General features: G+C 64.5%; 103 protein-coding genes and 1 pseudogene (2 of these 104 running past the window's edge). 51 read left to right on the top strand and 53 right to left on the bottom strand.

The annotated features are described in order from the left end of the window. The 4 genes from K408_RS0117710 to K408_RS0117695 all read left to right on the top strand — a co-directional run. On the top strand, positions 1-90 hold the 3' portion of the coding sequence (locus tag K408_RS0117710; protein WP_024339802.1) for a PAS domain-containing sensor histidine kinase. Its footprint begins 1,782 nt before the window's first position; the window shows 90 of its 1,872 coding nt (coding positions 1,783-1,872); its start codon lies off the left edge, out of view; the stop codon is at positions 88-90. Then, a complete protein-coding gene (locus K408_RS0117705; protein WP_024339803.1) occupies positions 83-784 on the top strand; it encodes a peptidoglycan-binding domain-containing protein in 702 nt (233 codons plus the stop codon). Before K408_RS0117710 ends, K408_RS0117705 begins: the two co-directional genes overlap by 8 nt. A gap of 147 nt (positions 785-931) precedes the next feature. Further along, a complete protein-coding gene (locus K408_RS0117700) occupies positions 932-1,144 on the top strand; it encodes a hypothetical protein (protein WP_024339804.1) in 213 nt (70 codons plus the stop codon). A 53-nt stretch (positions 1,145-1,197) separates the two neighbouring features. Beyond that, positions 1,198-1,542: a DUF1491 family protein gene (locus K408_RS0117695; protein WP_024339805.1), complete on the top strand. Its 345-nt coding sequence runs from the start codon at positions 1,198-1,200 to the stop codon at positions 1,540-1,542. 143 nt (positions 1,543-1,685) lie between these two features. On the opposite strand, the gene K408_RS0117690 is transcribed toward K408_RS0117695, so the two are convergent. Next, positions 1,686-2,663, bottom strand: a complete 978-nt coding sequence (locus tag K408_RS0117690; protein WP_024339806.1) for a DUF2336 domain-containing protein — start codon at positions 2,661-2,663, stop codon at positions 1,686-1,688. 255 nt (positions 2,664-2,918) lie between these two features. Here K408_RS0117690 and K408_RS0117685 point away from each other — a divergent pair, with 255 nt between their 5' ends. The 7 genes from K408_RS0117685 (at position 2,919) to K408_RS0117655 (ending at position 9,644) form a co-directional block, all read left to right on the top strand. Beyond that, positions 2,919-3,107, top strand: a complete 189-nt coding sequence (locus tag K408_RS0117685; RefSeq protein WP_024339807.1) for a hypothetical protein — start codon at positions 2,919-2,921, stop codon at positions 3,105-3,107. A gap of 16 nt (positions 3,108-3,123) precedes the next feature. Next, positions 3,124-3,885: a hypothetical protein gene (locus K408_RS0117680; RefSeq protein WP_024339808.1), complete on the top strand. Its 762-nt coding sequence runs from the start codon at positions 3,124-3,126 to the stop codon at positions 3,883-3,885. A gap of 198 nt (positions 3,886-4,083) precedes the next feature. After that, positions 4,084-7,482, top strand: coding sequence for a CHAT domain-containing tetratricopeptide repeat protein (locus K408_RS0117675; protein WP_024339809.1), 3,399 nt, complete (start codon positions 4,084-4,086; stop codon positions 7,480-7,482). Between the two features lie 232 nt (positions 7,483-7,714). After that, positions 7,715-7,954, top strand: coding sequence for a hypothetical protein (locus K408_RS43415; protein WP_230646486.1), 240 nt, complete (start codon positions 7,715-7,717; stop codon positions 7,952-7,954). Continuing rightward, a complete protein-coding gene (locus tag K408_RS42130; protein ID WP_024339811.1) occupies positions 7,951-8,148 on the top strand; it encodes a hypothetical protein in 198 nt (65 codons plus the stop codon). The genes K408_RS43415 and K408_RS42130 overlap by 4 nt, the downstream gene beginning before the upstream one ends. Positions 8,149-8,150: 2 nt before the next feature. After that, complete coding sequence (locus K408_RS0117660) at positions 8,151-8,915, top strand: hypothetical protein (protein WP_024339812.1); 765 nt, start codon at positions 8,151-8,153, stop codon at positions 8,913-8,915. Between the two features lie 330 nt (positions 8,916-9,245). Continuing rightward, positions 9,246-9,644, top strand: a complete 399-nt coding sequence (locus tag K408_RS0117655; protein ID WP_024339813.1) for a response regulator — start codon at positions 9,246-9,248, stop codon at positions 9,642-9,644. A 57-nt stretch (positions 9,645-9,701) separates the two neighbouring features. Here the strand turns inward: K408_RS0117655 and arsC are convergent, their stop codons facing one another. Genes arsC through K408_RS0117635 form a run of 4 tightly spaced genes read right to left on the bottom strand, consistent with a single transcriptional unit; the run spans position 9,702 to position 12,104 of the window. Then, a complete protein-coding gene (gene arsC, locus K408_RS0117650; protein ID WP_024339814.1) occupies positions 9,702-10,103 on the bottom strand; it encodes an arsenate reductase (glutaredoxin) in 402 nt (133 codons plus the stop codon). 60 nt (positions 10,104-10,163) lie between these two features. After that, positions 10,164-11,219 (bottom strand): ACR3 family arsenite efflux transporter, encoded by a 1,056-nt coding sequence (arsB, locus tag K408_RS0117645; protein ID WP_024339815.1) that lies wholly within the window; start codon positions 11,217-11,219, stop codon positions 10,164-10,166. 2 nt (positions 11,220-11,221) lie between these two features. Then, positions 11,222-11,749, bottom strand: coding sequence for an arsenate reductase ArsC (locus K408_RS0117640; protein WP_024339816.1), 528 nt, complete (start codon positions 11,747-11,749; stop codon positions 11,222-11,224). Then, the gene (locus tag K408_RS0117635; RefSeq protein WP_024339817.1) at positions 11,742-12,104 is read right to left on the bottom strand and encodes an ArsR/SmtB family transcription factor; all 363 of its coding nucleotides are present in this window, start codon (positions 12,102-12,104) and stop codon (positions 11,742-11,744) included. Before K408_RS0117635 ends, K408_RS0117640 begins: the two co-directional genes overlap by 8 nt. 124 nt (positions 12,105-12,228) lie before the next feature. Between K408_RS0117635 and K408_RS0117630 the strand changes: the two genes are divergently transcribed. The 10 genes from K408_RS0117630 (at position 12,229) to K408_RS38145 (ending at position 22,808) form a co-directional block, all read left to right on the top strand. Continuing rightward, the gene (locus tag K408_RS0117630; RefSeq protein WP_024339818.1) at positions 12,229-12,546 is read left to right on the top strand and encodes an ArsR/SmtB family transcription factor; all 318 of its coding nucleotides are present in this window, start codon (positions 12,229-12,231) and stop codon (positions 12,544-12,546) included. Between the two features lie 48 nt (positions 12,547-12,594). Further along, positions 12,595-13,959: an NAD(P)-binding domain-containing protein gene (locus K408_RS0117625; RefSeq protein WP_024339819.1), complete on the top strand. Its 1,365-nt coding sequence runs from the start codon at positions 12,595-12,597 to the stop codon at positions 13,957-13,959. Beyond that, positions 13,956-15,155 (top strand): MFS transporter, encoded by a 1,200-nt coding sequence (locus tag K408_RS0117620; RefSeq protein ID WP_028145913.1) that lies wholly within the window; start codon positions 13,956-13,958, stop codon positions 15,153-15,155. The genes K408_RS0117625 and K408_RS0117620 overlap by 4 nt, the downstream gene beginning before the upstream one ends. Before the next feature lie 40 nt (positions 15,156-15,195). Then, entirely contained in the window at positions 15,196-15,654 is a 459-nt protein-coding gene (locus tag K408_RS0117615) for a hypothetical protein (protein WP_349509764.1), read from the top strand. A gap of 101 nt (positions 15,655-15,755) precedes the next feature. Further along, positions 15,756-16,148: a FixH family protein gene (locus tag K408_RS0117610; RefSeq protein WP_024339822.1), complete on the top strand. Its 393-nt coding sequence runs from the start codon at positions 15,756-15,758 to the stop codon at positions 16,146-16,148. A gap of 79 nt (positions 16,149-16,227) precedes the next feature. Next, positions 16,228-17,646 (top strand): efflux RND transporter periplasmic adaptor subunit, encoded by a 1,419-nt coding sequence (locus tag K408_RS0117605; RefSeq protein WP_024339823.1) that lies wholly within the window; start codon positions 16,228-16,230, stop codon positions 17,644-17,646. Further along, entirely contained in the window at positions 17,643-20,834 is a 3,192-nt protein-coding gene (locus K408_RS0117600) for an efflux RND transporter permease subunit (protein WP_024339824.1), read from the top strand. The genes K408_RS0117605 and K408_RS0117600 overlap by 4 nt, the downstream gene beginning before the upstream one ends. A gap of 185 nt (positions 20,835-21,019) precedes the next feature. After that, positions 21,020-21,631, top strand: a complete 612-nt coding sequence (locus K408_RS0117590; RefSeq protein WP_024339825.1) for a class I SAM-dependent methyltransferase — start codon at positions 21,020-21,022, stop codon at positions 21,629-21,631. Between the two features lie 295 nt (positions 21,632-21,926). After that, positions 21,927-22,166, top strand: a complete 240-nt coding sequence (locus tag K408_RS44105) for a DUF411 domain-containing protein (RefSeq protein WP_349509763.1) — start codon at positions 21,927-21,929, stop codon at positions 22,164-22,166. Positions 22,167-22,238: 72 nt separating this feature from the next. Then, entirely contained in the window at positions 22,239-22,808 is a 570-nt protein-coding gene (locus K408_RS38145) for a hypothetical protein (protein ID WP_051160675.1), read from the top strand. A gap of 62 nt (positions 22,809-22,870) precedes the next feature. Here the strand turns inward: K408_RS38145 and K408_RS0117575 are convergent, their stop codons facing one another. The 8 genes from K408_RS0117575 to K408_RS0117540 form a co-directional block, all read right to left on the bottom strand. Continuing rightward, the gene (locus tag K408_RS0117575) at positions 22,871-23,278 is read right to left on the bottom strand and encodes a GFA family protein (protein WP_024339827.1); all 408 of its coding nucleotides are present in this window, start codon (positions 23,276-23,278) and stop codon (positions 22,871-22,873) included. 188 nt (positions 23,279-23,466) lie between these two features. Then, positions 23,467-24,255, bottom strand: a complete 789-nt coding sequence (locus K408_RS0117570; RefSeq protein WP_024339828.1) for a DUF4198 domain-containing protein — start codon at positions 24,253-24,255, stop codon at positions 23,467-23,469. After that, complete coding sequence (locus tag K408_RS38140) at positions 24,252-26,198, bottom strand: TonB-dependent receptor (protein WP_162250089.1); 1,947 nt, start codon at positions 26,196-26,198, stop codon at positions 24,252-24,254. Before K408_RS38140 ends, K408_RS0117570 begins: the two co-directional genes overlap by 4 nt. Before the next feature lie 746 nt (positions 26,199-26,944). Further along, a complete protein-coding gene (locus K408_RS0117560; protein ID WP_024339830.1) occupies positions 26,945-29,236 on the bottom strand; it encodes a TonB-dependent receptor in 2,292 nt (763 codons plus the stop codon). 194 nt (positions 29,237-29,430) lie between these two features. Continuing rightward, positions 29,431-29,817 carry a DUF2946 family protein gene (locus tag K408_RS38135; protein WP_024339831.1) on the bottom strand — a complete coding sequence of 129 codons (387 nt, stop codon included), beginning with the start codon at positions 29,815-29,817 and terminating at the stop codon, positions 29,431-29,433. Positions 29,818-30,261: 444 nt separating this feature from the next. After that, positions 30,262-30,846, bottom strand: a complete 585-nt coding sequence (locus K408_RS0117550; RefSeq protein WP_024339832.1) for a DUF1254 domain-containing protein — start codon at positions 30,844-30,846, stop codon at positions 30,262-30,264. Beyond that, positions 30,843-31,421: a DUF1214 domain-containing protein gene (locus K408_RS0117545; protein ID WP_024339833.1), complete on the bottom strand. Its 579-nt coding sequence runs from the start codon at positions 31,419-31,421 to the stop codon at positions 30,843-30,845. The genes K408_RS0117550 and K408_RS0117545 overlap by 4 nt, the downstream gene beginning before the upstream one ends. Before the next feature lie 9 nt (positions 31,422-31,430). After that, positions 31,431-33,719, bottom strand: coding sequence for a transglycosylase domain-containing protein (locus K408_RS0117540; protein WP_024339834.1), 2,289 nt, complete (start codon positions 33,717-33,719; stop codon positions 31,431-31,433). Positions 33,720-34,011: 292 nt separating this feature from the next. Here K408_RS0117540 and K408_RS0117535 point away from each other — a divergent pair, with 292 nt between their 5' ends. Both K408_RS0117535 and K408_RS0117530 read left to right on the top strand, forming a co-directional pair. Continuing rightward, positions 34,012-34,527: a YcgN family cysteine cluster protein gene (locus K408_RS0117535; RefSeq protein ID WP_024339835.1), complete on the top strand. Its 516-nt coding sequence runs from the start codon at positions 34,012-34,014 to the stop codon at positions 34,525-34,527. Between the two features lie 156 nt (positions 34,528-34,683). After that, entirely contained in the window at positions 34,684-36,261 is a 1,578-nt protein-coding gene (locus K408_RS0117530; protein ID WP_024339836.1) for an MDR family MFS transporter, read from the top strand. Positions 36,262-36,264: 3 nt separating this feature from the next. On the opposite strand, the gene K408_RS0117525 is transcribed toward K408_RS0117530, so the two are convergent. The 8 genes from K408_RS0117525 to ku form a co-directional block, all read right to left on the bottom strand. Then, complete coding sequence (locus tag K408_RS0117525) at positions 36,265-38,220, bottom strand: GAF domain-containing sensor histidine kinase (RefSeq protein WP_024339837.1); 1,956 nt, start codon at positions 38,218-38,220, stop codon at positions 36,265-36,267. 103 nt (positions 38,221-38,323) lie between these two features. Beyond that, complete coding sequence (locus K408_RS0117520) at positions 38,324-39,958, bottom strand: thiamine pyrophosphate-requiring protein (protein ID WP_024339838.1); 1,635 nt, start codon at positions 39,956-39,958, stop codon at positions 38,324-38,326. A 241-nt stretch (positions 39,959-40,199) separates the two neighbouring features. Next, positions 40,200-41,795, bottom strand: a complete 1,596-nt coding sequence (locus K408_RS0117515) for an MBL fold metallo-hydrolase (RefSeq protein WP_024339839.1) — start codon at positions 41,793-41,795, stop codon at positions 40,200-40,202. Beyond that, positions 41,792-42,712 (bottom strand): ribose-phosphate pyrophosphokinase, encoded by a 921-nt coding sequence (locus K408_RS0117510; RefSeq protein ID WP_024339840.1) that lies wholly within the window; start codon positions 42,710-42,712, stop codon positions 41,792-41,794. The genes K408_RS0117515 and K408_RS0117510 overlap by 4 nt, the downstream gene beginning before the upstream one ends. Then, positions 42,709-44,250, bottom strand: a complete 1,542-nt coding sequence (locus K408_RS0117505) for a thymidine phosphorylase family protein (protein WP_024339841.1) — start codon at positions 44,248-44,250, stop codon at positions 42,709-42,711. The genes K408_RS0117510 and K408_RS0117505 overlap by 4 nt, the downstream gene beginning before the upstream one ends. A 149-nt stretch (positions 44,251-44,399) precedes the next feature. Beyond that, on the bottom strand, positions 44,400-44,564 hold the full coding sequence (locus K408_RS0117500) for a Flp family type IVb pilin (protein WP_024339842.1): 165 nt from the start codon (positions 44,562-44,564) through the stop codon (positions 44,400-44,402). A gap of 273 nt (positions 44,565-44,837) precedes the next feature. After that, positions 44,838-45,074, bottom strand: coding sequence for a hypothetical protein (locus tag K408_RS0117495; protein WP_024339843.1), 237 nt, complete (start codon positions 45,072-45,074; stop codon positions 44,838-44,840). A 58-nt stretch (positions 45,075-45,132) separates the two neighbouring features. Next, a complete protein-coding gene (ku, locus tag K408_RS0117490) occupies positions 45,133-46,116 on the bottom strand; it encodes a non-homologous end joining protein Ku (protein WP_024339844.1) in 984 nt (327 codons plus the stop codon). Positions 46,117-46,346: 230 nt separating this feature from the next. Here ku and K408_RS42775 point away from each other — a divergent pair, with 230 nt between their 5' ends. The 15 genes from K408_RS42775 (at position 46,347) to K408_RS0117415 (ending at position 64,771) form a co-directional block, all read left to right on the top strand. Then, positions 46,347-46,502 carry a hypothetical protein gene (locus K408_RS42775; RefSeq protein ID WP_196232375.1) on the top strand — a complete coding sequence of 52 codons (156 nt, stop codon included), beginning with the start codon at positions 46,347-46,349 and terminating at the stop codon, positions 46,500-46,502. Positions 46,503-46,742: 240 nt separating this feature from the next. Continuing rightward, on the top strand, positions 46,743-47,417 hold the full coding sequence (locus tag K408_RS0117480; RefSeq protein ID WP_024339845.1) for a response regulator transcription factor: 675 nt from the start codon (positions 46,743-46,745) through the stop codon (positions 47,415-47,417). Positions 47,418-47,523: 106 nt separating this feature from the next. Continuing rightward, the gene (locus K408_RS0117475) at positions 47,524-48,900 is read left to right on the top strand and encodes a sensor histidine kinase (RefSeq protein WP_024339846.1); all 1,377 of its coding nucleotides are present in this window, start codon (positions 47,524-47,526) and stop codon (positions 48,898-48,900) included. Between the two features lie 160 nt (positions 48,901-49,060). Then, positions 49,061-50,461 (top strand): hypothetical protein, encoded by a 1,401-nt coding sequence (locus tag K408_RS0117470; RefSeq protein ID WP_024339847.1) that lies wholly within the window; start codon positions 49,061-49,063, stop codon positions 50,459-50,461. A 99-nt stretch (positions 50,462-50,560) separates the two neighbouring features. Further along, positions 50,561-50,830, top strand: a complete 270-nt coding sequence (locus tag K408_RS0117465) for a hypothetical protein (protein WP_024339848.1) — start codon at positions 50,561-50,563, stop codon at positions 50,828-50,830. A gap of 132 nt (positions 50,831-50,962) precedes the next feature. Next, positions 50,963-52,075 (top strand): c-type cytochrome biogenesis protein CcmI, encoded by a 1,113-nt coding sequence (gene ccmI / locus K408_RS0117460; RefSeq protein ID WP_024339849.1) that lies wholly within the window; start codon positions 50,963-50,965, stop codon positions 52,073-52,075. 37 nt (positions 52,076-52,112) lie between these two features. Beyond that, positions 52,113-52,637 carry a cytochrome c maturation protein CcmE gene (ccmE, locus tag K408_RS0117455; RefSeq protein WP_024339850.1) on the top strand — a complete coding sequence of 175 codons (525 nt, stop codon included), beginning with the start codon at positions 52,113-52,115 and terminating at the stop codon, positions 52,635-52,637. Then, positions 52,634-54,616 carry a heme lyase CcmF/NrfE family subunit gene (locus K408_RS0117450; RefSeq protein WP_024339851.1) on the top strand — a complete coding sequence of 661 codons (1,983 nt, stop codon included), beginning with the start codon at positions 52,634-52,636 and terminating at the stop codon, positions 54,614-54,616. The genes ccmE and K408_RS0117450 overlap by 4 nt, the downstream gene beginning before the upstream one ends. A 4-nt stretch (positions 54,617-54,620) precedes the next feature. Beyond that, on the top strand, positions 54,621-55,103 hold the full coding sequence (locus K408_RS0117445) for a cytochrome c-type biogenesis protein (RefSeq protein ID WP_024339852.1): 483 nt from the start codon (positions 54,621-54,623) through the stop codon (positions 55,101-55,103). A 116-nt stretch (positions 55,104-55,219) separates the two neighbouring features. Next, on the top strand, positions 55,220-56,563 hold the full coding sequence (locus K408_RS0117440; protein WP_024339853.1) for a methyl-accepting chemotaxis protein: 1,344 nt from the start codon (positions 55,220-55,222) through the stop codon (positions 56,561-56,563). Positions 56,564-56,782: 219 nt separating this feature from the next. Beyond that, positions 56,783-58,366 carry a Do family serine endopeptidase gene (locus tag K408_RS0117435; protein ID WP_024339854.1) on the top strand — a complete coding sequence of 528 codons (1,584 nt, stop codon included), beginning with the start codon at positions 56,783-56,785 and terminating at the stop codon, positions 58,364-58,366. Positions 58,367-58,638: 272 nt separating this feature from the next. Further along, complete coding sequence (locus K408_RS0117430) at positions 58,639-59,319, top strand: response regulator transcription factor (protein ID WP_029674102.1); 681 nt, start codon at positions 58,639-58,641, stop codon at positions 59,317-59,319. Beyond that, a complete protein-coding gene (locus K408_RS0117425) occupies positions 59,303-60,763 on the top strand; it encodes a sensor histidine kinase (RefSeq protein WP_024339856.1) in 1,461 nt (486 codons plus the stop codon). Before K408_RS0117430 ends, K408_RS0117425 begins: the two co-directional genes overlap by 17 nt. Further along, the gene (locus tag K408_RS0117420) at positions 60,760-63,729 is read left to right on the top strand and encodes a bifunctional [glutamine synthetase] adenylyltransferase/[glutamine synthetase]-adenylyl-L-tyrosine phosphorylase (protein ID WP_024339857.1); all 2,970 of its coding nucleotides are present in this window, start codon (positions 60,760-60,762) and stop codon (positions 63,727-63,729) included. Before K408_RS0117425 ends, K408_RS0117420 begins: the two co-directional genes overlap by 4 nt. A gap of 148 nt (positions 63,730-63,877) precedes the next feature. Continuing rightward, a complete protein-coding gene (locus tag K408_RS0117415) occupies positions 63,878-64,771 on the top strand; it encodes a LysR family transcriptional regulator (protein WP_024339858.1) in 894 nt (297 codons plus the stop codon). 161 nt (positions 64,772-64,932) lie between these two features. Here K408_RS0117415 and K408_RS0117410 read toward each other — a convergent pair whose 3' ends face one another. From K408_RS0117410 to oxlT, 9 genes are all read right to left on the bottom strand, one after another. Then, positions 64,933-67,263 (bottom strand): PAS domain-containing sensor histidine kinase, encoded by a 2,331-nt coding sequence (locus K408_RS0117410; RefSeq protein WP_024339859.1) that lies wholly within the window; start codon positions 67,261-67,263, stop codon positions 64,933-64,935. Between the two features lie 214 nt (positions 67,264-67,477). After that, entirely contained in the window at positions 67,478-68,851 is a 1,374-nt protein-coding gene (locus tag K408_RS0117405; protein ID WP_024339860.1) for a cation-efflux pump, read from the bottom strand. A gap of 196 nt (positions 68,852-69,047) precedes the next feature. Then, complete coding sequence (locus K408_RS0117400) at positions 69,048-70,016, bottom strand: zinc-binding dehydrogenase (RefSeq protein ID WP_024339861.1); 969 nt, start codon at positions 70,014-70,016, stop codon at positions 69,048-69,050. Between the two features lie 25 nt (positions 70,017-70,041). Further along, on the bottom strand, positions 70,042-71,037 hold the full coding sequence (locus K408_RS0117395) for an NAD(P)H-dependent flavin oxidoreductase (RefSeq protein ID WP_024339862.1): 996 nt from the start codon (positions 71,035-71,037) through the stop codon (positions 70,042-70,044). A 222-nt stretch (positions 71,038-71,259) separates the two neighbouring features. Continuing rightward, positions 71,260-71,910 (bottom strand): hypothetical protein, encoded by a 651-nt coding sequence (locus K408_RS0117390; protein WP_024339863.1) that lies wholly within the window; start codon positions 71,908-71,910, stop codon positions 71,260-71,262. Positions 71,911-71,963: 53 nt separating this feature from the next. Next, entirely contained in the window at positions 71,964-72,167 is a 204-nt protein-coding gene (locus K408_RS0117385) for a hypothetical protein (RefSeq protein ID WP_029674103.1), read from the bottom strand. A 186-nt stretch (positions 72,168-72,353) separates the two neighbouring features. Next, positions 72,354-72,605: a hypothetical protein gene (locus K408_RS0117380; protein ID WP_024339865.1), complete on the bottom strand. Its 252-nt coding sequence runs from the start codon at positions 72,603-72,605 to the stop codon at positions 72,354-72,356. A gap of 161 nt (positions 72,606-72,766) precedes the next feature. Next, positions 72,767-73,192, bottom strand: a complete 426-nt coding sequence (locus tag K408_RS0117375; RefSeq protein ID WP_024339866.1) for a CBS domain-containing protein — start codon at positions 73,190-73,192, stop codon at positions 72,767-72,769. A gap of 222 nt (positions 73,193-73,414) precedes the next feature. After that, a complete protein-coding gene (gene oxlT / locus K408_RS0117370; RefSeq protein ID WP_024339867.1) occupies positions 73,415-74,704 on the bottom strand; it encodes an oxalate/formate MFS antiporter in 1,290 nt (429 codons plus the stop codon). Between oxlT and K408_RS42125 the strand changes: the two genes are divergently transcribed. Then, positions 74,694-74,852 carry a hypothetical protein gene (locus K408_RS42125; protein WP_155248477.1) on the top strand — a complete coding sequence of 53 codons (159 nt, stop codon included), beginning with the start codon at positions 74,694-74,696 and terminating at the stop codon, positions 74,850-74,852. The genes oxlT and K408_RS42125 overlap by 11 nt on opposite strands. A 259-nt stretch (positions 74,853-75,111) precedes the next feature. On the opposite strand, the gene K408_RS0117360 is transcribed toward K408_RS42125, so the two are convergent. From K408_RS0117360 to K408_RS42770, 4 genes are all read right to left on the bottom strand, one after another. Beyond that, positions 75,112-76,611 (bottom strand): tripartite tricarboxylate transporter permease, encoded by a 1,500-nt coding sequence (locus tag K408_RS0117360; RefSeq protein ID WP_024339868.1) that lies wholly within the window; start codon positions 76,609-76,611, stop codon positions 75,112-75,114. A 43-nt stretch (positions 76,612-76,654) separates the two neighbouring features. Continuing rightward, positions 76,655-77,146 carry a tripartite tricarboxylate transporter TctB family protein gene (locus tag K408_RS0117355; protein ID WP_024339869.1) on the bottom strand — a complete coding sequence of 164 codons (492 nt, stop codon included), beginning with the start codon at positions 77,144-77,146 and terminating at the stop codon, positions 76,655-76,657. Positions 77,147-77,232: 86 nt separating this feature from the next. Continuing rightward, a complete protein-coding gene (locus K408_RS0117350) occupies positions 77,233-78,240 on the bottom strand; it encodes a Bug family tripartite tricarboxylate transporter substrate binding protein (RefSeq protein WP_024339870.1) in 1,008 nt (335 codons plus the stop codon). Between the two features lie 457 nt (positions 78,241-78,697). Continuing rightward, positions 78,698-78,835, bottom strand: coding sequence for a hypothetical protein (locus tag K408_RS42770; protein ID WP_196232374.1), 138 nt, complete (start codon positions 78,833-78,835; stop codon positions 78,698-78,700). Between the two features lie 345 nt (positions 78,836-79,180). Between K408_RS42770 and K408_RS0117340 the strand changes: the two genes are divergently transcribed. Continuing rightward, positions 79,181-80,485: an Hsp70 family protein gene (locus tag K408_RS0117340; RefSeq protein ID WP_028145911.1), complete on the top strand. Its 1,305-nt coding sequence runs from the start codon at positions 79,181-79,183 to the stop codon at positions 80,483-80,485. A gap of 45 nt (positions 80,486-80,530) precedes the next feature. On the opposite strand, the gene K408_RS0117335 is transcribed toward K408_RS0117340, so the two are convergent. The 4 genes from K408_RS0117335 to K408_RS0117320 all read right to left on the bottom strand — a co-directional run bounded on the left by K408_RS0117335 (position 80,531) and on the right by K408_RS0117320 (position 83,982). Next, entirely contained in the window at positions 80,531-80,980 is a 450-nt protein-coding gene (locus tag K408_RS0117335) for a c-type cytochrome (RefSeq protein WP_024339871.1), read from the bottom strand. Positions 80,981-81,105: 125 nt separating this feature from the next. Next, the gene (locus tag K408_RS0117330) at positions 81,106-82,365 is read right to left on the bottom strand and encodes a serine hydrolase domain-containing protein (RefSeq protein ID WP_230646502.1); all 1,260 of its coding nucleotides are present in this window, start codon (positions 82,363-82,365) and stop codon (positions 81,106-81,108) included. Between the two features lie 257 nt (positions 82,366-82,622). Continuing rightward, complete coding sequence (locus tag K408_RS0117325) at positions 82,623-83,066, bottom strand: SRPBCC family protein (RefSeq protein WP_024339873.1); 444 nt, start codon at positions 83,064-83,066, stop codon at positions 82,623-82,625. A gap of 226 nt (positions 83,067-83,292) precedes the next feature. Further along, entirely contained in the window at positions 83,293-83,982 is a 690-nt protein-coding gene (locus tag K408_RS0117320) for a hypothetical protein (protein ID WP_024339874.1), read from the bottom strand. A gap of 325 nt (positions 83,983-84,307) precedes the next feature. Here K408_RS0117320 and K408_RS41085 point away from each other — a divergent pair. The 3 genes and pseudogenes from K408_RS41085 to K408_RS0117310 all read left to right on the top strand — a co-directional run. Beyond that, a pseudogene (locus K408_RS41085) lies at positions 84,308-84,524 on the top strand (integrase core domain-containing protein); the annotation flags it as partial. A 285-nt stretch (positions 84,525-84,809) separates the two neighbouring features. Further along, a complete protein-coding gene (locus tag K408_RS0117315) occupies positions 84,810-85,970 on the top strand; it encodes a TAXI family TRAP transporter solute-binding subunit (RefSeq protein WP_024339875.1) in 1,161 nt (386 codons plus the stop codon). 121 nt (positions 85,971-86,091) lie between these two features. Further along, on the top strand, positions 86,092-88,041 hold the full coding sequence (locus K408_RS0117310) for a TRAP transporter permease (protein WP_024339876.1): 1,950 nt from the start codon (positions 86,092-86,094) through the stop codon (positions 88,039-88,041). Between the two features lie 777 nt (positions 88,042-88,818). Here the strand turns inward: K408_RS0117310 and frc are convergent. The 3 genes from frc to K408_RS0117295 all read right to left on the bottom strand — a co-directional run bounded on the left by frc (position 88,819) and on the right by K408_RS0117295 (position 92,661). Beyond that, positions 88,819-90,096: a formyl-CoA transferase gene (gene frc, locus K408_RS0117305; protein ID WP_024339877.1), complete on the bottom strand. Its 1,278-nt coding sequence runs from the start codon at positions 90,094-90,096 to the stop codon at positions 88,819-88,821. Between the two features lie 61 nt (positions 90,097-90,157). Further along, positions 90,158-91,891, bottom strand: a complete 1,734-nt coding sequence (oxc, locus tag K408_RS0117300; RefSeq protein WP_024339878.1) for an oxalyl-CoA decarboxylase — start codon at positions 91,889-91,891, stop codon at positions 90,158-90,160. 74 nt (positions 91,892-91,965) lie between these two features. Continuing rightward, entirely contained in the window at positions 91,966-92,661 is a 696-nt protein-coding gene (locus K408_RS0117295; protein WP_162250091.1) for a GntR family transcriptional regulator, read from the bottom strand. A gap of 348 nt (positions 92,662-93,009) precedes the next feature. Here K408_RS0117295 and K408_RS0117290 point away from each other — a divergent pair, with 348 nt between their 5' ends. From K408_RS0117290 to K408_RS0117270, 5 genes are all read left to right on the top strand, one after another. Continuing rightward, on the top strand, positions 93,010-95,139 hold the full coding sequence (locus tag K408_RS0117290) for an acetate--CoA ligase family protein (protein WP_024339880.1): 2,130 nt from the start codon (positions 93,010-93,012) through the stop codon (positions 95,137-95,139). Positions 95,140-95,444: 305 nt separating this feature from the next. Continuing rightward, the gene (locus K408_RS0117285) at positions 95,445-96,413 is read left to right on the top strand and encodes a Bug family tripartite tricarboxylate transporter substrate binding protein (RefSeq protein ID WP_024339881.1); all 969 of its coding nucleotides are present in this window, start codon (positions 95,445-95,447) and stop codon (positions 96,411-96,413) included. Next, positions 96,410-96,895 (top strand): tripartite tricarboxylate transporter TctB family protein, encoded by a 486-nt coding sequence (locus K408_RS0117280; protein ID WP_024339882.1) that lies wholly within the window; start codon positions 96,410-96,412, stop codon positions 96,893-96,895. The genes K408_RS0117285 and K408_RS0117280 overlap by 4 nt, the downstream gene beginning before the upstream one ends. A 29-nt stretch (positions 96,896-96,924) precedes the next feature. Beyond that, on the top strand, positions 96,925-98,394 hold the full coding sequence (locus tag K408_RS0117275; protein ID WP_196232378.1) for a tripartite tricarboxylate transporter permease: 1,470 nt from the start codon (positions 96,925-96,927) through the stop codon (positions 98,392-98,394). A 235-nt stretch (positions 98,395-98,629) separates the two neighbouring features. Next, positions 98,630-99,013: a DUF1236 domain-containing protein gene (locus K408_RS0117270; protein WP_024339884.1), complete on the top strand. Its 384-nt coding sequence runs from the start codon at positions 98,630-98,632 to the stop codon at positions 99,011-99,013. 43 nt (positions 99,014-99,056) lie between these two features. Here K408_RS0117270 and K408_RS0117265 read toward each other — a convergent pair whose 3' ends face one another. From K408_RS0117265 to K408_RS0117255, 3 genes are all read right to left on the bottom strand, one after another. After that, positions 99,057-99,434, bottom strand: coding sequence for a VanZ family protein (locus K408_RS0117265; protein WP_024339885.1), 378 nt, complete (start codon positions 99,432-99,434; stop codon positions 99,057-99,059). 77 nt (positions 99,435-99,511) lie between these two features. Next, positions 99,512-100,120: a thiamine pyrophosphate-dependent enzyme gene (locus tag K408_RS0117260; RefSeq protein WP_024339886.1), complete on the bottom strand. Its 609-nt coding sequence runs from the start codon at positions 100,118-100,120 to the stop codon at positions 99,512-99,514. A gap of 10 nt (positions 100,121-100,130) precedes the next feature. After that, complete coding sequence (locus tag K408_RS0117255) at positions 100,131-100,697, bottom strand: thiamine pyrophosphate-binding protein (protein ID WP_024339887.1); 567 nt, start codon at positions 100,695-100,697, stop codon at positions 100,131-100,133. A gap of 232 nt (positions 100,698-100,929) precedes the next feature. On the opposite strand from K408_RS0117255, the gene K408_RS0117250 reads away from it, so the two are divergent. Together K408_RS0117250 and K408_RS42765 are read left to right on the top strand one after the other, a co-directional pair. Continuing rightward, on the top strand, positions 100,930-101,979 hold the full coding sequence (locus K408_RS0117250; protein WP_024339888.1) for a hydroxyacid dehydrogenase: 1,050 nt from the start codon (positions 100,930-100,932) through the stop codon (positions 101,977-101,979). 110 nt (positions 101,980-102,089) lie between these two features. Further along, positions 102,090-102,302: a hypothetical protein gene (locus K408_RS42765; protein WP_024339889.1), complete on the top strand. Its 213-nt coding sequence runs from the start codon at positions 102,090-102,092 to the stop codon at positions 102,300-102,302. A 3-nt stretch (positions 102,303-102,305) separates the two neighbouring features. Here the strand turns inward: K408_RS42765 and K408_RS0117240 are convergent, their stop codons facing one another. From K408_RS0117240 to K408_RS0117215, 6 genes are all read right to left on the bottom strand, one after another. Beyond that, positions 102,306-102,881 carry a GNAT family N-acetyltransferase gene (locus tag K408_RS0117240; protein WP_024339890.1) on the bottom strand — a complete coding sequence of 192 codons (576 nt, stop codon included), beginning with the start codon at positions 102,879-102,881 and terminating at the stop codon, positions 102,306-102,308. A 6-nt stretch (positions 102,882-102,887) separates the two neighbouring features. Further along, a complete protein-coding gene (locus tag K408_RS0117235) occupies positions 102,888-105,245 on the bottom strand; it encodes an Orn/Lys/Arg family decarboxylase (protein WP_024339891.1) in 2,358 nt (785 codons plus the stop codon). Positions 105,246-105,341: 96 nt separating this feature from the next. Further along, positions 105,342-107,543, bottom strand: a complete 2,202-nt coding sequence (locus tag K408_RS0117230) for a xanthine dehydrogenase family protein molybdopterin-binding subunit (protein ID WP_024339892.1) — start codon at positions 107,541-107,543, stop codon at positions 105,342-105,344. Positions 107,544-107,550: 7 nt separating this feature from the next. Continuing rightward, on the bottom strand, positions 107,551-108,567 hold the full coding sequence (locus K408_RS0117225; protein ID WP_024339893.1) for an FAD binding domain-containing protein: 1,017 nt from the start codon (positions 108,565-108,567) through the stop codon (positions 107,551-107,553). Beyond that, entirely contained in the window at positions 108,564-109,055 is a 492-nt protein-coding gene (locus K408_RS0117220) for a (2Fe-2S)-binding protein (RefSeq protein ID WP_024339894.1), read from the bottom strand. The genes K408_RS0117225 and K408_RS0117220 overlap by 4 nt, the downstream gene beginning before the upstream one ends. Positions 109,056-109,193: 138 nt before the next feature. Further along, positions 109,194-109,673 (bottom strand): Lrp/AsnC family transcriptional regulator, encoded by a 480-nt coding sequence (locus tag K408_RS0117215; RefSeq protein WP_024339895.1) that lies wholly within the window; start codon positions 109,671-109,673, stop codon positions 109,194-109,196. A 143-nt stretch (positions 109,674-109,816) separates the two neighbouring features. Between K408_RS0117215 and ald the strand changes: the two genes are divergently transcribed. Continuing rightward, on the top strand, positions 109,817-110,932 hold the full coding sequence (gene ald / locus K408_RS0117210; protein ID WP_024339896.1) for an alanine dehydrogenase: 1,116 nt from the start codon (positions 109,817-109,819) through the stop codon (positions 110,930-110,932). Positions 110,933-111,049: 117 nt separating this feature from the next. Here ald and K408_RS0117205 read toward each other — a convergent pair whose 3' ends face one another. The 3 genes in view from K408_RS0117205 to K408_RS0117195 are tightly spaced (each overlapping or abutting the next) and all read right to left on the bottom strand, a layout consistent with a single transcriptional unit that may run on beyond the window. Beyond that, a complete protein-coding gene (locus tag K408_RS0117205; RefSeq protein ID WP_024339897.1) occupies positions 111,050-112,987 on the bottom strand; it encodes a flavin-containing monooxygenase in 1,938 nt (645 codons plus the stop codon). Beyond that, positions 112,984-113,631 (bottom strand): TetR/AcrR family transcriptional regulator, encoded by a 648-nt coding sequence (locus K408_RS0117200; protein ID WP_024339898.1) that lies wholly within the window; start codon positions 113,629-113,631, stop codon positions 112,984-112,986. Before K408_RS0117200 ends, K408_RS0117205 begins: the two co-directional genes overlap by 4 nt. Then, positions 113,628-114,852, bottom strand: partial view of an AMP-binding protein gene (locus tag K408_RS0117195; protein WP_024339899.1) — the 3' portion only. It continues 269 nt past the right edge of the window; 1,225 of the gene's 1,494 nt are visible here — the last part of the coding sequence; its start codon lies beyond the right edge, outside the window — the gene reads right to left on this strand; it ends in the stop codon at positions 113,628-113,630. The genes K408_RS0117200 and K408_RS0117195 overlap by 4 nt, the downstream gene beginning before the upstream one ends.

Genomic DNA, 114,852 nt, shown 5'->3' with positions numbered 1-114,852 from the left:
AGCAAAATCGCGACCCTGACGCCTGTGCTGCGTCAGGACCTTCAAGATCAAACTCAGGACGAACCCGCACCGGTGAAGAAAAGTGCCTAGGAAGCCTGCCAAGGACGAAACCGCTCCGCGCCGCCGTGGCGCCAAGGCCGCGGTCATCGACGTCGAGACCGAGCGCAACCTCGTGATGCGCGTGCTGCTGCACAGCCCCAAGGATACGCTGGCTGGCCTCGTCGCCGTCGGCGCGATCGGTGCGATCGTTGCCAATGCGCTGTTCCTCCAGACCGGGCGGCACCCCGCGCCGATGTTCGGCACGGTGATCAATCTTCCCCCGCCGTCGGCGGTGCCGCTGTCGAATCCGTTGCCGCGTCCGCGGCCCGTCGGCGCCGACACCTCACCGCTCGAGCCGCGCGCGACCGAGTTCCGCATCGAGCCCAAACACGCCGAACGTGCCGCCGAGAAGCCGCCGGAAAAAGCCGTCGAGACGACCGCGGCGACGCGCGCGAATGATCCGATGGCCAATCTGGTCAAGGCGACGACTTCGACGCCGCCCTCGGCTCTCCGTCCGCCTGCGCCGGTTCCGGTGCAAAGCCCGGCCGCGCGCCGTATCGCCGGCGTGCAGCGCGCGCTCTCGGAATACGGCTATGGCAATCTGAAGATCACGGGCACGATGAGTGGCGAGACGCAATCCGCGATTCAGAAATTCGAGCGCGAGCACAAGATGCCGGTCACCGGGCAGCTGTCCGATCGGCTGCTGCGCGAACTTGCCGCTGCGATAGGCCATCCCGTCGAATAGCCGAACGTCAATTGTCATTGACGCAAGTCAATTGCCGGCGTCGGCACGACAGGCGGGATCCGCTACAATCGCGATTTGAGTGGGATCAATGACGGCCGGCGGCCGCAGGACCATGATGGCTCATCTTATCAAGGAAGAGAGGTCATCATGTTCAAGGTCTCGATTCTCGTCTGGATCATGCTCGGCACGACGCTGGCGGGCATCAGCCTCATCGTGGTGCTGATGGTCCCGAGCTTCGCCGCCGATGCCATCAGGAACATTCCTTATGCCGTGGCGGTGGGATTTGCACTCGCAATGCCGCTGTCATATTTCATCGCGACGCAGATTCGCGGTGGTCAGGACGGCACGCGGAAGGCGTGAGACGTACGAGGTGAGGCTGGCGTGAGGCCTCGCGCTGGCCTATCGTCGGACTCATGCGTTTGAAATCCAACATTTGGGTGGCGGCTTACTTGCGCCGCTGCCAGACCGAGGGCGTGTTCGGCGCCGTGCGGCGTCGTGGCGCCGAGGAGGCGGGGGCGGTGTTCGTCAAGGTGTCGCTGCTCGACGGCAATGCGATGCTTTATGCACCGGCGCCGCAGACCGTCTACGACGACGGCCGGCCCGTCGATCGCTTCTTCGTGCCGGTCGCGCCGCAGCCACTGCCGGAGCAAACCGTCGAGGAACGGCTGACGAAGGAAATCCGCTTCGATCCGGACGCCTGGATCGTCGAGACCGAGGATCGCGCCGGGCGGCATTTCCTGGATTTGGCGAAGACGTAGCCGCTGCTTCACCGTCATTGCGAGCGCAGCGAAGCAATCCAGACTCCGTCCGCGGAGGGGTTCTGGATTGCTTCGTGGCAGGAGCTCCTCGCAATGACGAGCCGAGATGCCGCGCGCCTCACGCTTGGCAGCGGCCGTGCAAATCAGCGCTCCGAAGATCCATCGGTGCCGGTGCGGCGCGGCGGTATCGCACCGGGCTGCATGCTCTGCCGCGTCTGACTTGCTCCGGCACGGGCGCGCTGGCGTTCGCCGTCGTGCAGACCGGCCTGGTACTTCGCCCGCGTCACGGCAAGCGTCGAGCCGCGCCAGGCTGCCAGCATCACCAGGGCCGCGCGGTCGCTGAGGCGATCGTAGAGCCGCGACAGCCGGTATACGGCGTTCACGGACGTCCCGATCTCCGGCTTGAAGAACAGCAGGATGCGCTGGAAGACGGGGCTCGGCATGTCGAGCGCGCGCGCGGCGACCGCGAGTGCCTCGCCGCCGGCATCGTCGACGATCTGGGCTGCGACGCGCGAGGGCAGGATCAGGCTGTCGCCGAGCTCGAAAGCGAAGCTCTCGACGTCGCCCGCGATCGCGGCCATCTCCAGGATCTGGATCGCGCGCTTGGCGCGCACGGTCGGAATGCGGGGGGCGGCTTTCAGCGGTGTCTGCGCAAGATTGTGCAGGATCGGCGCGCGCTCGGAGGCGCCGGCGCGGAAGAACATGTCGTGGATCTCGGCCGCTTCCTTCGGCTGCATCGCCATGTTGGCGGCCATGCGCTGCTCGGCATCGGTCCGCTCGCGCGGCGGTAAGGGCGCGGCCGGCGGAGCGGGAATCTCCCTGGCCAACGGCACCCGGCGGCCTTCTTGCGTCGCGACCAGCCCGAGCTTCTGCAGAACGGGGACGGGCGTATGCGGATAGACCGCGAGCCGCGCCTTGACGGCCGCGCGCGTCGCATCGTCAACCTGGTCGATCAGCCGTGTCGCAAGCTCGACGAACTGCCGCTGCTCGTCGTCGCTGTGGGTGCTCGTCTGGACATACAGGTCGGTCAGCACGCGGAGCAGCGTCGGACGGACATCGACACCTTCGCGACGGGAGAGGGTCATCAGCCCGTCGAATCCGGGAAACAGCGACTTGGTCATGGAGACTTACGCAACTCGGAAAAGAGTACTTCCCAAGGAACTTAGCGCAGGTTCTTTTAAAGCCTCGTTAAGGAAAACGAGGCGTGAAGCCGGCCCCGTAATTTGAGCTGTTGTCGTGCCGCAACGGGACGGCATGCCCGTGCCGTGAGGCTACGGTCCGGCCACCGCGTTTACACCCCGTTAACCATGAGCTGATCTTAATGAATGCATGTTGCAGGGGCGCGTTCGGTCGCGCGGCAATCGAAGAGAGCTGACATGGGGACCATCATTGAATTTCCGGCCGGTCGCCGGGTGGGCTCGTCGGGGGATGTCGCTCCGCGCGCGGACAAGGGAACGGTCCTGATCCTTCCCGTGATCCGTATCGAGCGCGAGGCGGACGAAACCAGCGGCGACCGCGGGCCGGAGCAGGGCACGGCGCCCAGGCGCCGTCGTCGTCGCCGCTGACATCCGGCTCCATGCAATGCCGGACGCCATCCGCCAGATCCGGCCCCTCCTATCGGCCGCCCTGCTCGCGCTGGTAGGCGCGTTGCTCGCGGCCTGCAGCGGCGGCGATTTCGGCCGCACCCGCGAGAGCATGCGCAGCGACGACATGCATCGCTGGCTGGGCGCGGAGGTCACGTCCAGCGTCGGCTTGAGACCATCGCAATTCCAGCTCACCGACGAGGAGCGCCAGCTTCGCGATCTCGCTTATCCCATGATCGAGCCGCCGCTATCCCGCCCGGCGTGGAAGAGCGTGTTCGGCGACTACAAGGCGCTGCCCTCGCCCTGGCGGCAGAAGGTCGTATTCGACCGAACCATGTACGGACGCACGCTGATCGACGAGCCGCACCGCTCGCACTCCTCGCGCTATGCACAGCTGATCGAGGACGTGCGCAACGACATCACCCGCTTCGAGCCGTTCTTCGGCACTGCGATCCGTGTCATCGATCTCGACAGGAAGCGTGATGCCAGCATGGCGCGTGTCTCCGCGCTCTCGCCGCGGGAGAAGGCCGACGCGGTCGCGCGCATGCAGGAGAATTCGCTGATCATCCAGTGGGTGCAGCAGTGCCTGGAGCAGCGTATCTCATCCTATCGCTGGGCGCTGGAGCGCCTGGTGATCCAGGCGCCCGACGGCATGGCCGCCGACGCCGATCGCCTGATCGGGGAACTCGCCGCCCAGACCGCCAACCCGCCGGTCGCGGCGCAGCCGCCTTACGGCCGGGCGGTCGTCTCCAAGGGGTGACGCGCGGCTTTCGCCGCGGTCCATCTGCGCGACCGGCCTGGAGCCGCGTATCCGTGCGTGATCCTCGGATCGCATGCCGGCCAGAGCCGGGCCGGCCCCGTTGAGGCGGCCGGGAACCTCATTGATTGCCCTTGTCCTTCCCCGCGGTCGGGATAGGATCAGCTCGTTTCTTAAAGTCATTTTCCCAAAGGTCCTTCGATGAGCTTAGACGCCATTGGTCCGTTTAAGAGCCGTCCGGACGTCACCTCGCGCCAGCTGCTGGCACTTGCCATTCTGCTTCTATCGACCGGCTCCGCGGCCGCGCTGTCCAGGGAGGCGGCGATCGAGAATTGCCGGATGACGGTCGGCAAGCCGATCGTGCAGGCCTGCATGCGCTCCGGCGGCGCCAATCTCGAAGCTTGCCGCGCCAAGGCTTCGCCCCAGGTCAGGGCCTGCGCGATGGCGGCGCTGAACGCCGCCAATGGCCGCGCCAATGTTGCCGTCGAGCTTCCAAAGGAGACTGCCCCCAAGCTTGAAGCCGGCACTGCACTTCCGAAGGACTTCGTCGCGCCGCCGCGCAGCATTGCCGACATCACGGCGGTACTCGACGGCGACAAGCCCGACGAGAAGATGATCGCCGAATTGAAGTCGGACGCCGATGCCGTACCCACCGGCAAGGAATCCCGTCAGGACCTCGCTCAGCTCTACTTCGATCGCGCCAACGCGCGCGCGCAGCTCGGCCGGCTCGGCGAAGCGATGTCCGACGCTGACAAGGCCGTGGAAGTCGGGCGGGGCGCCGTCAATCCGAACTTGCTGGGCCGGATGCTGCAGCTTCAGTCCCTGCAGCACGCCGTTGCCGGCGATCCGAGGCGCTCGCTCGAGATCATGCAGAGGCTCTTGCGCGAATCGGCCAGCATGCCCGGTGCCAAGGGCATGCAGTTCGTGACGAACCGCGGGATTGCAGCTGTTCTCATCCAGATGGGCGATCTCTCACAGGCCGAAGCCTATCTCCGCCGCAGCCAGACCGCGATCCAGGAGGCCCGCACCAGCGGCCATCCCAATTGGCGGGCGGCCTATGCGAAGTTCGGCCAGAGCTGGGAAGGTGAACTGGAGCTCGCTCGTGCCTTGATCTTCGAGGCGCGCGGACAGTTTGCCGATGCCGAGGCCGCCTACCGCAATGCCGAGCTGCGCAAGCGCGCAAGCATGAAGGCAATCATGGACTCGGACGATCCGCCGGCGGAGACCATTCTGCTGCAGGCGATCGACGGGGCCGTGTTGAGCCAGGCGCGCATGAAAGCGAAGCAGGGGAGGCTCGCCGAGGCCGAGGTGGATGCGCGCCGCGCGCTGCTCTCGCGACTGAAGGACACGGGCAAGTACAACTCTGTCACGCCGCGTTTCGTGATGGGCCTGGCGGGCATTCTGGTCGACCAGGGCCGTTACGAAGAGGCCGAGAAGCTCGGCCGCGTCGCGCTCGAGATCAACAAGACCGTGGGCGTGCCGGAGGACTCGCAGGCAACGGTGCAATTGCTGTCGCAGCTCGCCGGCATTCTGACGCTCCGGCGCCAGAACGCCGAAGCGAGCGAGATGTTTGCGCGGATCGACAAGGCCGTCGCCGGATGGGATCCGCAGCGCCGTCAGGTGTTCGAGCTCAATCCGTCTCGTATCCTGTCGCTCTATGGTTCCGGGCAGTTGGACGCGGGCATTGCCGCCGCCGAGCAGCTCGTGAAGAAGCAGATCGCCCGGGTCGGGGACAATCATTTCGACACCGCCTCGGCGCGCGGCACGTTGGCGGTCGGATTGATGCGCGCCCGCCGCGATGCAGAAGCCATCCGCGAGTTCAAGGCCGCCATCCCGGTCATGATGGCGAGCGCCAACGAAAACGCCGATGACGAGAACACGACTGTGGTGGCCGCGCGCAGCCAGCGGCTGCAGACCATCGTCGAGAGTTATCTGCTGCTGCTCGGGAGGGAAGGAGCAGGCAAGGATATCGGCGAAGAAACGTTTAGCCTCGCCGATGCCGTCCGCGGCCGCTCGGTGCAGCAGGCGCTGGCAGCCTCGAGCGCGCGTGCGGCGGCAAAGGATCCCGCGCTCGCCGAACTCGTGCGCAAGGAGCAGGATCTCACCAAGCAGGTCAACGCCCAGCTCGGCACGCTCAACAATGTGCTCGCGCTTCCCGCAGCGGAGCGCGACGAAAAAGGCGTCCAGCAGATTCAGGCCTCGATCGGGACTCTGCGCGGCCAGCGCGACAAGGCGCGGCAGGAGATCAAGCAGAAATTCCCGACCTATGCCGATCTCGTGTCGCCCAAGCCGCCGAGCGTCGCCGAGATCCGCGCGACGCTGGCCGACGACGAGGCCATGCTGTCGTTCTATTTCGGTCAGAACGGCAGCTTTGTTTGGGCGGTGCCGAGGTCGGGACCGGTGGTGTTCGCGCCGGTCCAGGCCAAGAGCGGCGACATCGAGACCAAGATCCGCAAGCTGCGCGAAGCGCTGGAGCCGCAGGCCGCGATGATCTCGGACATTCCGCCGTTCGATCTCAAGCTCGGCCACGAGCTCTACGAGCTGCTGCTCAAGCCGGTCGAGAGCGGCTGGAAGCCGGCCAAGAACCTGATCGTCGTGACCAACGGGGCGCTGGGATTGCTGCCTTTGTCTCTGTTGCCGACCGCACCGGCGGAGGTGGCCTCGGAGGAGGACCCACTCTTCGTCGGTTATCGCAACGTGCCGTGGCTGGCGCGAACCCATGCGGTGTCGACGGTGCCGTCGGCGGCGGCGTTGCGCACCCTGCGGCAATTGCCGCCGGGCAAGCCCGGCCGCGGCGACCTCGTGGCCTTCGGCGATCCCTATTTCAACAGCGAACAGCACGCCGAGGCGGAAGGCGGCGGGGAGAAGATCCAGGTCGCCGATGCCGGCGGCAATATCACGCGCGGCGGTCCGCTGAAGCGGCGCAACAGTCCCAAGCTCGAAGGTGTCGACAGCGCCGAGCTCGGTCTGTTGCCTCGCCTGCCCGACACCGCCGACGAGCTAAAATCGATCGCATTGGCCCTGCAGGCGGACCCCTCGAAGGTGCTGTTTCTCGGCAAGAGCGCGACCGAGAGCGCGGTCAAGAGCATGAACCTGTCCGGCTTCAGGATATTGGCCTTTGCCACCCATGGACTGGTCCCGGGCGAGCTGAACGGGTTGACGCAGCCGGCGCTCGCCTTGTCGTCGCCGGCGGTGACGGGCGAGGGCGGCGACGGCCTCCTGACCATGGAGGAGATACTCGGTCTCAAGCTCGATGCGGACTGGGTTATCCTGTCGGCCTGCAACACCGGAGCCGGGGCCGGAGCAGGGGCCGAGGCAGCGTCCGGGCTCGGGCGTGCGTTCTTCTATGCCGGAACGCGCGCGCTGCTGGTGACGAACTGGTCGGTGCATTCACAGTCGGCGCGGCAGCTCGTGACCGACCTGTTCAAGCGGCAGGCCGAGGATCCCAAGCTGCCGCGCAGCGAAGCGCTGCGCCAGGCGGCGATGGCGCTCGTCGATGGTTCGGGCTATCTCAACAGCGAAGGCAAGACAGAGTTCGCCTATGCGCATCCGCTGTTCTGGGCGCCGTACACGATCATCGGCGATGGCGGCTTACGTTGACGATCAAATGAGGGAAGGGGGGCAGGGAATGAAGCGGAATGTCTTGGTCGGGTTCGTTGCCGCATGTCTCTTGGTTCCGGGGACGTCGCATGCGATTCAATTGATCACGGAGGAGGAAGCCAAGCTGCCGCCTCCGAAAGGCGCGGTCGCTGCGGACAGGCGCGGCATCTTGCGCGGTCCAAAAGTCGAATTCGTTTCCCCCGGCGCTTCCGTCAGCTCACCGATGCAGCTGATGTTGAAGTTCGAGTCGTTCGGCGGGACCAAGATCGATCCGGAGTCCGTCAAGATGATCTTCCTCCGGACGCCGAACGTCGACCTGACCCCTCGGATCAAGCCCTTCGTGAAACCCGATGGCATCAACATGCAGGATGCAGAGCTGCCGCCAGGTGAATACGCGGTGCGGGTCGACATCAAGGACAGTGATGGCCGGCCGGGCACGACCGTCTTCACGCTGAAGGTCGCACCCAGGTGACATGTCCTTACTGCCTTTCCGAGAATATGGAGGGCGCGCTGGTTTGCGCGTCCTGCGGGCGCGACATCGCCGCTCCCGCCACACTGGTTGCGGAGCGCGATGATCTCCTGCGCAAGCGCGAGGAACTGCGCGACGAGCTGAAGCGGGCCAGGAGCGAGGTCGAGGCTTTCATGAGGCGGAGAAAGTCGCTCTAGCGATGGAATGTCCGTTCTGCGCCGAGACGATCAAGGACGAAGCCATCGCGTGCAAGCATTGCTCGCGGGATTTACGCGTCGTGCGACCGATGCTGCTCGAAATCGAAGAAATCGTTGCCGATCTGGACAAGCTCAGGCGGGACCTTGATCGGGTCAATGTCCGGCTCGAGCGCTACAACAATCCGCTGCGCTATTACGCAACGCATGCGGTGCTCTATGTCGGTATTCCATCGCTGCTGCTGGTGATCGCGCATGTGCTGGTGACCATCACGTTCAACGTGTCGCCGGTCCCGCTTCGGATTGCATCGATCGTCATACCGCTCCTGTTCGGTTTTCTCGCCTATCCGCTGCACCGGGTGTCCGCGCTGACGGCCCTCGTGCTGGCGTTCCTGGCCGCAAGTGTCAGTATCCTCGCGATGCTCACGGTGACAGGAGTGCACGATGGTGTTCCCATTCTCCCGACGGTCTGGATCGAGTGGCGGGAGGTGTTCGAATATGGTGCCAGCATCCTGCTTGCCTTCGTCTCAGGTAACATACTCAGCGTCGTGATCTTCCAGATCGCACCGCGTGTGCTGACCCAAGGCGGCAAGCCGAACGCGTTCGCCTTCCGCGTGGCGCGCCTGCTGGGGCAGCATGTCGGCGAAGAGCAACTGCGTCGCCGAGCCCGCCTGATTCAGGATCTCATGCAGACTCTGGGGCCGCTGGCCGGCGTTGCCGCGACCGGCGTCGGCTCGATCTATGCGGGGTTGAAGGGATTGCTCGGATAGGTCCGCATCCACGCGGCTCGCTCGCGGCGTTTGCCGCTATGGGCACCGCAAGTAAGGCTCGTAAAAAGAGGCCCCAGCTCGCGGGGGATATCGGGGGGCATTGAGCTGGGGCCATTCGGGGTGCCCTTGGGGAAGGGCATCGGGAAAACTTGGCAATCGCAGGATTGTTCCCGTCTCAAGCTCAAGTCGAGAGGTGTCCAGGCGGCGCAAGGTTATGGATGAGGGCCGGACGCCGCCGGTTCCTCTCCCGTTGCTGCAGATTCCGTTCTGCCGCCGGAACAAACCACGTTGTGTGCACTTTTAGACAGAGTAGCGGTAACGGGGAACGACATGGCGACGGAACTGCCATTAATTTTGGTGATAGAAGACGAGGATGCGATCCTGGCTGTTGTTGAAGACGCCCTTGCAGAGGGAGGCTTTCAGATCGCAACTGCGAAGACGGGCAAGGAAGCTATCGCGCTGCTGAAGGGTGGTCTCGTGCCCTACCGCGCTCTCGTAACCGACGTCAATTTGCTCGGTGATCGCGACGGCTGGGAAGTCGCGAGAGCCGCCCGTGAGATCGATCCTCACTTTCCCGTGGTTTACATGACCGGCGGCGCCGCCGACAAGTGGCCTGTACTCGGTGTGCCAAACAGCATTTTGCTTCAAAAGCCGTTCGCGCCGGCCCAGGTCGTCGCGGCTGTTTCCCAGCTCCTCAACGCGGGCTCGCAGCAGGCGGGTCCCGCCTGATTCCACGCTCCGTGTTCTGCGCGCCGATCGAGCGGCGCGAGGAGACGCGCTGGAAGCCTATCGCGCTTCGACCACTTCGCCGTCTTCCTTCACGAAGCGGCCGACGGGATCGTCCAGGAGATCAATCACGGCCTCCGACGGTCGGCACAAGCGCGTCCCCTTTGGCGTCACCACGATCGGACGGTTGATGAGAATGGGATGGGCGACCATCTGATCGATCAGCTCGTCATCGGTCCATTTGGGATCGTCGAGGCCAAGCTCGCGAAAGGGCGTGCCTTTCTCTCGCAGCAGCGCGCGAGGGGAGATCCCCATCGCCTGGATGAGCTCGACCAGCCTGTCGCGGGACGGCGGGGTCTTCAGATACTCGACGACGACAGGCTCGACACCGCTCTGCCGGATCATGGCCAAGGTGTTGCGTGAAGTGCCGCAAGCCGGGTTGTGATAGATCGTGACGCTCATCGACGTATCTCTCGGTAACTGGCAGACCGGCATGCCGCTCTGCCGCCGGCGAATGATGATTTATTGGTGGGCCTCGGCAGCCGCCGGGACTTTACCCGCTCCCGCTTCGTACCACCCCCGCGTAGCCTTGACGATGCGGACGACGGACAGCATCACCGGCACCTCGACAAGGACGCCAACCACGGTTGCCAGCGCCGCGCCGGACTCCAAACCGAACAGGCTGATCGCGGCGGCGACTGCCAGCTCGAAGAAGTTGCTGGCGCCGATGAGCGCCGCTGGGGCCGCCACGCACCAGGCCACGCCGAACCGCCGGCTCAGCCAATAGGCCAGGCCCGCATTGAGATAGACTTGCACGAGAATAGGGACGGCAAGGATCGCGATGACGCCGGGCTGCCTGACGATCTGCTCTCCCTGGAAGCCGAAGAGCAGGACCAGGGTCGCAAGGAGTGCGACAAGCGATAGTGGCTGCAGCATTCGCATGACGCGGTTGAAGCCATCGGGGCCTTCTCGCAGCAGCATCTTGCGCCACAGCTGAGCGACGACCACGGGAACCACGATGTAAAGCACGACGGACAGTAGCAGTGTGTCCCAGGGGACGCTGATCGAGGCGACTCCGAGCAGCAACCCCACCAGCGGCGCAAACAGGAAGACCATGATCACGTCGTTGAGTGCGACCTGGCTCAGCGTGTAGTGGGGCTCTCCCTCGCAAAGATTGGACCACACGAACACCATCGCGGTGCACGGTGCAGCCGCAAGCAGGATCAGGCCGGCGATGTAGGATGGGATCTGAGCGGACGGCAGCCACGGTGCGAAGAGGTGACCGATGAAGAAGGAGCCGAGCAGCGCCATCGAGAACGGCTTTACGGCCCAGTTGATGAAGAGGGTCACGCCGACGCCCCGCCAGTGCTCCCGGACCTGGCCCAGCGAGCCGAAGTCGATCTTCAGCAACATCGGCACGATCATGAGCCAGATCAGCATCGCGACCGGCAGGTTGACCTTGGCGACCTCGGCAGCCGCAACGGCGCCGAAGAAGCCGGGCATCACGTGGCCCAGCGCCACGCCGACCACGATGCAAAGCGCGACCCACAGCGTGAGGTATCGTTCGAAGATGCTCATCGCTAAGCCACGTCGCTCTTGCCGGAGGTCGCTCCCTCGGATCGGCCGATTTCCCGAAGCTTGGTCCCGAGGGAAAGCCGGTCAATGCCGCTGAGGGGCAGGTTCACGAAGGCGCCAATACGGTTCTTCAAGTAACGGAACGCGCGCGAGAAGGCCGCAAGTCTTTCGATCTCGGTGCCTTCGACGGCCGCAGGATCTTCGATGCCCCAATGCGCAGTCATCGGTTGGCCGGGCCAGACGGGACATGCTTCGCCGGCGGCGTTGTCGCAGACGGTAAAGACGAAATCCATCACCGGTGCGTCGGCGGCTGCGAATTCCAGCCAGCTCTTGGAGCGCATCCCGTCGATCGGGTAGTCCATGCTCTGCAGCGTGCGCAGCGCCAGCGGATGCACGGCGCCCTTCGGCGTGCTCCCTGCGGAGAAGGAGCGAAAGCGCCCGGCACCGTCCTTGCGAAGGATCGATTCTGCGAGCACGGAACGGGCTGAATTGCCCGTGCAAAGGAACAGCACGTTGTATACGCGATCAGGCACGGGCCTTCTCCTTTCGATTGGGAGCGCAGCACGATTGCAGGCTCTCGACGACGGGTTCGCAAACTTCCGGCCGTCCGCCGCAGCAATCGCGCAGCATGAAGAGCGCGATGTCACGAAATTCGCCGAGGTTGGCGCGATAGATGATCGAGCGGCTGTGCCGCTCGGAAGACACGAGGCGCGCGCGGCTCATAATCGACAGATGCGCCGAGAGCGTGTTTTGGGGGACTTCCAGCAGGCGCGCGAGGTCGCCGGCCGCAAGACCGTCAGGCTCGTGTCTGACCAGCGTCCGGAACGCCTCCAGACGTGTCGGTTGAGACAGCGCGGCGAGCGCCAGGACAGCTTGCTCCGTTTCCATATATCCAGATTTATGGATTTATGCGGGCGGCGTCAACCCGGAATCCGCATCTCGCGGCGCAATGTTTCGAATATTCTAGAAATATCGTTTGACAATCGGTCCGCACCGGCGCATCGTGTGGCTCATGAAGATCGACGACGCAGCAGCACGCCTGGAAGCCCTGGGAAATCGGACCCGCCTGCAGATCTATCGGGCGCTGGTTCGGGCCGGGCACGCGGGCATGCCGGTCGGCCGCTTGCAGGACAAGCTGAAGATCCCCGCATCGACGCTGTCGCACCACATCAAGGCGCTCGTCTTGGTCGGACTGGTCAGTCAGAGCAGGGAATCGACGACCCTGATCTGCCGCGCCAATTTCGACGCCGTGCGCGGGCTGGTCGACTTCCTGGTTGCGGAGTGCTGTGCCGAAGAAACCGGATGCAGGGATGCCCAGACGGCAGCCTGATTCATTTGGCTTCTTGTTCCATAATTCTAGAAGGATGGAGAGTTCGACATGGATAAGAAGACGGTAGCTATCATCGGAGCGGGCCCGGTCGGTCTCGCAGCCGCCGCGCATGTGCTCGAGCGCGGCATTTCCCCCATCGTGCTCGAAGCCGGGCCCGAGGCCGGGCATGCGGTGCGTCAATGGCAGCACGTCCAGCTCTTCTCGCCGTGGGAATACAACGTCGACAAGGCTTCGACGCGGCTGCTTGCGCCGACCGGATGGAACTCGCCGAACCCGAGCTCCTATCCGACCGGCGGCGAGCTGATCGAGCGCTATCTCGCGCCGCTCGCAACGCGAACGCCGCTGCGCGACACCATCCGGACCTCGAGCCGTGTCACGGCCATCAGCCGCGTCGGCTTCGACAAGGCGAAGACGAAGGGGCGGGAGCAAGCGCCTTTCGAAATCCGCTATCAGAACGGCAAGGGCCCTGAGGTGCTGCGCGCCGATGCCGTCATCGACGTCTCAGGTACGTGGTTCTCGCCCAATCCCGCCGGCAGCAACGGCTTGCCTGCGATCGGCGAATCCGAGTGCGGCGACCGCATCGCGTACGGCATGCCGGACGTGCGGGGCGCTGCGCGCGGCAGATATGCCGGCAAGACCGTTGCCGTGCTCGGCGCCGGCCATTCCGCGCTGGGCACGCTGATCGATCTCGCGCAGCTCGCCGAGGAGGTGCCCGGCACCAAGCCCGTTTGGCTGTTGCGCGGCGGCGATCCTGCCAAGGCCTTCGGCGGCGGCAGCAACGACAAGCTCGCCGCCCGCGGCGAACTTGGCTCCACCTTCGCCGCGCTCGTAGCTGCTGGAAAAATCAAGGTCGAGACCGGCTTCGGTGTCACCCACCTCTCGGACTTCGAGGGGCGTCTCAGGATTTCAGCAGGTGCCTGCTGCGGTGCGCGGAGTGTGGTTGCGGATGAGCTGGTGGTGTCGACCGGCTTCCGTCCCGATCTCTCGTTTCTATCCGAGCTGCGGCTGCGGCTCGATCCGGCAATCGAGGCGCCCGTCGCGCTCGCGCCGCTCATCGATCCCAATGAGCATAGCTGCGGAACGGTGCGGCCTCATGGTGCGCGGGAACTGACGCATGATGAGCCCGGCTTCTATCTCGCCGGCATGAAATCCTACGGCCGGGCGCCGACCTTCCTGATGATGACCGGATACGAGCAGGTCCGCTCGATCGTCGCCGACATCGCCGGCGACAAGGAGGCTGCGGCACGGGTCGAACTCGTGCTGCCGGAGACCGGCGTCTGCACGCGTGGCGACGTCGAGTCCGTCGGCGCAGCGGGATGCTGCGGCGGTCCTGCCAAAACCGAGCCTTCGGCCTGCTGCGCCGCCGACGAGTCGGCCAAGAAGGCAGGCGGCGCGGGATGCGGTTGCTCATGAGACGAGGCGCTGCGGGATCGCTCGCCGTCGTCATCGCGCTCGGTACCGCGCAGACCATCGCGTGGGCGTCGAGTTACTATCTCCCTGCGATCCTGGCCGCGCCGATTGCAAGCGATCTCGGCCTTGCGCCGACCTACGTGTTCGGCGCGCTGTCGGGAGCGCTCGTCATCTCCGGTCTGCTCGGCCCACGCGTCGGGCATTCCATCGATACGTTCGGAGGGCGCAGCCTGCTTGCGGTCTCGAACCTTGTCTTCGTCGCGGGTCTGCTCCTGTTGTCCGCGGCTTATGATGTGGCGGTGCTGATAGCAGCCTGGATCCTGCTGGGGATCGGCATGGGCATGGGCCTCTATGAAGCGGCGTTCGCGACGCTTGCGCGCATCTACGGCGCCAATGCGCGAGGAACGATCACCGGCATCACCCTGATCGCCGGTTTTGCCAGCACTCTCGGCTGGCCGCTCACGACATGGCTCGCTTCGGAGTACGGCTGGCGCGCGGCCTGCCAGGTATGGGCGGCGATCCATATTTGCGTTGCCTTGCCGCTCAATTGTTCGTTGCCCCGTGCCGTTCCATTGGCCGAGGACTCCCGATCGACCACGAGCGCGAGCCGACAGTCCAGCGGCCAGAGCGAGACCTTCGCAATGCTGCTGCTGGCATACATGTTTGCGGCCGCGAGCTTCGTGAGCTCGGGAGTCTCGGCCATTCTGCCGACCATGCTGGTTGCGTTCGGCGCGACGCCGGCACAGGCGTTGTTCGCAGGCGCCTTGGTCGGACCTGCGCAAGTCGGCGCCCGCCTGCTCGAAGCAGGATGGCTCAGCCGGTTTCATCCGCTGCTGTCGGCAAGGCTCGCGATGCTCATGAATCCGATCGGCGTGCTTGCGCTGGTCGCGGGCGGCCCTTGGCTCGCGCCGGCCTTCACGGTGCTGTATGGCGCGGGCAACGGCATCATCACCATTGCCCGTGGTACGCTGCCATTGGCGCTGTTCGGGCCGGTGGGATTCGGCCGGCGTGTCGGCGTGATCTCGCTGCCCTCCAGGGCAACAGGCGCTTTCGCGCCGCTTGCGCTGGGACTGCTGGTGGAGCATGTCGGCAGCAGCGCGCTCTGGATCAGCGCACTGGCCTCGGTCACCGCCTTGTTCGCGCTTCTGCTGCTTCGTGCGGATCAGAACGCCCAAGCGACGGCAGGCGAGCATTCGTAGCTTGCGCGATGGCATTCGTCGGAGCCTCGCTCACGAATGCTTGACCCGGATCAAAGAATGCTTTCGGCGGCGGATTATGCTAGAAGAACCTGCTGCGGTTCCAAGAAGTATCGAAAAGGTTAAGCACATCCTGATGCGGATCGTCCGTACCATCCTGGCATTCGCCATCGCCGTATCCTTGGCGATGCTGCCGGCTGGCGTGTCCGCTTCAAGCCTCGCCATATCGTCGGATCAGATGCATGCGACCATGCAGATGGGCGGCGGCGGCGATATGTCGGTGGACGATTGCTGTCCCGACATGAAAGGAACGGGTTCCGACACCGGCGGCTACATGTGCGGCATGGGCTTCTGCTGCGTCGGCAGCACCATCGCACTCGCAGACATCCACCCCCTGGCGCTTGCGTTACTTGCCATAGCGGCGGGGAAAACCGCCATTCCCGCCGACCAGGTCGTCTCCTTCCGCGGCGGCAGCCCTCCCTTCCGGCCTCCTCGAATCTGACCTCCCAAGCCAGCGACGCGTGCGGCACGCCTGCGCGCGACGATGACTGACGTGCGCGCTTCCAGCGTCACGGCGGAAGATCAATTCATGAGGACAGGACAATGCTCTCCAGATTCAGCACCGCGGCTCTTGCCGCCACCCTTTCGCTCGCCGCATCAGGTGCCATGGCCGGCGCGGGTGACTACGCTTTCGAGCCGGTCAATCCCGAGATGAAGAAGGGCGACGACGTCACGCTGGCCCTTCGCTTGACCAACAAGCGGACCGGCAAGCCGGTGCCGGACGCCGTCATTTTCCGAACGCGCGTGGACATGGCGCCCGACGGCATGGCCGAGATGGAGTCGGACGTCACGCCGCTGCCGTCAAACGAGCCGGGCATCTACGTCTTCAAGACGGATTTGTCGATGGCAGGCCGCTACCAGGTCACGCTTTCCGCGAAGGTGCAGGGCGAGCCCGACACCGTCAACGGCAAGGTCATCATCAAGGCCACCAAGTGAGCCTTCGGGCGTCGGACGACGCCCGAGCTTCTCTTCCTCATTCACATGGACGCGCGCCCGCGGCGCGCGGTATCTGGCGATGAACACGCAACGTCTTCTCACAGCACTCGCGCTCACCGGCAGCCTGGCCCTGGGCGCCTCCTTGTTCTTGATCGATGGACCTTGGTCCGTCCACGCCGAGGTCGCCTCGGCGACCGCAGACGGCGCTACTCCGCTCTATTACCGCGATCCGAGCGGTGCGCCGCTTTGGTCGGCCGGGCCCAGGAAGGACGAGGACGGGCGGGACTATCTGCCGGTCTACGACGACGATCAGGCTGCCCCGGCGGAGCCGAAGCCGCAACAGCCGGCAGGATCGCGCAAGATCCTTTACTACCGCAATCCCATGGGGTTGCCCGACACCTCGCCGGTGCCGAAGAAGGATCCGATGGGGATGAATTATGTCCCCGTTTACGAAGGCGACGATGTCGACGATGGGACGGTGAAGCTTTCGCCCGGCAAGATCCAGCGCAGCGGCGTGAAGTCCGAGGCCGTCGAGCGGCGGTCGATCCGGGTCCTGGTGAAGGCGCCCGGCACGATCCAGCTCGACGAACGCCGCGTCTCGGTGATCGCGATGCGCGCAGAAAGCTTCGTGCAGAAGGTCGCGGACGTCACCACCGGCACCCGCGTGAAGGCGGGCCAGCCCTTGATGGAAATCTACAGTTCTGCGGTCGCCTCTGCCGCCGCCGAATATCTCTCGACGATCAATTCCAAAACAACCGGCGGGGTCGAGGCCTACGGCCGCGGCTCGCGGCAACGGCTGGTCAATCTCGACGTTCCCGATCAGGTCATTGCCGGAATGGAGAGAACGCGCGTCGCGCCCGTCACCATCCAGTGGTCGGCGCCGCGCGACGGGGTCGTGCTTGAGCGCAACGCGATCGAAGGCATGCGCGCCAATCCCGGCGACGTGCTGTTCCGCATCGCCGATACCTCGCTGGTGTGGGCTCTGGTCGACGTTGCCGAGCGCGATCTCGGCAATATCGCGGTGGGGCAGTCCGTTGCGGTGCGCGCGCGGAGCTTTCCCGGCCGGGCATTCACCGGCAGGATCGCGGTGATCTATCCGCAGGTGAACCGCGAAACGCGGACGGTTCGCGTCCGGATCGAGCTCGCCAATCCCGACGCGGCGCTGCTGCCGGACATGTATGTCGATGCCGAGATCGACACGGCCGATACGACGCCGGTCCTGGCGATCGAGGACAGCTCGGTGCTCGACACCGGCACGCGCCAGGCCGTGCTCGTCGACAAGGGGAGCGGGCGTTTCGAGCCGCGCGAGGTGAAGCTCGGCCGGCGCGGCGGCGGCTACATCGAGGTGCGGGACGGACTTGCCGACGGCGAGGCCGTCGTCACCTCCGCCAACTTCCTGATCGATGCGGAAAGCAATCTGAAGGCCGCGCTCAAGGGCTTTGCCGAGGCTGCTCCTCAAGCTTCCGACGCGGGCCATGCGACCGGAGAGCACAAATGATCGCCCGTATCATCGCCTGGTCGGCGCGCAACCTGCTGCTGGTGCTGTTCGGCACCGGCTTTGCGGCCGCGGCCGGCCTCTATGCGCTGGTTCACTTGCCGCTGGATGCGATCCCGGATCTCTCGGACACGCAGGTGATCGTCTACACCGAATATCCCGGCCAGGCGCCGCAGGTGATCGAGGACCAGGTCACCTATCCCTTGACGACGGCGATGCTGACCGTGCCGAAATCGAAGGTGGTGCGCGGCTTCTCCTTCTTCGGCGTGTCGTTCGTCTATGTGATCTTCGAAGACGGCACGGACATCTACTGGGCGCGCTCGCGCGTCATGGAATTCCTGAACGGCGCGGCGTCGCGGCTTCCGGCCGGCGTCACTCCGACCATCGGACCGGATGCGACCGGCGTCGGCTGGGTCTATCAATACGCCGTCCTGTCGAAGGAACTGAATCTGGCGGACACGCGCACGATCCAGGACTGGAATCTGAAGTTCGCGCTGGCAAAGGCCGAAGGCGTCGCCGAGGTCGCCAGCATCGGCGGCTTCGTCAAGCAATACAACGTGGTGCTCGATCCGCAGCGGATGCGCGATCGCGGCATCAGCATGCAGAAGATCCGGGAGGCGATCCGCGCCAGCAATTCCGATGTCGGCGGGCGCACGGTCGAGCTGTCGGAGTTCGAATACGTCATTCGCGGCAAGGGCTACGTCAGGAGCATCAACGATCTCGGCAACATCGTCCTGAAGACGAGCAATGGCACGCCGGTGCTGCTGCGGGACGTCGCCAATGTCGAGCTTGGTCCCGACGAGCGGCGCGGCATCGCCGAACTGAACGGCGAGGGCGAGGTCGCAAGCGGCATCGTGCTGCAGCGCTTCGGCGTCAACGCCCTCGACGTCATCGAAAACGTCAAGAAGCGCTTCAAGGAGATCGCGAGCAGCCTGCCGAAGTCGGTCGAGATCGTCCCGGTCTACGATCGCTCCAACCTGATCTACGCGGCCATCGATACCCTCAAGCACACGCTGGTCGAGGAAAGCATCGTTGTCGCGCTGGTCTGCATCGTGTTCCTGCTCCATGTCCGCAGTGCGCTGGTCGCGATCCTGATGCTGCCGGTCGGCGTGCTGATGGCGTTCGGCGCCATGAAGCTGCTGGGCCTGGGATCGAACATCATGAGCCTCGGGGGCATCGCGATTGCGATCGGTGCCATGGTCGATGCCGCGATCGTCATGATCGAGAACGCGCACAAGCACCTCGAACGCGCCGGGCCAGGTCAGTCGCGCGTTCAGACTTTGATCGATGCGGCGTCCGAGGTCGGCCCGGCTCTGTTCTTCAGCCTGCTGATCATCACCGTCTCCTTCATGCCGATCTTCACGCTGGAATCGCAGGAAGGGCGGCTGTTCAGCCCGCTGGCCTTCACGAAAACCTTCGCGATGGCCGCGGCGGCGCTGCTGTCCGTCACTCTGGTGCCGGCGCTGATGGTGATCTTCGTCCGCGGCAGGATCGTGCCGGAGCACAGGAATCCCATCAATCGATTCCTGATCTGGATCTACCGTCCGGTCATCAAGGGCGTGCTGCGCGCCAAGACGCCGGTGATCCTGGCATCGCTCGTCGTGCTCGCCGTCACGATATGGCCGGCGCGGCAGCTCGGCACCGAGTTCATGCCGACGCTGGACGAGGGCACGCTGCTCTACATGCCGACGACGCTGCCCGGCATCTCGGTCACCAAGGCCGCCGAGCTGATGCAGACGCAGGACCGCATCATCAAGTCGTTTCCGGAGGTCGCGTCCGTCTACGGCAAGGCGGGTCGGGCGGCGACCGCGACCGATCCGGCGCCGACCGAGATGTTCGAGACCGTCGTGAACCTGAAGCCGAAGGAGCAGTGGCGCCCCGGCGTCACTGTCGACAGCCTCATCGCGGAGATGGACAAGGCGCTGCAGTTTCCGGGCGTCTCCAACGCCTGGACCATGCCGATCAAGGCGCGCATCGACATGCTGTCCACCGGCATCCGCACGCCTGTCGGCGTCAAGGTCATGGGAACCGATCTCGTCGAAATCGACCGGCTGGCGCGGCAGGTCGAACAGGTGATCAAGACCGTCCCCGGAACGTCCTCGGCCTATGCCGAGCGCGGCATCGGCGGGTACTATCTCGAGATCGTCCCGGACCGCGAGGCGCTCGCCCGCTATGGCATCCTGATCCAGGACGTTCAGGACACCATCGCGGCCGCGCTCGGCGGTCAGACGGTGACGACGACAGTGGAGGGCCGGCAGCGCTTCACGGTGAACATGCGCTATCCGCGCGATCTGCGCGACAATCCGAAGGCCATCGCCAGCGACATCCTGGTGCCGATGCCGGCCGGTGGCGCGGTGCCGCTCGGCGAGGTCGCGAAGGTCGAGCCGGCGCGGGGGCCGACGTCGATCCGGACCGAGAACGGCCAGCTCGCGACCTATGTCTACGTCGACATCCGCGATCGCGACATCGGCAGCTACGTTAAAGACGCGCAGGCTGCCGTGAGCGACAGCATCCAGTTTCCTGCCGGCACCTATGTCGTCTGGAGCGGTCAGTACGAGTATCTGCAGCGCGCGGCAGCGCGCCTGAAGATCGTGGTCCCGGTCACGCTGACGATCATCTTCCTGCTGCTGTACCTGAACTTCAGGGCCATGACCGAGACGCTCATCGTCATGCTGTCGCTGCCCTTCGCGCTGGTCGGCGGCATCTGGATGATGTGGTGGCTCGGATTCAACCTGTCGGTCGCCGTCGCCGTCGGATTCATTGCGCTCGCCGGTGTCGCCGCCGAAACTGGCGTCGTGATGCTGATGTACCTCGAGCACGCGCTGACCGAGCTGAAGGCCAGGCGCAGCGCCGAGGGGAGCGTCTTCACCCGGCGGGATCTCAACGAGGCCATCATGGTGGGCGCCGTCGAGCGTGTCCGTCCCAAGATGATGACCGTGGTTGCCATCATGGCGGGCCTGCTGCCGATCATGTGGAGCACCGGAACCGGGTCGGAGATCATGCAGCGGATCGCAGTGCCGATGATTGGTGGCATGATCTCTTCGACGCTGCTCACGCTGATCGTGATCCCGGCGATCTTCGGGCTGGTGAAAGGCTTCGGCTTGCCTCCCAGGGCCGAGGACAGCGGACAACCGACCGAAATGTCAAAGTCGATTGGTCCGGGATTGCGGCTGCTGGAGCCTGCCGAATGAGGCGAGCCATGGCGCACGACATCATGTCGGCGATGTTCGGGATCATGGAATTGATCGCCACATCGGTCGTTTTCGTTCCAATATTGGGGCGGCGCCGGCAAGATGGGCGATCGTGCGGAGGGGATCTTTGCCGCACCTGAACAGATCAGCAAGACCATTGAGCGGCGATGCCAGGAGATGCGCGCATGGGCTTCTACAACGACTTCATTCTTCCACGGCTTTGCGACCTTGCGATGCGCAACGAAGAGCTTGCGCCCTATCGGCAACGCGCGACCCGTGCGGCTCACGGCCGGGTACTCGAGATCGGCATCGGGTCCGGCCGCAACCTGCCGTTCTACGGAGCTACTGTGACGCAGCTCGTGGGGCTTGAACCCGCTGCAAAGCTTCTCGAGATGGCGCGAGCCGCTCCACAGCCGGAAACTCCAGTCGATCTCGTTGAAGCTTCGGCCGAGGCAATTCCGATCGACGACCGCAGCATCGATACGGTTCTGACGACCTGGACCATGTGCAGCATTCCGAACGTCGATCGCGCGATGACAGAGGCGCGGCGCGTGCTGAAACCGGGAGGGAAGCTGGTCTTCGTCGAGCATGGCCGCGCGCCCGAACCGCGCGTGCGCTGGTGGCAGGATCGACTGACCCCCGCATGGATGCGCATCTCCGGCGGTTGTCATCTCAATCGGGACATTGCCGACGTCTTGACCCGGAACGGCTTTCGCATCGACGAGATGCGCACCGGGTACATGAATGGGCTGAAGCCAATGACGTTTATGTACGAGGGCCAGGCGGGCCCTCGTTGATGCCCGCGACCCTCCGACCTTGCGGTCCAACGATGAGAGAAAGGAAGTCTAAGATGAAGGAACGCGCACATGTGATGACCCGCCGGTCGTTCGCAGGGCTGATGGCGGCGGCATTCCTTGCCGGGCCTGCCGACGCGGCGCAGGCCGACGAAACTGTCGTCAGGGTCCATAAGGATCCGAACTGCGGCTGCTGCGATGGCTGGGTGCGGCATCTCCGCGATAGAGGATTCACCGTCCAGGTGGAGGAGACCGCCGACCTCGACGCGATTGGAGCCGTCTCGGTATCCCCCCGGACTTGGCCGCGTGTCACACAGCGGAGGTCGCCGGTTATGTCGTCGAGGGGCATGTGCCGGCGACGGCCGTACGGCGCCTCCTGTTGGAGCGTCCCAATGCGCGGGGCATCGCCGTGCCGGGCATGCCGATCGGATCGCCCGGGATGGAAGGCGGCAGGCCGCAGCGTTACGAGGTCGTGCTGTTTGGTGCCGAGGGGCAAAGGCCATACATGCGCTTTGTCGGCTCGCAGGCGATCGATTGAGCCTTGATGGCGGAGCACGGCGCGACGAGATTGGGATGAATTGCCATCGCGATCTGGGTTATTGTTCGAAGCATGATCGTGGTTGATGTCCCGCAACATGGGTGGAAAGTCATGAAGCTTCTCGTTTTGATCATCGCTTTGCTCGTGCCGGCCGCCGTTTCGGCACAGACATCGTATGCCGGCATGCAGTCCCGGCACATCAAGGCGCTCTCGGAGCAGCAGATTGATGATCTGCAGGCGGGACGCGGCATGGGGCTGGCGCTGGCGGCCGAGCTCAACGGATATCCCGGGCCCTCCCACGTGCTTGAGCTCGCAGACAAGCTCGGGTTGAATCAGGAGCAGCGGAGCAAGGTCCAGGAGATGTTCTCCGAGATGAAGGCCGAGACCACGCCCATCGGTAGTAAATTGATCGAGAAGGAAGCGGACCTGGATCGGCAATTCGCCAGCCGCACGATCACCGCCGAGACTCTGGCTCTTGCCATCGCGGCCATCGCGACGACGCAGGGCGAGCTGCGGCAAGCCCATCTCAAATACCACCTGCGCACTGCGGTGCTTCTCGACCAGGCGCAACTGGCAAGATACGCCGAGCTGCGCGGGTACACGTCCAGCGACGCTGCGCGACGGCACCACCACCATCGCTGAGCTGACGCACGACTTGAGGGTTGCCGGTCTCTGGATGAAAGAGCCGGATGTTCCTTCCGCCGCTAAGGCTGTGGAGGATAGCGGTCGAACGCCGGCAATTCGTGCGCATGCTCCATCCAGCGAAGACGCTCGGCGACCTGGATCTGCATCGTCGCCGGCACGGCTTCGGGATCGTCGTAGGTCGCGCTCTGGACGTCGATGATCCCCGGCAGCATGCTGGCATTGAAGTAGAACAGGCCGGTGCCGCAGTCGCCGCAGAACTGCCGTCGGCCGTGTTCCGAGGAGTGGTAGACCTTCGGTTCGCCCTTGATCACCTTGACGGCATTGTCCGGGTACATCGTCCAGCCGACGACCGGGGCGCCGGCGTGGAGCCGGCAATCGCGGCAGTGGCACAGCGCATGCACAATCGCGTCGCCCTCGACTTCGTAGCGGATTGCGCCGCAGTGACAGCCGCCGGTGATGGTGCTCATGCGTTCCTCCGATTCAGACGATTTCTTGAACCGATAGCCATCGAGACGCGTGGCTTCAACAGCGCAGGCGATCTGAGGTTGCGTCCTACTGTCGCGTGACAGCTGCTGCCACGCGCGCTGATCCGAGCTCGGCTCCGGAGGAGGTCAGCGGCCGGTTCAGCGGCAGAGCGACAAAGTCACGACTGCGATCAGCGCTGCTTGGCGGCCGTGCTGAACCACAATGTCGCATTGTAGAGGTCGGCCCTTGCCTGATCGGGCGTGACTGACGGCGCCGCACGGTGATCGATCACCAGCAGATGGGGACCCGGCTTGACGATGGTGACAGCCGCCACGCCTTCCGCGTCCGTCTTGAATTTTGGAATGTCCTTCTCCGCAGCCGCGGTCTTGCCGTCGCCACGTTCGACCTCCGCTCCGGCGAGAGGCTTGCCGCGAAACAGCACCTTGACCTTGAGCGCCTCACCAGGCCTCGCCTTGGCTGGATCGGTGAGTGGCACGAGCTCGAGGTCGTGTCCAAGCACCTCCTGCCAGGGTGCGTCAGCCCCCGTGATCGCTTTTGCAAACTTGCCGGACCAGAAGCTCTCGGCGGCGTCAGGCACGAGCCGCCGGGTTGCGTTGCGATAGAGGCCGTCTGTCGTCCTGACCCAGAAACCGTTGTCGTAACGCGCCGCGAGCAGCGTATGCCCGGCATCGTCGAACGGTTTCGTTCGTGCGATCTGGATGCCCTTGTCGGATGCGATCGCAAGCCCGTCGAGCAGCGAGCTGCGGCCTTTCGGCGTGATCATGAAGAGGTCCACGACCTTGTCCGCGAAAGCGGGCGGGCGGTCGTCCGGATGACCGTAATTGACGATGGCGCAACGTGCGCTGGCTGGCCCCGAGAACGTGAGCCAGACATCATGTGCCGAGGCGGATGCTGTCGATCCGAGAACAAGCCCGGTTGCGAGCAGCGTGTGCGCGAGACGAGGGAAGGTACGGCTCATTTGGTCACCAGCCTTGGAGTTGCCCCCGCTATTACGGTCGGGAAACGATACGAAACGCCCGCAAGCACGGCGATTGTCGGCTGCGCGCTGACGAAGATGTCGGATGTCCTTGCGTCGACTGGATCGCCAAAATTGATGGCGATTTCGCTGAGGCGATCGCCGGGATACCAGGTCGCCTGCGTGAACGCGGTCCACCCCTCGGGCCAGGAATAGGCGAGCTTGCCGGTCACGCGGGAGTAGGGTGAGGTGGTGATGAGACCGTCCTGCGTGAGGTTCTTCTTGCCGACGAAGGTCACATAGACCGAGCCGGACAGGACTTGCGCATTGACCGTCGCGACGTTGAAATCAACGCCGACATTGGCGACGTAGCTCGGCACGTTCGGGACGAAGTAGGAGGGCGCAGCGTCGACGAGGCGAGCCGAGACGCCGCCATAGTTGGCGAACAACGAGACGTTGTTGACGGGATCCTTGATCACGAACCAGCGGGCATCGACGTCGTATCCGTTGCGCCGGGCTTTGCCCAGGAACGTCACGGGCAGACCGGGCGCCGCCTGGAACGCTTCGTTGGCCGAGTCCGTCGTCCAATAGCTCGCCAGCAGCCTGAAGCGATCGAACGTGAACTGGACGCCGCCCTCGCGGCTGACGATCCTGAATGGCTGAATGCCGGGATTGCCGATCAGCTCTGCGGGTACGTCGATGCTGCGGAAACCCTCGCCGTAATTGGCGAACAGCTCCAGCCATTTGAACGGCGCGATGGCGACGCCGGCCTTTGGGCTTGCAATGCCGTTCGAATGATTCGGCGTGCCGCCAGGCGTGGTGCGGTCGTTGATGTCGTAGTAGTACTGGTCGTAACGCCCACCGGCCGTGAACTTGAGCCAGGGCAACGGCTTGACCTGGACCTGACCGAAGCCGGCGATGTTCGTCTCGGTCAACCCGACATTGACCGCGGCCGGGCCGGACACGGCGCGGGCGAGGGTCGGCGCCTGGAACGCCTCGATGAAGTCGGTGCGCCAATTGCTGCCGAGCAGGACCTGCACGGGGATGTCGTCGCCGATGGCTCCGCTCCAGGTCTTGCTGACGCGGCCGCCAACCATCGTGCGATCCTCGTGCTGCACGCGCTGGCCGCCGCCGAAATCCGCGAACCGGTTCGAGAATTGGTGGCTGACGAACAGGGTGCCTTTCAGCTCCTGGTCCTGTGCACCGGAGCTGTAATTGGTGACGAGGTTTTCGAGCTGCTTGTTGCCGCCGTCGGTCGGATTGGTCGCCGAGCGTTCGGAGATCGTTCCTGCGGCAATGGCGTCGCGACTGGCATAGCCCGGCGAGCCGTATTCGGTGCCGTAGGCCTGCGCACGGAACGACACGGTGGCGCCGTCCGGAAGCGTCGTCGTGACCTTGTTGAACGAGTTGTAGCGATTGATGAAGCTGTTATCGCGGTAGCCGTCGGTGTGATAGCCCTCGAACGCGAGATAGGGCAGCCACGCGCCCTGCGTCGTGCTGTAGGTCGCGACGCCCCGGGCCGTGCCTTGCGTGCCTCCGGAGATGCCGAGGCTCGCAAAGAGTTCGGCCTGCTTGGTCGTGATGTTGACCGAGCCGCCCATATTGGAGTCGCCGTACTCGACCGAAAACGGCCCGCGCACGATCTCGATGCTCTTGACCGTCTCCGGAAACAGCACGTTGAGGTCGGCATAGTTCGGCGTATGCAGCGAGGAAACCTCGTTGAGCGGGACGCCGTCGATGTAATAGGCGATGTCGCGGCCGTGTTCGGATTCGGTATAGCCGCGCAGCGAAAGCCCGTAGCCGATTCCGCCCTGGCCATAGTTGGACACATTGAAGCCTGGCAGCGAGCGGAACAGGTCGCCATAGGTTGCAACCGCCAGCCGGCTGATCGCCGGTGCGTCCATCACCGTTACGGCCGCCGGCAGCGCGGTCACCGCGCTCGACACGTCGCCCCGTCCCGGCGTCGCACCAGCGGAGAAGCCCGTGCCCGCTTGCTGCGGCGATGCGCGCTGCGTGACGGGCGATCGCTGCGCCTGACGCGCGGCGTTTGTCCTTGCCGAGAGCTCTGGGCGCCGCACGCGTCTGAGCGCCGTCTCGGGCGCCGCGACAGTGACCGGCGGCAACGCCCCCGCCGCAGATCCGCCAGGTCCCGTCTGCGCGTGAACTGGATTTGCGGCAGAAGCGCCTGATAACGCCATGCCGGCCAGAACCACGCGCCAGGAAATTCTACGCAACTTGCCCCCCGCTACCGCACCGACGGCCGATCGACGGCCTCACGCGGTATGATGTTTGGTGTAAGTCGTCATACATGAGTATGACGACTTGAGTCGATCATCATACTCGCATGAGCAAGTTGCGGGCCAATCGCAGCGGCGCGGATGACTGCGGCGGGGAAAGTTGACCGGATTCAGAGTGTTGCGCGTTTGGAGGTCGCTCCTGCGCAGCGCATCGCGCCCCACCGTAGCCGTGTCCGTGAAAAGCCGCTGTCCACCCCTGGAAACCGCCGGTGACCCCGTGTCTGCAGAAGTCCGCGCTGCTCCAGATTCCCGATCAGTCGGCGCAGTCGGCAGCGGAAGTGACGGCGCATTGGCTGTTTCCGCGACTGGACGGTGGCTTCACGCAACGGACGTTCGACGGCCCCGGCCCGCCACGCGGCGACTTCGAGTCTATCGCCGCGTGGCATCTGGTCCGGTCAGAAGTTGACGCTGAGCCGCGCGTTGAACGAGCGGCCTGGTCCCTTCACGTTGTAGCCGTAGGCGGCCGAGGACCCCATCATCGAGTCGACCTTGTAGTCGACCAGGTCGGCGCCACCCAATGGCAGGTGGTAATTCTGGTTGAACAGATTATCGATGCCGAGGTCGAGTCGGACGTGCTGCCACTGGTAACCCGTACGCAAATTGAGCAGCGCATACGCCGGTGTCGTGAGCTCATTGTGAACCTGGCTGACCTGATCCTTCGAGCCGACGAGTTGCAGTTCGATGCTATTGGTCCAGCCGCCAAGGAGATGGTCGAGCGCGAATTTTGCGTTGATCGGCATCATGTGATAGAGGTCAACGCCATCGGTTCGTTGACCTCGAACATAGCCGATCAGGCCGCGCACCTGCCCCTGACCATAGATTGGATTGTCCCATACGGTCAGCCGCCCCTCGACATTGATGCCATAGAGCGTCGCGTCGTGATTGGCGAACTGCAGGTATACAAAGCCGGTGTTCGCCGTCAGGTTCGCGGGATTGCTCGCGAGGCAGCTCGCAGTCGAGCAGCGATCGACATCGATGTAATCGTGCACATAGCTGGCATAGGGCGTGAGCTTCACGCCCCAGACCCGTTGCGCAGGATCGTGCCAGCCCGCAGTGAAGCTGACGGTGTGAGCTTTCTCAGGCTTGAGGTCCAGATTCCCGACATAGCCGTTGCCGTCGCCGAACCAGCCGATCATCTTCATCGCCATCGCATTGGTGGACCAGGCGTAGCGTTCGTAGAGATTGGGCGAGCGCGTCTTGCGGGCGAAGCCGAATTCGTATTGGCTGATGTCGTTCGGCTCGTAGCGGAGGAGGGCGGAGCCGTCGACATGAACGTCGGCGCGGGCACGGTCGAGCGCGTTGAAGGCAGCCGCATCCGCGCCGTAGCTCATCGCATTGTAGCCCTGCACGTTGCCGGTGTTCATCCACACGACGTCGTTGCGCAAACCGAGGATCGATGTCCACTGCCGATCCCAGTGGCGTTCCCACTCGACGAACGTGCCGAGGCGATCGCGCGTGCCGCCGTTGATGTTGATGAACGCGTTCGGGCTCATCATCATCGATCCGGCCACGGGGCTCCACCAATCGTCGAGCCGGTTGACGGCCAGCTCGTTGCCGATGCGAAGCAGGTCATGACCGGAGAGGGCCACTGTCGCCTTCATCGAATAGCCGGCGTCGAGAGCCTTCGTGTCCATCGGCATCTCGCCGATCTTGTCGGGCGCAATGAATCCCATGGTGTGCCGGATCTGGTGCACGAAGGCGCTGGCTTCGAACTTGCCCCAGTCGAACACGCCCTCGTAACGGCCGTTTGCATAGAGGCCGCGGTTATAGACCATGTCCATGTACTGGTTGACATAGCCCTGGTACGGAATGAACTGACCGCCAATCTGGAAAGCAAAGAGATTGCCGAGCGCCTGCTTCGAGATGCTGATGGCATGGTTCTGCGTCTCGTAGAGCGTTGACTTGACCGTCGTTCCGTCGCCGGCCTTGTAGTTGCCCGAGCGGACCCAGCCACCCGTGTAGGTGACGCTCGTGTCGTGGTTGGCCAGGGTTGCAGTTGCATCGACGCCATAGGCGTTGCCGTTGCTGCGGAAGAAGCTCGAAAGCCGGGTGCTGGCAACCCAGCCGGCCTGTGCCGGCGTGAAAGCCGGCGGCGCAGTGGTGACGTCGATACGGCTGCCGATATAGTCGCCTCCGACCGATACAGGTCCGACGCCGAGATAGGCCCGCATCTTCGCAATCATCGCCGGATTGACGAACGACAGGGGCGGATTCATTTCGTTCGGACAGGCGGGGCTGATCAGCATCGAGTTGATCGCGACCTGCAGCCGGTCGGCCCCAAATCCGTTGATGGCGGGCAGGCTCGAGACGCCGCCGGCACCCCATGCCGCACCGCCGGGCAGGGCAGTGACGAGAGAGGCGGAGTCGCTCGACGAAAGGCCGCGATCGAAACCCGCCCTCGGCGGCAGGCTGGCGGATGCGGGCACTGAACTCGGACTCTGATCTGGCGCAGAGATGTCGCCGCTTTGTGCTGCCGCGGGTGGGGCGGCCGCGACGACGCCGCGCGGCTTTCGTTTGCGTTGTTGCGGAGAATTGACCGTCACGGGTGGCAGCCGCTCCGCCGATTGCGCGGAGGCCGTTGTGACGAAAGGCGGAAGCAGCGAAGTCGCACAAGGCAGGGCAGGTGAGATGAGCGCCGTCGTCGCGGCCAGGATGGACCGGCGCAGGCTGGTTGATGTGTTGGACATGAGCGTTTCTATGTGAGGCCAGCGATCACGCCGGCGCATGACGGAAGCGGGGCGCGCGCTGGCGGCCCTGCCGATGATGTCGGAAATGAGCGATGGCCAAGCCCGCTCGAGCTCTGCGCGCACGTCCCGCCGCTGGGGCAGGCATGCGGATCAGAGCCGGGAGCGCGAATATTCGCGCCCGCCTGAGGGCAACATCAGGTCAGTGCGGGTGGTCCACGCGACAAATGGTCGAAAGATCGCGCATAGGCGACGATCCGCTGCCGAAACCAATAGGCAGCACTTGCCGTGAGCGGAATGCGATCGGTCAACGTGGGTTGAGGCGGCGGCAGAGCGCCGGATACGTGGTGTCCCACGCAGAGCGGGCAGTGTACGTTCGTCTTCTTGCCGTGCTTGTCCGCATCATCGGTCCGAGCGGCATCTCCGTTGTCGCCGCTGATGCAGAGCTCTTGAGCCGCCGCGCCGGCCAGAGGGGAGATGCTTGCGACCAGCATGCCGGACAGGATGACATTCAAGACCAACGCATAGGCTGCAACAATAGCAGTGCCCCGGCCGATCCGTCGCTTGTAAGCGAACCCCGTCATTCACCTGCCCCCCGCGCACAGGTATCACAGCGGAAGACCGAGTCAAACGCGCAGAGGCCGGATCGGGCCCAGCATCTCGTTATGTTGCTCGGCTACCATGTCGAGTGGTGGTGATATCTTGCCGCTGTGTGGTCTCAGGAAAGCGACAGATGCGGGTCAGCTTTCGCACGCTTGCTGGATCGACGTACGAGATCGCAGTTTCAGCCGCTGGGGTCCGCCGGCACTCGAGCATGAAGAAACCCGCGGCGGATTGCTCCGCGCGGGTGTGACGAACTTTCGATGCTGCCAGTATGCCGGTGTTTTGCCCGACGAGTCAAAGGAGCGCGCGCGTCGCCCGGCAGCTTCGTCGTCGCTGACCGAAGAGCACATTGATCTCAATGCTCCGGCTACTGTGCATGGGGTTGTTTTCGCAGTTTTCGTTTTGCGTTGCCGCCATGGCCGCGCTCACCGCCGGCGGCGCGGCGCCTCGGCCTTGGCCGGCGGCTCGGTCTGCGGGGTGCAGGTTGCAGCCTGAAGCGAGCTTTGCGCCTGCGCCATCAGGCCGGGCTCGGGGGCGAGCGCCTTCATCAGGATCAGGCCGGTCGTGGTCGGGGAATCGATGATCAGGCGGTCGGCCGCGGTGACTTCTTCGTCCTCGGGCAGCTCGCTGTGTTGCGCTTCCGTCATCAGGTCGAGCTCGATGACCTTGCGGCCCGCCGAGCGGTCATTGATGGCGTAATAGGCGATCTCGTTGCGGGTGTAGAACGACAGCGAGGTATAGGCCTGACTCACCGGCACCGTGAGCTTGATCGGTCCGCTCGACAGATCGTAGCGGCAGATCGCCAGCGCAAAGGCAGGATCCATGAACGGCATCGGTGACGTGCTGGGGTCGGCGAGGGGAAGCTGGGTGACCGCGTTCACCTTCGTCATCGGCGTCAGCCGCGAATAGGCATCCTGCGTCGCGATCCGCGGCAGCGCCAGCACGCTGACGAGATGGACCACGAGGCCCAGCACCACGCCCGCGACGATCGTGAATGCGAGTCGTATCATGAGCAGCCCACCGTCGTGATGCTGGGCATCGGCGCATCGCGCTGGGTGCGCGTCGCAACCCCGACCGGCGTGTCGTAGAGCCGGAGCATCAAGGCGTAGCGCTCGATGCCGCCGGTCGGCAGCCAATTGCCGGCGCGCGATCGCGAGGCAATGCGGATCTCGAACGAGCCGTCGGACTGGCGCACGATCTCCTGGCTGGTGAAGCCGTAGCGCTGCAGCGAATTGGCGACGAGATGGCCCTTGCGGTCATACAGCGTCAGCGTCCAGAACCGCGCCGGCGGCGTCACGCCGGAGACGATCACGTCGCAGCGGCCGTCGAGCGCCTTCCTCTTGTCGTCGGTCGTGGCGGTGAAGGCGACACCGTCGCCGGTGCCGATCGGCAACTCGCCATTGCGCACAATGGTGGCGCGCGAATAGGGATCGACGTCGGCGGTGCCGGTGCGCGGGCGGGCGGTCCAGGGGCCGATGGTCAGCGCGCCGATCTCGGTGCCGCGCGTCGTCGTCATCCAGGTCGCACCCAGGCCGACCACCGTCGCGAGAAGAAGCGCCGTCAATGTGATCAGGATCAGCCGCACGGGTTTCGATCAGTTCTTGCGCGGGGCGGAAGTGTTGGCGTTCTCTTCCGCATAGTTCTGCGGGAAGGCGAGCGCGCTCGTCGACGAGGACGGCTTGGCCGGATTGCTGTCGGCATCCGTCGATTTGTTCGCAGTCCTGGCCGCATTGTCGAGCAGCCTCTCGACGCGCACCAGAATGTCGGCGCCACGCTTGGTCAGCACCGGCGGAGGACCCGGCTTGGTCTCCAGCACCTTCGGCGCCGCATTGGCGTGCGCGTTGCTCACATGATGCGGCGGCAGCTTCTGGCCCATGCCGACGCCGGGGATCTCCCTGACCTCGACGCCCTGATGCGCCGCAAGCATGATGTCGTGCCAGGTCTGCGCCGGCAGCGAGCCGCCGGTCATGCGGTTGGTCGGCGAATAGTCGTCGTTGCCATACCACACCGCGCAGGTGAAATTGCCGGTGTAGCCGACGAACCAGGCGTCGCGATACGCATTGGTGGTGCCGGTCTTGCCCGCGGTCGGAATGCCGTCCAGCGCAGCACGGCGCGCCGTGCCCTCGCTGACGACGTGGCTCATCATGCCCGCCATGTCGGCGGCGACGGAGGCGGGAATCGCCTGCCGCGGCTTCGGGCCGTCGCGGTCCCAGCGCCAGACGAGATCGCCTGCGCCGGTGCGCACCTCCAGCACCGCATGCGGCGTCACCGCCTTGCCGCGGTTCGGGAAGGTGGCGTAGGCGACCGCATGCTCGAGCACGGTGACTTCGTCCGAGCCGATCGGCAGCGACGGCGTGTCGGGCAGCGGCGCCTTGAGACCGAACCGGCGGGCGACCTCGACGATCTTGGCGCGGCCGACCTTGGCCGGGTTCGGCGCCTTCGGCTGTTCCCGCCGGCCAATCTCGATCGACAGCTTCACCGGCACGACGTTGATCGAGCGCGTGATCGCCTGCGTCAGCGTCACCGAGCCGGAATAGGAATGGCCATAATTCTGCGGGCACCAATTGCCGATGCAGACGGGACCGTCGACAACGACCGAGTTCGGCGTGTAGCCGTTCAGCAGCGCGGTGGTGTAGACGTAAGGCTTGAACGAGGAGCCGGGCTGGCGATAGGCGTCGGTGGCGCGATTGAACTGGCTGGCGCCGTAGTCGCGGCCGCCGACCATGGCGCGGATGCCGCCGTCGAGATCGGCAACGACCGTCGCGGCCTGCGTCGCGTGATAGTCGCGGCCGAACTGGCGCAGCTGGTTCTCGACTGCGTCCTCGGCCGCTTTCTGCACGTTGGAATCCATCGCGGTGCGCACCACGAAGACGCGCTCGGTGTAGGACTTCGGGAAGGTGTCGACCAGCTTGCGCATCTCGTCGAAGGCGTAGTCGAGATAATAGTTCGGCGAGGCCTCGTCGCGGCGGTCGACGGCGAACGCCGGATTGCGGCGGGCGCCGAACACCTGGCCCTCGGTCATGAAGCCGGCATCGACGAGATTGTCGAGAACGACGTTGGCGCGGGCGCGGGCGGCGGGCAGGTTGATGTGGGGGGCGTATTTGGTCGGCGCCTTGAACAGGCCGGCGAGCATCGCGGCTTCCGCCAGCGTCACGTCGCGCGCGGACTTGTTGAAGTAGAAGTGCGCCGCGCCGTCGACTCCGAAGGTGCCGCCGCCCATATAGGCGCGGTCGAGATACAGCTTGAGGATCTCGTTCTTGGTCAGGCGCCATTCCAGCCAGATCGCGAGGAATGCTTCGTTGACCTTGCGCTCGATGGTGCGCTCGTTGCTCAGGAACAGGTTCTTGGCGAGCTGCTGGGTGATGGAGGAGCCGCCCTGGCGGACGCCGCCGGCCTGGGCGTTGGTGACGAGCGCGCGGGCGGTGCCGGCGATGTCGATGCCGAAATGCTCGTAGAACCGGCGGTCCTCGGTGGCCAGCGTCGCCTTGATCAGCACGTCGGGAAAATCTTCCAGCGGGATCGAGTCGTTGTGCTTGATGCCGCGGCTGCCGATCGGATTGCCGTAGCGGTCGAGGAAGCTCACGGCGAGGTCGGACTTCTTCAGCCAGTCCTCGTCCGCGGTTTCGCGGAACGCGGGGATGGCGAGGGCGAGCATCACGACGAGGCCGCCGAGCCCGAGCGTCGCAGCTTCGGAGAGCGGCTCGATGAACACCCAGCGCTTCCATCGTCCGACATAGAACCGGTCCATGAAGGTCGAGTAACGCTCGTAGAGCTCGCGGATGCCCTTGGCCGAGGAGAACAGCGAGGAGTCGATGCGCGCATCGAGGTCGAGGAAGAAATTCCGGACCCTCTGCTTCCAATGCGGTGGTATGATCTGGCGCACCTAGAACCCTTGAGGCTTGCTTCGAAAGCGTTCAAGCACCCGGCCGGGGCGGCATCGAGACGTCTTGAGGGAATGTTGCGGCAAACCCAAGGCGCCCGGCCAGCATCCGAGGGACTTGCTGTTTCTTCTAGCCGAGCGGGGCCCATAAACCAATGGTCACGCTCGCGATTTTGAACAACAGGCATAAATGCCCCCGGGCAATTACGGGCTTCGACAAGGCCTTGCTTGCACCTTTGCGGCCGCGCGCCCTAGATGGCGTCGCCGTAGCTCTTTTCGAATTTTATCGAGGCGCATGACCGCAGCTCCCAAACGACCTTCCGGACAGGAAGGATTCTTCTGGAAAACCAAGACGTTGGAAGAGATGTCGGGGCCCGAATGGGAAAGCCTGTGCGACGGCTGCGGGCGCTGCTGCCTGAACAAGCTGGAAGACGAGGACACCGGTCAGATTTATTTCACCCATGTCGGCTGCAAGCTGCTCGATGGAGCCAGCTGCGCCTGCAAGGACTACCCGAATCGTTCCGACAAGGTTCCGGATTGCGTTCGCCTGACCCCGGCCAATGTCCGCACCCTGAACTGGCTGCCGCCGAGCTGCGGCTACAAGCTCGTCGCCGAAGGGCGCGACCTCTATTGGTGGCATCCGCTGGTCTCAGGCGATCCCAACACGGTGCATGAGGCCGGCGTCTCCGTGCGCGGCCGGGTCGAAGGCAGCGAGGAGCAGATCCCGGACGAGGAGCTGGAGGATCATATCGTGCAATGGCCGGCGACCTTGCCGAAGCGGGCTCGCCTGAAGCGACGTCCGAAGGACTGAACCGCCGCGTGATGCGGGTCACGCGTTCGGGATGACCCGGTGGCGGGATGCACCCATGCGCCGCGGTGCCTGCCTGGGGAAAGCTTTGCTGTCTACATTGGACTGCATAGAACGAATCCTTCGCGGCGTTGCGCCGCCTCACGACGCCCGATCGAGATGAACAAGTTCGAACGGCAGAGCGCTGCCGACGTCCAGACGTTGCCTGACGATATCGCCGAAGAGCTGTCCCGGCTTCCCAGCGAGGTCATCAGCGTCGATGACGCCCCGTCCATCGCGCCGCCGGTACCGCTGTCGCAGGACGAGGTCCGCACCATCGTCATCAGCCTGATGCTGACGATGTTCCTGGCCGCACTCGACCAGACCATCGTGGCGACTGCGCTGCCGACCATCGGGCGCCAGTTCCAGGACGTCTCGAACCTGTCTTGGGTGATCACCGCCTATCTGCTCGCCTCGACCGCGGTCGCGCCGGTGTTCGGTACGCTCAGCGACATCTACGGCCGCAAGGCCATGATAATCACCTCGCTCAGCCTGTTCGTCGCGGGCTCGGTGCTGTGCGCGGTCGCGCCGAACATGCCCATGCTGATTCTGGCGCGCGGCCTCCAGGGCCTCGGCGGCGGCGGCATCATGCCGGTGGTGCAGACCGTGATTTCCGACGTGGTGAGCCCAAGGGAGCGCGGGCAATACCAGGCCTATTTCTCTAGCGTCTGGATGGTCGGCGGCATTCTCGGCCCGGTCATCGGCGGCGTCTTCGCCGAGCATCTGCACTGGTCGATGATCTTCTGGATCAATCTGCCGCTTTCGGCCGCTGCGATCGCGCTCTTGCTGCCGAAGATGAAGAAGATCCCGGTGTTCCACCGCAAGCGCAAGGTCGACTGGCTCGGCGGCGTGTTGCTGATGGCCTCCGCGGTCGTCTTCATGTTGGTGCTGACCTGGGGCGGCACGCGTTTTCCGTGGCTGTCGCCGACCGTGCTCGCGATGGTGGGCGGCGCGGTCGCGCTCGCCGTCACCTTCGTCTGGCACGCCCGGCGCGCGGACGAGCCCTTCCTGCCGCTGCCGCTGCTGGGTGGAAGCGTCGTGCCGTTCGGGCTGATGGCGGGGGGCTGTGCGCTCGGCGCCATCACGGGCCTCACGGTCCAGCTCCCGCTCTATTACGAATCGGTCTACCGCCTCAGCGCCAGCGAGGCGGGCCTAGCGCTGATCCCGCTTGCGGCTGTCTCGACCTGCGGTGCGGCGATCGCCGGACGTACGATGGCGCGGGCCAAGCACTACAAGCGTGTCGCCATCATCGGGACGTCCTGGGCCGCGCTGTGCGGCCTTGGTCTCACGCTCACGACGCTGCCGCTGTGGGGCCTGTTGACGCTGATGGCCGCGTTTGCGCTCGGCCTCGGCACAACCTTTCCGGTCTGCGTGGTCTCGGTGCAGAATTCTGTCGCACGTCCGCAGGTTGGCACAATCACCGGCGCGTTGAACTTCTTCCGCTCGCTGATGTCGTCGTTCACGGTTGCGGCGTTCGCGGCCATCCTGCTGATCGCGCTCGGTGCAGACATTCCGCTCGGCGAGCATCACGCCGCAGGTAGCGTCGCTATTCCCGCCGAGGACATGCGGCACGCGTTCCGCTACGTGTTCGGCGCGGCCACTGCGCTGATGACCGCTGCTGCTCTCTGCCTGATCGCGATGGAGGAGCGGCCGCTGGCCGGTCCTTCGGCGAAGCAATCCGCCGAGATGGTGGAGTAGCGGCTAGCCCCGTCCGCCCGCAAAGCTGCTCTTCCGCGGCAGCAGAATCGTGAACTCGGTGAATTCGCCCGGCACGGTCGCGACGTCGATCGTTCCGCCATGCTGTTTCACCACGATGTCGTGGCTCATCGACAACCCGAGGCCGGTGCCTTCGCCGGCCGGCTTGGTGGTAAAGAACGGATCGAACATCTTCTCTTTGACCTCGTCCGCAATCCCGGTGCCGTTGTCGCGAATGCGGATCTCGATGCTGTCGCCGCGGTCGCGCGTTGCGGCGGTCACCTCCGGCTCGTAACCGGCCACGCCGTCGGCCTTGCGTCTGGTGACCGCGTGGAATCCGTTCGAGATCAGGTTCAGCAGCATCCGGGTGATCTCCTGCGGAAACACTTCGGCTTGCCCGGCCGCCGGATCGAGCTCGCGCTTCAGCCTCACATCGAACCCCGGCTTCTCGGCGCGGGCACCGTGATAGGCGAGGTTGAGGCTCTCCTCGACCAGTGCGTTGATGTCGCTCAGCCCGTGCTCGCCGCCGCCCTCGCGTGAATGCAGCAGCATGTTCTTGACGATGGAATCGGCGCGCCGTCCGTGCTGCACGACCTTTTGCAGATTGTCCTTCAGGAGTCCCGTCAGCTCATCGACTTCGCTGCGGACGTCGTCTGCGAGCGTGACCGGCGCGAGCAACTCGTTCAGCTCGTCCGTCAGCTCTGCGGAGAGCGATGCGAAGTTATTGACGAAGTTGAGCGGGTTCTTGATCTCATGGGCGATGCCGGCGGTGAGCTGGCCGAGCGAAGCCAGCTTCTCGGTCTGGATCAGCCGGTCTTGCGCCGCGCGCAGATCGTCCAGCGATTTGGCCAGCTCGCTGGTGCGGGTCGCGACCTCGTTGAACAGGCTGACGTTCTTGATCGCGATCACGGCTTGATCGGCAAAGGTCTGGAGTAGCCGCACATGATGATCGGCGAAGCTGCCCGTTGCGCGCCGCGTTGCGATGATGATGCCGATCGCTTCGCCCTCGCTCATTAGCGGCGTGAACAGCATGCTGCGATAGCCGCGGGCGCGCGCGATGTCGCGCGCGGCGGGCTCGAGTTCGGTGTCGGGCAATTGCGCCGCGTGACCATGGGCCACGAGCTGGTGGGGCGGGAATCGTGCGAACTGTACTGGGAACGAGGCCTGGAGCACGCGATCGCCGGCGGGATCGGTCGAGGTGAATGCCGCAAGATGCACGGCGCCGTCGATATAGCGCAACACCGCGGTGGAGAAGCCATCGATCAGCCGGTTGGCATTGGCAGCGATGGCGTCGAAGACCGGCTGCATATCGGACGGCGAGGCGGCCATCACCTTCAAGATGTCAGCTGTCGCGGTCTGCCGCTCCAGGGCCTCGCGTGTCTCATTGAACAGCCGCGCATTCTCGATCGCGATCACCGCTTGGTCGGCAAAGGTCTGGAGCAGCTGGACGACATCAGGCGCGAACGCACCGGGTTCGGCGCGCGTGACGCTGATCATGCCGACCGGCGTGCCCCGGTTCATCAGCGGCATGAACAGGACGCTGCGGAAGCCGCGAAGCCGTGCCAGCTCCCGGTTCAGCTCGGGAACCTCGGCCGCCTCGCTGTCGGGAAACTGGATCGTCTTTCCGTCGCGCACGAGGGCAAAGGTCGGGAAGTCGGAGATCTTGCGCGGGAACGACGCTTCGAGCCCCTTGTCCGCCTCCGGGCTGGTCGGCGTGAATGCCACGAGGTGCAGCTCGTCGCCGATGAACTGGAGCACGGTCGCCGAGAAGCCGCCGAGCAGGCGCTTGGAGCTGGAGGCGATCGCCGCGAAGACCGGCCGCGCATCGGAAGGAGAGGCCGCGATGGTGCGGAGGATCTCGGCGCTGGCGCTCTGTCGATCCCGCGCAATCGCAAGCTCGCTGCGCAGCCGCGCGCTCTCGGCGGCGAGCTCATCGGCGCTGTTCGTCGGAGGGTTAATCATTCGCAATCCGGCCCTATGCCGCACCTCCCACCTCACCGGGCCGGATTATCACATCCTCCGCTGCTGGAACCAGTGTCGGAAGACTTGCTGAAATCCGCCTCGCTCATGTGCCCGGCCGCGACACCTCGGTCTCCTTGCTGGTAATGAACTCCAGCAGCACCGGAACGCCTTCCTGCGTCTTCTGAATGCCGCGCTTGATCGCGGGTATGATGTCCTCCGGGCTCGTCACCCGCTCGCCATAGCCGCCGAAGGCGCGCGCCATCGCGGCATAATCGCCGGAAATGTCGGTCGAGCGATATTTCTCGGTCGAGATCGGCATCACCTTCAACTCGATCGCCATCGAGAAATTGTTGAGCAGGATCGACATGATCGGGATGCGCTCCCGCACCGCGGTCTCGAAATCCATGCCCGTGAAGCCGATGGCTGCGTCGCCCCAGATATTGATGCAGAGTTTGTCGGGCTTTGCCAGCTTGGCGCCCATCGCGAGCCCAAGGCCATAGCCGAGCTGGGTCGTCTTGCCCCAGCCGAGATAGGTGAGGGGCTCGACGGATTTCCAGAACGGCGAGAGCTGGTCACGGGGGCTGCCGGCATCGTGCGTGATGATCGTGTTGCGGATGTCGACGGTGTGCTGCAAGTCCCAGAGCACGCGATAAGGGCTGAGGGGCGCGTCGTTGCTGGTAAGCTTCGGCATCCATTTCGCCAGCCACTCCTTGTGCGAGGCCGCGATCTCGGCGGCGACCGCGGAGGCGTCACGATCGGATGTGACGGTCCTGCCGATCTCCTCCAGCAGCGCGTCCAGCACGAGGCCGGCGTCGCCGACCAGGCCGATCTTGGCTTCCACGTCCTTGTTGAGATGATTGGGATCGAGCGTGGAATGGATGATGGTCTTGCCCTTCGGCATCGCAATGCCGAAGTTGGTTTCGGTGAAGGAGCAGCCGATGCCGAAGATGACATCGGCTTCAGTCAGAAATTTCGGCACCGCGCGCGGCACGGCGAGCCCGCCGGAGCCGAGCGAGAGCGGATGCGTTTCTGGAAAGGAGGATTTCCCGCCCAAGCTGGTGGTGACTGGGATCGCCAGCCGCTCCGCAAGCCGTTTCAGCTGTGGCCACGCCTGCGCGTAATGCACGCCCTGGCCGGCATAGATCACCGGCCGCTTTGCATTCACGAGCAGGCTGGCTGCTTCCTTGACGTGAACAGGGTCGGCGCCATAGCGGGTGCGCAGCACCGGCGTATAGTCGAGCGGCTCCGGCACCTCCTCATTCCACATGTCCGCGGGAATTTCCACGATGACGGGCCCGCCGCGGCCGTTCTTCAGCCTGGTGAAGGCGCGGCGGAAGATGTTGGCGACTTCAGTGGCGAGAATGATCGGCTCCGACGATTTCGAAAACGGCTTCATCGCCTCGCTGGAATTGAAGTTCGGCTCGATATGCGCAAGCCGGCGCTGATAGCCCATCGGCAGCACCAGGACGGGCACGGATTCGCCGAAACACTGCGCGACGCCGCCCATCGCGTTCTCCGCGCCCGGCCCATGCTGCATGCAGAACGCGCCGATGCTGCGCCCCGACGTCACCCGCGAGATCGCATCCGCCATGTGGATCCCGACGCGCTCCTGCCGCACCATCACGGGGCGGATCTCGGCTTTGGCCGCATGCTCGATCAGATGGTTGACGGGATAGCCGCAGAGGATCTCGATTCCCTCGCGCCTCATGATTTCCGCAATGGCGGTGCCGAGCTTCATGGCGTCTCTCTCCTTGGGCTAGGCCGGTTGGTCCGGCTGATTAAAGGTGAGAGGATCAGGAATTCGTTGAGGCGTAAAGCGGGAGCGGCCAACAGCCCGGTAGGTCAGCTATGCAACGAGCTGCAGCGAAGCATCCAAAGCCCCTCGGCGGAAAGATTCTGGATCGCTTCGCAGCAAGGGCTCCTTGCTATGACGAATGTTGGGAGTAACGCTGAGAGCTATCTCGGCCATCAGCGTTGCTCTACGCGTTTTCCTCCAACGCGCGGCGCAGCCTTCGGATGATGACCCCGCGGACGCGGTCGTCGGCGGCGGCGGCAATACGATCGTTGATATCGAGCATGAGCTCGGACATCTCGTTGTGCCAGTCGAGACGGGTCACGGCCTCCGGCGAGAGCCGCCGGCGATGATCTGGGTCGAGCACGCGCGGTTCCGGTGCGGAGAGCTCATAAATGTCGTCCAGCATCGGCTGGTAGACCTTGGCTGCCGGTATGATGCGTCCGGCCACGCGCTCGGCCAGCCCGGCAATCGCCTCTTCCTCGCCGTGCACCAAAAACAGCCCGCGGGAGATGGGCCGGCGCGCCGCGATCCAGCTGGCCATGCCGGCACCGTCGGCATGGCCCGAATATTCGTCGATCATGCGGATGCGGGCGGCGACCTTGATCTCCTCGCCCTGGATCCGCACGGCCTTGGAGCCGTTCTGGAGGAAGCGGCCGAGCGTGCCGTTGGCCTGGAAGCCGGCGAGCAGCACGGTCGCACGCTCGTTCCACAGCCAGCGCTTCAGGTGGTGGCGTATGCGGCCGGCATCGCACATGCCGCTCGCGGCGATGATGATGTGGAACCCGGACAGGCGCATGATGGCCTTGCTCTCGTCCGCCGTCTCGGTGAATTTGAGATGCGGCGAGTTGAGCAGGCGGGTGACGTCGACGGACGGGTCGAGGCTCTCGGCATGTCGCCGGAATACCTCGGTCGCGCGGATCGCGAGCGGAGAATCGAGGAAGATCGGTGCCGTCGGTATCTCGCCGTGCTCCATCAGGTCGACGAGGTCGACGATCAGCTCCTGGGTGCGCTCGACCGCGAAGGCGGGCAGCAGCAGCGCGCCGCCCGCCGCCGCAGCATCGCGCACCTCGGCGGCGAGGTGCTTGCGGCGGAGCGCAGGTGTCGTGGCCTCACGTACCCGGTCGCCATAGGTCGCTTCCGAGATGACGTAATCGAAGTCGGTCGGCGCTTCGGGATCGGGCTGGAGCAGCTTGGCCTCGGGTCCGACGTCGCCGGAGAGCAGCACGCGCAGCGGACGCGTCGAGGCTCGCTCGGCGATCTCGAGCTCGATCGAGGCGGAGCCGAGCAGATGGCCGGCGTTCCAGTAGCGCGCGCGGACGCCCGGGATCACGTCGGTCCAGCGTTCGTAATCGACCGGACGAAACGACTGGAGCGATGCGATCGCATCGGCCTGTGTGTAGATGGGCGCTACCTGCTTGCGCCCGCGCGAGGCGTTGCGCCGGTTGAGCTGCGTGACTTCCGATTCCTGGATGCTGCCGGCGTCGGGGAGCATGTAGGAGCAAAGGTCGATCGTGCCACGCGTCGCCAGGATCGGCCCCTCGAATCCCGCGCGCACGAGTTTTGGCAAGAGACCGCTATGATCGATGTGGGCGTGCGTGAGCAGAACGGCATCGATATCGGCGGGGCGGAACGGAAAGGCGCCGTAGTTGAGCTCCTTCAGCGTCTTCTGGCCCTGGAACAGGCCGCAATCGACCAGGAAACGGCCGGCCGCCGTCTGGAACAGGTAGCTCGAGCCGGTTACGGTGCGGGCGGCACCGCAGAATCGAACGGTGATGCTCATGTCGTCCTTCCCGGAAGATGTGTCGTCGTCAGTTCGGACCGCAAAGCGGCGGCGAGAATTTCGTCGAGCGCAATCGCATTGGTCGGATGCGGTACGCTGTCGGTCGAGCGAACAGACCGTATGCCGGCCTCAGCGAACGCAGCCACCATCGCGGCTGGAAACAGGGCATGCGTCACGACTGCATCGACGGAGATGGCGCCCATTGCTGTCAGCGCCTTTGCCGCGGCGATCAGGGTCGTGCCGGAGGAGACGATGTCGTCGACCAAGAGCGTCGGTCGTCCCAAGAGCAGAGCGGGATCGGCAAAGCTGAGCGCCACGGAACGGTCACCGTGCCGGGTCTTTCGCGCCACTGTGTGCTGCAATCGCAATCGCCTCGCGACATCGCTCACCCATGGCTCGGACTCCACGTCGGGGCCGATTACGACGGTCGACGGACCGACGCTGTCCTTTGCCAGTGCATTCGCGACGGCCGGCATGGCTGACAGATTCTCCGCTTCGATGCCGGGAAAAACAGACCTGATGTCGGGAGTGCGATGCAGGTGCGCATCCACGGTGACGACGCGATCCATTGTCGTTGCAAGCAAACGGCCCATGGCGCGCTGGCTGATGGCCTCGCCGGCATGAAATGCTGCGTCCTGCCGCATGTAGCAGAGATAGGGCGCGACCAGGACCAGCCGCCTCGTGCCGTTACGTCGCAGGGCTTCGGCCGCGAACAGCAGGGTGATCAGCTTGTCGTTGGGTTGATCGAGCGGGGCGTAGAGAATCGTCGTGTCGGTCGCCGGCGCGACGGCGACGCGCAGTTCTCCGTCGGGAAAACGATGCACCGCGATCTCGCCGCAGGCGAGCCCAAGCCGCGCTGCGAGCCGCTTCGCCGCATCGGCGCCGCACGACAATGTCTGGAGCGCGATCGTGCTCACGGCGTCGTCTTGCCCGGGGGCGTCTCATGACCGTTGATCAGGTAGCCGGTCTCCTCTGCGGTGGCCGCTGCGGCCAGATCATGCTCGGGGCTATCGAAGGTGTAGACGCGATAGAGCGGCTCGCCCTGCTCGACGCGGTCGCCGATCTTCTTGAACAAGCGGATGCCCGCGCCCTTGTCGAGCGGCGCGCCGGCGGTGCGGGCAAGGCGATTCATGCGCAGGCAGTCGATTGCGGATACGACGCCATCATGCGTTGCCTTGACGTCGAAGCTGAGCGGTCCCAGCTCGGTGCTGCAGGTGGAGGGACCCTGGGCCTCGATGATCTTCTGCATCTGCTTCAGCGCCGCGCCGCTGTCGAGCAGCTCCCGCGCGCGCGCATAGCCGGCCCCGCCGCGCAGCTTCGGATCGTACTCCAACAGATGGGCGGCGAGCCGCAGCGACTTCTCGCGCAGGTCGCGCGGCGCGTCCTTCTCGTTGCCGAGAACAGCCACGACGTCGTTGGCCTCGAGCACCGGGCCGATGCCGTTGCCGATGGGCTGGCTGCCGTCGGTCGTGATCACCTCGACGGCGCGGCCGAAGCGGTCGCCGACGAATTCGAACAGCTTGCGCAGACGCATGGCCTCGACGCCGCCGGTGACCTTGGCGGTCGGCCCGACCGGAATGTCGATCAACAGATGGGTCGAGCCTGCCGCGATCTTCTTGGACATGATGGAGGCGACCATCTGCTCGCGGGTGTCGAGACTCAGCGGGCGTTCGACAGAGATCAGGACGTCGTCGGCCGGCGACAGGTTCACGTGCCCGCCCCAGATCAGGCAGCCGTTGCAGTCCGAAACGATCGCCTTCATCTCCTCGACGCCGATGTTCACCCGGGCCAGCACCTCCATCGTGTCGGCGGTGCCGGCAGGCGAAGTGATGGCGCGCGAGGAGGTCTTCGGGATCGGCAGGCCATGGGCGGCGACGATCGGCACCACGACCATCGAGGTGCGATTGCCGGGAATGCCCCCGATGCAATGCTTGTCGACGACGACAGGGGTCGGCCAGACCAGTTGCGTCCCTGCCTGCGCCATTGCCCCGGTGAGGGCGAGAAGCTCGTCGCTGGTGATGAAGCTCGCCGAACCGATCAGGAACGCGGCGATCTCCATGTCGGAGTAGCGATAATGCGCGAGGTCGCTGATGATCGCGCCGATCTCGGCCTGGCTCAAGGTTCGTCCCCGGATCTTTGCGCGCACGGCTTCCAGGCTCTCCGGAGGCGAGGCGGGCCTGACCGTGACAAGTGTGCCGATGGGCTCCGCAAAGCGCCGGAACGCAGGCTCGGAGAGACCGATCTCGTCCGGACCGGCCAGCATCTCGTCGTCCGTGATCAGCAACGTTGCCAGCAGAACCTTGCCGCCCTGACGAAGCTCGACACGGCTGAAGCCGCGGAAGATCTCCGCGCGCAGCGCCTTCGAATGCCTGGAGACGACGACGACGTTCTCGCGGCCGGTATCGAGGCGGACACGGCGGATTTTCAGTCGGGAGTGCGGAAGGTCTGGATGCATGGGCGGGCCGGCAGCAGGGAGTTGGATCTCCATGCTTAGACGTCGCCGTCCTGATGCTGTTGACTCAGATCATGGCCTGCGACAGTGGCAGACTCGCGTACTGTCGCGACATCCTCGAGCTCAGGAGGCGCCATAGGTCGGGGGGCCGCCTACTTCGTCGCTGCGCTGATCGAGTTGAACTTGTTGTTCAGGAGGGCGCCGCCCGTGCTGTTCACGACGGTGACGATAGCGAGCGCAATGCCGGCGGCGATCAAGCCATATTCGATTGCGGTTGCGCCATTCTCATCGGCAAGGAAACACCTGATCAGACGCATTGCCACCTCCTGTTCATCCGATCCAACGTATGGCCGCGTCTCATCGGAAGCATCAATCAATCGAACAAGTCTTATCCGCCAATAGAATTAAGTCAGGGCGAGCCCGCCACCGCTCATACGACGGCATCCATTAAATTTGGGTTCCATCGATTCGTTCAAATGGACTCAAATCGGGTGCCCTCGGGGCTCTGAGGGCGGGATGCGCTGCAGGGCCGTGGTTCGCGCGGCTTCTTAACCGTTTGTTGAGCTTGCCGGCAGGGACGTCTCTGCCGCTCATCCGCGCCGGCCCGTTGCATTCAGCGCCCGCAATGTCGCGATGCGGGCGAACATCACCCAGCCGCCGCCCGTCTCGGCCGCATTGATCAAGGTTTCGATCGCGGTCTGCCAGTGCGCCTCGTGCTGAACGTCGTCGGGCAGCTGCATGATGTAGTCAGCCGCATCTTGAAGCGTGAGCAGCTTGATTTTGTTGCTCACGCGAACGGGATCGTCGAACGCGGTCGACCACGGCATGTCAGGCCGGCCGATCGGCGAAGAGAGACATCACGGCGCGACCGCGAGCCGGTTGCTGTCAGCCGGCTTTCTTCGCGCGCGCCGGTGCCCGTACCGGCTTGTCGGCCTTCCTCGCCGGCGTTTTCGCCGCAGCATCCTTGCCGCCCTTGCCGGCGATCGGCAGCAGCATCTCGCGCTGACCCTCGACGCGCTTCTTCGGTTTCTTGGTCTTGGCAGTTTCCTTGCCAGTTTCCTTGGCGGCTTTCGCGGTTGGCGCAGCGTCCTTCTCGTTCGCGATGCTCTTCTTCAGCGCGTCCATCAGGTTGATGACGTTGCCGCCGGTCTTCGGCGCAGCCTTCGCGCTGATCGGCATGCCGCTGCGCTTCTTGTTGATGAGATCGATCAGGGCAGTCTCGTAATGATCCTCGAACAGCTCAGGCTCGAAGGTGCCGGATTTCTTCTCGACGATATGCCTGGCGAGATCGAGCATGTCCTTGGTCAGCTTCACGTCCTGGATGTCGTCGAAATACTCCTTCTCGCTGCGGACCTCGTAAGGATAGCGCAGCAGCGTGCCCATCAGCCCGCTGTCGAGCGGCTCCAGCGCGATGATGTGCTCGCGGTTGGTCAGCACCACGCGGCCGATCGCGACCTTGTCCATGCTGCGGATGGTCTCGCGGATCACCGCATAGGCGTCGTGGCCGACCTTGCCGTCGGGCACGAGATAATAGGGACGGATCAGATAGCGGCTGTCGATGTCGGCCTTCGGAACGAACTCGTCGATCTCGATCGTGTGGGTGGAGTCGAGCGCAATGTCGTCGAGTTCGTCCTTTGTGATCTCGATGTAGGTGTCGGTGTCCACCTTGTAGCCCTTGACGATGTCCTCGGAGGTCACCTCGTCGCCGGTCTCGGCGTCGACCTTGAGATACTTGATGCGGTGGCCGGTCTTGCGATTGATCTGGTTGAACGAGACCTTCTCCGTATCCGAAGTGGCCGGATAGAGCGCGACCGGGCAGGTCACGAGCGACAGACGCAGAAAACCCTTCCAATTGGCGCGGGGGGCCATGGGCTACTCCAGACGCAACAGAGGACAAGTGTTGAGGATAACATTGCCGAGGTGCGAATCATAGCAACCGCCGGCGCGGAATCTTGCAACGGCGTTAATCGCCGCCTGCGCCGAGTTGCCCGGCGGCTCCATGGTTCGGAACATCGCCCGCGATCACGCGTTGCCCCGCCAATAAGACGCCGCGAGGAAGTCGCGGCCACCTGACGCGACAGCCACAGATTGAGGACACCATGGCAACCACACGAGAGCAGAAGCGCATCGTGGAAACTCCGACCGAGGCGCGCCAGGGCGAGCCCGGGCCGTCCGTGGCAGCGTTGCTCGCCATCTCGACCGGCCTTGCAATCCTGATTCTCGCCGTCGTCTGGTTCGTCTTCTTCCGGACCTGACGGCCGGATCCGGACAGCCGGGATCTTTCCGGCTCGCGGTTCGAAGTATCACTTGCGCCCGCCATGCCGCCGGCTCGTCCCGCGGCATGGCGGGCGCAATAGCATTTGCTGGTTGCAGGTCGTATATGACCAAAAAGTAACGCAGGCGGTTCCCTTCGTTCATATCCAGTTCACGCCGGAATTGCTCATCTCGGGTGGTGTTCATGCAGCCAGTTCTTGCGGCTATCTTTGGAGAGACGTGTGCGCCTGCTCGTTGTTGAGGACGACCCCGATCTCAATCGCCAGCTCACCAAGGCGCTGACCGACGCCGGCTATGTCGTCGATCGAGCCTTCGACGGGGAGGAGGGGCATTATCTCGGCGACAACGAGCCCTATGATGCCGTTGTGCTCGACATCGGCCTGCCGAAGAAGGATGGCATCTCGGTGCTGGAGGCCTGGCGCCGCAATGGCCGTACCATGCCGGTCCTGATCCTCACCGCGCGCGACCGCTGGAGCGACAAGGTGCAGGGCTTCGATGCCGGGGCCGATGACTATGTCGCAAAGCCGTTCCACCTAGAGGAGGTGCTCGCGCGCATCCGCGCCCTGCTGCGCCGCTCGACCGGACACGCCCAGAGCGAGCTCAGCTGCGGTCCTGTCACGCTCGACACCAGGACCGGCCGCGTCAGCGTTTCAGGCAATCCCATCAAGATGACCTCGCACGAATATCGGCTTCTGGCCTACCTGATGCACCATTCCGGGCGGGTGGTCTCGCGCACCGAGCTGGTCGAGCATCTCTACGACCAGGATTTTGACCGCGACTCCAACACCATCGAGGTCTTCGTCGGCCGCATCCGCAAGAAGCTCGACGTCGACATCATCCAGACCGTCCGCGGCCTCGGCTATCTCCTGACGCCGCCGCCTGCGCCCGGCGCGTAAGGGCGGGACGTCGAGCGGTCCGGGCTTGACGGCCGCGCTGACACGGGCCTTGTTCGGCCCATGACGTCCGACAACCTGACTTCCAGCCCCTGCCGGGACCGTTCCGATGGCCGCTAGCTCGCTTGCGAACCGACTGTTCTTGTCGGCGACAGCCTGGCTCGTGGTGATCCTCGCCATCACGGGCGTCGTGCTGTCGTCGGTCTACAAGGATGCCACGGAGCGCGCCTTCGACCGCCGGCTCAATCTCTATCTTCGGACGCTGATCGCCGAGGTCGCGACCCCGGACGAGCCGCCGGACCGCCAGTTCCAGTCCCTCGGCGAGCCCTTGTTCGAGCTGCCGCTGTCCGGCTGGTATTGGCAGATCACGCGCATCGACACCGAGAAGCCGGAGGTGCGCTCCTCGCGTTCGCTCTGGGACAAGAAGCTGCCGAAGCTGGAGGACCAGGGAGCCGAGCTCACCGCCGCCGGCATCCGGCTCGCTTACGTCGATGGGCCGGAAGGGCAGAACCTGCGCATGGTGGAGCGGCCGGTCGATCTCGGCGCCGACGGCAAGTTTCTCGTCAGCGTCGCCGGCGACGACACCGAGATCTTCGACGAGACGCGGAGCTTCGATTATTATCTCGGCGGCACGTTCACCGCGCTCGGCATCGTATTGCTGCTGACGACCGTGTTCCAGGTCCGCTTCGGCCTTGCACCGCTCAAGCGCATCTCGGAAGCGATCGCCGACATCCGCTCCGGGCGGGCGGAACGGCTCGAGGGTGAATTCCCGGTCGAGATCGCGCCGTTGGCGCGCGAGACCAACGCGCTGATCGACGCCAATCGCGAGATTGTCGAGCGCGCGCGCACCCATGTCGGCAATCTCGCGCACGCGATCAAGACGCCGCTCTCCGTCATCGTCAACGAGGCTGGCGCTCACGCCGCCGATCCGTTCGCGGCCAAGGTGCTGGAGCAGGCGGACGTGATGCGGGACCAGGTCACCCACCATCTGGAGCGCGCGCGCATTGCGGCGCGGGTCTCGGTGGTCGCGACGGTGACGGAGGTCGCGCCAGCCATCGAGGCGCTGCGGCGGACCATGGAGAAGATCCATCGCGACCGCGGCATCACGGTGGAGGCCAAGGCCGATCCATCCGCGAAGTTCCGGGGCGAGCGGCAGGATCTCGAGGAGATGGTCGGCAATCTCGTCGACAATGCCTGCAAATGGGCGGCATCGCGCGTCTTCATCGAAGTCGTGGTCCAGACCCCGCACCAGGCCGGCGCCAGCCCGCATTTGCGGATCATCGTCGACGACGACGGCCGCGGCCTGTCGGAAGCCGAGCGCGCGCAGGTCTCCCGGCGCGGCCAGCGGCTCGACGAGTCCAAGCCGGGATCGGGACTGGGGCTGTCCATCGTGGTCGAACTCGCCGCGCTCTATGGCGGCAGCCTTTCGCTCGGCGCTGCTCCGACCGGCGGCCTGCGGGCCGAATTGGTCCTGCCGGGACTGTAGCCCCTTGTTTGGACGCGGCTTTTTGTCCTCGCTGCTCACCGTCTGGAGGGGGCCTTGGCCATTCGACCGCACTTCCTAAACGGCTTCTTAAGTGGGGTCTCCTATGATCGCGCCCGGACGCATCCCATGTCCGCCATTTTACCGTGCATTACCCGGGCGCATGAGCCAGACATCGATCGAGCGGCTGAGGGAATATCTCGCGCAGCTCCCGCCGCAGTCGCAGGCGCTGCTGATGCGGGAGTTCGAGCGTGCGCTGGAACGCGGCCAGGATACGGCGGTTGCGACCCTCGTCCTTGAGCAATTGCGCAAGATCGTCCGCAAGAGCGAAGCCGATGAAGCGCCCGCGCCGCGCACGGACGATCTGTCGCGGCTGCTGTTCCAGGTCCTGGAACCGTTCCTGGTCGAGGCAGGCACCCCGATCCGGGCCGGCCAGATCCGCCGCTCCTCGCTGCAGCCGATCTGGCAATGGCTCGGCCGTGACGGAGCGCCGGCCAAGGTGAACGAATTCGAGGCGGCGCTGGCGCGCATGCCTGCCGATGCTGCAGGCCAGGTCGAGGCCTTGGCGCAGAAGCTCCAGGCGGTAGCCGCGGACGCGATTTTCGAGCTGACCGGACCTGGCGGCGGCGACAAGACGCGCGCGCTGGCCCGGGTCGGCCCGCCCAATGTCATCGAGGATCTCTATTCGATCGGTGCGGTGCTTCAGGTCCGGGAGGCCATCGCCAGCCTGAACGAGAGGCTCCCGCGCTTCCTGCGCGCATTCGGCGATTCCCAGATCGCCTCGGTGACGTCGGCGCTCAACATTCCGGTGCTGCAAACGCCGCAGATGCTGCCCTTCGCGCTCTCGATGGTCGTGCAGCGGATGACCGCGCCCTGGCAGATCATCCGCCTCGCGATCAAGATTGCCGCGTCCGACGACGAGATCCGCGTCGCGGCGACGCCTTATGGCGTTGCGGTCACGATCGCGCTGCATGATCTGTCCTGCGTTGCCGCGATCCTTCGCATGGACATCAAGCGCGGCCATTTCGACAACGTCGCCGGCAATCTCAAGACGCTGCACGATGGCGTGCGCGGCCTGCGCACCGAGCTCGATCTGCGCAACGATTCTGCCTGGGGCAAGCAGTTGACCTCGATCCGGGCCGACATCTCCAATGCCCTGCAATCCGAGATCGACAGCGTTCCCGGCCGCGTCCGCCGCATCCTTCGCCAGCGCCCGGAGAAGGACATTCCGCCGGGCGCGCGGATCGACAGTACCGAGGTCGAGGAAGCGGTCGCGCTGATCGACTTCGTCGCGACGTGCCGCAATTATGCAAGCGAGCTTGCCATCAACGAGGTGACGCTGCGCACCTATTCCGATCTCCAGCAATATGTGGAACGGTCGACCGAGCAGCTGGTGCAGTCTCTGCGCGCCGCCGATCACAAGGTCCGCACCTATCGGCAGCAGCAGGTGCAGGCCGCTATCCGCTTCTGCCAGGTTCTGTTCGGCGACGATTATGCCTCCCTGATGAGTCGCGCGGCAGAGAATGCGCTCACGGGCGAGCGCAAATCGTCACGCGCAAGCTGATTGAGCGCATGTTTTCGTGATCACAATTTCTGGTTGACGGTGCCGGTGGCGGGCCGTACGGTCCCCGTGAAAATCCGGGGAATTTCCGTTTGTGGGCGCATGAAACCCGTCATCAGCTCTATCGAAATCGAGAACCGAGTCATCGTAGCCAAGTACCGCAGGCTGATGGTTGGCGCCAAAGTGGTGCTGGTCGAGAAGGCAAGCGATCGGCAACTGCCTGAGACGATCACGCGGGTTGCATCTCGGGTTCCGGTCGGCGCGGTGCGCATCAGATTGCCGGATGCGATCAAGCCGGGAACATACTTCCTGAGGGCCTTCAACGGGCACGGCGAGGACGCGGCGCAAAGCGCGGATTTCGAGATCGGCTAAGCCGTTGGAGTATCACATTTTCGAGCCTGAAATGGGGTCGCGTGGAATTGACAATTGTCAATTGCCGCATTGTCCGGCCGTGGTGTAAAGGCACCTATAGGCGCGGTTCGCGCGCCGCCGGAAGCTTGCCAGATGACGCTATGGTTCGTGTTCGCGCTGATGACGGTCGCGGCGATTTTCGCCGTGCTCTGGCCGCTTGGCCGCGGTAGCCGCGCGCCGGACCAGGGCAGCGAGGTCGCGGTCTACAAAGACCAGTTGGCCGAGATCGAGCGTGATCTCGCCGCGGGGTTGATCCCAGCCCCGGAAGCCGAGGCCGCGCGCGTCGAGATCAGCCGCAGGCTGCTTGCGGCGGCGGCCAGCGAGCCTGCAATGGCGCCGAAGTCGAACCTCAAATGGCGCCGTGCGGCGGCTGTGCTGGCGCTCGGCGGCCTGCCGCTCGTCGCCATCGGCGTCTACATGCCGCTCGGTTCACCCAGGCTTCAGGATTTTCCATTGGCGCAGCGGGAGCGTGGGACGGGGTCCGGCATGGCCCAGTCGCTCGAGACCCTCGTCGCCCAGGTCGAGCAACATCTGGAGAAAAATCCGACCGACGGGCGCGGCTGGAATGTGCTCGCGCCGGTCCTGGAGCGGCTCGGTCGCTTCGATGACGCGGTGCGCGCCTATCGCAACTCGCTCACCTATAATGGCGAAAGCGCGGAGCGCCGGTCCGATCTCGGCGAAGCGATCTCGGCTGCAGCGGGCGGCGTGGTGACGGCCGAGGCCAAGACTGAATTCGAGCGTGCGCACGCCCTGAATGCGGATGACCCCAAGGCGAACTACTTCCTCGGTCTCGCCGCCGAGCAGGATGGCCGCAAGGACGAAGCAGCCAGGATTTGGCGCGCCTTGCTTGCAAAGGCGCCCGCGGATGCGCCGTGGCGCGCTTTGGTGCAGTCCTCGCTGGCGCGGGTCGGTGGAGGCGATACGATGCCTGCGCTGTCCGACGAGACGATTGCCGCTTCCAAGGATTTGGCCGAAGGCGATCGCAACGCGATGGTGCGCGGCATGGTCGATCGTCTGGCCACGCGGCTGAAGCAGAACGGCGATGACGTCGACGGCTGGCTGCGCCTGGTGCGCGCCTATCTCGTGATGGGCGAGCGGGACAAGGCGAAGGGGGCCTCCGCCGACGCCCGGCAGGCGGTCGCCAGCGACGCCGAACGGCTGCGCCAGCTCGACGAAGGACTTAAGACTCTCGGGCTCGGCGGATGACGATGTCGGGACGAGACGAGCGGAGAACGGATACGCCATGACGCGCAAGCAGCGACGTATGACCATCATCGGCGGCTCGCTCGCCGTGCTCGCGCTCGCAGCCGCGCTGGTGCTCAACGCACTTCGCGACTCCATCGTGTTCTTCTCGACGCCAACCATGGTCGCCGAGAAGCACGTCGAGCCGGGCAAGCGGTTTCGCCTCGGCGGGCTGGTACAGCCGGGCTCGCTGCAGCGCGGCGACAATCTCGCGGTGACCTTCGAGGTCGCCGACGGCAATGCCAAGCTGCCGGTTGCCTACAAGGGCATCCTGCCCGACCTGTTCCGCGAAGGGCAGGGGGTCGTTGCCGAAGGCGCACTCGACGGCAACGGCGTGTTCAAGGCCGATACCGTCCTTGCCAAGCACGACGAGACCTACATGCCCAAGGAGGTTGCCGACGCCCTGAAGAAGCAGGGGCACTGGAAGGACGATTACGATGCCAAGGCCTCGGACACCAAGGCCTCGGGCGAGAGCAAACCTGCGGCCACGACCGCACAAGGCAATCCGCAGGGAGCGATGCGGTGATCGCAGAATCCGGACATTACGCGCTGGTGCTGGCGCTGGCGCTCGCACTCATCCAGTCCATCGTGCCGCTGGTCGGCGCGCGGCTGCAAGATGCCGCCTTGATGAACGTGGCGCGCTCGACGGCGCTGGCGCAGCTGCTGTTCGTGGGCGCCTCTTTCACCGCGCTCGTGATGCTGCACGTGAACTCGGATTTCTCCGTCGCCAACGTCTACGAGAACTCCCACTCGATGAAGCCGCTGCTCTACAAGATCACGGGAGTCTGGGGAAACCATGAAGGCTCGATGCTGCTGTGGGTGGCGATCCTTGCGTTGTTCGGCGGACTGGTTGCAGCCTTCGGCAACAATCTGCCGTTGTCGCTGCGTGCGCACGTGCTCGCGGTGCAGGCCTGGGTCGCCAGCGCCTTCTACCTCTTCATCCTCGTGACATCGAACCCATTCCTGCGCATCGCCACTCCGCCGATCGAGGGACGCGATCTCAATCCGGTGCTCCAGGACATCGGGCTCGCCGTGCATCCGCCGATGCTCTATCTCGGCTATGTCGGTTTCTCGATCTCGTTCTCCTTCGCAATCGCGGCGCTGTTGGAAGGGCGGATCGATGCGGCCTGGGCCCGCTGGGTGCGGCCGTGGACGCTGGTGGCCTGGATATTCCTCACGCTCGGCATCGCCATGGGCTCGTACTGGGCCTATTACGAGCTCGGCTGGGGCGGCTGGTGGTTCTGGGACCCGGTCGAGAACGCCTCGCTGATGCCGTGGCTCGCCGGCACCGCGCTGCTGCATTCGGCCCTGGTGATGGAGAAGCGCAATGCGCTGAAGGTCTGGACCATCCTCCTGTCGATTCTGACCTTCTCGCTGTCGCTGCTCGGCACTTTCCTGGTGCGCTCCGGTGTCATCACCTCGGTGCATGCCTTCGCCACCGATCCCACCCGCGGCGTGTTCATTCTGCTGATCCTCTGCCTGTTCATCGGCGGAAGCCTGTTGTTGTTCGCAGGGCGCGCCACCTCGCTGAAGCAGGGCGGCCTGTTCGCGCCGATCTCGCGCGAGGGTGCGCTGGTTCTCAACAATCTGCTGCTTACGGTCGCATGCGCGGTCGTGCTGTTCGGCACCCTCTATCCGCTTGCGATGGAGATGCTCGCCGACTTCAAGATGTCGGTCGGCGCCCCCTTCTACAATCTCACCTTCTCTCCGCTGTTTGCCCTGTTGCTGCTTGCGGTGCCGTTCGGACCGATGCTGGCGTGGAAGCGCGGCGATCTGCTTGGCGTGGCGCAGCGCCTGCTCGCGGCGGGCGTGGCCGGGCTCGTGGTGGTTGCCATCGTCTGGGGCTGGGCGCGCGGCGGCAGCGCGCTGGCGCCGCTCGCGATCGGGCTGGGCGTCTTCGTCATCGCCGGCGCCGTGACCGACATCGTCGAGCGGACCGGCCTGGTCCGCTTGCCGTTCGCAAGTGTGCTGCACCGTGCGCGCGGCCTGCCCCGGTCGGCCTGGGGCACCGCCTTTGCTCATGCGGGCCTCGGCGTCGCTCTGATCGGGATCGTCTGCGAGACCACCTGGAACAGCGAATACATCGCGACCATGAAGCAGAACGACGTCGCCCATGTCGCCGGCTACGATCTGAAGCTGGACGGGCTGTTTCAACGCCAGGGCCCGAACTATCGCGAGATGATCGCGGAGTTCAAGGTCAGCCGCGATGGCGAGCCACTCACGGTGATGGCGCCCTCGAAGCGCAGCTTCACGACGCGCGGCTCCTCGACGACCGAGGCCGCGCTGCTGACCAGCGGCGCGAGCCAGCTCTACGTCTCGCTCGGCGACGCCACCGCCGAAGGCGCCATTGCCGTGCGCATCTATCACAAGCCGCTGGTGCTCCTGATCTGGTGGGGGCCGGTGCTGATGGCGTTCGGCGGTGTGCTGTCGCTCTCCGACCGCCGCCTGCGGGTCGGTGCGCCGAAGCCCGCGCGGGCCAGGCAGCGCCTCCAGCCGGCGGAGTGATCCGATGCGCAGGATGATGGCCGCCTTCGTCGCGTTGCTGCTGCTGGCCCTACCTGCGGCCCACGCCGTCCAGCCCGACGAGATCATGGCGGACCCCGCCAAGGAATCGCGCGCGCGAGAGCTGTCGCGCGAGCTGCGCTGCATGGTCTGCCAGAACCAGTCCATCGACGATTCCGATGCGCCGCTGGCGCGTGACCTGCGGCTTCTGGTGCGCGAGCGCATTGCGGCCGGCGACAGCAACTCGCAAGTGCTCGACTTCCTGGTCGCGCGCTACGGCGAGTTCGTGCTGCTGAAGCCGCGCTTCGAGCGGCAGACCATCCTGCTGTGGCTCCTTGGACCTCTGCTGCTGATTGGGGGTGGTCTGGCACTCTGGCTGCAAATCCGACGGCGCTCGCGGAATGGTGTTGATGTACCGGCGGCGCCCCTCACGCCCGAGGAAGAGGCGCGGCTCGCGGCCTTGATGTCGGACGACGCCAAGTCCTCCTGAAGCCGAGCCACGTAGTGCTACGTGGGCCACCGGCCCGCGGCGCGTGCTTCATGCTATGTTGACCTTTGTCTGGAAACTTGTCCGGGATTTCAATCCAGACCCTGAGTGCCTCCCCAATGTTCGCGAACAGCAATCTGACGATCCGATTCCTGGTCGGCGCGGTCGTCGCTGCACTATTGTTCCTGTTGGGCATCGGCGGCGGCACCGGCTTCATCGCGGTGCTCTATCTCAACAACGAGATCACCAGCCTGTCCTCGCAGTTCGCGGCCCTGAGCGGTCCCGCGCGCGACCATGCGATGCAGATCTATCAGCAGGCGCAGACCGCGTTCTCCTATTTCCTGATGGCCTGCGGCGTGATCGCCGTCCTCGCCGTCGCGATCTGCATCACCACCTGGTTTGCCGTGCGTAACGGCATCCTCAATCCCCTGGCGGCGATCGTGCATGCCATGCGCGAGGTCGCCGACCAGAAATTCGAGACGTCCGTTCCCGGGCTCGGCCGCACCAACGAGATCGGCCTGCTTGCCGGTGCGCTGGAGGTGTTCAAGACGAACGGCCTCGAGCGACGCCGCCTCTCCGAGCAGCAGCTGCACGAGGCTCAGCATCAGGCCGAGCGGTCGAGATTCCTGGACGATCGGATCAAGCGCTTCAACGATCTCGTCGCCAGCGTCGTCGACAGCGTGGCGTCCTCGGCCGTGCATCTGAAGACCAATGCCGAGACGCTGTCGCGGACAGCCAACGACACCAGCTCCAAGGCCAATGCGGTCGCGAGCGCAGCGAGCCAGGCCAGCGCCAGCGTCCAGACGGTCGCAGGCTCGGCCGAGGAGATGACGAATTCGATCGTGACGATCAGCCGCCGCGTCACGGATGCGACCCAGCGCGCCGAAGGCGCAGCGTCCCAGGCGGAAAAGAGCCGTGACACCATCCACACGCTGTCCGATGCCGCCGACAAGATCGGCGAGGTCGTCCAGCTGGTGCAGGCAATCGCATCCCAGACCAATCTGCTGGCGCTCAATGCCACCATCGAGGCGGCACGGGCAGGGGAGGCCGGCAAGGGATTTGCGGTGGTCGCCTCCGAGGTGAAGAATCTGGCCCATCAGACCAGCAAGGCGACGGAGGAAATCACCTCCCATGTCGCCAGCATTCAGGGGATCACCGCGGAGACGCGCGGCGCGATCGACGGAATTTCAAAGACGCTTTCAGAGATTTCGTCGATCATGTCTGGCATTGAGGTCGATACTGACCTGCAACGCAATGCCACGCAGGAGATCACGCGCAGCGCCCAGGACGCCGCGCACGGCACTCTCGATGTCTCCAACCATATCGTCCAGATCACCTCGACCTCGGCCGAGACGGGCCGCATGGCGGCCGAGGCGCGAGATTCCGCGGTCGACCTGTCGCAGCAGGCCGAGACCTTGAAGCGCGAAGTCGACGAGTTCATCGCCAGTGTCAGGGCGAGCTGAGAGCTCAATATCTCGATTTTCCCCGCTCGGCGGAAGCTCGCGTAAGTTCCTGTAATATCGGAACTTTCGGTCTGCGATAAACCGCCGCATCCGCGCGGCCCTTCATTACGAAAGTTTAACCCCGCCGCCAGCGCGCGGTAAGGCGGGAGTCCCCATCTTCAGGTCCGCAAGGTGCTGGCATCCGGCACCAAAAGGAATTCAAGGCCTGGAGATTTCTGCATGACCGACCGTATCGACCTCTCGAACCTTCCGTCGTACCGGCAGCCGCGCCGGTCGGTGTTCTCCGCGCGCAGGCTCGCGCTGATGGCTTCGGTCGTCGCGGGGCTCGGCGCGGCCGTCTATGGCTTCAGTCCGTCGACGTCACCGGCCGACCTGTTCTCCAGTCCGGCGCATGCGCAGGTCAACAACGAGGTTCGCAAGGTCGAACGCCCGATCGGCTTCGCCGATATCGTCGAGCGCGTGAAGCCGTCGGTGATCTCGGTGAAGGTCAACATGAAGGAGAAGACCGCGAGCAATGATGACGGCGACGATTCATCCTCGCCGTTCCAGCCGGGCTCGCCGATGGAGCGCTTCTTCCGCCGCTTCGGCGGACCGGATGGCTTCCCGGGACCGGGCATGAGGGGCGGTCGGGGCCGCGTCGTGCAGGGCCAGGGCTCCGGCTTCTTCATCTCGGCTGACGGCTATGCCGTGACCAACAACCACGTGGTCGACGGTGCCGACAAGGTCGAGATCACCACCGATGACGGCAAGACCTATACCGCCAAGGTGATCGGCACCGACCAGCGCACCGACCTCGCCCTGATCAAGGTCGAGGGCGGCTCGAACTTCCCGTTTGCCAAGCTCGCCGACGGCAAGCCGCGGATCGGCGACTGGGTCCTTGCGGTCGGCAATCCCTTCGGCCTCGGCGGCACCGTGACCGCGGGTATCGTTTCGGCCAGCGGCCGCGATATCGGCAACGGTCCGTACGACGACTTCATCCAGATCGACGCGCCCGTGAACAAGGGCAATTCCGGCGGTCCGGCCTTCGACACCAACGGCGAGGTGATGGGCGTCAACACGGCGATCTACTCGCCCTCGGGCGGCAGTGTCGGCATCGCGTTCTCGATCCCGGCCAACACCGTGAAGAGCGTGGTCGCGCAACTGAAGGACAAGGGTTCGGTCAGCCGCGGCTGGATCGGCGTGCAGATTCAGCCTGTGACGTCGGACATCGCTGACAGCCTCGGCATGAAGAAGGCCGAGGGCGCTCTGGTGGCGGAGCCGCAGGCCAACGGTCCGGCAGCGAAGGCCGGCATCGAATCCGGTGACGTGATCACCTCCGTCAACGGCGAACCCGTCAAGGATGCCCGCGAGCTTGCCCGCACCATCGGCGGCATGGCGCCCGGTGCGACCGTGAAGCTCAACGTGCTGCACAAGGGCCAGGACAAGGTCGTGAACCTCACCCTCGGCCAGTTGCCGAATACGGTCGAGGCCAAGGCCGACACCGACAAGGATAGCGGCAAGGGTGCCAGCCGCGGCACCGACGTGCCCAAGCTGGGCATGACGGTTGCGCCCGCCAATTCCGTGGCCGGCGCCGGCAAGGAAGGCGTCGTGGTCACCGAAGTCGACCCGAAGAGTGCCGCGGCTGAACGCGGCTTCAAGGAAGGCGACGTGATTCTCGAAGTCGGCGGCAAGAGCGTGAGCACGGCCAGTGAAGTCCGCGAGGCCATCAGCACGGCGCGGACCGAGAACAAGAACAGCGTCCTGATGCGCGTGAAGAGCGGCGGCCAGTCGCGCTTCGTCGCGGTGCCCCTCGCCAAGGGCTGAGCGCTTCAGGAGGCCACGAGATGAAGGGTGTCGCAGGCATCAGTCGCCCCCGCCGCGGCGCCCTTCGGGGAAGCAGCGCAACGTTTGCTTCCCCTATCTACCTTCCGGTGGAATACGCCCCCCTCCGTCGGAAGGCCTAGGGCGGTGAAGTCCCCCCAGCTTCACCGCCCGCCTTTTTCTCAATGCCGGCGTCTCTCGCTCGGCTTGCATGCGATTGCCGCCCGCGCCATGTTTAGAGAAGGTTGACCTCCTTGACCGCCGCCGAACGCACGATGCGCCTCCTCATCATCGAAGACGACCGCGAATCCGCCGACTATCTCGCCAAGGCGTTTCGCGAAGTCGGACACATTGCCGACCACGCCGCCGACGGCGAGGAAGGGCTCGCCATGGCCGAGAACGGCGATTACGACGTGCTCGTGGTCGACCGCATGCTGCCCAAGCGCGACGGCCTGTCGCTGATCGGCGCACTGCGCGACAAGGGCAACACGACGCCGGTGCTGATTCTCTCGGCACTGGGGCAGGTCGATGACCGCATCAAGGGCCTGCGTGCCGGCGGCGACGACTATCTGCCGAAGCCTTATTCGTTCGCCGAGCTCCTCGCCCGGGTCGAGGTGCTCTCCCGCCGCCGCGGCGGTCCTGCCGAGGATACGCTGTATCGTGTCGGCGATCTCGAGCTCGATCGGCTGTCACATCGCGTTGCCCGCGGCAAGGACGAGCTGACGCTTCAGCCTCGTGAATTCCGCCTGCTCGAGTACCTGATGAAGCACGCCGGCCAGGTGGTGACGCGCACCATGCTGCTCGAGAACGTCTGGGACTATCATTTCGATCCGCAGACGAACGTCATCGACGTGCACATCTCGCGGCTGCGCTCCAAGATCGACAAGGGCTTCGATCGACCGCTGCTGCACACGATCCGCGGCGCCGGATACATGATCCGTGACGGCATTCGGTAAACTCGTCCGCACCACGGCGTTCCGGCTGACGCTGGTCTACCTGCTGCTGTTCGCGATGTTCGCGGCTTCGCTGCTCGGCTATTTCGCCTGGAATACGCGGCGGCTCATCACCGAAGAGATCACGCAGACGGTCAACGCCGAGACCTCGGAGATCAACGAGATCTACGGTCGCCGCGGCTTGCGCGGACTCGTGCTCGCGATCGAGTATCGGGCGCTGCGGCCGGGCGCCAACCTCTATCTGGTGACGACGCCGACGGGGCAGGCGATCGCCGGCAATGTCGGTTCGCTCGCGCCCGGCGTGATGGCGACGCGCGGCTGGTCCGAGACCGCCTACCGGCGGCTCGAGGACGCCGATGACCGCGATCATCGTGCGCTGGTGCGCGTCACCGAACTCGAGAACGGCTTCCGGCTTCTGATCGGCCGCGACCTCGCCGAGCGGCGTCGTTTGTTCGGCATCGTCGCCAAGGCAGCGCAATGGTCGGTCCTGATCGTCGTCGTGCTCGGCCTCGGCGGCGGCATCTTCGTGGCGCGGCGTGTCTTGCGCCGCATCGACGCCATGACCGGCACCACGCAGCGGATCATGAGCGGCGACCTCAGCGAGCGCTTGCCAGTGGGGCGCAGCGGCGACGAGCTCGATCGGCTCGCCGAGAACCTCAACGCCATGCTGGAGCGGATCGAAGCGCTGATGGCGGGGCTGAAGGAAGTCTCCGACAACATCGCGCACGACCTCAAGACGCCGCTGACGCGCTTGCGCAACCGTGCCGAGGAGGCTCTGGCCAAGTCCGGCTGCGAGGCGGACTACCGCGCCGCGCTGGAGCGGACCATCGAGGAATCCGACGGGCTGATCCGCACCTTCAATGCGCTGCTGATGATCGCGCGTGCCGAGTCGGGCCAGGCGCGCGGCAACATGGATGATTTCGACGCTGCCGAAGTCGCGGGTGGCATCCACGAGCTCTACGAGCCGCTGGCCGAAGAGGACGGCATGACCCTGAAGGTCAAAGCCGAGCCGACGCCGGTTCACGCCAATCGCGAGCTGGTCAGCCAGGCGCTCGCCAATCTCGTCGAGAACGCGATCAAATATGGCAAGCCGGCGGCACAGGCAGCGGGAACCGTGGTCAGCATGGACGCCAGGCAGATCACGATTGAGGCGAGGCGGGAAGGCGAGCAGGTGCTGCTCAGCGTCACCGACCGCGGCCCGGGGATTCCCGAAGCCGATCGCAAGCACGTCGTCGAGCGATTCGTTCGGCTGGAGGCCAGCCGCACGCTGCCGGGCTCCGGCCTCGGCCTGAGCCTCGCCTCGGCGGTTGCGACCCTGCACGGTGGCGAACTACGCTTGGGCGCCGCCCACCCTGGTCTCGTCGCCACGCTCGTCCTGCCGGCGCGTACGGGCGCGGGCGACAGGGTTGCTCCGCCGCTGCAGGATGTGCCACAGAAGGTGGCATGAACCACTCCGCGCCGGGAAACGCGGACAAGCATGGTGAGAGACTGGCCGCGCGCTTTGCGGAAGCTCCCCATATTGCCGCTTCCGCAACCGACGAAAGACGCCTTGAGAATTGGCTGGCCGAACTCGAGCCGGCTCAATCGGCTCGTCTCGAATCCCTGCTGGCTCATCCTTTCGCGCGGGATATCTTGACCGGCATCGCGGAATTCTCGCCCTACCTGTTCGATCTCGTGCGGGCCGATCCCCTGCGCCTGATCCGTCTGCTCGACTGCGATCCGGATGTGCATCTGGCGGGGCTGATGGCGGAGGCGAGGGACGCCGTGCTCGCAGCCCCCGACGAAGCCGAGGTAATGCGCCTGCTTCGTCGCATGAAGGCGGAAGCAGCGCTGCTGATCGCGCTATGCGACATCGGCGGCGTCTGGCCGGTGATGCGGGTGACGGCGGCGCTGACAGACGTTGCAGTGTTCTCGGTGCAGGCGGCGCTTCGGTACCTGCTGCGGCAGGAAGCCGCACGCGGCAAGCTCTCTCCGTCCGATCCCGAGGCTCCCGAAGAGGGCTGCGGGCTGATCGTGCTCGCGATGGGCAAGATGGGCGCGGGCGAGCTGAACTATTCCAGCGACATCGATCTCATCGTGTTCTTCGACCCCGAGGCGACCACGCTCGCGCCCGATATCGAACCGCAGCCGTTCTTCGTTCGTGTGACCCAGGGGATGGCGCGCATCCTCCAGCAGCGCACCTATGACGGCTACGTCTTTCGCGTCGACCTGCGGCTTCGGCCCGATCCGTCCTCGACACAGGTGGCGATCTCGCGGGACGCCGCGCTGAACTATTACGAGCGGGAGGGGCGCACCTGGGAGCGCGCCGCCATGATCAAGGCGCGTGCCTGTGCCGGCGATGCCAGGGCGGGCGAGGCGCTTCTGTCAGAGATCGCGCCCTTCGTCTGGCGCAAGCATCTCGACTTTGCCGCACTCGCCGACGTGCACGACATGAAGCGGCAGATGCAGACCTATCGCGGCCAGAGCGAGGTCGCAGTCGAAGGCCACAACGTCAAGGTCGGGCGCGGCGGCATCCGCGAGATCGAGTTTTTTGCGCAGACCCAGCAATTGATAGCGGGCGGCCGCCATCCGGAATTGCGGGTGCGGCCGACGCTGAAGGCGCTGGATGTGCTCGCCTCCAGCAACTGGATCACCCACGCGGCGCGCGACGAGCTGACCACGGCCTACGAGTTCCTGCGCCGCGTCGAGCATCGCCTCCAAATGATCGCTGACGAGCAGACCCACACGTTGCCTGAGGACAGGCAAGCAGTCGAGCGCTTCGCGTGGTTCTTCGGCTATCCGGATCGCGAGGCCTTTGCGCGCGACCTCTTGCACCAGCTGCAGATCGTGCAGGGGCACTATGAAAAGCTGTTCGAGGGCGATGATCCGACCGGGACGGCCAAGCTGCCGGCGCTCGACTATAGTGCCGGCCCCGAGGACCCGCGCCTGCTTCAGCACCTGGCGACGCTCGGCTTCAAGAAGCCGGCCGCCGTCGCGCAGACGGTGCGCGACTGGATCACCGGCGACTATCGGGTGTTCCGGGTTGAGGCGACCCGGAATGCTTTCGTCGAGTTCGTGCCGGCTCTTATCGACGGACTTGCCCATGCCGAGGAACCGGACCGCGCGGTCGTGGCATTCGATGATTTCCTCGCGGCGCTCCAGCGCGGCGGCCGGCTGATCACGTTGCTCGGCCAGAACCGCGATCTCGTCGCGCTGGTGGCGCTGGTGCTGGGCGCGGCGCCCCGGCTGGGCGAAATGCTGGCGCGGCAGCCGCAGTTGATGGACGGTCTGATCGATCCGCGCTTCTTCGGCGCCATGCCCGACCGGGAGGAATTGTCGGGCCGGTTGGCTGCGACCGTGCAGGACGCCGGCTCATACGAAGAGTTCCTCGATCGGCTGCGCCTGTTCGGGCAGGAGAGCCTGTTCCTGATCGGCACGCGCATCCTGTCCGGCACCGTCTCTGCGCAACAGGCCAGCACGGCATTTGCCGACGTCGCCGAAGGCATCGTCCACACCGTGCATGGCCTCGTCGCCGATCGCTTCGCCGCCCAGCACGGCCGCATCAAGGGGCAGGAGACCGCGATCATCGCGATGGGCCGGCTCGGCAGCCGCGAGATGACGGCCTCGTCCGATCTCGACCTGATCCTGTTGTACGATTTCGACGGCGAGCATCCGGACTCGGACGGACCCAAATCGCTGCACGGCGCGCATTATTTCGCGCGCTTCACGCAGCGCCTGATCAGCGCGTTCACGACGCGCACCAATTACGGCGTGCTCTACGAGATCGACATGCGGCTGCGTCCGTCGGGGCGCGCCGGCCCGGTGGCCTCGAGTCTCGTTTCATTCGCGGACTACCAGGCCAACGAGGCCTGGACCTGGGAGCATATGGCGTTGACGCGCGCCCGCGTGGTGTCGGCGTCGGACGCCTTCCGGGAGCGGATCGAGCGCGTCATCCGGGACGTCCTGACCCGCCGCCGCGATCCCGCCATCACCGCCAACGACGTCGCCGACATGCGGCGCGCGATCGCCCAGGAAAAGGGCGAGGCCGATTGCTGGGATCTCAAGCATGCTGCCGGCGGCATGGTCGACATCGACTTCATCGCGCAATATCTCCAGCTCGTGCACGCTCACGACAAGCCGGACATCCTCGATGTCAGCACCGTGCAGGTGCTGGAGAACGCATGCAGGATCGGCGTGCTCCCGCAATCGGAGACCGAGATCTTGCGTGCAGCAGCCCGGCTCTATCACGACCTGACGCAGATCCTGCGGCTCTGCGTCAGCGACCGGTTCAAGCCGGAAACGGCGGGCACTGATCTCCAGCGCGTGATGGCGCGCGCCGGCGATGCGCCGGATTTCTCGTCGCTGGAGGCGCGCGTGAAGGAAACCCAGAGCGAAGTGCGGCGCGTGTTCAGGGCGCTGCTGGAAGGGACGTAGTCTGCTTCAGCGATGGAATGGCCTCGCGGACTTCAGGTGCGAGGCCCGCGCCGCCTGCATCCACCGCTCAGGCGGCTGGTTTTTCCGTGTTGGAAGGGAGCAGGCGTGCTAGCCTGCGCGTCACCGCATTGATCCGAGGGACGACCGGTTGATCGACAAGCTCGAACTATTGCTGGCGCTGGCGAAGGAGCGGCATTTCGGACGCGCTGCAGAGGCCTGCGGCGTGACGCAGCCGACGATGTCGACGGGGCTCAAGCAGCTCGAGGAGATTCTCGGCGTGATGCTGGTCCAGCGCGGGTCGCGGTTTCAGGGCTTTACCCCTGAAGGCGAGCGGGCGCTCGACTGGGCGCGGCGCATCGTGGGCGATGCCCGCGCGATGCGCGACGAGATCAACGGTCTGAAGCATCAGCTCTCCGGCGAGATCCGCATCGCGGCGATCCCGACCGTGCTCGGCATGGTCGCCGCGCTGACGACGCCGTTCCGCGCCAGGCATCCCGAGGTGCGGTTCCGCATCCAGTCCACCACCTCGTCCGAGGTGCTCGGGCTGCTCGAAAACCTCGAGGTCGATGCGGGGCTGACCTACATCGAGAACGAGCCGATCGGCAAGGTGCGCACCATTCCGCTCTATAATGAGAGCTACCGCCTGCTGACCGCGCCGGACGCGATGTTCGGTGATCGCGAGACGGTGACCTGGAAGGAAGTCGGGCAGGTGCCGCTCTGCCTGCTGACGCCCGACATGCAGAACCGCCGCATCATCGACCGCGCGCTGCGCTCGGTCGGCGCGGAGGCAACCCCGACGCTGACCTCGAACTCGCTGCTGGTGCTGTTCACGCATGTGAAGACAGGACGCTGGGCGAGCGTGATGCCCGCCAAGCTCGCCGAGACGCTCGGCCTGTCCGACACGGTACGCTCAATCCCGATCGTCGAACCCGACGTCAACTACAGTATCGGCATGGTGATCCCGCAACGCGATCCGATGACGCCGCTGATCGCGGCGCTGGTCAACGTCGCGCGAGAGGTCGCGCCTTCGCTGCAATTGTAGATTCGAGCAGGCGCCTCGTCCTTCGAGGCGCGCGAGGGGCGCGCTCCTCAGGATGAGGCTCCGTCCCATCGCGCTCTGCTGCCGCGCACTCATCCTCGTCCTGAGGGCCCGCCGCAGGCGGGCGTCTCGAAGGATGGCGCAAGCACGTAACTGGCGCCACCTCAAGCCGCGGCCGAGATCCCGGCCGCTGCCTTGATCGCGTCGCGCGGCAGGGTCACGCGCACGACGGTGCCGACCTCGAGCTTGGAGCGCAGCCGCATCGAGCCGCCGTGGAGCTGCGCCAGCGAGCGTGCGATCGCGAGGCCAAGGCCCGAGCCGTGATAGGTCTTGGTGAGCTGGCTCTCCACCTGCTCGAACGGGCGGCCCAGCCGCGCCAGCGAATGCGGCGCGATGCCGATGCCGGTGTCGGCGATCATCAGCACGATCCTGTCGTCGAGCTGCCGGCTGCGCACCACGACACGCCCGCCGTCGGGCGTGAACTTCACGGCGTTGGAGAGCAGGTTGACGATGATCTGCTTGGTGGCGCGGCGGTCGGCGACGACCGAGATCGATTTTGCGATGTCGGCGTCGAGCGTCAGGTGCTTGTCCTGGGCACGGCCGGTGACGACCCGCAAGGATTCCGCAAGTGTCTTGGAGAGGTCCAGCTCCTCCATGTCGAGTTTCATCCGGCCAGCCTCGATCTTGGACATGTCGAGTATGTCGTTGATGACCTCGAGCAGATAATGGCCGCTGGTCAGGATGTCCTGACAGTATTCCTGATATTTCTCCGAGCCGAGCTCCCCGAACATGCCCGAGCCCATGATCTCGGAGAAGCCGATGATGGCATTGAGCGGCGTGCGCAGCTCGTGGCTCATATTGGCGAGGAACTTCGACTTGGTCTGGTTGGCTTCCTCGGCGCGGGTCTTCTCGCGCTGGTACTTCTCGGCGAGGTCGGCGAGCTCGACCGCCTGGCGCTCGAGCGCGGCTTGCGAGCGCTTGAGGTCGATGACCGTGGCGCGCAGGCGCAGATCGTTGTCGACCAGCTTCTGCTCGTGCTCCTTGATACGGGTGATGTCGGTACCGACCGAGACGTAGCCGCCGTCCTTGGTGCGGCGCTCGCTGATGTGCAGCCAGCTGCCGTCGTCGAGTTGCGCCTCGAAGGTGCGTGCGCCCGGGCCCTGGACTCCGGTCTCGTTGTGGCGGGTGCGCACCTCGGGCATGCGGCCGACTTCGAGCACCGTCTCGTAGGAGGTGCCGGGAATGACGGCCGTGTCGGGCAGCTTGTGCAGGCGCTGGAAATGCGAGTTGCAGAGCACCAGGCGGTCGCTCGCGTCCCAGAGCACGAAGGCTTCCGGAATGGTCTCGATCGCGTCGCGCAGGCGTAGATCGGCTTCCACCGTCTTTTCCGCAAGGCTCTTCTGCTCGGTGATGTCGACGGCGATCCCGATCAGGTGAACGCTTGAATCGGTCGCCCCGCGCGTCTTCTCGCAGCGAACGCGCAGCCAGATCCAGTGCCCGTCGACATGCTGCATCCGGAAGGTCTGGTCGATATGGTCGATCTTCTCGGAGATGAGCTGGTCGGCGATCTCGAACAGGTCGATGTCGTCGGACTTCACCAGCGCGTTGACTTCGCCGAAAGTGAGGAGCTCGTGGCGGCCGTCGAGGCCGAGCATCGAGAACATCGATTGCGACCAGAAGATCCGGCCGCGCGACAAGTCCCAGTCCCACAGCCCGCAGCGGCCGCGATTGAGCGCGGTGTCGATGCGCCCGCGCACGGCATCGTTGATGAGGTCGCCCTCGCGGGCGCGGGTCGACTGCCAGTGGAAGGCGAAGCCGAGGATCAGCACGACGAAGCCGGTGGTTGCCGACAGCGTCACCGAGAGCGCGGCGTCCGAGCCCCAGATCGGCTCGTTGCGCTCCTGGATCACGGTGACGAAGCCCGGCAGCGACTTGATCTGCCGCGAGGTCGCCATCGCCGCATTGCCGTTCGGCAATGTCATGTCGGAGATGTTGCCGTCGCGCGTCGGCGCCGCGAGCAATTGGGCGGTCGTGATCGCATCGAGCAGCCGGTCGTTGCCGGAGGGATCGCTGTCGATCGGGATGCGGGCGAGGACGCGGCGGTCGATGCCAGCCGAGGTGACGATGACGTGGCGGCCCGAGGCCATGCCCCAGGACGGAATGAGATCCGGCAACATCGCCGGCAGGCTGTCGATGGTCTTTGGTCGGTCGTGGCGCACCGAGGTGAGGCGGTCGATGCGCTCGGCGAGCAGGTCGGCGAGCGCGCTGATATCCTGGCGGATCACCAGCCGCTTCTGGCGCGTTTGATCGACCACCTGCACAAAGGCACCGAGGCAGATCGTGATCAGGAAGGCGATGATGAGCGTCGGAACGGCGCGGCGCAGCGCCGGCTCTGCGACCAGCAGCCGATGATAGGCAGGTTTCGCGATCGATTGCGCCAATCCCTTGATCGAATCGGATTGGACGCACGCGTTCGCGGCGTCTGCGCGCGCCATGCCTTCGGCCCCCTGAAAACGAGCTTCGAAAGCAGCCCCACGTCGCTTTCGAATCACACTGATTTGAATCCAGTTTTCGCGGGCTGTCGAGAGTCAACGAATCGTTAACGCGAAATTATTCTTATCCAACACGCAGTTTGTGCATCGGGCGTCCGCAAACCCACGGACGCGAGGAGTCCGAAACGGGAACGTGTGTCTCACCATGCGTCCTTCATCACGCGCGCGGCGGTTCCGCGTGACTGATGACGCGCTTCACGCTCGGGAATGCACGCCGCAACGCGCGCTCGATCGCGTCGACATGCTCGTGCACCTTGATCACGCTCATCGACGGCGCTGCGCGGCAATGGAAGTTGACGATCTCGCCGGCGTCCGTGTTGCGGACCCGCACGTTATGGATGTCGTGGATCTCGCTGCCGGCGGCGTATTCCGTCAGAGCAGCCGCGATGGTCTGCACCCTGTCAGGTGCGGCATCGACCCCGAACGGCAGTTCCGGTTCCATGGGCTCGATGTGGACGTCGACCTCGACGTCCTCGCCGAACTCTTCCTTGATCTTGCGCTCCAGCGTGTTGGCGATGTCGTGGGCGGCCTCGAGCTGCATTGCGGCGTCGACCTCGAGATCGATGCTGACGATCAGCTTGGCGCCGAGGTCGTGCACGGTGACGTGGTGGACCGCGAGGCCGGAATTATGCGCGATCACCATGATGCGGTCGTGGACGGTCTCGTTGTCGCGAGCGACAGGCACCGCAGCGAACGTGAGGTCGGCGTCTCCGAATGCCTTGGTCACTGCGGCCTGTGCGTTGCGCTTGATCTCCTCGACGCGGTCGATCGGATAGGTTCGCGGGACCTTTGCGATGGTGTCGATGAACGTGGTCGCTCCGACCATGCGCACGCGCAGCCGGTCGACGTCGATCACGCCCGGCACGCCGCGGATCGCGGCGGTGGCCTTCTCCTGCGCGCCTTCCGGCGCGCGGTCGACCAGTGTCTGCACGGTTGAGCCGGCCAGGCGCAGGCCGAGAGCTGCGATCATGACCGCGACCGCGGCCGCGGCCGCCGCGTCGCCCCACCAGAAGCCGAGCGCGGCGAGGATCAGGCCCGCGATTACCGCGAATGAGCCCATGACGTCGGAGGCGAAATGCAGCGCATCCGCCGCCAGCGCCTGGCTCCTGGTCTCTCGCGCGGCGCGCTGCAGGGCGCGGGCGCGCCAGAGATTGACGACGATGTCGATCACCAGCACGACGAAGGGCACGGCCGAGATGGTCGGCGGCGGGGTTCCCTCGCTCAGCCGGCTATAGGCCTCGACCAGAATGCCGCCGGCAAGCACGTAGAGCAGGGCGGTGACGCCAAGGGCAGAGATGCTCTCCAGCTTGCCGTGGCCGTAATGATGCTCCTCGTCCGCCGGCTTGTCGGACACCCGCACCACCGCCCAGGTGATGATGGTGGCGACCAGGTCGATCGAGGAATGCAGGGCTTCGGAGATCAGCGCCAGCGAGCCGATTGCGATCCCGACCGCGAACTTCGCCGCCGCCATGCCGCCGCTGGCGAAGATCGAAATCGCCGCGACCGAGGTTTTGCTGTGCTGGGAGGTCATGGCGGGGATTTAGCAGCCCAGCGTGGGACATCAAGCAATGATCCACAGAAGTAGTCGCGAGTGACTTGCAGGAGCGAAGCTATCGCGGTTGCTCTTGTATGGAAAGCTCACCCGTGCCTCTTCCTCGGTCATGGCCGGGGCGAGCCGGCCATGACGCCGTGGAGGGAGGCGGGCCATGTCGTTCCGTCCGCCGCTCCTACAACGCGACCACAATCTTCCCCAGGTGCTTGTTCGCCTCCATGTGGTCGAATGCCTTTTCAATGTCGTCGAACGAAAACACCTTGTCGATCGGCAGCTGCAGTTTTCGCGATTCCACAGCGCCCCAGATGTCCTTGCGCACCTCCTCGAAGATCTCACGGACCTCCTCGATGGTGCGGCTGCGGAAGGTGACGCCGACATAGTCGATGCGCCGGGCCGCATGAAGGTCGAAGTTGAAATCGGCATGGGTACCGCCGAGCCGGCCGACATTGACGATGCGGCCCTTGATCTTCGTCGCGGCTAGATTCTGGCTCGCGACCTTGCCCGAGACCTGGTCGACGATGAGATCGACGCCTTCTCCGTTCGTCGCCCTCAGCACCTCGTCGACCCATTTGGGATCGGAGCTGTCGACGGCGAGATCGGCGCCATATTCCTTCAGCCGGCCGCGGCGATAGGCATCGGTCGATGTGCCGATCACGAGCTTTGCGCCCTTGAGCCTGGCAATCTGCATCGCCATCAGGCCGACGCCGGAGCTGGCGCCCTGGATCAGCGCGCTCTGACCCGCCTGCATTCCGCCAACGGTAACGACCGCGTTGTGCATGGTCGCGAGTGCGACGGGGAGGGTGGCGGCCTCCTCGAAATTCATGTTCGAGGGGGCGTGGAACAGCCGGCCGTGATCGGCCAGCGTATATTCGGCGAACGCCGCACCGCCCGAGCCCATGATGCGGTCGCCGACCTTGACGCCTTTGGCGTCCGGCCCGAGCTCGGCGACTTCGCCGGCCCATTCCATGCCGAGCACGGTGCCGACGCCGCCGGCCGCCCCATGGGCGTGTCCCTTGCGCATGCCGGTGTCCGCCCGGTTCAGCCCGCAAGCGCGGACCTTCACCAGCACCTGCGTGCCTTTGGGCTTTGGTTGAGCGACGTCGGAAATCCGAGCGCCGTCAGGACCATAGACATAAGCTTTCATGCAATGCTCTCGCGACTTACAGTGATTATTCCGCAGCTTCGCGTTGCGGCTGAACGATCATGCCTTCCAGTCGGCCGCGGATGATTGCCTCCGCTTCGCGCACGATGCGGGAGACGAGCTCGGCGCAGCTCGGGATGTCCTGAATTAGGCCCTGGACCTGGCCGGCTGACCAGATGCCTTCGTCGGAATTGCCGGTGGCATAGACCATCTTGCCGCGGGCACCGGCGACGAGCTCGCGGATGTCCTCGAACTTGGCGCCTTCCTTTTCCATGGCGACGACCTTGGTCGAGACGGCGTTCTTGGCGACGCGCGAGGTGTTGCGCATGGTGCGGAAGATCAGCTCGGTCTCGCGCTCGTCGTTGGCGACGATCTTCTCCTTGATGAGCTGATGGATCGGGCTCTCCTTGGTCGCCATGAAGCGCGTGCCCATGTTGATCCCTTCTGCGCCCAGCGCCAGCGCCGCCACGAGGCCGCGAGCGTCGGCAAAGCCGCCCGAGGCGATCATCGGGATCTTGACCTTGTTCGCGGCGGCCGGGATCAGGATCAGGCCGGGCGTGTCGTCCTCACCGGGATGGCCGGCGCATTCGAATCCGTCGATCGAGATGGCGTCGACGCCCATGCGCTCGGCCGACAGCGCGTGTCGGACGCTGGTGCATTTGTGCACGACCTTGACGCCATGTTTTTTGAACTCCTCGACATGCTCCTGCGGCTTGTTGCCGGCGGTCTCGACCACCTTGACGCCGCTCTCGATGATGGCGGCCCGGTATTCGGCATAGGGCGGCGGCTTGATCGCGGGCAGGATGGTGAGATTGACGCCGAACGGCTTGTCGGTGAGGTCGCGGCAGCGCGCGATCTCCTTGGTGAGGTCCTCCGGCGTGGGCTGGGTCAGCGCCGTGATGAAGCCGAGCGCTCCGGCATTGGCAACGGCGGCAACCAGCTCGGCCCGGCCGACCCACTGCATTCCGCCCTGGACGATCGGGTGCTCGACGCCGACGAGCTTGGTGAACCGTGTCTGCAACATGATGTGCTTCCCCCGCGCCCTGCGTGGCGCTCTCTGTTATCGGTTGATCGCGGCAGGATGCCGCCCGGGTCGGGAAATGTCTATCGCGCCGGCGCGCGGCCAAGGCAGGGCGATCATGCGGGGATGCGGATGATTCCGTGCGGCGGATAATTGGAGTGCATGGAGCTTCTCCGGTGCGACGGTTGGGCCGTGCCGCTCCGTCCAGGGGCTCCAGGGCTTCCCTTACTCCGCCGACAGCCGCACCATCTGGCGGCCGCCGTTCATTTGCTTCAGGCTGTTGACGAAGTTTTCCGGGCGCTGCCAGCGATGGGGCACCTTCAATCCCATGAACTCCGCGATGTCGCCGATGAAGCCGGTGCAATTCATGGTCTCGGCATTCCACACCGGAGAGCTGGCCTGCAACTCCTTGATGTAGGCGAACACGCGCTTGGCGTCGGCCTCATTGAGATAGACCCGATAGTTCGCGGTCAGATATTCCGGATCGAGATCGCCGTAGCTTGCGCCGGTCTCGGATGGCACGAAGGTGATGTGACCCAGCACATAGGCGAGCGTGTCGCCGGCGGGCGTGAGGCCCGCGACCTCGACCGCTTTCTCGCTGGTCTTGCCGTACCAGACGAAGGCATGGCCCCAGCTCGCGGCGGTCCGCGCGCGGAAGTCGACGTAGTAGGGGCCCTTCTCCGCGCGCGCGACGGAGCGCCGCGCCGCTTGCGGCTGAGGTCGCGAGGCGGTGTCCGCCGTCGCAAGCGCGTTGGCATCGGCAACGCGCTTGTTTGCCTCGTGGGCCGAAGCCGAGGGCGTCGTGCACGAGAGCATAGCCGCAAGAGCGAAGCCCGCGAGGATGCAGGATCCCGATCGATCAGCTTTCTTCGTCACGCTATTCCCCTCGACTGCCGGCTGCTACGCAGATGCGCGTATTCCGCTGCGCGTCAGTAGCGCGCCGCGACGGGACCGGGCGCCTTGCCGATCGGGGCCTTTCCAACCGGGCTCTTGCCAATCGGCATCTTGCCGATCGGCGCCTGCTCGGCCGGATAGACCGGCACCGGCTGGCGTCGCGGTATATCCGCAGCGTTTGCAGCCGTCACCAGAGCAAGCGTAGCACCCAGAGCGATTACGATTTTCTTCACAGTCATACCCCTGAAGGTTTGGTCCAACACGACAGCGCCGTGCCCCCCAGACACGCCGCAGAGATGGGCGTCCGAATGCGTCCAAGTTGCGGCGTGCACGGGACATGTTGGCGGCATATCTCTGACGCGCGCAGATGTGATGTTTGCAGGGATTGGTGGAGATCGCTTGCAGGGCGACGCGGCGTGTCGTCCTCAGGCAGAGTCCTCGCCGCGGGACGCGGGCAGCGGTGCATCCTGATCGTTGCTTGGGCCGAAACGCCTGAACAGCCAGATGCCTGCGATCAGGCCGGCCAGGCCGCCGACGGGACCGATGGCGAAGACCGCGCCCATGGCGATGCCGCCATCGTTGCCCGGTCCGGCGAGAGCAATCACCAGCGCGGCCAGCGCGGACCAGCCGGCGACCAGGCCAATCAGGGCGAACAGGATGGCGATGAGGATGCGCATGCGGATGTTGGTCGCGCGGAGGCGACCCGCGGTTCGAGTCCGCAATCATGGCCTCGATGCCGAACAGCTGAGCCTTGAGCAGGACCAGGTCGGCTTGCGACTTCGACAGCTCTGCCCTTGAAAGCATTCAGCGCTGCCGATGCATCTTGCACCGCGCCTGCTCAGGCTGCTTGCGGTGTCGAGTTGGTGGCTTCGTCGAGCGCGGCGGCGATGTCGCGCATGCTGATCACCGAGACGAGGCTGTAATCGTCGATTACGGGCAGGTGACGGATGTGATGACGGTTCATCAGATGGCGCACGTGCTCGATCGTATCGCTCGAGGTGCAGGAAACGAGTTGCTGTACCGACACCAGCTGCGAGACCTTGACGTTGACGGCATTGGCGCCGTGCTCGACGACGGCGCGTACCACGTCGCGTTCGGTGAACATGCCGACCGCGGTGTTGCCCTCGGAGCGGACGACGTCCTTCACCACCAGCGCGCTGATGTTGTTGGTGCGCATCAGCTTGGTGGCGATACCCACCGTTTCATTCATGCGCACCGTGACGACACGCGGCGTCTTCTTGCGCAGGATGTCTCCGACCAGCATTTCAACCTCCCTGACTTTGACGTTGAGAATAGTCTGGTATACATAATGCCAATCGTCAAGCGATGGTTTGGCTGATCCGAAGAATCTTGCGGCAGCGGTGCTGACGCAAAGGCGGCTTCGCTGCGCTTGCATGCTCGGCGGTCCTGGGCGGCGACCTTGCGGCCAACGAAAACGCCCGGCCGCGAGGCCGGGCGTCGAACTCACGCTAGCTGGGCGAAGGCGTCAGATCGTGGATTTCGCGACCACGATCTTGCGCCAGGGCTTGAGCACGGCGATCGCCAGCAACGACGCCAGGATGTTGGCGCCGGCGGCAATGATGAACACGCTGTCCCATGTCCCTGAAGACTGCTGCATGTAGTTGGCGATCGGCACCAGCAGCGCGGCGGTGCCCTTCGCGGTGTAGAGCAGGCCGGCATTGGTGGTCGCGAACTTGGCGCCGAACGTGTCGGTGCAGGTCGAGGGGAATAGCGAGTAGATCTCGCCCCAGGCGAAGAACACGAAGCCCGAGAGCAGCACGAACCAGACCGGATCGTGGCCCCAGAGGTAGAGCATCCAGATCCCGAAGCCTTCCATGCCGAAGGCGATGAACATCGTGTTCTCGCGGCCGATCATGTCGGAGATCCAGCCGAAGAACGGACGCGTCAGGCCGTTGAGCACGCGGTCGATCGTGGCTGCGAAGGTCACCGCCGTCATCGTCACCGCCATCAGCGTGACCGGCACGTTGTCGACCTTCCAGTCGGCCGCGATCGGCTTCAGGTTGGCCGTCACCATCAACCCGCCGGCGCCGACGATCACGAACATGAAGTACATCAGCCAGAAGATCGGCTGACGCAGCACCTCGGTCGGCTGGTAGTTACGCCGGGTCTGGAGCAGATTGGCGTTCGCGACCACGTTCGGCACCTGTCCCGCCTTGGGCGCGAGCAGGAAGAAGGCGAGGATGCAGATGACAATGCCTTGCCCGAGGCCGAAATAGAGGAATGTGGCCTGGAAGCCGCTGTCCTTGATCATGGCCTGGATCGGCGCGACGGTCAGCGCTGAGCCGGCACCGAAGCCCGCGGCGGTGATGCCCGCGGCGAGACCGCGCTTGTCCGGAAACCATTTCAACGCATTGCCGACGCAGGTGCCATACACGCCGCCGGCGCCGATGCCTGCGATGATCATGCCGAGATAGTAGCCGTTGAGCGAGGTGGCCTGCGCGTTGATCGCCCAGCCGACGGCGCAGAGCACGCCGCCGACCAGCACCACGATCCGCGGGCCGTATTTGTCGACGAACCATCCTTCGATCGGCACCAGCCAGGTCTCGAACAACACGAAGAGGGTGAAAGCCCACTGGATCGAGGCGCGATCCCACCCGAATGTTTTCTGAATGTCCGGGACGAAGAACGTCCAACCGTATTGATAGTTGGCGATCATCACCATCGCCGCCACGCCGATCGACAATTGCAACCAGCGATAGGCATCGCTCACACGTGTTGCACTAGGGGCCGCAGCCGACTGCACCATGTCCGTCATTCAAAACCCTCCCGAACGCGCCGATCATTTTTATGCCTGCGCCGGCGCGCAGCTTGGTATGCATTATGCCAAGATTCAAGCGAAGGGCGGCGAGGTGCGGCGAAATGGCGCAGCCTTCTTCACATGCGCCATGAGCGCGGGCTTGTAAAGCCCCCATCGCCGCGATCCCGTCGGCGGGATCGTGAAATTCATATAAGCAATTGAATTTACGTAGTTATATTCTGATGTCGGACTGCTGGATCTCAGCGGAGGGCCAGTGCGCTTGCGGATCTTTGAGGCTTTGCGCTGGTCGCATGATCTGACGCGCGGTCATTTCCTCACCGTGCGGCGGCTGGAATTCTATATTCCAGAAGTCCGGCCTGCGACGGTTTGGCACTGCTCGCGGTACCGATTGGTCCGGCCGCGCCTCAGGCCATCGACGTGCGCAGGCGGCTGTAGCCTTCCTGGATCGCGGACCAGAACAGGGCGACGAGGCCGAGCGCCATGATCGTGCTGACGAGACCGTTGGAGAAGAACACGCCGAGCGAGCCCTGCGATCCCAGCAGCGATTGCCGGAAGGACTCCTCCGCCTTGTCGCCGAGCACGATGGCGAGCACCAGCGGCGCGAGCGGGTAGTTGCACTTCTTCAGGAGATAGCCGAGCACGCCGAACACCAGCATCAGCATCACGTCGAAGGTGCTGTTGTGCACCGAATAGGCGCCGATCGCGCACAGCACCAGGATGAGCGGCGCGATGATGCCGAAGGGCACGCGGAGGATGGCGGCAAAGATCGGCACGCAGGTGAGCACGACGATGAGGCCGGCGAGATTGCCGAGATACATCGACGCGATCAGGCCCCAGACGAATTCCTTCTGCTCGACGAACAGCATCGGACCCGGCTGCAGACCCCAGATCAACAATCCACCGAGCAGGACTGCTGCGGTGGGGGAACCCGGCACGCCGAGCGAGAGCATCGGCAGCAGCGCGGCAGTGCCGGCGGCATGGGCAGCGGTCTCCGGCGCGATCACCCCTTCGATCTCGCCCTTGCCGAAATTGTTGCCGCGTCGCGCCAGGCGCTTGGCGATACCGTAGCTCATGAAAGATGCGGGCGTAGCACCGGCGGGCGTGACGCCCATCCAGCACCCGATCAGGCAGGAGCGCAGCGAGGTCATCCAATAGGCGGGGAGTTCCCGCCAGGTATGCAGCACCACGCGAAGGTTGATGCTGGCGTTGCCGCCGCGGAACGCCAGCCCTTCCTCCATTGTCAGCAGGATCTCGCCGATGCCGAACAGGCCGATCACGGCGATCAGGAAGTCGAAGCCGTTGAGGAGCTCGGTGACGCCGAAGGTCAGCCGCAACTGGCCCGTGATCGAATCGAGGCCGACCGCCGCGAGGGCAAAGCCCATCATCATCGCCGCGATCGTCTTGAACGGCGGCTCCTTGCTGAGGCCGACGAAGGAGCAGAAGGCGAGGAAATACACCGCAAACTTCTCCGCCGGGCCAAACCGCAGTGCGAAGCCCGCGACGAGCGGGGCAACCAGCGTGATCATGATGACCGCGAACAGCGCGCCGACGAAGGAGGAGGTGAAGGCGGCCGTCAGGGCTTCGCCGGGTTTGCCCTGCTGCGCCATTGGATAACCATCGAAGGTGGTCGCCACGGACCAGGGTTCGCCGGGTATGTTGAAGAGGATCGATGTGATGGCGCCGCCGAACAAGGCGCCCCAATAGATGCAGGACAGCATGATGATCGCCGATGTCGGCGGCATGCTGAAGGTGAGGGGGAGAAGGATCGCCACCCCGTTGGCGCCGCCAAGCCCCGGCAGCACGCCGATGATGACGCCGAGCGTGATGCCGATGATCATCAGCATGATGTTGTAGGGCTGCAGGGCGACCGCGAAGCCGTGAAACAGATTGGCCAACTCTTCCATGTCGATATGTCCTGCAGCGGTAACGAAAGATGCGGCGCAGCTCTTACAGACCGAGCCATTCCTCGAATGGGCCCTTGGGCAGCGGGACCAGGAACCAGCGCTCGAACACGAGATAGGTCAACACCGGCATCCCGATCGCGACCGCGACGGTCGTCAGCCAGCGATAGCCGCCGAGCCAGCGCATGAACCAGGCGATAAAGACCGTCGAGGCGACGTAGAGGCCGATGAACGGCATCGAGCCGACATAGATCGCGGTCGGCACGACGACGCTCATGACCTGGCGCAGCTGTCCCCATTCGGCGAACAGTCGGCCGTCGTCGTCGCGCTGCGCATGCCAGAGGTTGATGGCGCTTGCGACGACGATGGTGGCACCGACATAGAAGGGGAAGAAGCCGGCACGCGGGCCCTCCGCGCCCCAGCTGATGCCGGCCTTCACGCTGCCGAAGATCACGACGAGGCCGAAGACACCGATCAGCAGCGCCATCCCGATTTCCAGCGTTTTGTGCGCCGGGCCAGATTCGGATCGTTCAGTCATGGGATCTCCAGGCGGAATGGCGATGGTGCGCGGTCACGGCCGACGGGAGGACGACCAGCGTCTTCAGCCGTCGTCGACGTCGCGGCTCAATTTCCCGATGCGAGGAAGCCTGCATCCTTCATCAGGCCTTCGTGGCGCTTCTCCTCCGCCGCGACCCACTTGGCGTAGTCGGCGCCTGTCAGGAAGGTCGTGTTGAAGGCGCCGTTTTTCATGAAATCCTGCCATTCCGGCGTGGCGCGGACTTTCTTGAACAGTTCGACATAATATTCGACCTGATCCTTCGTCGCCTTGGGCGACATGAAGACGCCGCGCAGCATGAGATATTCCATCGCAAGGCCCTGCGATTTGCAGGTCGGAACATCCTTCCAGGCCTTGCCGTCGGCGATCGGCTCGTCATAGGCCATTGGCTGGGCGTCGAACACGCAGAGCGGACGGAGCTTGCCGCCGCGCCATTGCGCGACCGCCTCGATCGGATTGTTGACGGTGGAATCGACGTGATTGCCCACGAGCTGGACGGCGACTTCGCCGCCGCCCTTGTAAGGAATGTAGGTGAACTTCGCCTCGATCGCCTTCTCGATGCCGACCGTGATGATCTGGTCTTCCTGCTTGGAGCCGGTGCCGCCCATCTTGAATGAGCCGCTTGGTGCCTGCTTCGCAGCGTCGACGTAATCCTTCACCGTCTTGTACGGCTTCTCGGCATTCACCCAGAGCACGAATTCGTCGAGCGCCAGCATCGCCACCGGCGTCAGATCCTTCCAGTTGAACGGAATTCCCGTCGCCAGCGGCGTGGTGAACAGGTTCGACAGCGTGATGATGATCTTGTGAGGATTGCCTGACGACGTCTTCACGTCGAGGAAACCTTCGCCGCCCGCCCCGCCGGCCTTGTTGATGACGACCAGCGGCTGCTTCATCAGATTGTGCTTGGTGACGATGCCCTGGATGGTGCGTGCCATCTGATCGGCGCCGCCGCCGGTGCCCGCGGGCACGATGAACTCGACCGGACGGACGGGCTCCCAGGCTGCGTGGCTTGCGGTACTGCCAACGCATGACATCGCGATTGCCGCCAAAGCGACATTCAGAACGAACGGCTTCATCTGTTTCTCTCCCTGTCGAACCCTCGACGCAGCCGCTCTTTGTCGGCTTGCGTTAGCCCATCTCAAGTCACATGCCCGGAGTCACCGTGTGGTCGATTCTCCCACGGCAGTCCCGCTAGAAACTCTATGGGCAGGGACAACGTGCGGCATCCACTTCTTTCGGACAAGGCTCTGCCAAGGTTGCTCGGAAGACGTGCACTCTCGGCCGTCGCTGTGCCCTCGATACCTTTCCCCGCCTTCCCGCTTTGTGAGCTGGCAATCCTTCTTCTTTGTCGAATGGTATGCGAGATGCCAGCAGGCTCACAATCGGATCGCCGGGCGCATTGGTGGGCAAATTGTCGCACTTGCGGTCGGTTCAGCGGGCTTCCCAAAAGAAAATGGCCCCGACTTGGGGGCCATGGGTCGATCCGTGCGCGGCGGGAATCCGCCAGCCCGCTCCGGACTGGAAGTGCCTATTCTACAGGCCAAAGCGCGGCAGGTCGCCGTTGCGGTTCGAGATCTCGGCGCTGGCCATCAGGAGGCCGTCGATCGCGGCCACCAGGCGGGCGAAAAGCGAGGAGGAGGGGGCGAGCGCAGCGGAAGCGGTCTTTGACATCGGAAATCCCTTTCTCGAGACAGTCAGCCTTGCCGTCTCATCTAGAGGCCAGTTTATGTATACCAGATGCCAATATCCACATTCTTGTTTGCATAGCAGCATGCGACATCTCGCATTGCAGCATAATGTTGGGTTGGCAGGGGAGTTTCCGACATAAAGTTGCCGGCGTGGGGTTGGCGGTACGGTTTTTTCTGTGCGCGGTCTATCGGAGAGCATGGGCGGACCAACGACGCCGCACCGGTGGCCTGTCGAGCCTCGGCCGCACTGCAACAGGCGGACTTGGCATGATCCTGCAAAGCGGCTAGTGGTCCGCCCCCTTATCCAATCCAATCGTCAGAGTGGTTCATGTCGAGCGCCTCGTCCGCCGTCTCGATCGGCATCGATTTCGGGACCAGCAATACGGTCGTCGCGCTCGCGGCGGACGATCGTCGGGTCGAGGCCATCCGTTTCGATCATGGCGGACAGCGCCACAGCGTCTATGTGTCGGCGCTGTGCTTCTGGGAGGACCGGCCGGGCGCCGGGGCCCAGGCCGAGGGCGGCCCATGGGCGATCGAGCAGTTTCTGGAAGGGCGCCATGTCTACCGCTTTCTCCAGTCGTTCAAGACGTTCGCAGCGAGCAGCAGCTTCAACACCACCCAGGTGTTTCGGCAGCGCTACAAGTTCGAGGATATTCTGGCGGCGTTCCTGCGCACGCTGGCGCGCCATGGCGGGGAGAAGTTCGGCTTCGAGGCCGCGAACATCACGGTCGGCCGTCCGGTGCGCTTCGCCGGTGGCAATCCCGACGAGGCGCTTGCGATGCAGCGCTACAGGGCCGCGTTCGAGCGCCTGGGCGCCGGCCACGCGCGCTATGTCTACGAGCCAGTGGGTGCGGCGTTCTCGTTCGCACGAAGGCTCGAGCGCGATGCCACCGTGCTGGTTGCCGATTTCGGCGGCGGCACCAGCGATTTCTCCGTGATGCGCTTCTCGCGCGCGGGAGGTCGGCTTCGCGCCGAGCCGCTCGGGCATGCGGGCATCGGCATCGCCGGCGACACGTTCGACTATCGCATCGTCGACCACATCGTCTCGCCGCGCCTCGGCAAAGGCTCGAGCTTCCGCTCGTTCGACAAGGTGCTCCCGGTCCCCAGTGGCCATTACACCAACCTCGCGCGTTGGCATCAGCTCGCGATGATGAAGAGCAACGGCGATTTGCGCGAACTGAGGGAGCTTGCGCGCACCGCGTTGAAGCCGGAGCTGCTCGAGGATTTCATCACCATCGTCGATCTCGACCTCGGCTTTGCGCTTTACCGTTCCGTGTCCGACGCCAAGGTCGCGCTGTCGGCGCAGGACGAGGTGGACTTCCGCTTCAAGGGCGGCGGCGTCGAGATCGGCGCGGACATCACGCGGAAGCAGTTCGAATCCTGGATTAGCGACGACATCGCCCGGCTGGGAGCCACCGTCGACAAGGTGCTGGCGGAGGCCGGCATCACCGCGCGCGACGTCGAGAAAGTGTTCCTGACCGGCGGCACGTCCTTTGTGCCGGCCGTACGGCGCTTGTTCGCCGAGCGCTTCGGCAACGAGCGGCTGATGTCGGGCGACCAGTTCGAGTCGATCGCCTACGGCCTCGCATTGATCGGGCATAGTCCCGACCCGGACCGCTGGACGGCAAGTTAGGCGGCGGCCGCGCAGCAGGCGAGAAGCGGTGACGCTGTTCTATCGCTACTTCTGCTGAATTCGGTTCAGGTAATCGATCACCGCGAGGATGCGAGTGCGCACCACGACTTCCGGGCTCTGCTGCGGGCCGGCCTTTTGCCAATAGGAGGGATCGACGGCGTGAGGCAGGCTGACGATCGGGTTGAACCGTTCGCCCCAGATCGGCATTTCGCGCGAGCCGTGAGCCGGAACTGATTTCGATCCATAGATGATCTCATAGACGGCGTTGGCAGGAAACACCCCGTTGTTGTTCTTGGCCAGCAGGGTCAAGTCCGAAGCCGGCGTCTTGAGCTGACTGCTGACCGGTCCTTTCCCCTTCGCGTCGGCGCCGTGACAACTGGCGCACGAAGACTGGAACTCCGCCTTGCCGATGTCGACTTCTTCGGCCTGAGCGGAAGCAGCGAAACCGACGGCAAGACCGGTAATGATCAACCATTCGACAGCAGATCTCATCATCTCGCCTCCGATGCCGGCTGGGAAGACTCCCGCGTCCGGCCACTTTGTTCGTTGACAGCATATCAAGGGCGCAGCCAGAGCCGAAGCGCGCACACCTTGCGCATTCGCTCGCTGGCGTGGCGCCCTCAATTCTCCATGGCCTCGTAGATCAGCTGCTTCACGGTTTTCTGGATGCGCTGGCGCTCCGAGGGGGTCTGCTGGAGCAAAATGAAGAACATGTCCTGCTTGCGGTCGATCACGAAATAACAGCCGCTGGCGCCGTCCCATTTCAACTCGCCGAGATTGCCCGGCGGCGGCGGTTTGGCGTTGCCCGGATCGGTGCGGACGGCGAGCCCCAGCCCGAAGCCGAAGCCGTCGCCCGGAAAATAGAAGAAGTCCCGCTCGACGCCCGAATCCGGCCCGACATAATCCGTCGTCAACAGCTTGAACGCCTTGGGACTGAGAATGGTCTTGCCCTCGTATGTGCCGCCATTGAGCAGCATCTGAGCGAAGCGAGCGTAGTCGGCCATCGTGGAGACCATGCCGCCGCTGGCGTACATCATCTTCTTCGGCTTTGTCGGGTCGTTCTCCCGGCCCACCCGGAAATTGCTGTCGTTCGGCATCGGCTCGGCGAGCAACTTCCGCTTGTCGGGGTCGGTGACGAGGAAGCCGGTATCCTTCATCCCGAGCGGTTCGAACAGCTTGTCCTTCTCGATCTCGATCAGGGACTTGCCGGCTGCGATTTCCATGATCCGCGCCAGGACGTCGGTGGAATGGCCATACTGCCAGAGCGCGCCGGGTTGATTGTGCAGCGGCAATTTTGCGATCCGCTCGGCGAACTCGGCGAGGTCGAAGTCGCCGGCATAAATATCGGCCGCCCTGTAGGCCTTGCGCACGAGGCTGTCGCCGTAGAAGCCGTAGGTGATGCCCGAAGTATGGCGCATCAGGTCGAGCACAGTCGGCGCACGCTCCGGCGGCACCAGCTCGAGCGTCTTGGTCCCGTCGCTCGCTTGCTTCTCGACGCCGACCTTCACGTTCGCGAACGATGGGATATATTTCGCGATGGGATCGTCGAGGGAGAATTTTCCCTCATCCAGCATCTGCACCGCGACCACGCTGGTGATGGCCTTGGTCATGGAAAACAGGCGGAAGATGGTGTGGTCGGTAATCGGAGCCTTCGACACCACGTCCTGCACGCCGAAGGCCTGGTGATAAACCGGCTTTCCATGCTGCTGGATGAGCAGGATCGCGCCGGGGATTTTCCCAGTCGCCACTTCGTTGCGGAAAAACTCGTCGATTTTTGCCAGCTTGTCCTTGTTGAAACGGGCCCCGGCGGGAATCTCGAAAGTCCCTTCGGCCCAGGCCGGACCCGTAGCCGCAACGAGCAGCGCGCTACAGGCAAGCATCCGCAACGTCTGGAATGGTCTCATCAACCCCCCTTGGTTCGATCCGAGTTTAGCCGTCCGCTCGACCGGCACAAGGGGCATCGAATTGCGGGGAGCGTCTGTCGCAGGCGGGGGCGGTCCGCCGCGGACCGCCGCACACTCCTTGCCCAGAGGGGCCCGCCTACGGCGGGCGTCCCCAGGGATGGTCATGGAGAAATCGCCTTCAAACGCGATTGTCGGCCCAGGCGGGTGGCTGAACGGCCCGCGTCTCGGATCACCTATTGATTGATCTCAGGCTCGACGAGCTTCGCCAGATTTCGCAGCGATTCCTGCCAGCCGAGATAGCAGGCCTCCGGCGGAATGACATCCGGGATGCCGGTCTGCGTGATGTCGATTTCGGTGCCGACCGAGACCTTCTTCAGGACCACGGTCACCTCGATCAGGCCCGGCAGATTGGGATCGTCGAACTTGTCTGTGTAGCGGATGCGTTCGCCGGGCACGAGCTCGACATATTCGCCGCCAAAGGAATGGCTGTTGCCCGTGGTGAAATTCCGGAACGACATCTTGAAGGTGCCTCCGACCTTGGGCTCGAAGTGGTGCACGCTGCAGGTGAAGCCGTTTGGCGGAAGCCATTTCGCCATCGCGTCGGCCTCGAGGAACGCGCGATAGACCTTCTCCGGGCTGGTGGCGAAAACGCGGTGCAGGCGGACAGTGCTGGGCATGTTTGTTATCCTTGAGTGATTGACGGGCCCGAGTTGGCCTCTATGTCCCATTCATGTCACGAGGACGACGGAGAAGCGGCCGATCCGACAGGTGCGCCCGATTTTTTTCGCGCCTTGTTTGGCGCTCACCAAAGCAAAGTGGGACGCTTGGTCGCTGCAACGGCGGAGGTGTGCTCCTTCTCCTGTTTGCTCGCGGGAGAGGTGAACGAGCCGCGGCAAAATGCGTTTAGATGGTTGCGGCATCCTGAGACGTCATCGTGAATGCCAGCCTGTAGTGACCAATTGTGGAGTTGTCGCAAGCGCCGGCCGTGTGAAGCGATGGCGGCGAGAGCCCGCCGGCGATCACGTCCTCGATTGCGTCGGCATCGTACCCGGACAGCAGCACGATCCAGTCCGCAGCATCATCGTTGCCACGGATCTGCTGCTCGGTGGTGGGCGCACTCGTCCTGGGCGTGTCGGTGAGGAGAAGGTGCGCGCCCGTCAATCCCGGCTTCGAGGGGAGGGCGACGAGCGTATCGATGAGATGTGCCTGTAGCTCTGCCGCGAGTCCCGCGCGCGGCGAGAGCCTGATGGTGGCAAGCGAGTCCGCGATCCCACCGCCAAAGCTCGCCACGATCCGGCACTGGCTGCGCACCATGCCGAGATGATGCGGCATCATCTTCCTCGACCACGGTGTCGGCGCATTGAGCCGGTCCAGATATCCCTTCGACGTGAGCACTTCGTATTGCTCGAGCTCGTAGAGCACGAAGAAGCCTTCGGCATCGGTCGTGCTGCTCCAGCGCGATCCCCGCCGGAAGCCGGGAATGCTCATCCGCTCGGGGAAGTGTTCATGCGAATGCCAATCGCCGAACTCGCCGCGCTGCTCGGCGCGAACACTCCACCACATCGCAACGGCGGCCTTGCCGAGCAGTGCCATGCTGATCTCCATGTTCTTTCGCCGGCTATCGCATTTGATAGCGTTTCCTTGCGGCTATCCTTCGGACGCCCGCTTCAGGCAGACTCCTCAGGCTGAGGACCGAGTGCGCGGCAACAGTTTCAACGAGCACTGACGCCGATGAGCCTCATCCTGAGGAGGCGCGTGAGCGCCGCCTCGAAGGACAAGGCATGCGCGCAAGCCGCCACCAGTCAAATGCGATAGCCTCTGATTTCTCGTGGACACTCTGCCTCAACACCGACAGCGGAAGCAACGTGTGCCCTTGGAGGCCGAAGCCACAATTCCGCTGCCGGGCGATCCGGCCGGTGGCAAAGGCGCGTGGCGGGATAACGTTTTCGTCGAGCGGTTATGGCGCAGCGTCAAATACGAGGAAGTCTATCTGCGATCCTACGAAACCGTCGGCGACGCCCGAAGCTCGATTGGTCGGTGTTTCGACTTCTACAACGGACAACGACCTCACGAGTCTTGACGACCGTACCCCGGATCAAGCCTACTTTGATCTTCCTCCGCTCCGCGAGGGTTGAGCCGGGAATCGCTGGGCACCTGGCAGGTTCTGGATGAGAAGCTCTGGCCGGAGGGGCAGGCCCGGCTTCGTGGGACTGCTTTTCCCGTGTCCCGGTCGGACCCGTCGTCGATCCTTACCTCGCAGGCGCGTCCGAGGCCGCCGGGTGCCCCCCACCGGCCGTGGTGCAAGAAAAATCCGACCTCCTGTGCTAGAAGAAGTGCCGCCTTGTACTCCCGTGACCGAGGTGGTTTACAGGGCGCGAGCCGACACAAGTAGAAAAACCAGTAAGAATGAGGAGGCGTTGATGGAGATTGATCGCAGAGCCTATCTCGGCGGGATGGGTGCTGTTCTGGGTGCCGGACTGCTTCCGGACCTCGCTGCAGCGCAGACGAAATCGCTGCCCGATCTACCGCCGACCATGATTTGGAGCGTCTACGACGTTGGCGCCTCCGGCTACGTGGAGGCCTCGGCCATAGCGGATGCACTCGGCAAGACGTATGGCACGCGCGTACGCCTCCAGCCCTCCGGCACATCGATCGGCCGCATCCAGCCAGTGAAGGACCGTCGCGTAACACATGGCTGGCTGGCGACCGAGGTCTTCTTCGCCGCCGAGGGTCTTTACGAGTATGCCGCGCCGAACTGGGGGCCGCAGGATCTGCGCTGTCTGCTGGGTCGCGTGAATTCGCTGTCCATCTGCGTGACGAAGACGAGCGGCATCAAGACACTGAAGGATCTCAAGGGCAAGCGGTACGCGATCGCAAAGGCGAATACGTCCGTCAACGCGAAGATCGAGCCTATTCTCGACGCTGGTGGCATCTCTTACAGCGATATGCAGGTCGTCGAGTTCCCGAGTTACGGCGCTTCGCTTAAGGCGCTCATCGAGGGTCGTGCGGATGCCGCCGGTGCGGCGCTGACGACCGTGTCGCTCAAGGAACTTGAGGCGAGTTCTTACGGCATCGATTGGATCGAGCTTCCAGCAACCGACAAGGATCTGTGGAGCAAGATCCAGCGCGCCATTCCGCTCGCGGCGCCCTACACCGAGACGTTCGGCTCGGGCGTGTCCAAGGAAAATCCCCGGGCCGTCATGGGCTACAGGTATCCCATGATTACCGTCTACGGCGATGCCAAGGTGGACGAGGTCTACGCGGTTACGAAGGCGATCGTCGACACCTATGACACCTACAAGGCCGCCTCACCCATCATGGAGCGCTGGGAAGTCAAGAACTCCGGCGCCTACCCGATGGACGCGCCCTTCCACGAGGGTGCCATCAAGCTCCTCAAGGAGAAGAACGTCTGGACTCCCGATCACCAGAAGTGGCAGGACGGCATCGTGAAGCGGCACGCACTGCTCCGGCAGGCTTGGGCCGACATGATGGCCAAGGAGCCCGCCGCAAGGGAGGCCGATGCCGCCAAGCTGCGTGAGCTTTGGATGCCGCGTCGTGCCGAGGTTCTCAAGTCCCTCTAGCTCCGACACGATGAGGCAGGCGTTGCGGTCGATTGCGCCGACGCGCCTGTCCTTCTTTTTGCAGTACGCCACTCGAAGTCCTCGTTTGTGATCGACGGCGGATCTATAGGGGATAAATGCGATGACGACCGAACAGGCTGAGGTCGCGACACCGATAGTTGAAGACCCCGAAGCCCGCTCGGCGCGGCTGGAGGGGCGCGCATTTTGGGCAACGTTCGTCCTGACGTTGCTTGGACTAGCGCTCTCGGTCAATCAGGTCTTTAATCTGGGCATCGGCGGCTTTCGGCCGATCAGCACGGCTTACTACTACCTGATCATCGGCATTTTTGGTGCGATCGGCTTCCTTGCCTTTCCTGCGCGCAAGCCGTGGCACGGTCCCGTGCCCTGGTACGATTGGATTTGCGGTGCTGCCCTGCTGGGCCTGACCATCTGGATTGCCTCGCGGGCGCAATACGTCATCGACGCGGGCTGGAACACGACTGGGCCACTCGAAGCGCAGATCGTGGCGGGCGTTGTCACTGCTCTGGTCCTCGAAGGGCTCCGGCGCACGGGCGAGACCATTCTCTTCGTCTTCTGTCTCATCTTTGCGTCGTTCCCGCTCTATGCGGGCCACATGCCCGGCTTTCTCTGGGGCGTGCAACTCGATCTCGGCCAGACCCTCAGCGAACACGTCTATGGCCTCGAGAGCCTGATCGGCATTCCGATGCAGGTCGTTGCGGACACGCTGATCGGCTTCCTCGTGTTCGGTGTGGTCCTGGCGTCGACCGGCGGCGGCGCCTTCTTCATGGACTTTGCGTCCGCCCTTCTGGGGACGGCGCGCGGCGGTCCTGCCAAAGTGGCAATCATCTCATCGGGATTCTTCGGGATGCTGTCCGGCAGCCCAACGTCGAACGTGCTCACCACGGGCACGCTCACTATTCCCACCATGAAGCGCTGCGGCTACCCGGCGGCCTATGCCGGCGCCGTCGAAGCCTGCGCGTCGACGGGTGGCGCGCTGATGCCGCCTGTCATGGGAGCGGCGGCCTTCATCATGGCCAACTTCCTGAACGTGCCCTACGCCGATGTCGTCGTCGCCGCATTCCTGCCGGCGGTGCTGTATTTCTTCGCACTGTTCATGCAAACGGACTTCTACGCGGCGCGCAACGGGCTGCGTGGAACCGGTGCCGACGACGTGCCGCCCCTCACGCGTACTTTGATCGGCGGCTGGTACTACATTGGCGCGCTGGTTGCGCTCACCCTGCTGTTGCTCGTCTGGCGTCTTGAGGGCGAGGCGCCCTTCTGGGTTTCGCTCTTCCTGGTGCTGATCGCGATCTTTCGAGCACCCGCGCTGGGCTTCACGCCCCGCTACTTCGCCGGGCTTGTCGTCGATGTCGGCCAGACCGTCGCGCAGATCGTCGGACTGATTGCCGGCATAGGTTTGATCATCGGCGCATTGTCGATCACCGGTGTCGCCAACTCGTTCTCGCGCGAACTCGTGCAGTACGCCGGCAACAATATCGTGCTGCTGCTTGCTACCGGCGCTCTCACGAGCTTCATCCTCGGCATGGGCATGACGGCCTCCGCCTGCTACATCTTCCTCGCCATCGTGCTCGCGCCCGCGCTGATCACGACCGGCCTCGATCCTATGGCCGTACATCTCTATGTATTCTACTGGGGACTTGTGTCTTTCATCACGCCGCCGGTAGCCCTGGCAGCGATCGCCGCCGCGTCGATCGCCAAGGCTGACGCGATCCAGGTCGGACTGCGCGCCATCCGGATCGGGTGTCTCCTGTTCCTGCTGCCGGTGCTCTTCGTGTTGCAGCCGGCGCTCATCCTCAAGGGCGAGTTGATGGAGATTCTCCAGGTGGCGACCACGGCCGTCGCAGCCGTCGTTCTCCTCGCAGCGTCGTTCGAGGGATACTTCTACTGGGCCGGGCGGCTGCCCGTTTGGTCGCGGATAATCGTCGGGGCTGGCGGATTATTGATGCTGGTGCCCGAGGGAATGACCGATCTCATCGGCTTTGCGATCTGCGTCGGGGCGCTCGTGCTAACCAGGCTCGTTTCAGGCTGGCGCACGGTGCCAGGGACATAGGCGCGACCGACACGCCTGTCGGGGTGCAGCGAGGCTCCGGTCTTTCTTGTGCAGCCGTCGCCTCGGCGCTCGATGTTGAGCTGGCACCTGCAAACTCGCAATCGACGGTGTGCGCCGAGTCCTACTGCTCCCGGCGCTGCGGCGGCCGTCGGCCATCAGCGCACCGAAGCGCTTGTCCAAGTTGTCGGCGAGATCCCTGATCGCCTTCGCCATCTGTACGCCTTCTTAAACCTCGTAGTACAACGGACAACGACCTCACTCGAGTCTTGACGACCGTACCCCCGATCAAGAAGCCTACTTTTGATCTTCCTCTGCTCCGCGCGGCGGCCTAGCCCTGGCTGAGACTTCACTTATCGACGCGGAATTTTTGTTCAGACAACCGGGACCAGTTCATGGTTCATCGCGAGTTCAATGCGACGGTGGTGAAGTGTTTTCGCGAGCAACGGGCTGCGGGAGATCGCTGAGGGGCTCGATTAGCCGGAGGCCAATCCGGCGCGTCCGCTTCCGTCGACGGTGTGTTCGGGGATCCGTTCCGATGTGGCAACAGCGAGCGCTCCGCTCCCGGCACAACATCCACGATGGCACAATACCCCTGTTTTGCCCGACGGGTCAGGATTTTTTCGTCGAATCAGAAATATCGTTGCGTGCCAATGGGATGGCTACTGTGCATGGGGTTGTTTTTCGGCTCTTTGAATTGGCGCCTGTCATGCTCGGCGTTCCCTAGCAAAAAGGGCCGCCCCTTCGGGCGGCCCTTTCGTCTGGCTCATGGCGGCCCGCTTACTCCGCCGCCTGCTTCTGCGGCGGGTCGAGGGCGCCGGACTTGTGGATCTCGGCGACCTGGTGGTCGGAGAAGCCGAGCACGGAGCGCAGGATCTCGTCGGTGTGCTCGCCGAGCAGGGGCGAGCGCTGCACGTCGCTCGGGCTATCCGACAGCTTGATCGGGTTGCCGACCGAGATGTACTTGCCACGGGTGGGATGGTCGACCTCGACGACCGTGCCGGTCGCGCGCAGCGACTGGTCTTCGGCGATCTCCTTCATCGACAGGATCGGGCCGCAGGGGATGTCGTCCTTGTTGAGGATCTCCATCGCCTCGAACTTGGTCTTGGTCATCGTCCACTGCTCGATGCGGGCGAAGATCTCGTTGAGGCGCGGCAGCCGCGCCGCCGGCTTGGCGTAGTTCGGATCGGTCTTCCACGAGGGCTCGCCGATCACGTCGCAGATCTTCTCCCAGACCGGAGCCTGGGTGATGAAGTAGATGTAGGCGTTGGGATCGGTTTCCCAGCCCTTGCACTTCAGGATGCGGCCGGGCTGGCCGCCGCCGGAATCGTTGCCGGCGCGCGGCACGGCATCGCCGAACGGCACGCCTTCACCGAATTGGCTGTATTCCTTGAGCGGGCCATGGGCGAGACGCTGCTGGTCGCGCAGCTTGACGCGGCAGAGGTTGAGCACGCCGTCCTGCATCGCCGCGGTGACGCGCTGGCCCTTGCCGGTGTGGGTGCGCTGGAAGAGCGCGGTGACGATGCCGAGCGCCAGATGCAGGCCGGTGCCGGAATCGCCGATCTGTGCGCCGGTGACGAGCGGCACGCCGTCGCGGAATCCTGTGGTCGAGGCGGCGCCGCCGGTGCACTGGGCGACGTTCTCATAGACCTTGCAGTCTTCGTACGGTCCGGGGCCAAAGCCCTTGATCGAGGCGACGATCATCTTCGGGTTGATCTCCTGGATCTTCTCCCAGGGGAAGCCCATGCGGTCGAGCACGCCGGGGCCGAAATTCTCGACCAGCACGTCGCACTTCTTGATCAGCTCGGTGAGGACCTCCTTGCCCTTCGGGTTCTTGGTGTCGAGCGTGATCGAACGCTTGTTGTGGTTGAGCATGGTGAAATACAGGCTGTCCACGTTCGGGATGTCCTGCAGTTGGCCGCGCGTGATATCGCCCACGCCGGGGCGTTCCACCTTGATCACGTCGGCGCCGAACCATGCGAGCAACTGCGTGCAGGTCGGCCCGGACTGGACGTGGGTGAAGTCGAGAATGCGAACGCCCTCGAGCGCTTTGGTCATCGTGTTGCTCCGTACTCTGTCTGCCCCTGCACCCGGCAGGGAAAAGGGTTGCGGGGTGGAGTTACTTCTTCTTCTGCAGAACGCTCTGCGGGTTGAGGTTGCCGATGCGGCCGCTCTCCGAGCCGGCGGCGGGATCGATCACCGCGTTGATGAGCGTCGGCTTGCCGGACTTCATGGCCTCGTTCACGGCGCGTTTCAGCTCGTCCGGCGAGGTCGCATTCACGCCGACGCCGCCGAAAGCTTCCATCATCTTGTCGTAGCGCGCGCCCTTGACGAACACCGTCGTCGCGGGGTCGGCGTTGGCGCTGTTGACGTCGGTGCCGCGATAGATGCCGTCATTGTTGAAGATGACGACGCAGATCGGCAGGTTGTAGCGGCAGATGGTCTCGATCTCCATGCCGGAGAAGCCGAAGGCGGAATCGCCTTCCACCGCGAGCACGGGATGACCGGTCTCGAGCGCGGCCGCGATCGCCTGGCCCATGCCGATGCCCATCACGCCCCAGGTGCCGACGTCGAGGCGCTTGCGCGGGCGGTACATGTCGATGACGCCGCGGGCGAGGTCGAGCGTGTTGGCGCCCTCGTTGACGAGGATCGCTTCGGGGTACTCCTTGATGACGTTCTTCAGCACGCCGAGCGCGCCGTGATAGTCCATCGGCGATTTGTTGTTCATGAGCTTCGGCGCCATCTTGGCGACGTTCTCTTCGCGCTTGGCCGAAATGGCCTTGGTCCATTCGGCGGGCGGCGCAGTCCACCCTGACGCAAGCGCCTGGTTGAAGGCGGAGACGACCGAGCCGATGTCGCCGACGACGGGCGCGACGATCTCGACGTTGGAGTCCATCTCCTTCGGCTCGATGTCGACCTGGATGAACTTCTTGGGCGCCTCGCCCCAGCTCTTGCCCTTGCCGTGCGAGAGCAGCCAGTTCAACCGCGCGCCGATCAGCATGACGACGTCGGAATCCTTCAGCACGGTCGAGCGCGCGGCGCCGGCGCATTGCGGATGGGTATCGGGCAGCAGGCCCTTGGCCATGCTCATGGGCAGGAACGGCACGCCGCTCTTCTCGACGAAGCTTTTGATCTCTTCATCCGCCTGCGCGTAGGCCGCGCCCTTGCCGAGGATGATGAGCGGACGCTTGGCGCTCCTGAGCACGTCGAGCGCGCGCTTGACCGAAGCGGGCGAGGGGATCTGCGCGGGCGCAGCATCGATGACCTTGACCAGCGATTTCTGGCCGGCCTCTGCGTTCATGACCTGGCCGAACAGCTTTGCCGGCAGGTCGAGATAGACGCCGCCCGGACGGCCCGAGACCGCGGCGCGGATGGCGCGGGCAAAGCCGATGCCGATGTCCTGGGCGTGCAGCACGCGATAGGCCGCCTTGCACAGCGGCTTTGCGATCGCGAGCTGGTCCATTTCCTCGTAGTCACCCTGCTGGAGGTCGACGATCTCGCGCTCGGAGGAGCCGGAGACCAGGATCATCGGGTAGCAGTTGGTGGTGGCGTGCGCGAGCGCGGTAAGGCCGTTGAGGAAGCCGGGGGCCGAGACGGTGAGACAGACGCCGGGCTTCTTGGTGAGATAGCCGGCGATGCCTGCTGCGTAGCCGGCGTTCTGCTCGTGGCGGAAGGAGATCACGCGAATACCGGCGGCCTGCGCCATACGGCCCAAATCCGTGATCGGGATGCCCGGCACATTATAAATGGTGTTGATGCCGTTCAGCTTGAGCGCGTCGATGACGAGATGGAAGCCATCCGTCAGTTCCTGCTCGGTGCCCGGTGCCTCGGACTTGGTCGCGGTATTCAGCATGGGCTTTGTCTCCCTGGTCTCAAGTCATGGGGCGAGTGGTTCGCCCTTCTGGTGAGCGTCTGCTAGCAAAAAAACTAAGTGAACAGTTCCTGGCCGTGCGCTTCGACGTAAGCGGCAAGCCCGAGGGTGTGATCGCGGGCGCGCTTCTCGGCGAGCTCGGTGTCGCGCGCTTCCAGCGCTTCGATGATGCCGAGATGCTCGGGCAGCGACGTCGCGGTGCGGTCCTTGCGTCCGATGGTGAGCTGCCGATAGCCGCGCACGTGCAGCAGGAGGTCGTTGGTGAGATCGACCAGCACGGGGGATTCCGACAGCGAGATCAGCGCCTGGTGGAATGCGATGTTGGCGCGCGAATATTCCTCGACGTGATCCTCGGGCAGGCGGTCCTTGCCGAAATCCTTGAAGAAGTCGCGCAGCGCCGTGATGTCCTTCTTGCGCGCGGTGGTGGTGATCAGGCGCGCGGCCATGCTCTCCAGCGCCGCCCAGGCGCGGATCATGTCGACGATCTCGCTCTTGGTCCTGCGCACCACCATGATGCCGCGGCGCGGAACCGTCTTCACGAAACCGTCCTGCTCGAGCATCGCGATCGCTTCGCGGATCGGGGTGCGGCTGACGCCGAGCCGTTCGGACAACGCGCGCTCGTCGAGCATGACCGGCTCGGGCGTCGAATAGATGTCCATCTTGAGGATGGCTTCCTTCAACGCGTCGTACGCCTTGTTCTTGAAGCTGCTCTCCGGGGCAATACGAACGATTGCGATGTCTGCCTCGGCCATGTTCGGCAATGCCTTGGTTGGTTTCCGTAGTGACACGACGAATCTCCTCCAGTGGGAGTCGTCTTTTACAGGAATATCTATGGGAAAGTTTTTGGCATACCACATGCCAGAATGTCAAGCTGGCGATTTTTTGCGGCGTTCCAAGAGAAGCATCGCCTTGACAAGTTGGCTTCTGGCATACCAAATGCCATCGCCAGCCATTTTTGATCCAAGCCGGCGGAGTAGTCTTGGGCTTATGCCACTCCGTTCCGCCGCATGGAACAGAGCGCGGCAAATGGCAAGCATCACAGGCAGCCGCACCACGCGCGCGCTTTGAAAAGAACGAACTCAGGTCCAGGGAGACGCCACATGTCCAATTCCAAAGATGCCGTCCGCAAGGTGCTTGACCAGGTCAAGGCGGACAACCGCACCAGCCTGACGGCGCCGGAAGGCAAGCTGGTCTGCGACGCCTACGGCATTCCGGTGCCGAAAGAGGGCGTGGCGAAATCGGCCGGCGAGGCTGGGAAGATGGCCTCGTCGATGGGCTTCCCGGTCGTGATGAAGATCGTCTCGCCGGACATTCTCCACAAGACCGAGGCCGGTGGCGTGATCGTCGGCCTCAAGACAACTGAAGAAGCCGAGAAGGCCTACGAGACCATTCTTTCCAACGCCAAGAAATACAAGTCCGACGCCAAGATCGAAGGCGTTCAGGTGCAGCAGATGCTGGCCGGCGGCACCGAAGTGATCGTCGGCTCGATCACCGACGCCTCGTTCGGCAAGCTGGTGGCGTTCGGCCTTGGCGGCGTCCTGGTCGAAGTCCTCAAGGACATCACCTTCCGCCTCGCGCCAGCAACCAGGGAAGACGCGCTCTCGATGCTCGACGGCATCCAGGCACATGAGATTCTGAAGGGCGTGCGCGGCGGCGAGCCGGTGAACCGCAACGCCCTCGCTGACGTCATCGTCAAGGTTTCGCAACTCGTCACCGATTTCCCTGAGATCGTAGAACTCGATCTCAACCCCGTGTTCGCAACGCCGAAGGATGCGACGGCCGCCGACGTCCGTATCGTCGTCGACTTCGCCTATGTACCCAAGCCCAAGCCGCGCCCGACCGAAGAGATCGTCGCGGCCATGAACCGCATCATGCAGCCGAAAGCGGTCGCCGTGGTCGGCGCCTCGGCCGAAGACGGCAAGATCGGCAACTCCGTGATGAAGAACCTGATCAACGGCGGTTACAAGGGCGACATCTATCCTATTCATCCGAAGGCCGCCGAGATCCTCGGCTATAAGGCCTACAAGAGCGTCAAGGACGTGCCAGGTGTGATCGACGTCGCGGTGTTCGCGATTCCCGCGAAGTTCGTCGCCGCGGCGCTCACCGAATGCGGAGAGAAGAAAATTCCGGGCGCAGTGCTGATTCCGTCGGGCTTCGCCGAAGCCGGTGCGCCGGAGCTGCAGGCCGAGATCGTCGAGGTCGGCAAGAAGTACGACATCCGCCTGATGGGGCCGAACATCTACGGCTTCTATTATACGCCGGCCAATCTCTGCGCGACCTTCTGCACGGCTTACGATGTGAAAGGCCACGCGGCACTGTCGTCGCAGTCGGGCGGCATCGGCATGGCCATCATCGGCTTCTCGCGCTCGGCGAAAATGGGCGTCTCGGCAATCGTCGGCCTGGGCAACAAGTCCGACATCGACGAGGACGATCTGCTCGCGTTCTTCGAGCAGGATCCGAACACCAACCTGATCGCGCAGCACTGCGAAGACCTCAAGGACGGACGCGCCTTTGCTGAAGCGGCAAAACGGGTATCCAAGAAGAAGCCAGTGGTCGTGCTGAAGGCCGGCCGCACGTCTGCGGGGGCGAAGGCGGCCTCCTCGCACACCGGGGCGCTTGCTGGCAACGACCGCATCTATGAAGACGTGTTCAAGCAGTCCGGCGTGATCCGCGCGCGGAGCTTGCGTCAGCTGCTCGAATTCGCCCGCGGCGTGCCAGTGCTGCCGACGCCGAAGGGGGAGAACGTGCTGATCATCACGGGGGCCGGCGGCTCGGGCGTGCTGCTGTCGGACTCCTGTGTCGACAACGGTCTGTCGCTGATGTCGATGCCACCGGATCTCGATGCTGCCTTCCGCAAGTTCATCCCGCCGTTTGGTGCGGCCGGAAATCCTGTGGACATCACCGGCGGCGAGCCGCCGATCACCTACGTCAATACGGTGAAGCTCGGCCTGTCGGACGAGCGCATCCACGCGCTGATCCTCGGCTATTGGCACACCATCGTCACCCCGCCGATGGTGTTCGCCCGCAATATGGTTGAGGTGAAGAAGGAGATGGAGGCCAAGGGCTTCGTGAAGCCGATGGTTGCCTCGCTCGCCGGCGACGTCGAGGTCGAGGAAGCCGCCGAATATCTCTACCAGAACGGCATCCCGGCCTATGCCTATTCGACCGAGCTCCCGGTCGAGGTGTTGGGCGCCAAGTACAGATGGGCGCGCGGGGCAGGGCTGCTCTGATCACTATCTCTCCCGTCATCCCGGGCCGATGCGAAGCATCGACCCGGGATCTCTAATTCCAGGTCAGGCCCGCTCCGCGTTCCCCAGCGCAGGTCGCGATGATCAAGAACGTGATCCCTGCGCAGAACGATTGAGCCCCGATCAGAAGCCGGCAGGAGGCGCAACGGCCGCATTCGGCCGGGTGAGTCCGAAACCCCGTTGAACAAACCCCGGGAGTTGTCGCTGGACAGCATCGGCCGTTTTGGCTGATATGCGACCAAACGACACAATGCGGCAAATGTCCGCGTGAGCCTGGAGATGCCCCCATGTTCCGATTTCCCACGCGCCTTCTCGGCGCAGCCGTCGCGCTGGGCCTTGCGGCAGCCAATCCGGCCTTTGCCCAACAGCTCGAGCTCAAGCTGATGGCGCCGGCGGCTCCGGGCGGGGGCTGGGACCAGACCGCGCGCTCGATGCAGCAGGCTCTGGTGGCTTCTGGCGTCGCGCGCAGCGTGCAAGTGACCAATGTTCCCGGCGCGGGCGGCAGTGTCGGCATCGCGCAGTTCGTCAACGGAGCCAAGGGCGACGGCAACCAGATGATGGTCAACGGCTTCGTCATGGTGGGCGCGCTTGCCATGAACAAGTCGCCGGTCACGCTGGAGCAGGTGACGCCGATCGCCCGGCTCACCGAGGAGATCCAGGTCATCGTGGTGCCCGCGAATTCGCCGATCAAGAATGCGCAGGATCTGGCCGCCGCGGTGAAAGCTGATATCGCCAAGGTGACTTTCGCCGGCGGCTCGGCTGGCGGCGTCGACCATGTGATGGCTGCATTGTTCGCCGGCGCTGTCGGCGCCGACCCGAAGAAGATCAACTACATTCCGTTCTCCGGCGGTGGCGAGTCGCTGGCCGCGATTCTCGGCGGCAAGGTCACCGCTGGCATTTCCGGGCTGAGCGAATACGAAGGGCAGATCAAGTCCGGCAAGCTGCGCGCGCTCGGCGTGACATCGGAGAAGCGCATTGCCGGCAGCGATATTCCAACGTTTCGGGAGCAAGGCGTGGACCTCGTGATCGCCAACTGGCGTTCGGTGGTCGCGCCTCCCGGCATCACGCCGGAGCAGCGCAAGACCTTGAGTGATGCGGTCGAGAAGATGGTGAAGTCCGACGCCTGGAAGGAGATCCTCAAGCAGAAGGGCTGGGAGGACGCCTATCTCGGCGGCGATGCTTTCGCCGATTTCCTGAAGAAGGAAGCCGTGCGCGTCACCGACGTGCTGAAATCGGTCGGCCTCGTCAAATCGTGACCTCAGGCGATTCCACCCAATCGCCCCGGCGCGTCGATCCCGCCGGCCTCGTCATCGCTGCGCTGCTAGCAGGTCTCGCCGCGGTGCTGGTCTGGGATGCACGAGGCCTGCAATCTGTCGCGATGTACGGGATGGGGCCGGAGGCCATGCCGATCGTGGTCGCCACCGGGCTCGCGCTGCTCGCGATCGGCAATTTCATCAACGCGCTGCGCGGCAATCTGCCAGCGCGTGAGAGCGCCGATCCAGTTCCGGTGCTTCTGATCCTCGTCGGCCTGGCGCTGCTGATTGCCGTCATCGGCTTCGGCGGCGGCTTCATCCTGGCGACCTCGGCACTGTTCGTCACGACGTCGGCAGCCTTCGGACGCCGAGCGATCCTGGTCGATTCTATTATTGCCCTCGTGATGTCGACGCTCATCTATCTCGTTTTCGACCGGTTGTTGACGCTGAGCCTTCCGGCCGGCCCGCTGGAGCGCCTCCTGTGATCGACACTTTTGCCGCGCTGGCCCACGGCATGGCGGTCGCCATCCAGCCGATGAATCTGCTCTATGCCCTGATCGGCGTGTTCCTCGGCACGGCCGTGGGCGTGCTGCCCGGCATCGGCCCGGCCTTGACCGTCGCGCTGCTGTTGCCGGTCACGTACAAGCTCGATCCCGGCGGCTCGCTCATCATGTTCGCCGGCATCTATTATGGCGGCATGTATGGCGGATCGACGACCGCGATCCTCATCAATACGCCTGGCGAGAGCGCGTCGATGGCGACCGCGCTCGAAGGCAACAAGATGGCGAAGGCCGGCCGCGGCGGCCCGGCGCTGGCGACCTCTGCGATTGGCTCCTTTGTCGCCGGGACCATCGCCACGATCGGGCTGGCGTTCCTCGCGCCATGGCTGGTCGATGTCGCCGTGCGCTTTGGACCGGAGGATTATTTCGCACTGATGTGCGTTGCCTTCGTCACAGTGTCGGCAACCTTCGGCGATTCCCCGGTTCGCGGTTTGACCAGCCTGTTCATTGGCCTGACGCTGGGCCTCGTGGGAATTGACAAGCTGACAGGTCAGGCACGGCTTGCATTCGGCGTCCCCGAGTTGCTCGATGGTGTGGAGGTGACCACGCTTGCTGTCGGCCTGTTCGCGGTTGGTGAAGCCCTTTACGTCGCATCGCGCCGCCGCCACACCGAGGAGAAGCTCGAGCCGGTGCGCGGCTCGCTGTGGATGACGAAAGAAGACTGGAAGCGGTCATGGAAGCCGTGGCTGCGCGGCACGATGTTTGGCTTTCCGATCGGCGCGCTGCCGGCGGGCGGTGCGGAGATCCCGACCTTCCTCTCCTATTCGACCGAGAAGCGCCTGACCAAACATCCCGAAGAATTTGGCAAGGGCGCGATCGAAGGTGTGGCGGGGCCGGAAGCGGCCAACAACGCCTCCGCCGCCGGCACGCTGGTGCCGCTCTTGACACTGGGGTTGCCGACCTCCGCGACCGCCGCGATGATGCTGGCAGGTTTCCAGCAATACGGCCTCAATCCGGGACCGCTGCTGTTCGCTGAGCGTCCTGACCTGGTGTGGGGCCTGATCGCGAGTCTCTTTATCGCCAATTGCATGCTGCTGGTCCTCAACTTACCGCTGGTTGGCCTGTGGGTGCGGCTGCTCGCAGTTCCGCAGCCTTGGCTCTATGCGGGCATCCTCGTCTTCGCAACCATGGGCACCATCGCCGCGAAGCCGTCGGCAATCGAATTGTCGATGCTGGCGGGCTTTGGCGTGCTCGGCTTCTTGATGCGCCGGTTCGATTTTCCGATCGCGCCCGTCGTCGTGGGTCTTATCCTCGGCCCGATCGCCGAAAGCCAGTTGCGCAGAGCCCTCGCAATCAGCCTCGGCGATCCCATGACGCTGGCGCAGAGCCCGATCTCGGCGACGCTGCTTGCAGTCGCGTTGATCGCGCTGCTGGCGCCCTTCGTTTTGAAGGGGCTCGGGCGGTTCAAGGCGAACGAAGATTAGCCGTTCCGACGCAGGCACGATCTCACGCGGCGTTCATCCCGTGGACAATGCCATGCCCTTCGAACATCGCTCGCTCCTTGCCGCGCGTTGAAATTCGGGGCGAGGCACAAGATCCGCAGCTTGAACTGTTCCGGCGTAACAGTCTCTGGACTTTGGCGTACCTTGGCCCCTGGGAACTGGAACAATGCTTTGGCCCCGCGGTTGAAGGCGCATGACAAACTGGAGACTCAAGGACATGAAAACCCGTCTTGCGATTTCGTTGGCTGCCGCCTCGCTGCTGGCGTCGAGCTCAGCCTTTGCCCAGTCGACGACCGCCCAGGGCGCCGCGGACGGCGCGCGCGCGGGGGGTGACATCGGTGGACCGATCGGTGCGATGGTCGGTGGGACCGTTGGGGCAGCCGTTGGCGCAGGTCTCGAAATCCCGAATGCGATTCTGGGCGGGATCCCGCGCAGTGACTCCGTCGTGGTCCAGGAGCGCGTCGTCGTCGGCGAACCGCTTCCTTCAACGGTCGTGCTGCGCCCGGTGCCGAACTACACCGAGTATCGCTATGCGGTCGTGAACGATCGCCGCGTGATCGTCGAGCCGCGCACGCGCCGCGTGGTCAAGATCATCGACTGATCTGCGCTTGCCTGAGTGCTGAGAAGGTGGGCCCTGCGGCGAGTCACTCCGCGGGGCCTTCGCTCGTCAGGGTCGAATTTGGGCGAAGCCGGGTCATGGCCCAGTCGACAGCGGCAGCGAGGGCAAAGCCGAGGCAGGCCGTGGATGCATCGACCAGAAAGTCCTCCAGCCGCGCATGACGCCCGGGTGCCCAGAATTGCATCAGTTCCAGCAAGCCGATGAGGATGACCGATGCCGCCGCAATCAGCAAACGTCGCCTCCGATATGCGAGGCCGAAGGCAAGTCCCACCAGGATGAAGGCGAGCGCATGTTCGCCGTCCTGGCCAAGATTGGAATGGGGTCGCAGGCCCGGCGGGCCGAGGGTTGCGAAAGTGACGGCGGCTGCCAGCAGCCAGGCAGTGGAACGAACCAAAATGGACATCGGGCCCGCTTAGCACAGATATGCAACGGCCCGGTGCAGTGCCGCGATCAGATCGACGTGTAGTTAATGACGAAACGTTAAAGTGGCTCGCGCACGCCGAGGCCGTGCATGAACAGTTCCCGGATTTGCACGGGGTCGCGGCGGGTGGTGCCGACGCCTGGCTTGTCATCGATCCGGACCGCGATCAGGCGGGGCTCCCTGGCGGCCAACGCCTCTTCGACCAGCCGCTCGAAATCCTCCTCGTCCGCGGCCCAGGCGCTGTTGGCGAGCCCGGAGCCGATGGCGATGGCTACAATGTCGGCGACGTTCGCTGCCGGCGTCGGCTGCGCACCGGTGATTTGGTAGATGCCATTGTCCATCACGATCATCGTGAGGTTTTCCGGCTTCAGGGTGGCGATCGTCGAGAGCGCGCCGAGCTGCATCAGTAGCGAACCGTCGCCTTCGAGCGCAAAGACCCGGCGCTCGGGCTGCGCCAGCGCGACACCAAGGGCGATCGGGAAAGCAAGCCCCATGCTGCCCAGCATGTAGAAATTCTGCGGACGGTGGCCGGCGGCCCAGAGGTCGAAATTGGTGTTGCCGATACCGCCGATCACCGCTTCTTCGTGCTTGAGTTTCGTGATCAGCCGCGAGGTCACATCGAAGCGGTTCATCACCTTGGTATTGCGCGCGCTCACGTCTGTATTCATGTGGCCGGCCTCACTTGTCGAACACCTTGCCGCCGGTGAGCAGCGGGTTGAGGATCAGCGCCACCGGCGCCTGCGTGGTGACGGCCTGTTTGATCGAGCGGTCGGCGATGAATTCGAGCTCGTCGAGCCGGGTGATGGTGTGGTGCTCCAGCGCCAGAGAATCCAGAACTGGACGCATGGTGCGGCAGACCAGTGACTGGCCGTAGTTGAACTCGCCGAGCGTGCCGCGCTCGGAGACAAACATGATGAGCGGAATCTGGTAGGGCACCGCGAGCGAGGCCAGCACATTGGCGAGCGTGGCAAAGCCCGACGTCTGCATCAGCACCGCGCCGCGCCGGCCGCCCATCCAGGCGCCCGACACGATGCCGACGGCTTCCTCCTCGCGCGCGGTGGCAAAGGTGGTGAAGAAGGGATCAGCATGCAGGTTCTTGATCAGCGGCGTCAGAACGCGATCGGGCACGTAGGGGATGAGGCTGATCTCGTTCCGCTTCAGGGTTTGCAGGACGATGGTGTGCCAGCTTCTTCCGCCGGATTCCTGTGTCGGTTGGCGCGAGGTCTGCTGTTCCGCAACCGCCATTGCGTTCTCCCTTCGGCCGCGCATGCTTCTTGGCAGCGATCCTTCGAACTTGACGCAGGCAGTGGGATTGTCAACATGTCCGGGCCTGCACCGTGATCTGCGCCAGATGGCCTGCCGCGGCCGGTACCGCCATGTCATAGGTGCGGCAACGAAAAACGGGAGGCGGCAGTGGAGGGAGCGCATCGCGCGTCGATCTTCCGAAGTCCCTCGCGAGCGAGCCGGAAGGGTCCTGATGTCCGTCAACAACAAACGCGTCTTCTACGTCAAATACCTGGCCAATCCGATCTATATCGACATCCTGAAGGCGCGGCCCGACGTCAGGCTCGATCGGATCGAGAACGAGAGCCCGGAAGATTTCTACGCGCCGATCCTGAGCGCCGCCCATGTCTACCAGATCGGCGCGGCCCGTGACGAGCTGGCGCCGCATTTCCACGTGGACGCGGCCTTCCTGAAGCGGACGCCGAACCTGCTGCTGGTCTCCAGCAACGGCGCCGGCTTCGACCCGGTCGATGTCGAGGCTTGCACGGACGCGGGTGTCGTGGTCGTCAATCAGTCCGGCGGCAACGCCCATTCGGTCGCCGAGCATGCCCTGGCGATGATGCTGACCCTCTCCAAGCGCATCATCCAATCCGACCGTCGCTTGCGCCGTGAGCGCGATGTCAACCGCAACGAACTCGTCGGAAACGAGGTCGAGCACAAGACCGTCGGCATCATCGGTCTCGGCAATGTCGGCCGGCGCATTGCCGCTCTGTGCAAGGGGCTGCTCGGCATGAAGGTGCTGGCCTACGATCCGTACCTTTCGGCCGAGGTCATGGCCGAGCGGGGCGGCGAAAAGGTCGAGCTCGACGAGCTGCTGCGCCGCTCCGATTTCGTATCGATCTCCTGTCCACTCAACAAGGGTAGCCGCAACATGATCAGCGTTCGAGAATTCGCGCTGATGCAGCCGCATGCCTATTTCATCACCACCGCGCGCGGCTTCATCCACGACGAGGACGCGCTGCTCCAGGCGTTGCGCGACAAGCGCATCGCGGGTGCCGGCCTGGACGTCTGGTCCAAGGAACCGCCGCCGCCGGACCATCCGCTGCTTCAGTTCGACAACGTGCTGGCGAGCCCGCACACTGCGGGCGTCACCATCGAGGCCCGCCAGAACATGGGTCGCATCGCGGCCGAACAGGTGCTGGACGTGCTCGACGGCAAACGTCCGCCTCGCATCATCAATCCCGAAGTCTGGCCGCGCTATGCGGAGCGCTTCAAGCAGGCCTTCGGCGTGACCCCGGGATAAGCGGACCCGGCGGGCGCGAAATCGCGCTCCAGGCTTGATCCGCGTCAAAATCCCCTTTCCCAGTCCCACCTAAATGGGGCTAGAGTGCTGCCGGGGCAGCAGGAGGTCCCATGTCTCTCTATGTCGTCAGGTTCATGAAGGACGTGCTCGGCGAGTATGGCCGGCAGAGCGAGATCTGCCAGGGTACACTCGAGATCGAGGCCGCCGACGAGAACGAGGCCAGGGAACGGGCCAAGGCGAAGTTCTGCAAGGACCAGGCATTGCATCACTGGTCGCTGCATGCCGACCGCATTCATGTGAAACCGGCGGACTTTCCGTCCTGAGGCTCACCGGCCCGGCGTCGCACTTGGCGGAGGTGTCGTCGTGCCTGCGCCGAGCGATCGCTGCACCATCACCGTGTCCGACCAGCGGCCGTGGCGATAGGCGACGCCGCAGAGCAGGCCGGCGCGTGTGAAACCGAATTTTTGATGCAGTGCCAGCGAGGCGGCGTTGTCGGCGTCGATGTAACCGATCATTTGGCGAAAGCCGGCTGCCGCACAGCAATCGATCAATTCCTGGAGCAACAACCGTCCGACTCCGCGGCCGAGATGCGCGTGGTGGACGTAGATCGAATGCTTGGCCGTGTAGCGATAGGCCGGACGCTTGCGGAACAGCACGGCATAGGCATAGCCGACGATGTCGCCGCGATAGGTCGCGACCAGGTGCGGCAGGCGGGTCTGCTTCAGGTTCTTGCGCCGGTCGCGCAGATCGTCCGGCTCCGGCGCACCGGTTCCCTCGACATCGCGTGGGACGCCAGCGCGGACGTGATGGCGGTAGATCGCCAGCATGGCCTCGACATCGCTTTCCCGAGACGACCTGACCAGAACGGGTTCGTCACTCGCGCGCACAGCCGTTTCGTTCATCGGCACCTACTCGGCAACGACGTAAGTGTAGAGCCCGATGCGCCCTTTCGCATCGACCTCCTTGTAGACACCTTGGATTTCGACATCGAAGCCGGGGAACGTGTTGAAGCAGGTCTCGAACATCTTGAGATAATCGATCATGGGCTTGGCCCGCTCCGTCAGCCTCTCGCCGGGCACGATGGTGGCGATGCCGGGCGGGTAGACCACGAACGGCGTGGTGGCGATGCGGCCCGCGAGGGCCTCGATCGGCAGATAATCGACATCGTTGCGGAACAGATGGCGCGCGGCATCGCGGGGCGACATTGCGATCTCGGGCATGTGCTCGGGCATGAACTGCCGCGCCTGGAGCGCGCTGACATCGGCAGCGCGGAAGAAGCGGTGCATGTCGCCGCAGAGATCGCGCAAGCGAACGCCGCCGTAGCGCGCCTGCCGCCGCTGATGGAATTCCGGGATCGCCTCGGCCAGCAGCGCATTGTCGTCGTGCAGACGCTTGAACGCGACGAGGCCGGAGATCAGCGTGCCGGCCTTGCTCGCCTCGACGCCGGGCGTAAGCAGGAAGAGCAGGGAGTTGAGGTCGTTCTTCTCCGGGACGATACGATTCTCGCGCAAGTACTGCGCGACGACGGGGGCGGGGATGCCGTGCTCGGCATAAGCGCCGGATGCACGATCAAATCCGGGCGTGAGCAAGGTCAGCTTGTTCGGATCGGTCATGGCAAAGCCTTCCTCTAGATCGGGAAAGCCGTGCCAGTTGCTGACCGGAGAGAGCTGCCACCGCGCGGGATTGCTCGCGAGTTCGTCGGTGGAGAGCGTCTCCCAGGCGACGTTATGGGCGGCGCCGGGGCGGCTTACGTCGGGAATGGCGACACGATCGGGAACGAAGGGCTCGAAGAACCAGCGGCGATCCGGCTTCTGCTCGTTCTCCTCGAACTCCCGCCGCATCGCGCGGATTTTCTTGCGCAGCTCGATGCCCAGCCGGATCGTGTCGTCCCACAGCACTTCACCGGAGCGGCCCTTCATCATCTGTGCGCCGACGTCGAGCGAGGCGAACAAAGGATAGAAGGGAGACGTTGATGCATGCTGCATGAAGCTTTCGTTGAAGCGGCGGTGCTCCACCCGTCGCTTCTGGCCCCGAATATGCCGATCCTTGATGTGGATCTGGGAAGCCTGCGAAAAACTCGCGAGTTGCTTGTGGGTCGACTGGGTCGCGATGATGCCCGGCGCTTCCGGAGGGAGATTGGCAAGACCCATGGCGAAGCGGCCGGCATACAGCGGATGGAACTTCATGAAGCCGGCCCAGGCTTCGTCGAACAGGATGTAGTCGCAGAGATGGCCGATGCGCTTGATGATCATCTCGGCGCTGTGGATCGAGCCGTCATAGGTGCACTGCTCGACCACGGCCACGCGGAACGGCCGCTCCTTGCGCCAGGCATCGCGGTCATTCACGAGAGGATGGCTGCGGATCGCCTCGCGCAGGGCCTTCTCGTCCAGCATGTCCCAACGCATCGGCCCGATCAGGCCCCAGGCATTGCGGACGGCGGGGACGTAAACCGGGATGCCGCCATTGATCATGAGCGCGCCGTGATGGGCGGCCTTGTGGTTGTTGCGGTCGAACAGCACGAGATCGCCGTCGGTGACCAGGGCGCCGAGCGCCACCTTGTTTGAGGTCGAAGTGCCGTTGAGCACGAAATAGGTCTTCTCAGCGCCGAAGATTGCCGCCGCTTCCTTCTGCGCCTTCAGTGCCGGGCCCTCATGAGTGAGGAGGTCGCCAAGGTCGAGCACGGAATTGTCGAGGTCGTCGCGGAACACGGATTCGCCGAGATGCTCGACGAAGACGCGTCCGATCGGGCTGCGGTTATAGAACACGCCGCCGTTGTGGCCCGGACAGGTCCAGAGCTGGTTGCCTTCCTCGGCATAATCGACCAGCGCGCCGAAGAATGGCGTCTTCAGCGTCTCGGCATATTGCTTGAGGCGGCTGATCAGGTTCTTGGCGATGAAGGGCGGTGTCTCCTCGGAGAGGAAGACATAGCCGTCGATGAAATCGAGCACCTCGACCGGCAGATCCTCGAACCGCTTGCGGCGGATCAGCAGGATGATGGGGAAGTCGAGGCCCCGGCGGCGCATCAGATTGATCAGCGCCGAGGTCTTCCCTTCGAGCCCCTTCTTGCCCCAATCCACCACCATGCAACCGATCGCTGCATCGGTCTGCACCGCCATCTCGGCATCTTCCAGCTTGCGGGCACGGACCACTTCGAAGCCGGAGCGCTGGATTTCCTCGATGATCTGGTTGAAGCGGATGCCTTCGAGGTCGTCGCTGTCGAACACAGGTGCGGCGAACAGGAAATTGAAGCGCTTGAAATAGTCCATGTCGGGTCCCGAATATGGCGAAGACACAGCTCTCCGCACATTCGATGACAGCTGGATGACAGGCGGAGTGCCGCGGAGCTTCGAGCGTCTGCGGCTTCAGTCCAGCAGCTTGTCCAGCGTGATGGGGAAGCGCCGGATGCGCTTGCCGGTGGCATGATAGACGGCGTTCGCAATCGCTGCAGGCACGCCGACGATGCCGATTTCGCCGAGCCCCTTGATACCAAGCCTGTTGATCCGGTCGTCGGGCTCGTCTACGAAAATGACGTCGATGTCGCGGATGTCGGCATTCACGGGAATGTGGTACTCGGCAATGTTCGCGTTCATGATGCGGCCGAAGCGGTGATCCATCACCGTCTCTTCGTGCAGCGCCATCCCGATCCCCCAGACCACGCCGCCCATGATCTGGCTGCGGCCGGTCTTGGTGTTCAGGATGCGTCCGGCCGCAACCGCGCTCACGACACGCGTGACGCGGATCACGCCGAGCTCCTCATCGATCTTCACCTCGGCGAAAACCGCCGAATGCGTGTTGCGGGCGTGTGATTTGTCTTCCGCGAACTGGTTGAGCTTCTCCTTTTCGATCCGCTCGAGCTTGCTGTGGCGCATGGCATCCGGAATCGAGACGGCAGCCCCGCTCTTGCCGTTACCGGCGATCATGCCATCGACCAGGGTGACGGCGGCCGCGTCGAGGTCGGCGAGTGGCGAGCCCGGGATTGCCTTGGCGAGGTGTACGAGTTCCCGGCGAATTTCTTCCGCCGCTCCCAACACGGCGTGCGCGCTGGAGGCCGCCATCCAGGAGCCGCCCTCGACCGGCGCCTGCGGCAGGGTCGAATCAGCGAGCCGGACGCTGATGTTCTCGATCGGCAGCCCGAGGGCATCGGCCGCTACCTGCGCCACGATGGTGTAGGTGCCGGTGCCGATATCGGATGCCGCGCACGAGACCTCGGCATGGCCGTTGGCCGTCAGCACGATCCGGACGGCGACCGGCATCTGCAGCGCCTCCCACACCCCCGTCGCCATGCCCCAGCCCACGAGTTCCTTGCCCTCGCGCATGGAACGTGGCGCAGGGTTACGCCGCGCCCAGCCGAACGCTTCTCCGCCGCGGGCGTAGCATTGGCGCAACTGCTTGCTGGTGTAGGGCAGGCCCTCGCTCTGGTCGCGATCCGAGTAGCACTTCAGACGCAGCTCGATCGGGTCGAGTTTGAGCGCGACAGCCAATTCGTCCATCGCGCATTCGAGCGCGCAGACGCCCGAAGCCGCACCCGGCGCGCGCATGTCGCAAGGTGTCGAGACGTCGAGGTCGACCAGCTTGTGGGAAAAGTGGCTGTTGGAGCTTTTGTACAGCTGCTCGGCCCAGCCGGTGTCATTGCGGGAAAAGTCCTCGTAGCGTGAGGTTACGGCAATGGCTTCATGGCTGATCGCATCGAGCGTGCCGTCGGGCCTCGCCCCCAGTGCGACATGCTCGATGGTCATCGGCCGATATCCAAGCCCGTACATCTGCTGCCGTGTCAGCACGACGCGGACGGAGCGCTTGAGTGCGAGCGCGGCCAGCGTCGCCAACACCACCTGGTATTGCGGCCGCAGGCCGGAACCGAACGCGCCGCCGACATAGGGCGAAAGCACGCGGATCTCCTCGGGCTTCTTGTCGAACACAGCGCAGAGAAACTTTTGCACGTTCTGGACGCCTTGCGTCTTGTCGTAGACGGTGAGCTTGCCGCCGCCTTCCCAGACCGTCGTCGTCGCATAAAGCTCCATCGGGTTGTGATGCTCGGTCGGAACGAGGTAGTCCGCTTCGTGCCGCAGGGCTGCGGCCGCAAGCGCTGCTTTGGCGTCGCCGCGGGGCTTGTGCGGCTTGTCCATTTCGCTTGCCCTGCCGCGCTCGGCCTCGAGGTCGGTGGCAAACCCATCCTGCTCGTAGTCGATCCGCACGAGCGTGGCGGCGAACTTCGCGGTCTCCCATTCTTCGGCGACCACAAGAGCAATCGGCTGCCCGTTGAACTTGATCATGTCGTCATACAGCGGCCGGAACGGCAAGCCCTCCGGGGCCACCTCGTCCTTCCAGGCCTCATCCTTGTCGGCGAGGGGAGGACGATGGGCGTGCGTGAGCACCTCGAGCACTCCGGCCACCTTCAGCGCCTCGGTGGCATCCAGCCGCACGATCCGACCGCGCGGTATGGTAGCCTCCACCACAAACCCATGGACGAGGCCATCGGCGGAGAATTCTCCGGCATATTTCGCGGCGCCAGTGACTTTGGCGCGGCCGTCGATTCGCGACGTTGGTGTTCCGACATAGGCGTTCATCGGGTCCTCACGCGATCTTCTTGTGAGCTTGTGATTGTGGTGTGGCGCTTGCCGCCTGGATCAGCGCACGCACGACGGCTCTGCGCGCGAGCGCGATCTTGAAGCCGTTATGCGCGCGAGGAGTTGCTCCCTGCAGCAACAAGTCGGCGGCATGCCCAAAATGATCCGGCGTTGCCGCCTGACCGCGCAGGGCCGCCTCGGCCTCCATGCTTCGCCACGGCTTGTGAGCCACGCCGCCGAGCGCGAGGCGGGCCTCGCTGATCGCGTTGCCCTCCAGCTCGATTGCGGCCGCGACCGATACGAGAGCGAAGGCGTACGACAGCCGGTCGCGGATCTTAAGATAGCTGTAGTTCCTCGGAAAGCTGTGCGGCGGCAGCTCGATCGCGGTGATGATCTCGCTGCGGCCCAGTATCGTATCGAGATTTGGCTTGTCGTCGGGAAGCCGGTGGAAGTCCGTCAGCGCAACGCTACGCGCACCCATGGGCCCCGCAATGTGCACGAGCGCGCCGAGTGCGGCCAAGGCCACGCTCATGTCGGATGGGTTCGTCGCGATGCAGGACTTGCTGGTGCCGAGGATGGCATGGTTGCGGTTGAGGCCGTCGAGTGCCGAGCAGCCCGTGCCCGGACGTCGCTTGTTGCAAGGCGTCGCCGTGTCATAGAAATAGGGGCAGCGCGTTCGCTGCATCAGGTTGCCGCCGACCGAGGCCATGTTGCGCAGCTGCGCGGAGGCTCCGGCCAGGATGGCGCTGGCGAGCAGGGGATAGCGCTGGTTGATCAAAGGATGGTAGGCGAGGTCCGAATTCGGCACCAAGGCGCCGATGCGCAAGCCGCCGTCGGCCGTCTCCTCGATGTCGCGGAGCGGCAGACGGGAAATGTCGATCAGCCGGGAGGGCCGTTCGACATTCTCCTTCATGAGATCGATCAGGTTGGTGCCGCCGGCAATCAGCTTCGCGCCTGGATCGGCGGCGAGCAGGCGAATGGCATCTGCGACGTCGCCTGCGCGGGAATACTGGAAGTTGTTCATGACCGGCTCATTGCCTGCTCGATCGCGGCCACGATGTTGGGATAGGCGCCGCAGCGGCAGAGATTTCCGCTCATCAGCTCCCGGATCTCGTCGGCATCCCGCGCGCGGCCCTCGGCCAGCAGGCCTGCGGCGGAGCAGATCTGTCCGGGCGTACAATAGCCGCACTGGAAGGCATCATGGTCGATGAAGGCCTGTTGCAGGGGATGCAGCGCGCCATCCTTGACCAGGCCTTCGATTGTCGTGACCTCGGCCCCATCCTTCATGACGGCGAGGGTCAGGCAGGAATTGACCCGTCTTCCCTCGACCAGCACGGTACAGGCGCCGCATTGGCCGTGATCGCAGCCCTTCTTGGTGCCGGTCAGGTCCAGACGGTCACGCAGGGCATCCAGAAGCGTGGTCCACGGCATGACCTCGAGTGTGCGCCTTGCGCCATTGACAACGAGGTTGATCGGAATGCGTTCGGGGATCTGATCCGTGATGTCGGCCATGGCGTGTTCCCTGCGGAAAGGCCGAGCCGGGCAAATGTGGATGTGACGCGAGGATGCGTTGCCGCCGCTGGCCGATAGCGCCTAACGGATAGCGGCGTGCTTGGTTCCCGACTGATCCGTCCGGTCCGATGGTCGAGGTCAGCGCTTCGTCTCGCCGAACACCACGGTCGGCACCGCTCGGTTGACGATCTCGCGCAATGCGAAGCTCGATTGCACGCGCGCGACGCGCGGCAGGCGGGATAGCTCGGTGCGGTGGATGCGCTCGAAGTCCTGGATGTCGCGGGCCAGCACGATCAGGATGTAGTCGTCGGTACCGGACATCAGGAAGCACCGCACGACGGAGGGGCATTTCACCACCTCCGCCTCGAACGCCTTGAGTGCGTCATCGCTCTGGCTCTCCAGGGCTATTCGAACCAGAACCGTCGTGGTCAGGCCGAACTGGGCGAGGTCGAGCGCGGCCTGGTAGCCTTGGATGTAGCCGTCGTCCTCTAGCGTTTTCTGCCGCCGCGCCAGCGCCGTGCTCGACAGGCCGATCTTGTTCGCAAGCTCGGTATGGCTGGCCCGCGCATTCGTAGTCAGTTCCGCCAGGATGGCGAGGTCTTTCCGGTCGAGGGCCAAGGTTTGGTTTCCAGCGCGAATAGGTATTTCGGCGCCGGAAACCGGCGCGGGCCCGCTCAGACTAGCGGATATTTGCACGAAACCAAACCAGGCCTCTCGCTACGATGAAGAGCGGAATCAAGGCGTTGGCAAGGGAGATCAAGATGCGCGTCGGTGTGCCCAAGGAGATCAAGGTGCAGGAATATCGCGTCGGGCTCACCCCGGGCGCGGTCCGCGAATATGTTGCCGCCGGGCACCAGGTCACGGTCGAGACAGGCGCCGGCAATGGCATTGGCGCGCCCGACGAGGTGTATCGGCGGGCAGGGGCGTCCATCGCCGAGACGGCGCGCGAGATCTTTGCCAAGTCCGAGATGATCGTGAAGGTCAAGGAGCCGCAAAGGAGCGAATGGGTCCAGCTTCGTGAAAGCCAGATCCTCTTCACCTACCTTCATCTTGCGCCGGATCCTGAGCAGGCCAAGGGCCTGGTTGATTCCGGCTGCACCGCGATCGCCTATGAAACGGTCACGGACGCGAGCGGTCACCTCCCGCTGCTTGCGCCGATGAGCGAAGTCGCCGGCCGCCTCGCCATCGAGGCCGCCGGCGCCGCGCTCAGGCGGTCGGCCGGTGGCCGCGGACTGCTGTTGGGCGGGGTGCCCGGCGTGCAGCCGGCAAGAATCGTCGTTCTCGGCGGCGGCGTCGTGGGCACGCAGGCCGCGCGCATGGCCGCCGGCCTCGGTGCCGAGGTCACCGTGATCGACCGCTCGATCCCGCGCCTGCGCGAACTCGACGATCTGTTTGCCGGACGCATGCGCACGCGTTTCTCGACCATCGAGTCGGTCGAGGACGAAGTGTTTGCCGCCGACGTCGTGATCGGCGCGGTGCTGGTGCCGGGCGCGAGTGCGCCGAAGCTGGTCACGCGCGCGATGCTGAAATCGATGCGACCCGGGGCGGTGCTGGTGGACGTCGCGATCGACCAGGGCGGCTGCTTTGAGACCTCGCATCCGACCACGCATGCGGATCCAACTTACGAGGTCGACGGCGTCGTGCATTATTGCGTTGCCAACATGCCGGGCGCGGTGCCGGTGACATCGAGCCAGGCCCTCAACAATGCGACCTTGCCCTTCGGCCTGATGCTCGCGAACAAGGGGTTTGCGGCGGTGCTGGAAAACCCGCATCTGCGGAACGGGCTGAACGTGCATCGCGGCCGGATCACGAACAAGGCAGTCGCGGAGAGCCTCGGGCTGGAATTTGCTCCCGTGGAGAGCGGGCTCGCGGCCTGACCAGCCGTCCGGTCCGTCATTGCGAGCGCAGCGAAGCAACAGAGTGTCACCGCGCAAAGATTCCGGAGTGCATCGCTCCGCTCGCGATGACGATGCGGCGCAAGGATTGCTCTGAACCTAAAGCCGATCCGCGCCGGCACTGGAGTCACGCTTCGTCAGCCTGTACTGCCCCAGGTCCGGATCGTGAGTCATGCGCCAGTAATCCACGAACCTCCACGGCATCGCCGAGAACACGCGGCCGCTGCTGTTGCGATAATAGGTGCTCATGCCCGGATGGGTCCAAATCATCGCCTCGTGCTCGGCGTCGACCTTTTGGACATAATCGTCCAGCACGTCCTGGCGGACATCGATCGCCGCGATGTCTCGCTCGATCATGTCGACCAGACACGCGGAGATGTAGCGGCTCTGGCATTCGGACTGGAAGATGACGCTGCCGCCATGCGCTGGCCCGGAGTTGGGACCGAGCATGCAGAAGAAGTTCGGAAAGCCTGGTACGGTCAGCCCAAGGAATGCGGTCGGATTGTCGTTGGCCCAGGCCTCACGCAAATCCTTGCCGTGACGGCCGGTGACGTTGAGGCGCGCCGCCATCTCCGTCACCTTGAAGCCGGTCGCGACGACAATGATGTCGGCCCCACGCTGCTTGCCGTCGGCGGTGACGATGCCATTCTCATCGAAATGGTCGATCGCATCGGTGACGAGCTCGACATTGTCTCGCCTCAAGGTCTTGAACCAGTTGTTGTCGAGCAGGATGCGCTTGCCGTAGGGCGGATAGGTCGGCACGCATTTCTCGATCAGATCCGGCCGGCCCTGCAATTCGGAGTGGATGAAGTCGGTCAGCTCCTGACGGTGCCGGTCATTGCCTTTGTTGACGGCGCGCTCGGGATGGGGCCAGGCCGGGTCCTTGCGCAGGAAAGGAAGGAGGCCGTCGCCGTAGCGCCAGAACATGTTGAAGCGGTACCACTGCGCGTAGAATGGCAGATGCGCCAGCAGCCAACGTGCGCCCTCGCTGATCGGATCGGCATAGCCCTTGACCGGGCGAGCCCATTGCGCACTGCGCTGATAGACCGTGACCGACGCGGCGCGGCCGGCAATCGAGGGCACGAGCTGCATCGAGGTGGCGCCGGTGCCGATCACGGCGATATGCTTGCCGTCGAGTCTGATGTCGTCGGTCCACAGCGCCGAATGCAGGATCGTGCCCCTGAAGCTCTCCTCGCCCTTGAAGTGCGCGCGGGAGGGATCGTTGAGCTGGCCGATGGCCGAGACCAGCGCGGTGGATTCGAAGGCTTCCTCGCCATCCTTCGTACTGAGCGTCGAGATCCAGCGCCGCTTGCCTTCGTCCCAGCGCGACGAGGTCAGCTCGGTGTTGACGCGCAGATGATTGCGAATGCCGTATTCGTCCGCGACCTTCAGCAGATAGCCGAGCAGCTCCTCGCGTTGGCAGAAGTAGCGCGTCCATGCGTTGCGCGAGCCGAATGAATAGGAATAGGAGTGGTTCGGCGTGTCGACGCCGCATCCGGGATAGCGGTTGATCCACCAGGTGCCGCCGAGCTCTTCGTTCTTCTCCACGATGGTGTAGGGGATGCCGAGATGGCCGAGCGCCACGCCCAGCGCAATCGCGCAGACGCCCGCACCGACGATCAGCACATGTTGGTCGGCGAGCTTGTGGTCGGAAGGGCGTGTCGTCCAGCGCGCCTCGCGCGGCACGAAGCCCATCTCCTCGCGCATCAGCGGCGCATATTCCGGCGCGACGTTCTCGCCGAGACAGGCTCGCATCATCCTCAGCAATAGCTCTTCGCCGGGATCGTTGATGACAGGATTCGGCGTTCCGTCTGCGAAGAGCTTGACCACGGCGGCGCGGATTTCGTCCTGGATCTCGCGGGGAACGCCGGCCTCCGGATCAGGAATGAGGCGGATGTCACGCTTGGGCAGATAGAGCGGTGCGAGCCATTTCTCGTCGCCCGTCATGTGCACGAGCACCATCAGCAGGCAGCGGATATCGCCCTCGGCTATTGCGGAGGCAAGATCAAGCGGCTTGTGTTGTGATACGATGTTCATGGCGTGTCCTGATCTTCCAACGCAGTGAAGAGGCCGCGCGTCATCAGCTTGCGATAGGCGGAGATGACGTGGTCCGGTACGGCAGTGACGCCGTTTTCGGAATAGGAATAGCGGCGACTGAGATAGCCGCGCGAGCCCATCAGCATGTGAACGATCGCCTCGAATTCCTCGTCGCTGTAGTCCTCGATCGCGCCGGCAAGCCGGGCGCGGCGCAGGATGCGGACATAGGCCGTCGCGATGTTGTCGAGATGCTTCTGGTAGCCGATCGGTGCGAAGAACTCGGCCTCGTTGAGGATGCGCAGGAATTCCGGCACCTCGCGGATGAAGTCGAAGAAGGCGCAGAACCGCGCGATCTCCTGCCGTGCCGCATCCGCCGTGCCGGTGCGGGCGCGGATGAACTCGACCATGTCGAGGCCGATCTTGGGCAGGAGCTGGTCGAGCAATTCCTGGCGGTTCTCGAAATGATTGTAGAAGGTACCTTGCGCGACGCCAGCTTCCTCGGTGATGCGCGCCACCGAAGCTTCCGCATAGCCATGCTTGCCCACGACCTTCGTGGCCGCCTCAAAAATCCTCTGCTTGGTCCAGGCGTTGCGCTCGACGCGCTTGAGCTTTGTTACCTTGGCGGTGGCGGAGCTTTGCGTCATTCCGCAGCCTCCAATTCAGCGCGCAGCACGCGCTTGAGGATCTTCCCGGATGGATTGCGTGGCAGGCTGTCGCGGATGACGATCTGCTTCGGCACCTTGAAGCTCGCAAGCCGTGCGCGGCAGTGCTCGGTAAATGCAGCGAGCTCGAGGCTCGCGCCGTCCGCCAGCACGACGACCGCGACCGGCCGCTCGCCCCAGCGCGCATCGCGCAGGCCGATGACGGCGACTTCGCGCACCTCGGGCAATTCGTGGATGACTCGCTCGACTTCGGACGAGGCAATGTTCTCGCCGCCGGAGATGATCATGTCCTTCTTGCGGTCGGTCAGGTACAGAAAGCCCTCTTCGTCAAGGTAACCGACGTCGCCGCTGCGAAACCAGTCGCCGAAGAAGGCCGACGCCGTCTTCTCGGGGGCCTTCCAGTAGCCGCGCGTGATCTTCGGCCCGCGCAGGCAGATTTCGCCGTTGACGTTCGGCGGCAACACCTTGCCGTTCTCGTCGCGGATCTCGATCTCGACATGGGCGATGGCGCGCCCGGTCGAGCCGATCTTGTCGATCTCGCGGCCGGCCTCCATGAAGGTGTCGCCGCCCACGGTTTCGGTGAGGCCATAGGCATCGATGTAGCGAGCGTTGCGGAAATATTCGGAGAAGGCGCGGATGCGCACCTCCGGCGTCTTTTCTCCGCCGCCGATTGCCCATCTCAGGCTGGAGACGTCGTAGCCGTGACGGGTCGGGCAGGTGAGCATCGCCGTGGTCATGACCGGTGCGAACCAGGCAGCGTCGAGCTTGTCCTCCGCGATCGCCGCAAGCGCCGCCTCGGGCTCGAAATTGCGCTCGATGCGGATGAATCCGCCATGCCAGAGCACGGCGATGCCGGGCAGATCGAGTGCGCCCACATGATAGAGCGGACCGACGACCAGAAGCCGCGTCTCGGAGCTAAGCCCGAGCGCAATCGTCTGGTCGGCGGACTTCCAGTAGAAATTGTCGTAGGAGGGCATCACGCCCTTTGGTCGATCGGTCGTACCCGAGGTGTACATCAACCGCATCAGGTCGGATGACTGGCGCACATGCATCGGGGCGGGCGCAGCGCTGCTCGCAAGACCCGTGACGCTGAGCTGGGCGGCTTCATCGAGCACGACAGTGCGCGCGCCCCCGGCGCTCGCCGTTAGCTCCTCGTCGACGATCAGCAGGCGCGCGCCGGCATTGCCTGCGATGTAGCCAACC

It is taken from the genome of Bradyrhizobium sp. in8p8, from assembly GCF_000426845.1.
GTDB lineage: Bacteria > Pseudomonadota > Alphaproteobacteria > Rhizobiales > Xanthobacteraceae > Bradyrhizobium > Bradyrhizobium japonicum_C.
This window is presented reverse-complemented; position numbering and strand designations above follow the sequence as displayed.

What these genes read in the sequence shown, in the direction of transcription:
- arsC (WP_024339814.1), bottom strand. Translation starts at nt 10,103, where the DNA reads ATGAGCGTCACGATCTATCACAACCCGGCTTGCGGCACTTCACGCAAC.
- K408_RS0117290 (WP_024339880.1), top strand. Translation starts at nt 93,010, where the DNA reads ATGTCCAATTCCAAAGATGCCGTCCGCAAGGTGCTTGACCAGGTCAAG.
- K408_RS0117350 (WP_024339870.1), bottom strand. Translation starts at nt 78,240, where the DNA reads ATGAAGCCGTTCGTTCTGAATGTCGCTTTGGCGGCAATCGCGATGTCA.
- K408_RS0117700 (WP_024339804.1), top strand. Translation starts at nt 932, where the DNA reads ATGTTCAAGGTCTCGATTCTCGTCTGGATCATGCTCGGCACGACGCTG.
- K408_RS0117475 (WP_024339846.1), top strand. Translation starts at nt 47,524, where the DNA reads ATGGCCGCTAGCTCGCTTGCGAACCGACTGTTCTTGTCGGCGACAGCC.
- K408_RS0117560 (WP_024339830.1), bottom strand. Translation starts at nt 29,236, where the DNA reads ATGTCCAACACATCAACCAGCCTGCGCCGGTCCATCCTGGCCGCGACG.
- K408_RS0117250 (WP_024339888.1), top strand. Translation starts at nt 100,930, where the DNA reads ATGTCCGTCAACAACAAACGCGTCTTCTACGTCAAATACCTGGCCAAT.
- K408_RS0117505 (WP_024339841.1), bottom strand. Translation starts at nt 44,250, where the DNA reads ATGCATCCAGACCTTCCGCACTCCCGACTGAAAATCCGCCGTGTCCGC.
- K408_RS0117200 (WP_024339898.1), bottom strand. Translation starts at nt 113,631, where the DNA reads ATGACGCAAAGCTCCGCCACCGCCAAGGTAACAAAGCTCAAGCGCGTC.
- K408_RS0117610 (WP_024339822.1), top strand. Translation starts at nt 15,756, where the DNA reads ATGCTCTCCAGATTCAGCACCGCGGCTCTTGCCGCCACCCTTTCGCTC.
- arsB (WP_024339815.1), bottom strand. Translation starts at nt 11,219, where the DNA reads ATGAGCATCTTCGAACGATACCTCACGCTGTGGGTCGCGCTTTGCATC.
- K408_RS0117355 (WP_024339869.1), bottom strand. Translation starts at nt 77,146, where the DNA reads ATGACTGAACGATCCGAATCTGGCCCGGCGCACAAAACGCTGGAAATC.
- K408_RS0117465 (WP_024339848.1), top strand. Translation starts at nt 50,561, where the DNA reads ATGAAACCCGTCATCAGCTCTATCGAAATCGAGAACCGAGTCATCGTA.
- K408_RS0117605 (WP_024339823.1), top strand. Translation starts at nt 16,228, where the DNA reads ATGAACACGCAACGTCTTCTCACAGCACTCGCGCTCACCGGCAGCCTG.
- K408_RS38135 (WP_024339831.1), bottom strand. Translation starts at nt 29,817, where the DNA reads ATGACGGGGTTCGCTTACAAGCGACGGATCGGCCGGGGCACTGCTATT.
- K408_RS0117410 (WP_024339859.1), bottom strand. Translation starts at nt 67,263, where the DNA reads ATGGCGCGCGCAGACGCCGCGAACGCGTGCGTCCAATCCGATTCGATC.
- K408_RS0117660 (WP_024339812.1), top strand. Translation starts at nt 8,151, where the DNA reads ATGGAATGTCCGTTCTGCGCCGAGACGATCAAGGACGAAGCCATCGCG.
- K408_RS0117600 (WP_024339824.1), top strand. Translation starts at nt 17,643, where the DNA reads ATGATCGCCCGTATCATCGCCTGGTCGGCGCGCAACCTGCTGCTGGTG.
- ccmI (WP_024339849.1), top strand. Translation starts at nt 50,963, where the DNA reads ATGACGCTATGGTTCGTGTTCGCGCTGATGACGGTCGCGGCGATTTTC.
- oxlT (WP_024339867.1), bottom strand. Translation starts at nt 74,704, where the DNA reads ATGACGGACATGGTGCAGTCGGCTGCGGCCCCTAGTGCAACACGTGTG.
- K408_RS0117385 (WP_029674103.1), bottom strand. Translation starts at nt 72,167, where the DNA reads ATGACTGTGAAGAAAATCGTAATCGCTCTGGGTGCTACGCTTGCTCTG.
- K408_RS0117695 (WP_024339805.1), top strand. Translation starts at nt 1,198, where the DNA reads ATGCGTTTGAAATCCAACATTTGGGTGGCGGCTTACTTGCGCCGCTGC.
- K408_RS0117530 (WP_024339836.1), top strand. Translation starts at nt 34,684, where the DNA reads ATGAACAAGTTCGAACGGCAGAGCGCTGCCGACGTCCAGACGTTGCCT.
- K408_RS0117295 (WP_162250091.1), bottom strand. Translation starts at nt 92,661, where the DNA reads ATGGCCGAGGCAGACATCGCAATCGTTCGTATTGCCCCGGAGAGCAGC.
- K408_RS0117685 (WP_024339807.1), top strand. Translation starts at nt 2,919, where the DNA reads ATGGGGACCATCATTGAATTTCCGGCCGGTCGCCGGGTGGGCTCGTCG.
- K408_RS42125 (WP_155248477.1), top strand. Translation starts at nt 74,694, where the DNA reads ATGTCCGTCATTCAAAACCCTCCCGAACGCGCCGATCATTTTTATGCC.
- K408_RS0117230 (WP_024339892.1), bottom strand. Translation starts at nt 107,543, where the DNA reads ATGAACGCCTATGTCGGAACACCAACGTCGCGAATCGACGGCCGCGCC.
- K408_RS0117285 (WP_024339881.1), top strand. Translation starts at nt 95,445, where the DNA reads ATGTTCCGATTTCCCACGCGCCTTCTCGGCGCAGCCGTCGCGCTGGGC.
- K408_RS0117590 (WP_024339825.1), top strand. Translation starts at nt 21,020, where the DNA reads ATGGGCTTCTACAACGACTTCATTCTTCCACGGCTTTGCGACCTTGCG.
- K408_RS0117470 (WP_024339847.1), top strand. Translation starts at nt 49,061, where the DNA reads ATGAGCCAGACATCGATCGAGCGGCTGAGGGAATATCTCGCGCAGCTC.
- K408_RS0117235 (WP_024339891.1), bottom strand. Translation starts at nt 105,245, where the DNA reads ATGGACTATTTCAAGCGCTTCAATTTCCTGTTCGCCGCACCTGTGTTC.
- oxc (WP_024339878.1), bottom strand. Translation starts at nt 91,891, where the DNA reads ATGCTGAATACCGCGACCAAGTCCGAGGCACCGGGCACCGAGCAGGAA.
- K408_RS0117395 (WP_024339862.1), bottom strand. Translation starts at nt 71,037, where the DNA reads ATGTTGCAGACACGGTTCACCAAGCTCGTCGGCGTCGAGCACCCGATC.
- ccmE (WP_024339850.1), top strand. Translation starts at nt 52,113, where the DNA reads ATGACGCGCAAGCAGCGACGTATGACCATCATCGGCGGCTCGCTCGCC.
- K408_RS0117500 (WP_024339842.1), bottom strand. Translation starts at nt 44,564, where the DNA reads ATGCGTCTGATCAGGTGTTTCCTTGCCGATGAGAATGGCGCAACCGCA.
- K408_RS0117495 (WP_024339843.1), bottom strand. Translation starts at nt 45,074, where the DNA reads ATGCCGTGGTCGACCGCGTTCGACGATCCCGTTCGCGTGAGCAACAAA.
- K408_RS0117270 (WP_024339884.1), top strand. Translation starts at nt 98,630, where the DNA reads ATGAAAACCCGTCTTGCGATTTCGTTGGCTGCCGCCTCGCTGCTGGCG.
- K408_RS0117340 (WP_028145911.1), top strand. Translation starts at nt 79,181, where the DNA reads ATGTCGAGCGCCTCGTCCGCCGTCTCGATCGGCATCGATTTCGGGACC.
- K408_RS0117675 (WP_024339809.1), top strand. Translation starts at nt 4,084, where the DNA reads ATGAGCTTAGACGCCATTGGTCCGTTTAAGAGCCGTCCGGACGTCACC.
- K408_RS0117220 (WP_024339894.1), bottom strand. Translation starts at nt 109,055, where the DNA reads ATGGCCGACATCACGGATCAGATCCCCGAACGCATTCCGATCAACCTC.
- K408_RS0117550 (WP_024339832.1), bottom strand. Translation starts at nt 30,846, where the DNA reads ATGATACGACTCGCATTCACGATCGTCGCGGGCGTGGTGCTGGGCCTC.
- K408_RS0117255 (WP_024339887.1), bottom strand. Translation starts at nt 100,697, where the DNA reads ATGGCGGTTGCGGAACAGCAGACCTCGCGCCAACCGACACAGGAATCC.
- ald (WP_024339896.1), top strand. Translation starts at nt 109,817, where the DNA reads ATGCGCGTCGGTGTGCCCAAGGAGATCAAGGTGCAGGAATATCGCGTC.
- K408_RS0117400 (WP_024339861.1), bottom strand. Translation starts at nt 70,016, where the DNA reads ATGAAAGCTTATGTCTATGGTCCTGACGGCGCTCGGATTTCCGACGTC.
- K408_RS38145 (WP_051160675.1), top strand. Translation starts at nt 22,239, where the DNA reads ATGATCGTGGTTGATGTCCCGCAACATGGGTGGAAAGTCATGAAGCTT.
- K408_RS0117335 (WP_024339871.1), bottom strand. Translation starts at nt 80,980, where the DNA reads ATGATGAGATCTGCTGTCGAATGGTTGATCATTACCGGTCTTGCCGTC.
- K408_RS0117275 (WP_196232378.1), top strand. Translation starts at nt 96,925, where the DNA reads ATGGCGGTCGCCATCCAGCCGATGAATCTGCTCTATGCCCTGATCGGC.
- K408_RS0117575 (WP_024339827.1), bottom strand. Translation starts at nt 23,278, where the DNA reads ATGAGCACCATCACCGGCGGCTGTCACTGCGGCGCAATCCGCTACGAA.
- K408_RS0117205 (WP_024339897.1), bottom strand. Translation starts at nt 112,987, where the DNA reads ATGAACATCGTATCACAACACAAGCCGCTTGATCTTGCCTCCGCAATA.
- K408_RS0117320 (WP_024339874.1), bottom strand. Translation starts at nt 83,982, where the DNA reads ATGGCACTGCTCGGCAAGGCCGCCGTTGCGATGTGGTGGAGTGTTCGC.
- K408_RS0117620 (WP_028145913.1), top strand. Translation starts at nt 13,956, where the DNA reads ATGAGACGAGGCGCTGCGGGATCGCTCGCCGTCGTCATCGCGCTCGGT.
- K408_RS0117310 (WP_024339876.1), top strand. Translation starts at nt 86,092, where the DNA reads ATGACGACCGAACAGGCTGAGGTCGCGACACCGATAGTTGAAGACCCC.
- K408_RS0117315 (WP_024339875.1), top strand. Translation starts at nt 84,810, where the DNA reads ATGGAGATTGATCGCAGAGCCTATCTCGGCGGGATGGGTGCTGTTCTG.
- K408_RS0117680 (WP_024339808.1), top strand. Translation starts at nt 3,124, where the DNA reads ATGCCGGACGCCATCCGCCAGATCCGGCCCCTCCTATCGGCCGCCCTG.
- K408_RS0117240 (WP_024339890.1), bottom strand. Translation starts at nt 102,881, where the DNA reads ATGAACGAAACGGCTGTGCGCGCGAGTGACGAACCCGTTCTGGTCAGG.
- K408_RS0117420 (WP_024339857.1), top strand. Translation starts at nt 60,760, where the DNA reads ATGAACCACTCCGCGCCGGGAAACGCGGACAAGCATGGTGAGAGACTG.
- K408_RS43415 (WP_230646486.1), top strand. Translation starts at nt 7,715, where the DNA reads ATGTTGAAGTTCGAGTCGTTCGGCGGGACCAAGATCGATCCGGAGTCC.
- frc (WP_024339877.1), bottom strand. Translation starts at nt 90,096, where the DNA reads ATGACCAAAGCGCTCGAGGGCGTTCGCATTCTCGACTTCACCCACGTC.
- K408_RS0117635 (WP_024339817.1), bottom strand. Translation starts at nt 12,104, where the DNA reads ATGGAAACGGAGCAAGCTGTCCTGGCGCTCGCCGCGCTGTCTCAACCG.
- K408_RS0117630 (WP_024339818.1), top strand. Translation starts at nt 12,229, where the DNA reads ATGAAGATCGACGACGCAGCAGCACGCCTGGAAGCCCTGGGAAATCGG.
- K408_RS0117330 (WP_230646502.1), bottom strand. Translation starts at nt 82,365, where the DNA reads ATGCTTGCCTGTAGCGCGCTGCTCGTTGCGGCTACGGGTCCGGCCTGG.
- K408_RS42765 (WP_024339889.1), top strand. Translation starts at nt 102,090, where the DNA reads ATGTCTCTCTATGTCGTCAGGTTCATGAAGGACGTGCTCGGCGAGTAT.
- K408_RS0117360 (WP_024339868.1), bottom strand. Translation starts at nt 76,611, where the DNA reads ATGGAAGAGTTGGCCAATCTGTTTCACGGCTTCGCGGTCGCCCTGCAG.
- ku (WP_024339844.1), bottom strand. Translation starts at nt 46,116, where the DNA reads ATGGCCCCCCGCGCCAATTGGAAGGGTTTTCTGCGTCTGTCGCTCGTG.
- K408_RS0117325 (WP_024339873.1), bottom strand. Translation starts at nt 83,066, where the DNA reads ATGCCCAGCACTGTCCGCCTGCACCGCGTTTTCGCCACCAGCCCGGAG.
- K408_RS0117380 (WP_024339865.1), bottom strand. Translation starts at nt 72,605, where the DNA reads ATGCGCATCCTCATCGCCATCCTGTTCGCCCTGATTGGCCTGGTCGCC.
- K408_RS0117570 (WP_024339828.1), bottom strand. Translation starts at nt 24,255, where the DNA reads ATGAGCCGTACCTTCCCTCGTCTCGCGCACACGCTGCTCGCAACCGGG.
- K408_RS0117655 (WP_024339813.1), top strand. Translation starts at nt 9,246, where the DNA reads ATGGCGACGGAACTGCCATTAATTTTGGTGATAGAAGACGAGGATGCG.
- K408_RS0117515 (WP_024339839.1), bottom strand. Translation starts at nt 41,795, where the DNA reads ATGAGCATCACCGTTCGATTCTGCGGTGCCGCCCGCACCGTAACCGGC.
- K408_RS42775 (WP_196232375.1), top strand. Translation starts at nt 46,347, where the DNA reads ATGGCAACCACACGAGAGCAGAAGCGCATCGTGGAAACTCCGACCGAG.
- K408_RS0117690 (WP_024339806.1), bottom strand. Translation starts at nt 2,663, where the DNA reads ATGACCAAGTCGCTGTTTCCCGGATTCGACGGGCTGATGACCCTCTCC.
- K408_RS0117520 (WP_024339838.1), bottom strand. Translation starts at nt 39,958, where the DNA reads ATGAAGCTCGGCACCGCCATTGCGGAAATCATGAGGCGCGAGGGAATC.
- K408_RS0117445 (WP_024339852.1), top strand. Translation starts at nt 54,621, where the DNA reads ATGCGCAGGATGATGGCCGCCTTCGTCGCGTTGCTGCTGCTGGCCCTA.
- K408_RS0117260 (WP_024339886.1), bottom strand. Translation starts at nt 100,120, where the DNA reads ATGAATACAGACGTGAGCGCGCGCAATACCAAGGTGATGAACCGCTTC.
- K408_RS0117430 (WP_029674102.1), top strand. Translation starts at nt 58,639, where the DNA reads ATGCGCCTCCTCATCATCGAAGACGACCGCGAATCCGCCGACTATCTC.
- K408_RS42770 (WP_196232374.1), bottom strand. Translation starts at nt 78,835, where the DNA reads ATGTCAAAGACCGCTTCCGCTGCGCTCGCCCCCTCCTCCTCGCTTTTC.
- K408_RS0117405 (WP_024339860.1), bottom strand. Translation starts at nt 68,851, where the DNA reads ATGACCTCCCAGCACAGCAAAACCTCGGTCGCGGCGATTTCGATCTTC.
- K408_RS0117225 (WP_024339893.1), bottom strand. Translation starts at nt 108,567, where the DNA reads ATGAACAACTTCCAGTATTCCCGCGCAGGCGACGTCGCAGATGCCATT.
- K408_RS0117525 (WP_024339837.1), bottom strand. Translation starts at nt 38,220, where the DNA reads ATGATTAACCCTCCGACGAACAGCGCCGATGAGCTCGCCGCCGAGAGC.
- K408_RS0117535 (WP_024339835.1), top strand. Translation starts at nt 34,012, where the DNA reads ATGACCGCAGCTCCCAAACGACCTTCCGGACAGGAAGGATTCTTCTGG.
- K408_RS0117440 (WP_024339853.1), top strand. Translation starts at nt 55,220, where the DNA reads ATGTTCGCGAACAGCAATCTGACGATCCGATTCCTGGTCGGCGCGGTC.
- K408_RS0117435 (WP_024339854.1), top strand. Translation starts at nt 56,783, where the DNA reads ATGACCGACCGTATCGACCTCTCGAACCTTCCGTCGTACCGGCAGCCG.
- K408_RS0117625 (WP_024339819.1), top strand. Translation starts at nt 12,595, where the DNA reads ATGGATAAGAAGACGGTAGCTATCATCGGAGCGGGCCCGGTCGGTCTC.
- K408_RS0117265 (WP_024339885.1), bottom strand. Translation starts at nt 99,434, where the DNA reads ATGTCCATTTTGGTTCGTTCCACTGCCTGGCTGCTGGCAGCCGCCGTC.
- K408_RS0117375 (WP_024339866.1), bottom strand. Translation starts at nt 73,192, where the DNA reads ATGCTGGTCGGAGACATCCTGCGCAAGAAGACGCCGCGTGTCGTCACG.